Below are 115,343 nucleotides of genomic sequence, written 5' to 3'. Positions count from 1 at the left end.
CCATCAGCTTGTACCAATCTTTACTAATAAAAAAAGTAGCCAGTAATGAAAAAATAATCACAGTCGCTGCATTAGGCAGTACGGATAAAAGTACTGGGATGCTTTGCAATACATTTTGCAGAAAATCGCCCACCGTTTGAGCGATATGGTTGCCTACCCCTTTAATGTTCGATAAAATAGTTGCTTGCTGACCGGTATTTAAGTTATTAAACATAGAAGTAATGCGTTCATAAAACGGAAGTATTTGTTCTGTAGCAATATTTTCAATAAATATGACCACTTCTTTGAAATTTGTGGGAACAACTTTCGCTAAATACGTACTTCCTGCAATGATTTCTGTGATAAGTAACGTAATAAGTCCGGCCAAAAGAGAGAAGATAAGAACCATTGACAGTAAAACAGCTAAGTAGCGGGGTAAGCGCAGCTTCAATTCAAATAGATTAACCATAGGATTTATAAAAAAGGCGATGCAGCAGGCGATAATAAATGGATATATGAGAGAAGAGACATAATAACTAAGAAATATAGATGCTGCAATAATTGCCAACACACAAGCTAAGCGAAATAGTCGATGTAAATGAAGCATGTACACAATAAATAGAGGCCTCCTTGTAAACGATAGTCAACAAAAGAAAAAGCTACTCATAAAATATTTACGTAATACGCTTTAGATTTATCACAATAAAAAAAGAAAGGATGAGTAAAATGTTCTCACAACCCATGCTTTTTTTAGCTGTTTTACTCGTAATTGGATTAGTGGCTAAAAATCAATCGTTAATCATTGCAGTTGCATTTTTACTTATTTTAAAATTAATCGGGTTAGACGGTAAGGTTTTTCCGTTTCTACAATCAAAAGGAATCAATATTGGAGTAACGGTTATTACAATTGCCGTTCTTGTGCCGATTGCAACAGGAGACATAGGATTCAAACAATTAGGAGAGGCCGTGAAATCTTCTTATGCCTGGATTGCTCTAGGAGCCGGAATTGCTGTAGCAATTATTGCCAAATATGGACTTACACTCTTGGAAGATGATCCGCATATTACGACCGCTTTAGTTTTTGGCACAATTCTTGCTGTGGCGCTGTTTCAAGGGGTAGCAGTAGGTCCGTTAATCGGTGCTGGAATCGCTTATTTATTTATGAAATTAACCGAACTTTTTTCGTAGAAATTTTTGTATAATAATAATTTTTTTAAAATTTCTTCTCTCTTTTGATTCACAAAAGTCAGATAATTGTTTATAATATATTTTGAGGCCGCATCTTTTTACATACAATTGTATGTTTTACCTATAGGGCTGTAACAAAGCAATGACACATGCAGATGTTTTGATTTTGTGTGTTATTGAAACAAATGGAAATGTAAGCATTTTCTTTGCGTGGGGTGAAGGAATGTTCTTCCAAGATATATATTCAAAAGAGGCGCTTCGTATATCATTTAATGTCTAGTTGAGCAGAGGCTCAATTTTGTTTTTCACGTTTTACACAGAAAGGTATGGGGAATTTTTTCTGTAAAGGAGTGGAGATTTATGACAGCAACTCGAGGTCTAGAAGGGGTAGTCGCTACAACGTCAGCAGTAAGTTCAATTATTGATGACACTTTAACATATCAAGGCTACAATATTGATGATTTAGCGAATTATGCAACATTTGAAGAAGTGGTGTATTTACTATGGCACGGAAAACTACCTAACAAAGAAGAATTATCTGTGTTTTCTAGATTACTAGCAGAAAACGCTAAATTACCCCAAGAAGTCTTAGATCATTTCAAAACTTATCCAATTAAAGATGTTCATCCAATGGCAGCTTTAAGAACAGTCGTATCACTATTGGGGTTGTACGATCCTGAAGCTGATTTAATGGATGAAGAAGCAAATTATCGCAAAGCTGTTCGTTTGCAAGCACAATTACCAACGGTGGTAACGGCTTTTTCAAGAGTCCGTAACGGATTAGAGCCAATTGAACCAAACGAAAACTATAGCATTGCCGCTAACTTTTTATATATGTTAACCGGCGAAGAGCCAACTGATATCCAAGTAGAGGCATTTGATAAAGCACTTGTCTTACACGCTGACCATGAGCTAAATGCTTCAACTTTTACAGCTCGTGTCTGTGTGGCAACGTTATCCGATATTTATTCAGGAATTACAGCTGCTATTGGAGCGTTAAAGGGTCCTCTTCACGGGGGAGCGAATGAAGCTGTTATGAAAATGTTGTCTGACATTCAAACAGTTGAAAACGCAGAACCTTACATTCGCGAAAAGCTCGCGAAGAAAGAAAAGATTATGGGATTTGGACATCGTGTGTATCAGCAGGGTGATCCTCGTGCCAAGCACTTGAAAGAAATGTCTGAAAAACTTACCAAACAAGCAGGAGATACAACGCTATACGATATGTCAGTGAAAATTGAAGAGATCGTAACAGGCGAGAAAAAGCTTCCGCCAAACGTTGATTTCTATTCAGCTTCTGTATACCACAGCTTAGGGATTGATCACGATCTATTTACTCCGATCTTTGCCGTAAGCCGTGTATCAGGATGGATTGCTCACATTTTAGAGCAGTATTCAAACAATCGTTTGATTCGTCCAAGAGCTGATTATATCGGTCCTGGAAAGCAAACGTACATCCCGCTTGAAGAGCGCAGCTAAACAATGTGACGAAGGTGCTCACGTTCGTTGAGCACTTTTCCATAAGTGAAAGTAGACAAATTTTTTAAGGAGGTCATTCTCATGACAAAAGGTGAACAAATTTCTGTAGCAAACGGCGTGTTAAACGTACCAAATAACCCAATTATTCCATTTATCGAAGGTGACGGAATTGGTCCGGATATCTGGGCAGCAGCTTCTCGCGTATTAGAAGCAGCGGTTGCAAAAGCATACAATGGTGAAAAAGAAATCGTTTGGAAAGAAGTATTAGCAGGTGAAAAAGCATTTAATCAAACTGGCGAATGGTTACCGGAAGAAACGTTAGATGCAATTCGCGAATACATAATTGCAATCAAAGGACCATTAACAACACCAGTAGGCGGTGGAATTCGTTCTCTAAACGTGGCATTGCGTCAAGAATTAGACTTATTCACATGCTTACGTCCTGTTCGCTACTTTGACGGCGTACCTTCTCCAATTAAGCGCCCTGAAGATACAGATATGGTTATCTTCCGTGAAAATACTGAAGATATTTATGCTGGTATTGAATATGCGAAGGGTTCTGAAGAAGTACAAAAGCTTGTTTCATTCCTACAAACGGAATTAGGCGTAAATAAAATCCGTTTCCCTGAAACTTCTGGATTAGGTATTAAGCCTATTTCTTCTGAAGGAACAGAGCGTCTTGTGCGTGCAGCAATCAACTACGCAATTGAACAAGGCCGCAAGTCTGTTACGCTTGTACACAAAGGTAACATTATGAAATATACAGAAGGCGCATTTAAAAATTGGGGCTATGAGCTAGCTGAAAAAGAATTCGGCGATAAAGTATTTACTTGGGCTCAATATGACCGCATCGTTGAAAAAGAAGGTGCACAGGCTGCAAACAAAGCTCAAGCAGAAGCGGAAGCAGCAGGAAAAATTATTGTAAAAGATTCAATTGCAGATATCTTCTTACAACAAATTTTAACTCGTCCACGTGAATTCGATGTAGTAGCAACAATGAATTTAAATGGAGATTACATTTCAGATGCATTAGCGGCGCAAGTTGGTGGTATCGGAATTGCTCCAGGAGCAAACATCAACTATGAAACTGGACATGCTATCTTTGAAGCAACTCACGGTACAGCACCTAAATATGCTGGTTTAGATAAAGTAAACCCATCTTCTGTATTATTATCAGGTGTGTTAATGCTTGAACACCTTGGCTGGAACGAAGCAGCGGATTTAATCATGAAATCAATGGAAAAAACAATTGCTTCAAAAGTAGTAACATATGATTTCGCACGTTTAATGGATGGTGCAACAGAAGTGAAGTGTTCAGAGTTCGCTGATGAATTAATTAGCAATCTAGGAAAACAAGTAACAGTTTAATAGCTATTCATTTAAGGGAGGAATTATAATGGCAAATATGCGTAAAAAAGTATCTGTTATCGGAGCGGGCTTTACGGGAGCTACAACTGCTTTTTTAATTGGTCAAAAAGAGTTAGCTGATGTTGTATTAGTTGATATTCCGCAATTAGAAAATCCAGCTAAAGGTAAAGCGCTGGATATGTTAGAAGCAAGTCCTGTACAAGGATTTGACGCTAACATTACAGGAACAGCCAACTACGAAGACACAGCTGATTCTGACATTGTCATTATTACAGCTGGTATCGCGCGCAAGCCAGGTATGAGTCGCGATGATTTAGTAACAACGAACCAAAAGATCATGAAGTCTGTTACTCAAGAAGTTGTTAAATACTCACCAAACTGTCATATTATCGTGTTAACAAACCCGGTAGATGCTATGACGTACACAGTATTTAAAGAATCTGGTTTTCCTAAAAACCGCGTAATCGGTCAATCAGGTGTATTAGATTCTGCACGTTTCCGTACGTTCGTAGCGCAGGAGTTAAACATTTCAGTAAAAGATATCACAGGTTTTGTACTTGGTGGACATGGCGATGATATGGTACCTCTTGTACGCTACTCATATGCTGGCGGTATTCCTCTTGAAACGCTTATTCCAAAAGCGCGCCTTGAAGCAATTGTTGAAAGAACACGCAAAGGCGGCGGCGAGATCGTTAACTTATTAGGTAACGGAAGTGCGTACTACGCTCCTGCTGCTTCTTTAGTGGAAATGACAGAAGCGATCTTAAAAGATCAGCGTCGCATTTTACCAGCGATTGCTTACCTAGAGGGTGAGTATGGTTATAACGGCATCTACTTAGGTGTTCCAACCGTATTAGGAGCTGCAGGAATTGAGCAAGTAATTGAATTAGAACTGACTGATTCTGAAAAAGCTGCGTTAGATCAATCAGCAAAATCAGTTAAAACTGTCATGGGTGTATTAGCTTAATACAATAAAATAGGTTTGAGTATAGGTTTTTATCAATATTCAAACAATAGTCACAAGGAAAATTCGAGGGAAACCTCGAATTTTTCTTGTATATAAAGAAAAGCTATTACTTTATACAAAAGGTGGAATGATGATGGTATTAGGTAAAAAACAAAAAATAGGCCGAAGTATTGAAGATATAAAAGTTGGAGAAAAATTAACGCTAACGGAACGAATTGAAGATAAGGATATCTTATTGTACTTAGGGCTGACAAATGATTCGAACCCTTTATACATTCAGCATGATTACGCATCTCAGACCCCTTTTAAAAAACCTATTGTGCCAAGTATTATGATTACCGGTATTATGACAGCAGCCATTTCAAAGTATTTGCCCGGACCTGGAAGCCACGTTGCAGAACATACGGTAGCCTTCCCCAAAAAGATTCATCATTATAGCACGATTGAATTTTTATTTGAAGTGACAGAGGTAGATGTTTCTTCTAGAACTGTTACGATTGAGGTGGAAGCGGTCAATGAGCAAAAAGAGAAAGTAGTAACGGCGCGGTTTCTTGTGTATCCGCCGTTTAGACTTCCATCAGTAGAGACACACGACTTTGAAAATTTTTAAAACGCCTTAAATATTTATAAATATAGAAGAAACTGTTTGGTCATATTTTCTGAAAATGTTGAAATGTATTGGAGAACGAGGCTAAAACATTGTATGATAAGAGAAGATAAATAGAAAATAATATCATTTGGATGAAGCTGCGGTTTAATTTAACTAGATGGAGGCTTATATCGTTAATATGAGTAAGAAATTATTAGTCGTAGATGATGAACAATCAATTTCAACATTATTACAATATAATTTACAACAAGCTGGTTTTACAGTAGAAACAGCTGAAGATGGGGAAGAAGGATACAACAAGGCACTAGAAGGAAAACCGGATTTAATTGTGTTAGACTTGATGCTTCCTAAGATGGATGGAATTGAAGTTTGTAAAAAGCTTCGTCAGCAAAAAGTGATGACGCCTATTTTAATGTTAACTGCAAAAGACGATGAGTTCGACAAAGTATTAGGGCTAGAGCTTGGCGCAGATGACTACATGACGAAACCATTTAGTCCTCGAGAAGTAGTGGCGCGTGTAAAAGCCATTTTACGCAGAACACAAATTATTGCTCAGGAAAATGAACAAGAGGAAGATGGCGAGCGCATCATGATCGGTGATTTGAAAATTCTTCCAGATCATTATGAGGCCTACTTTAATCAAGAGCAGCTTGAGCTTACTCCAAAAGAATTTGAGTTATTATTATATTTGGCAAAATACAAAGGACGGGTATTAACTCGTGATCAGCTGCTAAGTGCAGTGTGGAATTATGATTTTGCCGGAGATACGCGAATTGTAGATGTGCACATCAGCCATTTGCGTGAGAAAATTGAACACAATACGCGAAAACCTGTTTATATAAAAACGATTAGAGGATTAGGATATAAGCTGGAGGAACCAAAGGTAGATGAATAAATTTCGTTCAAGGCTACTTTTGGCTCTATTAGTACTTATCATTATTGTATTAGTAGGTCTTGGCCTGCTGCTGGGACAGTTGTTTAAAAACTTTTATTTTCAGACGTTTCAAGAGCGAATGGAAAAAGAGGCAAAGCTTGTAGAAATGTACATTAGCGAAGAAGGTATCACAAGTCCTGCTTTAAAATCTAAAGTTGATCAAATAAGCCATTCGCTAAGTGTACGAACGACTATCGTTCAAAAAGACGGAAAAATATTAGTTGACTCAAATCCAGGTAGCAAGCAGCAAAGAATCGAAAAAAGTATCGTAATCCAACAAGTATTAAAAAAGCAGTTAAACAGTAAAAAAAGCTTTGATCAAATTAAAGAAGATTACGACTTATATTACTATGGTATCCCGCTTATTATAGAAGGTAAGCAAGAGGGATTTGTTGTGCTGAGTACATCGTTTGATTCATTAAAACAAGTAAATCAGCAAATTTGGGGCCTTCTTATTGGAAGCTTGGGTCTAGCTTTGATTGTGATTTTACTCTTAGGTGTAAAGATTATGGGACGCTATACCCGTCCTATTGAATCGGCAACCAAGGTGGCTATGGAACTTGCAAAAGGGAATTATAAAGCTCGTACATATGAAGATTATGTAGATGAAACAGGGATGCTGAGTCAGTCTATTAACGCACTTGCTCGTAATCTGCAAGAGTCTATCACTAATCAAGAAATGCAGCAGGACAGGCTGCGCACGCTAATTGAAAATATGGGAAGCGGTATGCTTCTTATCGATAGTAGAGGCTATATAAACTTAGTGAATCGAGCTTATAAGGAGCAGTTTCATATACATCCGGATGACTTCCTTTATCATTTGTATTACGAGGTATTTGAGCATAAAGAAATCATTAAGCTTGTGGAAAAAATATTTATGACGGAAGTAAAGGTTCGAAAACAAGTGGTTCTCCCTTTAAATATTGAACGAAGATATTTTGATGTTTACGGAGCGCCGATTATTGGCTTAAACGATGAATGGAAAGGGATTGTGCTTGTTTTCCATGATATTACCGAGCTGAAAAAGCTAGAACAAGTTCGCCGTGACTTTGTAGCGAATGTGTCTCATGAACTAAAAACTCCTATTACGTCTATAAAAGGGTTTAGTGAGACATTGTTAGACGGTGCCATGGAAGATCCACAGCTGCGCCAACAGTTTCTATCTATCATTTTAACGGAAAGTCAGCGCATGGAGAGCTTGATTCAAGACCTTTTAGATTTGTCTAAAGTTGAACAGCAAGGGTTTAAACTAAGCATTCATTCAGTAGATTTGAATACGCTTCTTTACGAAGTGACGACAGTTCTATCAAACCGAGCGACTGAAAAAGAAATCACGCTAACGTTAGATACGCTTCCTGAAGAAGCGTGGATTGATGGTGACAGTCAGCGCCTTATGCAAGTGTTTGTTAACTTAATCGGCAATGCGCTCATGTATACAATGCCTGGCGGAACTGTTCACGTTTCGCTTGAAGAGGAAGAAGAAACGATTACAGTTCATGTTCAAGATACAGGTATCGGTATTGATTCTGATGAAATTTCACGTATTTTTGAGCGCTTTTACCGAGTAGATAAAGCAAGAAGCCGTAATTCCGGAGGAACAGGTCTTGGATTAGCAATTGTTAAACATCTTGTTGAAGCTCATAAAGGGGAAATTGAAGTGAAAAGTGAAGTCAATAAAGGGACAACTTTTTCGGTCAAGCTGCATAAGTATTTGCCGCAGATGTAAAATGTTTACGTTCCTTTTACAATTTATTTAATGTAGCTTAATAATTAATTGATACAATTTTTCATGGAAACCCCTTCATCCAAGGAGCCAATGTGTAAGGCGAAAATAGCTTTAACCGTGCTATTTTCGCCGATTCTTTTTGACAATTTCTATCCATTCACATGTTACACCGCCTAAAATAACTAGGCGGTGTTTTTATTTTATGATGTATAGGTCTTATCACCACATGAAAATAAAACGTTGAATTCAAGAGTACTTTTTGTCCTTAAAGCTTATTGTTTGCTAAAATAAAGGTAAGATAAGAAGAGAGCGAAATGGAGGAACATGAATGACACAAAAACTAGTATTAATTGACGGGAATAGTATTGCCTACCGTGCATTTTTTGCTTTGCCGCTTTTAAACAATGATAAAGGAATACATACAAATGCCATATATGGCTTTACTACAATGCTGACACGTATCTTAGAGGAAGAGAAGCCGACGCATTTACTTGTGGCATTTGATGCAGGGAAAACAACGTTTCGCCACAAAACATTTACAGAATACAAAGGAGGCAGACAAAAGACGCCTCCTGAACTTTCAGAGCAGTTTCCCTTTATTCGTGAATTATTAGATGCATATGGGATTAAGCGCTATGAACTGCCTGATTATGAAGCAGATGATATTATCGGTACGCTTTCAAAACAAGCTGAACAAAAAGGAATGGCCGTAAAAGTTATTTCCGGGGATAAAGATTTACTTCAGCTTGTGTCAGAACATGTAACCGTAGATATTACGAGAAAAGGAATTACCGATGTCGATTCCTATACGCCTGCAGCCATTGATGAAAAGTATGGTATTACGGCTGCACAAATTATTGATATGAAAGGCCTTATGGGGGACAGCTCGGATAATATCCCAGGCGTGCCCGGAGTCGGCGAAAAAACAGCCTTAAAGCTATTAAAAGAGTTCGAAACGGTTGAAAATGTATTGAAATCTATCGATCAAGTCAGCGGTAAAAAATTAAAAGAAAAGCTAGAAGATAATCGTGAATCAGCCATCATGAGTAAAAAGCTTGCAACGATTTATTGCGAAGCGCCTCTTGAAGTATCTGTAGAAGATGCAAAGTATGACGGGTTTGAATCTTCAAAGGTCATCTCATTATTTAAAGAGCTTGGGTTTAATTCTCTGCTTGCTAAATTTGGTGAAACAGCAGAAGAGGAAGCAGATTTTGAAGAACTGACGTTTGAAATAGCGCAGGAAGTTCACGATGATATTTTAACAAGCGAAGCAGCTCTGATCGTAGAAGGGTATGAAGAAAACTACCATCACAATCAGCTACTCGGTTTTGGAATCAGCAACAAAAATGGCCACTATTTTATTGATAAAGATACAGCTCTTTCATCTTCTAAATTTAAAGCATGGTTAGAAGATGAACGTGTAAAAAAGACGGTGTTTAATGGAAAACGTACGATTGTATCGTTAAAATGGGCGGGGCATGAAATTAAAGGAATTGAACATGATGTAATGATTGCTTCTTACATCTTGAATCCTGCTGAGGCAAATGATGACCTAGCGACAATTGCAAAATTAAAAGGGCATCATCAAGTGCAATCAGATGAAGCTGTGTATGGAAAAGGAGCTAAGCGAAGCATTGCGGAAGCTGATCAGCTAGCTGAGCATGTTATAAGAAAAGCAGCCGCCGTAGCTTATTTAAAAGAAGTATTAGAAAAAGAATTGGTTGAAAATGAACAGTTTGAGCTGTTTGAGAAGCTTGAAATGCCTCTTGCCATTGTCCTTGCTGATATGGAATATCAAGGGGTGAAAATTGACCGCGCGCGTTTAGATGAAATGGGCGAAGATCTTCGAGAACAGCTTGAAAAAATTGAAGCGAAAATCTACGAATACGCTGGACAAGAATTTAATATTAATTCGCCAAAGCAGCTAGGAGTTGTTCTTTTTGAAAAAATGCAGCTTCCAGTCATAAAGAAAACAAAAACAGGCTATTCCACATCAGCCGATGTATTAGAGCAATTAGCTAGTACCCATGATATTATCCCAGAGATTTTACAATACCGTCAGCTAGGAAAATTACAGTCTACGTATATTGAAGGATTAAAAAAGGTTATTCATGAAAGCGATGGAAAAGTTCATACCCGCTTTAATCAAACATTAACTCAAACGGGAAGGTTAAGCTCAGTAGATCCTAACTTGCAAAACATCCCGATTCGTCTTGAAGAAGGTAAAAAAATAAGAGGTGCGTTTGTGCCTTCACAGCCTGATTGGTTAATATTTGCGGCGGATTATTCACAAATTGAGCTGCGCGTACTGGCTCATATTGCAGATGATGAAAAGCTAATCGATGCGTTTAAGCATGACTTAGATATTCATACGAAAACAGCGATGGATGTGTTCCACGTCGAAAGAGAAGAAGTAACGTCGAATATGCGCCGCCAGGCTAAAGCAGTTAACTTTGGAATCGTCTATGGCATCAGTGATTACGGTTTATCGCAAAGTTTAGGAATTACAAGAAAAGCAGCGGCTACTTTTATTGAACGCTATTTAAAAAGCTTCCCTGGTGTACAGGAGTATATGGATACGATTGTACGCGATGCAAAAGAAAAGGGATATGTAACAACGCTCTTGCACCGCCGACGTTACTTGCCTGAAATCACGAGCCGAAACTTTAACCTCCGCAGCTTTGCTGAGCGTACGGCTATGAATACGCCTATCCAAGGGACGGCAGCTGATATTATAAAAAAAGCAATGATTGAAATGGATAAGCGCTTAAAAGATGAAAACCTTCAGGCTAAGCTGCTGCTTCAAGTACACGATGAGCTGATTTTTGAAGCCCCAGAAGAAGAAATTAAAATTTTAGAGAAAATCGTACCAGAAGTAATGGAGAACGCTTTAGAGCTAGAAGTTCCGTTGAAAGTAGATTATTCTTACGGAAAGACTTGGTACGAAGCAAAGTAGTGGAAAAAGGATGTGACAAACGTGCCAGAATTACCAGAAGTTGAAACCGTCAGACGTACGTTAATTGAATTAGCTAGTGGAAAGACCATTGAGCGTGTAACAGTTAAATGGCCTAATATTATCAAACGTCCTGAACAAGTTGAACAGTTTTGTGATGCGCTTGTTGGACAAACCATTCGAGATGTTGAACGCAGAGGTAAATTTTTAAAAATTGTGCTCGATGATTATACGATGGTTTCTCATTTGCGCATGGAAGGTAAATATGCTCTCCATGAGAATGCAGAAGAACCAGATAAGCATGTACACGTCTTTTTTCACTTCACGGATGGAACGGAATTGCGATACCGGGATGTAAGGAAGTTTGGTACTATGCACTTATTTAAAAAGGGAGAGGAAGATCTGTTTCCTCCTCTTATTGGCCTTGGACCTGAACCGTTTGACGAAACATTTAATCCTAGTCAATTAAAAATGCGAATCGGCAAAACCTCTCGAAAAATCAAGCCGGTTTTACTCGATCAAAATGTCGTGGTTGGGCTTGGAAATATTTATGTAGATGAAGCACTGTTTCGCGCAGGGATTCATCCTGAACGAGTGGCCAGCCAATTAACAGACGAAGAGTATGAAAAATTGTACAAAGAAATTGTAGCGACTCTTCAAGAAGCTGTGAAGCAAGGAGGCAGCACAATTCGCACGTATGTAAATACACAGGGACAAATAGGCATGTTTCAGCAGCAGCTTTATGTGTACGGAAGAAAAGGCGAATCCTGTAAAATGTGCGGTACTCCAATTGAAAAATTTGTTGTAGGCGGTAGAGGAACACATATCTGCCCAAATTGTCAGCCGGCTAAAAAATAACAATGGATGGGCTCCTTTCATATACTACGTATAGACAGAAAGGAAAGGAGTCCTCTCATCATGATAACATTTTCTTTACTTATTCTTGCTTTTGCCGTAAGTCTTGACAGCTTTAGCGTTGGCCTGACATACGGGCTTCGAAAGGTGAAAATCCCGCTGAAATCCATTTTTATTATTTCATGTTGCTCAGCATTTTCTTTAATGTTTTCTATGTTTTTAGGAAAAGTACTTACGCATCTATTTTCAGTGGATGTACTAAATAAAGTAGGCGGAGGTATTCTTGTTCTGCTTGGGATGTGGATTTTATACCAATTTTTTTGTCCGGCAGATTCATCTCGAGTGAAAGAAGAAAAAACATTGGTGAAAATTGAAATTAAGTCAATTGGTCTAGTCATTAACGTATTGAAAAAGCCAATTGCAGCAGATTTAGATAATTCAGGTTCCATCAATGGAATTGAAGCATTTATACTTGGAATTGCATTATCTCTGGATGCATTTGGAGCAGGGTTTGGGGCGGCTTTATTAGGTTATTCGCCGTATGCTCTAGCAATTGCTGTAGCTCTTATGAGTTCTCTTTTTTTAAGTGCGGGTATACAGTTTGGCAAGGTTTTTTCACGTTTATCATGGATGAAAATGTTCTCGTTTGTACCAGGAGTTCTGCTCATTATTTTAGGTATTTTTAGATTTTAAATAAAGGGATAAAGGAGAGGCCAATGTCAATTGTAATTGGATTAACGGGCGGAATTGCAAGTGGAAAAAGCACGGTAACCGGAATGCTACGAGATATCAATATTCCAGTAATTGATGCTGATCACATTGCAAAAGAAGTCGTAGAACCAGGAAAAGAAGCATACAAACAAATTGTCGAGACGTTCGGACGTTCTATTCTTCACGAGAACGCGGAGATTAATCGAGCGGCTTTAGGGGAAATTGTGTTTTATCAAGAGGAAGAACGTAAAAAGTTGAATGCAATTGTACATCCTGCCGTAAGAAAAGAAATGCTTTCTCAAAAGGAAAGCTATATAGAGGAAGGTTACGAAGCCGTTGTATTAGATATTCCGCTGCTGTTTGAAAGTGATCTGACACACTTAGTCGATAAAGTAGTGGTTGTATATGTCGATGAGTCTGTGCAGCTAGAAAGGTTAAAGTCGCGTAATAACCTCTCGGCGGAGGATGCCTATGCGCGTATCCATGCACAGCTGCCTTTGATTCAAAAAGTAGCCTTAGCCGATGCGGTGATCAATAACAACGGTCCTGTAGAGGAAACAAAACAACAGCTTTTAAGTATATTAGCCCTATGGCTAGATTAAAGAGTGAATGATTGCATTCACTCTTTTTTTATTGGGAATATTTAAGGGCTTCTAAAAAAGAATGTGTTAAATATCTGTTCTCGCTATATACATATAGTAAAACTTAATTAAAATAATTTATTAAAAAAAATTATTATTATTCACTTTTTAAATATTTATGTTATACTATTCAATATAAAAAGTTAAATAGTATAACACATATAGAGAGGGGTATAGCCATGAAAGCACGTATTGCCATTAATGGTTTTGGGAGAATAGGAAGAATGGTGTTTCGCACAGCGATTATAGAGGAAAATTTAGATATTATTGCAATAAATGCATCTTATCCAGCAGAAACGTTAGCACATTTAATCAAATATGACTCTATACACGGACCATTTAATGGAGATGTCAAATGTGATGATGATGCGCTAATTGTTAACGGTAAAAGAATTCAGCTATTAAATTCACGTGATCCGCTGAATTTGCCTTGGAAAGAGCTTGGGATTGATCTAGTTGTTGAAGCAACAGGAAAATTTAATTCAAGAGAAAAAGCGCAGTTACATATTGAAGCAGGTGCAAAAAAAGTTGTGTTAACGGCACCGGGTAAACAAGAAGATATCACCATTGTGATGGGCGTAAACGAACGAGAGTTTGATGTGAATCAGCATAACATTATCTCTAATGCCTCTTGTACGACAAATTGTCTAGCTCCAGTTGTCAAGGTGTTAGACGAAGCGTTCACAATTGAAAACGGTTTAATGACGACCGTTCACGCATATACAAATGATCAAAAGAATATTGATAATCCGCATAAAGACTTGCGAAGAGCCCGTGCGTGTGCTCAATCAATTATTCCTACAACAACTGGAGCAGCCAAGGCACTTTCATTAGTTCTTCCTCATTTAAAAGGAAAGCTTCATGGGATGGCGCTTCGTGTGCCAACGCCAAACGTATCGCTTGTCGATTTAGTTGTGGATGTAAGGAAACCTGTGACGATGGAAGATGTTAATTTAGCGTTTATTAAAGCTGCTGAAGGACCATTAAAGAATATTTTAAATTTAACAATGGAACCACTCGTATCAATTGACTTTAATACAAATCCTCATTCAGCTATTGTAGATGGACTATCCACGATTGTAATGGAAGATCATAAAATTAAAGTGTTAGCTTGGTACGATAACGAGTGGGGCTACTCTCAGCGCGTAGTCGATTTGGTAAGATATATTGCTGCAGAAATGCGTAATGGATCAAAAATAAGAGTAAGCTAAGAAAGCTATTGATTGCTTTTAAAAAAACAGGGAGCTATCGCCCTGTTTTTTTTGTTTTTATTCAAAAGAATAGGGAAAAGCAATAAGATAAGCATGCAAAGGGGTGTTTCTTTTCCTCAATTTTAATAAAAAATTAATAGTCGTTTAGAAGCTTTTACACACTGTCTCACGAGAATACAGGGGTAATTTGTATAGGTCTATCTGCAAGAACAATATTTAATAAAATTAAAACACGTATTGCAAAATAAATGTAAACAAAGTATACTATGTTTCGTGAACTTCTTGTGTACCTTTCGGTGATGTGGCTACTTAAAGGGTTAGGACCTCTTTGGACTAACTTTCCCCCGTGGTAGTTAACATGCTATATGGCGAAAGAACTTCATGTTTAACGATTAAAAATTGTTAAAGGGGGAAATATCATTATGGAAACAATGGGTCGTCATGTCATCTCAGAATTATGGGGATGCGATTTCGATAAGTTAAATGATATTGATTATATTGAAAAAACGTTTGTTGATGCAGCTTTAAAATCTGGTGCGGAAGTTCGCGAAGTAGCGTTCCATAAATTTGCACCTCAAGGTGTAAGTGGCGTTGTTATTATTTCAGAATCACATTTAACGATTCACAGCTTCCCAGAGCATGGTTATGCAAGTATCGATGTTTATACTTGTGGTCATTTAGATCCTACAATCGCAGCAGATTATATTGCAGATGCTCTAAGTGCACAGACACGTGAAACAATTGAATTGCCACGTGGAATGGGTCCTGTTCAGGTAAAACAAACTAAAGCGAATGCACTTTAATAGTGTCGATTGATTACGTAAGTTAAGAGGTGTATTACACACCTCTTTTTAGTATATAAATTTTTAATACGCAAAAACAAAGGGGATAACAACATGGGGGTAGTACAAGCAGTTAAATCTTTATTTTCTAATCATGTAGAAACAAGCGATCACCATTCAGATCCGACTCTAAAAACGCATTATTACAAAACAACGGCTGGGAATGCATTTAAGCAAGTTCATGAAATGTTGAAGCACATGCAAGGGATAGAAATACTTGCTGCGTATGAAGAGCGAGGAGAAATTAGCTTAAACGTTGTAAAAGGAAGAAAAGCTTTTGTTGTAATTACCATTATTAACGTACGTCCTCTTGAAACCGCTATCGATTTTTCTGCTACAACAGAATCAAAGGTGGTGCCGGTTGATTTTGGTTTTAGTAAAGAACTTGTACGTACGCTTTATAAGAGCTTTGATCAAAAACTTATTCCTCTTTCTTCGTAAGTTCCTTATCATTTTTGAATTTCAGGAAATAAAATGGGGAAATTCCTTTTCCTTTACTTGTATTCAAGCCTTGTTTTCTATAAGATGGAATAAAGCAAATCCTTTAATACAGCATCGTGTTTGTTAAAGGAAATGATGATAAAAATCATAATAAATGGCGAATAGCCGGCTAACATAGATGGAAATTAACTTATATAAGAGAAAATAAAAAGAAAAACAAGGTTTATTATTGGAGCTGAGAATATGAAGTGCCCATCCTGTCATTACAATGGAACGAGAGTGCTGGACTCGCGCCCTGTAGAAGAAGGCCGCTCTATTCGTAGAAGACGTGAATGCGAAGAGTGTCACTATCGTTTTACAACTTTTGAGAAAGTAGAAGAACTTCCGTTAATTGTTGTAAAAAAAGATGGAGCGAGAGAAGAGTTCAGCAAAGACAAAATCCTTCGAGGGTTAATTAAGGCGTGTGAAAAACGCCAAGTAAGCTTAAAACAATTAGAAGATACCGTACACGATATTGAAACAGAGCTGCGCAGTCAGGGTACATCAGAGGTGCAGTCAGATGTGGTAGGAGAAATGGTGATGGAGCGATTAGCTGCTATCGATGAAGTCTCTTATGTTCGATTTGCTTCTGTATACCGACAATTTAAAGACATCAATGTATTTATTGATGAATTAAAAGATTTAATTAAGAAGGAACGACTGTAAAAGAGCTATTGAAGTATTCTTTAGGCTCTTTTTTTGTCATTTCTATCACTTTAAAAGTAGGTAGGGAACGACATGAAAGAACAACATTGGAAAGAAATGATACCGGTCGATCGTTATGTTGTTCGTTCGAACGGCATACTGCAGGAATACGACCGAAAGATTTTAACCATGCTCTATCAGCCGTTGGTGGGTACGACGTGCTTTGGTCTGTATATGACGCTATGGAGCGAGCTGGAACAAGACCGTTTATGGGGGAAAGAGTCTACGCATCATCATCTAATGTCAATGATGCAAATTAATTTGAAAGCTATTTACCATGAGCGATTAAAATTAGAAGGCATTGGTTTGTTAAAAACATATATTAAGGAAGAAGATGATGTTCGTGTGTTCATTTATGAGCTCATTCCTCCTCTTACGCCCCATCAGTTTTTTAACGATGGCGTGTTAAATGTATATTTATATAACCGACTCGGAAAATCCATCTTTCAAAAAGTGAAAAATTATTTTTCGGATTCACTCGTCGATGACCAATCGTTCAAAGATGTGACGCATTCATTTAACGATGTATTTAAATCAGTTAAAGCAACAGAGCTGGCTCCAAGTTTTCAGTCTGAAAGCAAGGATGTATTTTCTCCTGATGCTCAAACGGACTTTGTGGATTCCTCCAAACGCGCTTCTATTGAGATGAGCCCGGATTCCTTTGATTTTGATTTATTTTTAGCAGGTCTAACAGATTCAATGATTTCGAAAAGGTCCATTACATCTAAAGTAAAACAAGCGATTGAAAAGCTAGCTTTTTTATATGGTATCGATCCTCTTCAAATGAAAAATGTGGTGCTCGATTCGCTAAATGAGAACGATCAAGTTGATATTGAATTACTTAGAAAAGCAGCACAGTCCTTTTACCAATTTGAAAATGGAGAAGCACTTCCAAATCTAAGCGAACAAATTCAGCCTCCTATGCTTCGTACTATGCAGGAAAAGCAGCCGCAGACGAAAGAAGAGCAGCTTATTCAACAGCTTGAAGTGACTTCTCCTCGACAGCTTTTGATCGAGTTTTCCGGGGGAGCAGAGCCTTCAAAAGCAGATTTGCAAATGATTGAAGAAGTGATGTTTAACCAAAAGCTTTCACCAGGGGTAGTAAATGTTCTAATTTACTATGTTATGCTAAGATCCGATATGAAATTATCTAAGAGCTATGTAGAGAAAATTGCTGGACACTGGGCGCGCAAAAAGGTACAAACTGTTCAAGATGCCATGAATTTAGCTAAAAATGAACAGAAAGAATATCAGAACTGGACCGAAGCAAAGCAAAATAAAAAAACGGCTGGACGAAAAATCGTGCGTAAAGAAATGGTGCCAGAGTGGCTGAGCGATGAAGAAAAAGAAGAGAAAAAGCAGCCTTCAAAAGAAGTGGACGGATTTGAAGAAGAAAAACGAAAGCTACAAGAAGAGCTCAAGCAGTTAGATCAAGAGCTAAAACAAAAGCATAAAGAATAAAAAGCAGGTATGATAGAGATGAGGTGAAAAAGATGAAGCCTATCAATGATTCACTAAATCAGTTAGTGAACAAAAAAGATTTTAAAGCACGCTTAGAAGCATTAAGAAACAGTATCCTGTCTAATCCTGAAGTTAAAACATTTTTGCAAGAGCATCGCCATGAGTTAGATGAGCAAATGGTCGACCGAGGTCTGATGAAGATGCATGAATTTATCGACCAAAGCAAATGCTGTGACAAGTGTCCTTCTCTGCAAAGCTGTGTCAACATGGTGAAAGGATACCACCCTCAGCTGGTTGTAAAAGGTCGTAATATTGATTTACAGTATGAACGCTGTCCTAGAAAAGTACAAGAAGATGAGCGAAAAGAACAAGAATCTTTTATTCAGTGTATGTACGTGCCGAAAGAAATTTTACAGGCAACAATGTCTGATATCGAAATTGAGCAGGGAAGATTTGAAGCCATTAAACTAGTAAGAGATTTTGTGCGAGAATATGAGCCAAATAAGAAAATGAAAGCTTTATATTTACACGGTTCGTTTGGTGTGGGGAAAACGTATTTTCTTGGAGCAATTGCCAATGCGTTAGCCGAAAAGAAAGTGAAATCTACCATTCTGTATGTTCCGGAGTTTTTGCGTGAGTTAAAAGGTTCGTTTCAAGATCAAAGCTTCAATGAGAAAATAGAGTATGTCAAAAAAGTACCGGTTCTTATGCTTGATGATCTCGGAGCAGAATCCGTAACGAGCTGGATGCGAGACGATGTGCTCGGAACCATTTTACAATTCCGCATGCTCGAAAATTTGCCGACATTTTTTAGCTCGAATTTAAATTTTAAAGAGCTTCAACATCATTTGACTTATACCCAAAGAGGCGAGCAGGAAGAGCTCAAAGCCGCTCGTGTCATGGAACGAATTAAGTCTCTAGCCATTCCTGTTGAAATGAATGGAGAGAATAAACGAAATAGATGAGCAGGTCGTTTTACATTTCTTGTAACGACTTGCTCATTTTTTTGCATGTTGCCCCATATACATTAATAAAGCGTGTCCAAAGGGGGGCTATGAGGAATGAAAATATTCTTTAAATATGTAGAAGACGCAGTCGTTGTATATGAGTCTTTATGCGCGAAGCGAAGCGCTTTATCATATGGTTCACAGTGCTTGAAGTTGGTGAATAATCAGCTTTTAGTTATTGATGAGACATACAATCGAGAGGCCATTTTACAAGACATGGTGATACCGGTATTAACACACGTAATTTTAAAAAAGAAAGAAAAAAAGATGATGGTAAACATATTAAAAGAACAATTTTTCTATTCAGAAGAGGAAGAGCAAGATTTGCTGCTTCAAATTATGGGGGGGATTATGGAAGGAGAGAGAGGCGAAATTCCGCAAAAAACATTTTCTTTTCCAAGAGAATTACTTATCCGCCAGGCTCTTCAAGACTTCTTCATTCATAATGTAACATTCACCTTTGAGTCTTTTCTCCAATTCCGTTTAAAAGAATATCAAGAGCGGCTGCGCTATTATGCCGAGCTGGCGATTGATGAATATAAGCTTGAACAAGACTATCAAATTCTTATTCATCAGCTGCGCCAAGTAGCTAATGAAAGACAATCATCTACAGGTAACGTGTATGTAATGCACTTGAATAAAAACAAGTTTGTATTGTACGACCACAACAGTAGATATATTCCTGAACGTGAATGTGCAGCTCTAGCAGAGGCCTTTTTATCTGAACAAGAATCATTATACATAGACTCGACTATTATCGCGCCTTTGCTGAGTTTATCTCCAGCTGCTATTCATCTGTATAGTGACCAGCATGATCATGATTTTGTTTATACCATTCAAAATATCTTCCAAGAAAAAGTTATGTTATACGAAAAAAATGAATTTCCGTTTGATCAAAAGCAAAATATAACGTGAAAGGTTGATTTCTATTTTGAAAATGAATATAATAAATGCATATTGAAAAACAGCTATATGTTACAGGTTATGATGAGGACATGAGTGTATATTTACGGTTTGTAGAGAGGGAGATCCAGGCTGAAAATCTCCTAACACGGAATATATTCTTACCACCTCTAAACTTCAGTAGTAAACGAGCAGAGTCTCTAGTAATTACTGACGGAATTTCCGTTATAAAACCTCGAGCCGCTTCGGGTTTTTTGGGTTATCCAAGATACGAAGAGGAAACAAGGGTGGTACCGCGTGTATACACAACTCGTCCCTTTTGATAAGGGACGAGTTTTTTGTTTTTACAAAAAGTTTATTCAGTTATGTTAAAGGAGTGGAAAGTTGTGTCAGAAGTAATCAAAATGACATTCCCTGATGGAGCTGTTAAAGAGTATCCAAAAGGATCATCAACAGAAGATATTGCGGCTTCTATTAGCCCGGGATTAAAGAAGAAAGCATTAGCAGGCAAAGTAAACGGCGAGCTGCTGGATTTACGTACGCCAATCGAACAAGATGGCAGTCTTGAAATCATTACGCAAGATGCTCCTGAAGCGCTTGAAATTATGCGTCACAGTACAGCGCATTTAATGGCTCAAGCAATCAAACGTTTATACAAAGATGTAAAAGTACAGTTAGGTGTAGGGCCGGTCATTGAAAACGGTTTTTACTATGACATCGATATGGAAGAATCAATTACTCCTGAAGATTTAGGTAAAATTGAAAAAGAAATGAAAAAAATCGTTAATTCAAATATTGAAATTGAACGAAAAGAAGTTTCTCGTGAAGAAGCCATTCAACTTTTTAAAGAAGTTGGCGATGAACTAAAGCTTGAATTGATCGATGCGATTCCAGCAGGTGAAAAGGTTACGATTTACCAACAAGGCGAATTCTTTGACCTTTGTCGAGGCGTACACGTGCCGTCAACAGGCAAAATTAAAGAATTTAAACTATTAAGCGTGGCGGGTGCTTATTGGCGCGGAGACAGCGATAATCAAATGCTGCAGCGTATTTACGGTACAGCATTCTTTACAAAAGCAGATTTAGACGAGCATCTTCGTCTTCTTGAAGAAGCAAAAGAACGTGATCACCGTAAACTTGGTAAAGAGCTAAACTTATTTACAAATTCTCAAAAAGTAGGACAAGGTCTGCCTTTATGGCTTCCAAAAGGTGCGACGATCCGCCGTATTATCGAGCGTTATATCGTAGATAAAGAAGTAAGCCTTGGTTATCAGCACGTTTACACTCCGGTGCTTGGAAGTGTAGAACTTTACAAAACGTCTGGTCACTGGGAGCACTACCAAGATGACATGTTCCCTGCAATGGAAATGGATAACGAAGACCTGGTGCTTCGTCCGATGAACTGTCCTCATCACATGATGGTTTACAAACAAGGTATTCACAGTTATCGTGAGCTTCCAATCCGTATTGCTGAGCTTGGAACGATGCACCGCTACGAAATGTCAGGAGCATTATCAGGACTTCAGCGTGTTCGAGGCATGACGCTGAATGATGCGCATATCTTTGTACGCCCGGATCAAATCAAAGAAGAATTTATTCGTGTGGTTCGCTTAGTTGAAGCGGTTTATAAAGATTTTGGATTTGAAAATTATTCATTCCGTCTATCTTACCGTGACCCTGAAGATACAGAAAAATACTTTGATGATGATGCAATGTGGGAAAAAGCACAAAGCATGTTAAAAGACGCAATGGATGAGCTTGACCTTGATTATTATGAAGCTGAAGGCGAAGCGGCATTCTACGGTCCAAAACTAGATGTTCAAGTTAAAACGGCTCTTGGTAAAGAAGAGACGCTATCTACGGTTCAACTGGATTTCTTACTTCCTGAACGCTTTGATTTAACGTATGTAGGGGAAGACGGAAAACAGCATCGACCGGTTGTTATTCACCGCGGCGTGGTGTCAACAATGGAACGTTTTGTAGCTTTCTTAATCGAAGAATACAAAGGAGCTTTCCCAACGTGGTTAGCACCTGTACAAGTTCAAGTGATTCCGGTATCACCTACGGTTCACCTTGAGTATGCAAAAGAAGTGCAAGAACAGCTTCAGCTTGCCGGTATTCGTGTGGAACTTGATTCTCGCGATGAGAAAATTGGCTATAAAATCCGTGAGGCTCAAATGCAAAAAATTCCTTATATGCTTGTTGTAGGGGATAAAGAAGTAGAGGATAAAGCAGTAAACGTACGTAAATATGGTGAGCAGAATTCAGAAACAGTGGATTTCCAAGCCTTTTTACAAAATGTAAAAGCAGAAGCATCTCGTTAATGAAAAAAGCAGAGAATTGAAGTTCTCTGCTTTTTTATCTAACATTTATAAAAAACTGTTGCATAAATGGTTTTCCTTTGATACAATAATTTTTGTTGTGAAAAAAGAACGAAATCATTGACTTTTGTCTTTGTTGATACTATAATAGCTTAAGTAATTGAATACTTGTTTATACAGAAGAAGAAGCACCCGCTTCTCACCTGAGTGACGCATAAAGCAGTTAGCAGGTACATCGTATCTTAATTAAAACGATAGAAGTGTGGGTGCAGTATGTACTCACACTTTTTTGTGTGAGTTAATAATCGGTCTAAGCAAGCGTATTCGCTCATTAAACCTTGGAGGTGGCTACTTATTAGCAAGGACATGATGGTAAACGAGGGCATTCGAGCTCGCGAAGTTCGTCTAATTGATCAAAACGGTGAACAATTAGGAATTAAATCAAAAAATGAAGCATTAGAAATTGCTTCACGAGTAAATCTTGACTTAGTAATGGTTGCTGCAAATGCGAAACCGCCGGTATGTCGTATTATGGACTACGGTAAATTCCGCTATGAGCAACAACGTAAAGAAAGAGAAGCTCGTAAAAACCAAAAAGTTGTAAACTTAAAAGAAGTTCGTTTAAGTCCAACAATTGATGAACATGATTTTAACACTAAACTTCGTAACGCACGCAAGTTCCTTGAAAAAGGTGACAAAGTGAAAGCGTCTATTCGCTTTAAAGGTCGTGCCATTACTCATAAAGGGATTGGCCAAAAAGTACTTGAACGTTTTTCACAAGCTTGCGAAGATGTAAGTTCAGTTGAATCGGCTCCTAAAATGGAAGGCCGCAGCATGTTCTTAGTCTTGGCACCTAAAAACGAAAAGTAATAGAACGAGGAGGAACACCCCATGCCAAAAATGAAAACACATCGTGGCGCTGCAAAGCGTTTCAAAAAGACTGGAAGCGGTAAATTAAAACGTGCTCGTGCTTACACAAGCCATTTATTCGCTAACAAATCTACAAAACAAAAGCGTAAATTACGTAAAGGTTCTTTAGTAAGCAAAGGTGACTTCAAACGTATCCGTCACTTATTAGATAACATTAAGTAATTTGGGTTGAGATAGAAACAATACAGGAGGTAAACAATTATGCCACGCGTAAAAGGCGGTACAGTAACACGCAAACGTCGTAAAAAAGTTTTAAAATTAGCTAAAGGTTTCTTCGGTTCGAAGCATAGATTATATAAAGTTGCTAATCAGCAAGTTATGAAATCTCACATGTATGCTTATCGTGACCGTCGTCAGAAAAAACGTGACTTCCGTAAATTATGGATCACACGTATTAATGCAGCTGCTCGTATGAACGGTCTTTCTTACAGCCGTTTAATGCACGGTTTAAAATTAGCAGGTATTGAAGTTAACCGCAAAATGCTTGCTGACTTAGCTGTAGCTGATGAAAAAGCATTTGCTGAATTAGCAACTGCTGCTAAAAAAGGCTTAGATAAGTAATGAATATAAAGTCTCGTCATCTTTGGATGATGAGGCTTTTTTGCTATCGGAGGACATATCATGAATGAACTGCTGCTTACCTATTTTATTATTATTAATATCGTAGGGGTAGGAATGATGTATAGAGACAAACAAAAAGCGAAAAGACATGAGTGGAGAATTGCCGAAAGCACACTGTGGACGGTAGCTGCTGTCGGAGGAGCCATTGGAGGACTGATTGGTATGTATTGCTATCGTCATAAAACGAAGCACACATCGTTTAAAGTAGGTTTTCCTATTCTTGCTGCTCTTGACTTACTTTTCTTTTTTGTTATCAGCTGAGCACAAATGATTTTGTGCTCAGTGTAAAAATTCTCGAACGGGGCTTTTCCAGCGAATAGGAGCATTTGGATACATGTCGTGTACGTGGCTTTCCAGCAGCTTGAAATCTTGTTTTTGCAGTTCATGTAATCGAGATGGATCTGTTAACACCATTGTAATTGACAAAGATTCTGGTTCATTGGGATTGCTGTATTTTTCTCCTTCAAATAAAATACCTTTATACGTTAGTAGAAAATTTTTGCGGATATTCGTTTTTTCGTCAACGACAAAAAATTGCTGATGTTCCTGAGCTGCTACAAGCTTCCGCTTTGGACTGCGAAAATGCTGAACCAGCTTTAATAGCGTGTAAGCAACAAGCGCGAAAATGAACACGCGAACGATAACAATAACAAACATAACGCTCCCTCCTTTACAAGGCACAGTTTTCTTACTTTACGTTCGAGTTTCTAAAAAGTTTCATGATTTTTGATATAATTTCTTTATTGGTTTAAAAAGAGGAAGATATACATAATTACAGGAGTGATTACATTGAATTTACAACAGCTATTTACCATGCAGCGCCAGCTGGATCAGCATATAGAGGACAAGCATGAGCTTCATAAGGAAAACTTGGTTCCGAGAAAGCTTTTAGCAATGCTTGTCGAAATCGGAGAGCTGGCAAACGAAACGCGCTGCTTCAAATTTTGGAGCGTCAAACCTCCCGCTGAAGACGCTGTTATTTTAGAAGAATTTGTGGACGGCGTACATTTTATCCTTTCTTTAGGTATTGAAAAAGGATACGATGATTTAACTGAGTTACCAAATGCAAAAGCAAGCGATTCAAAAACAGCACAATTTTTACAGGTATTTGCACAAGTTGCTGCTTTCGAGCAGGATCAGTCGAAAGAAAACTATGTGGACATGTTTGTATCTTACATGACGCTTGGCGATATGTTTGGTTTTTCCGCTGAACATATTGAAGAAGCATACATCTCAAAAAATGAAGTGAATTTTAAGCGTCAAGAACAAGGATACTAGAAATAAAGGGATGGGAAATTTTACTTCAACCTCTTTTTAGCTATAATAGAGGTATACATATGAAAGGGGTAATCCATATGACAAAGTTAGATGAAACATTGACAATGCTTAAAGCACTAACAGATGCAAAAGGAATTCCTGGAAATGAGCGTGAACCGCGTGAGGTTATGAAGAAATATATTGCACCTTATGCAGATGAAGTAACGACGGATGGTCTAGGCAGTTTGATTGCGAAAAAGGTGGGCAATGAACAAGGGCCTAAAATTATGGTAGCCGGTCATTTGGATGAAGTCGGTTTTATGGTGACTCAAATTGATGAACGCGGCTTTATTCGTTTTCAAACGGTAGGCGGATGGTGGTCTCAAGTTATGCTTGCTCAACGCGTAACCATCGTTACATCTAAAGGAGAGGTAACGGGGATTATTGGCTCAAAGCCTCCTCATATCCTGCCTCCAGAAGTTCGTAAAAAGCCAGTTGACATTAAAGATATGTTCATCGATATTGGTGCTTCTAGCAGAGAAGAAGTAGCGGAGTGGGGAGTGAAACCTGGTGATCAGGTTGTGCCTTATTTCGAATTTACGGTTATGAACAACGAAAAGATGCTGCTAGCGAAAGCCTGGGATAACCGTATTGGCTGTGCAATTGCTATCGATGTATTAAAAGCTTTAAAAAATGAAAAACATGAAAATGTTGTGTATGGTGTAGGAACGGTGCAAGAAGAAGTTGGACTCCGAGGTGCAAAAACATCCGCTAACTTTATTGAACCGGATATTGCATTTGCTGTTGATGTCGGTATCGCTGGAGATACACCTGGTGTTTCTGATAAAGAAGCATCTTCTAAAATGGGAGATGGTCCGCAAATCATTTTATATGATGCTTCCATGGTTTCTCATAAAGGACTTCGAGATACAGTGGTAGATGTGGCAGATGAATTAAATATTCCATATCAATTTGATGCAATCGCTGGAGGCGGTACGGACTCAGGTTCTATCCATATTTCAGCTAACGGGGTGCCAGCACTTTCAATTACGATCGCAACTCGTTATATCCATTCTCATGCAGCGATGCTTCATCGTAATGATTATGAAAATGCAGTCAAATTAATTGCTGAAGTAATTAAACGCTTAGACCGTGATACGGTTAACGCAATTACGTATAATTAAAAAAAGCTCATTCTCCTAGGAGAATGAGCTTTTTGCTGTACAGAGGAAAAGGCTATTTATTTTAAACCGTTTTCAAGCGTTGTCAGAATTTCTTCTTTTTCTGATTCTGGAGACTTTTCCCAAAGCACCTCAAATAAAACACCAAGTCCAGGGAGCATTTTTTCTTCGCCGCTTTGAATAGCGTCAGAAATTGTAGCTTCAAGCTCTTCTTTTGAGTTTCCTGAAACGTTTGCAATAACAGCATTTCGTAAATTAAGATCCATCATTTTCACCTCAGCTATCGTAAAGTTACCAATAGTTTTTGTTTTCTTTGCGATTTCTATGTACAATAAAGTGAAACTTATCTAATGATTATTGAGCAAAATGTAATCGAACTATTTATTTTTGTATAGATAAAGGAGTTATGTTTGTGAAACAAATTGATTCAGTTAAAAATCCGCAGGTAAAAGCGTGGAAAAAGCTGCATAATAAAAAAGACCGTGATAAGCAGGGCCTTTTTATGGTAGAAGGCTTTCATTTAGTCGAAGAGGCTATCAAAAATAAGGATTGCGTAAAGGAACTAATTATACGCGAATCGACCGAAGTGCCCGCACAGTGGAACATAGACGGTATCGAAATAACCGTTGTAAACGAAGCAATTAGTAAGTTATTATCTGACACAGAAACACCTCAAGGAATTATTGCCGTGTGTTTTCAAACAAAGCATGCGGAAATTATTCATACAGCGCAGAAAGTATTGCTTTTAGATGCGGTGCAAGATCCAGGTAACCTAGGCACCATTATCCGAACCGCTGATGCTGCCGGAGTGGAGGCTATTATTGTTGGAGAGGGCAGCGTGGATGTGTACAACCCAAAAGTCGTTCGTTCAACGCAAGGAGCGATTTTTCATCTTCCAATTGTAAAAGGTGATTTACTCGAAATAATTTCACTGTTAAAAGAAAGAGGAATAGCGATTTACGGTACGTCGCTACAAAATGGAAAGGTCTACACGCACATAAAACCTTCAAACGAATTTGCGCTGATTGTAGGAAATGAAGGAAACGGCGTAAGCGAGAAAGTGCTGGAACAAACGGATCAGAATCTGTACATTCCTATCTATGGAAAGAGCGAGTCGCTAAATGTTGCCATCGCTTCTGGAATCTTACTTTATTATTTACGCGGAATGTAGTTGCATCGAGAACGTGTTTTCACTATAATAATACAATAGTTACATATGTAAAAAACGATGAAAGAGAGCAGTAGCTTATGTCCGTTTATGCAGGGAGAAAATGCCGTGACTGAAAGCATTTTTATAAATGTAATAAGTGAATTCACCTCTTGAGTTGACACTTAGACCATCTTACCTAGATGTAAAGGTGTTCCGGAGATTCCGTTAACTTGAATGAAGTGAACTGTATACGTCTGCGTATATAGTTAACAAGGGTGGTAACGCGACTAATCCTCGTCCCTTTTTTGGGAGGAGGTTTTTTTATTTGTCATTTTTTACGTTAAAAGGAGGAATAAGTGATGAAAGAACGTTTACAAGAACTTCAACAAGAAGCAATTGCAAAAGTCGAAGCAGCAAGTGCTTTAAAAGAATTAAACGACGTACGCGTAGCTTATTTAGGAAAGAAAGGCCCTATCACAGAAGTACTTCGCGGTATGGGAAAACTTTCAGCTGAAGAGCGTCCTGTAATGGGAGCACTTGCAAATGAAGTGCGTGAAGCTATTGCATCTAAAATTGAAGAAAAACAAACGGCGTTAGAAGCAGCTGAGGTAGAGCGCAAACTTGCTTCAGAAACAATCGACGTAACGCTGCCAGGACGCCCTGTTAAAGCGGGTACGCATCACCCGCTAACAAGCGTGATTGAAGAAGTAGAAGATTTATTCTTAGGAATGGGCTATGAAGTAGCAGAAGGACCGGAAGTAGAGCAGGACTACTATAATTTCGAAGCGCTGAACTTGCCAAAAGGTCACCCAGCACGTGATATGCAAGATACGTTCTATATTACGGAAGAAACGCTTCTTCGCACGCATACATCAACTGTTCAAGCTCGTGTTATGAACAAGAATGAAGGCAAAGGACCTGTTAAAATTATTTGCCCGGGTAAAGTGTATCGCCGCGATGACGATGATGCTACGCATTCTCATCAATTCATGCAAATTGAAGGTCTTGTAGTAGACGAAAACATTCGTATGAGTGATTTAAAAGGCACGCTTGAAGTATTTGTGAAAAAGATGTTCGGTGCAGACCGTGAAATTCGTCTTCGTCCAAGTTTCTTCCCGTTCACTGAGCCGTCTGTAGAAGTAGACGTATCGTGTGCAAAATGTGGAGGTAAAGGATGTAATGTATGTAAACAAACAGGCTGGATTGAAATTTTAGGAGCCGGCATGGTTCATCCAAACGTTCTTGAAATGGCTGGATACGATTCAACTAAATATCGTGGTTTTGCTTTCGGAATCGGTGTAGAGCGTATTGCTATGTTAAAACACGGCGTGGATGATATTCGTCATTTCTATACAAATGATGTTCGTTTCTTAGATCAATTTAAACAAGTATAAAGGAGGGACTACGATGTTTGTATCTTATCGTTGGTTACAAGAGTATGTTGACTTATCAGGCGTAACGGCAGAAGAGTTAGCAGATAAAATCACAAAAAGTGGAATTGAAGTTGAAGGTGTAGAAAACTTAAATAAAGGCATCAGCGGAGTAGTAATTGGTCACGTTGTAGAACGTGAACAGCATCCAAATGCTGATAAATTAAGCCGCTGTCAAGTAGATCTTGGCGGAGGAGAAATCGTTCAAATCGTGTGCGGAGCACCGAACGTGGCACAAGGTCAAAAAGTAGCGGTTGCAAAAGTGGGAGCTGTACTTCCAGGTAACTTTAAAATCAAGCGTGCTAAGCTTCGCGGTGAAGAATCGAACGGTATGATTTGTTCTCTTCAAGAGCTTGGCATTGAAGGCAAGCTTGTGGCAAAAGATTATCAAGAAGGCATCTTCGTGTTCCCAAGCGATGCTGAAGTAGGAGCGGATGCACTAGATGCATTAAACTTAAACGATGAAGTATTAGAACTAGGGCTAACACCAAACCGTTCAGACTGCTTAAGTATGTTAGGTGTAGCGCATGAAGTGGCTGCTATTTTACGTCGTGAAGTGAAGTACCCGTCAGTAAACGTGCAAACGTCTGATGAGCAAGCAGCTGATTATATTTCCGTTAAAGTAGAGGCAAAAGAAGACAATCCCCTTTACGTAGCGCGCGTTGTGAAAAACGTAAAAATTGCTCCGTCACCATTATGGATGCAAACGCGTTTAATGGCAGCTGGTATTCGACCTCATAACAACGTTGTTGATATTACCAACTATATTTTGCTTGAATACGGCCAGCCGCTGCATGCTTTTGACTATGATCGTCTTGGTTCAAAGGAAATTGTTGTACGTCACGCGTCAGAAGGCGAGAAGTTTGTAACACTTGATGACCAAGAGCGCGTATTAAAAGGCAATCAGCTTGTCATTACAAACGGAAGTGAGCCGGTAGCTCTTGCAGGTGTAATGGGCGGAGCGAACTCCGAAGTAAAAGACGATACGGTAAATGTTCTCATTGAATCAGCTTACTTCAAAGGCTTAACGGTTCGCCAAGCTTCAAAAGACCACGGTCTTCGCAGTGAGGCAAGCGCTCGTTTTGAAAAAGGAATTGATCCTAACCGTACGCGTGTAGCTGCTGACCGCGCAGCAGAATTAATGGCTGAATACGCTTCAGGTGAAGTGGTAAGCGGTACTGTAGAAGTAGATACACTAACTGTGGAACCTGCTGTTGTAGCTGTGTCACTTGGACGTATTAACGATGTGCTTGGTACAGAGCTATCAATGGAAGAAGTACAAGACATTATGAACCGTCTTCAATTTGAAAACAAAGTGGAAGACGAAACCATTGTTGTAACAGTGCCAACTCGTCGAGGCGATATTACAATTGAAGAAGATATCGTCGAGGAAGTAGCGCGTATGTATGGCTATGACAACCTTCCTACAACACTTCCTGTAACAGTGGCAACTCCAGGGAAATTAACGGAGTATCAGCTTGGACGCCGTAAAGTTCGCCGTTTCTTAGAAGGTGCGGGACTAGCACAAACAACAACATATTCGTTAACGAGCGCTGAAAAAGCTACTCAGTTTGCACTAAATGCAACAAGTACAATTGGTTTAGCAATGCCGATGAGTGAAGATCGCAGCATCCTTCGTCAAAGCTTAGTGCCTCATTTGCTAGAAGCAGTGAAGCATAATAATGCTCGCCAATCGGATTCTATTGCACTATACGAAACAGGCTCAGTGTTCTTATCTAAAGGTGAAGGAGAATTACCGGATGAGCAGGAGCGCGTAGCTGGGGCAATCACGGGTCTATGGCATGCTCACGGCTGGCAAGGTGAAAAGAAAGTCGTTGATTTCTATGTGATTAAAGGTGTACTAGAAGGGTTATTTGCACAGCTTGGTTTAGAGAAACGAATCTCATATGCTCCTGTGAAAAAACACGGTATGCACCCTGGACGTACAGCGGCTGTATGGTTAGATGAAAAAGAAATTGGATACGTAGGTCAAGTTCATCCTGTTGCTCAGAAACAGTATGGTCTTCGTGAAACATACGTATTTGAATTACACCTTCAAGAGCTATTAGCTGCAGATGTCGAAGAAGTTCGTTATTCAGCTATTCCAAGATTCCCATCTATTACACGTGATATTGCACTTGTTGTAGATAAAAACGTTCTTGCAGGAGAAGTTCAGCGCGTCATCTATACGACGGGCGGAGAACTTTTAAAAGACGTGACGGTATTTGATCTATATGAAGGAGAGCGTATGGAAGAAGGCAAGAAATCTGTAGCTTTCTCTTTACGTTACTTAGATCCTGAACGTACATTAACTGATGAAGAAGTAGCAAAAGCACATGGTGCAGTGTTAGAGGCTGTAGAAAAAGAATTTGGTGCAACGCTTCGTTCATAAGAATAAGAAAAGAGATGTGGATTTCCACATCTCTTATTTTTTAGCTAATTTTAAAGCTTTTTCTGTATTAGCAAAATGAATTTTAGCTAAAGAGTTCAGCGCATTCAAGCCATGTTTTTTAATGATTTTAGCAGCGGCGATATCAACTTGTGCGCCAGCTCCGCGAGGAATAACCATCCCGGTCTTTTCCGTCAGCAAATCCATTTGTTTTAAAAATGCGTATCTGGCAATAATGGAAGCAGCAGCTACAGATAAATGAACGCTCTCTCCTTTTGTGCTGAAAAAGACATTTTCTTTGATAATTTCTTTTTCCTTTACCACATGTTTATAATAGGTGTTTTTTTCGACAAACTGGTCAATTAAAATGGCATCGGGTTTTTCAGGGTCTAATTTTTTTAACACGTTGGATAAAGCTTTGTTGTGTAACAGAGCTTTCATTTTACCTTGTGACATGCCTTTTTCTTGAAATGCATTATACTTTTTGTTATGTAAAACAAGCAAACTATAGGGAATAAACGAAACAAGCTGCTTGGCAATTTCAATGATCTTAGCATCCGTTAACTCTTTTGAATCTCGTACTCCTAATTCTTTTAACAAAGGAAGCTGCTCTTTTTGAACATAGGCAGCAACTACGGTCATAGGACCAAAATAATCTCCCGTCCCTACCTCGTCAGAACCGATGACCGATAGTGAGCTGAAGTTTGATGGGAGGTGTGAGACAGGAGCCTTTTTCGCAGCATCTAAAGGGCCTCCCCACTTAGCCGCTTCTGTTTCAGCTTCTTTTCCTTGAAAAAGTACTTTTCCAGAGCGGTACGCAGTGATAGAACAGCCGGGAGTTTTAGCTGCAAAAATACTTCCCTGCGGAAGTTTGGGCTGTAGATAGGATGTGTAATGAAGCTTCATTTTAGCTATTTGATCAGCTGATACCTTAATAACAGCATGTGACATAATGCTTCACTCCTTTCGGGATATTTTAGTTTACTTTATAAGCACTATCCCTTATGATAGCTTAAATATAGATATGTTTCCATTGAAGTCTTCTTCGTGGTATGATAGGGATTAGGATTTTTCGTGGAACGGAGGATTTTCTCGTGTCAAGACAAGATAAAACACGTGCGACAGTTGACATCTTTGGTCAGCAGTACAGCATCGTCGGTAGCGAAAGTACAAGCCATATTCGACTTGTCGCCTCTATAGTGGATGAAAAAATGCGTGAAATCAGTACTAAAAACCCTTCTTTAGATATCAATAAATTAGCAGTATTAACAGCTGTGAATGCTGTACACGAATATATAAAACTGAAAGAAGACTATGAGAGACTTGAACAAAAACTTTATGGAAAAGAGGAATGACTGAGTCAATGCTTAATATCATTTTAATTATATTGCTTCTTTTAGGCTTTGTAACAGGTCTTAAAAGAGGATTTATTTTGCAGCTCATTCATATTGTCAGTTTTGCGGTTTCGTTTATCGTCGCTTATATGTTTAGTGGAGATTTGGCAAGCCGACTTCGCTTGCTGATTCCGTTTCCGGACAATATTCAGCAGCAAAGTGTCGCATCGTTTGTATTTGATTCTGGAACGATAGAAGACGCTTTTTATCGAATGATTGCATTTGCGATTTTATTTTTTGCTACTCACATTGTACTTCGCCTTGCAGGCTCTGTCTTAACGGCTTTAACCGAACTGCCAATTCTGCGCCAGTTAAATAAATGGGGCGGAGGTGCACTTGGATTCGTTGAAGTGTATATCATCGTTTTTATTTTGTTATACATTGGAGCCGTGATTCCTGTAAGTGAAATTCAAACGCCAATTCAACAGTCTTCAATTGCAATCAATATCGTACAAAATACTCCATACTTATCGTCTGCGATTCAAGATTTGTGGACTCAGTATGGTGTAATGTAATGAAATTACAATAGTTTGTTGAGAGGGTGTGTCGAAAGTGTCATAATACTTTTGAGATACCCTCTTTTTTTATCGCAGTCTGATCTGCGGTTTTCACGAGGATAAAAGTATGTCTAGATGAAAATTTGAGAGAGTACATATGTCACTCATCATGTTTTTGAAAGTTTCGTTATTATAATAATAGGCTGGTGAAAAGAGATGAATAAAAAGGATATTATTAAATTGTTAGAAACAATTGCTACATATATGGAATTAAAAGGAGATAACCCTTTTAAAATTTCTGCTTTTCGAAAAGCAGCTGCAGCGCTAGAAACGGACGAGAGAACGCTGACAGAGATTGAGGATTTTACTAAGCTCCAAGGGATTGGAAAAGGAACGGCTGCCGTCATTACAGAGTATATGGAAACAAATGAGTCAAGCGTATTAGAAGAACTAAAGCAAGAAGTTCCTGAAGGACTTATTCCTTTGCTTAAGCTGCCGGGGCTTGGGGGTAAAAAAATTGCTAAATTATATAAAGAGCTAGATATTCGAGATATGGAATCACTGCATCAGGCTTGTATGGAAAATCGAGTGCAGGAACTAAGCGGTTTTGCCAAAAAGACAGAAGAGAAAATCATCGCTGCTATCGAAGAATTTGGAAAGCGTCCTGATCGTTTGCCTCTTGCTTTTATGCTTCCAATAGCGGACGAAATTTTAGAAGCCCTTAAACAGATGCATAGCATTGAGCGTTTTTCTCAAGCAGGGAGCATTCGCCGCATGAGGGAAACCGTAAAAGATCTTGATTTTATTATTTCAACAGCTGAGCCTCATGCTGTCCGTGAACAGCTAGTATCGCTGCCAAATGTGAAGGATATCATTGCAAATGGAGATACAAAAGTATCGGTAACGTTAGCCTATGAGTACGATGTGTCTGTGGATTTTCGTCTTGTAGAAGATAAAGCGTTTGCCACAACGCTTCACCATTTTACAGGATCAAAAGATCATAATGTGCGTATGCGTCAATTAGCAAAAGAACGCGGTGAAAAAATTAGCGAGTATGGCGTTGAAAATGCGGAGACAGGCGAAGTCATGACTTTTGAGTCTGAACAAGCATTCTATGAACATTTTGGGCTGTCTTTTATTCCGCCGGAACTTCGTGAAGATGGAACGGAAGTAGATGCATTTATAAAACCTCAAACGCTTGTGACCTACGGTGCGGTAAAAGGTGATTTGCATATGCACTCCACGTGGAGCGACGGGGCGTATTCAATTGGAGAAATGGCGGAAGCATGTCGTGCACGAGGCTATGAGTACATGGCGATTACAGACCATTCTCAGTATTTAAAAGTAGCCAACGGTCTAACGCCTGAACGCATTCGTAAACAGCGTGAAGAAATTAATCGTTTAAACGCACAGTTCGATGATTTTACAATACTAGCAGGAATTGAAATGGATATTTTGCCTGATGCAACACTTGATTATGATGATGAAGTGCTAGCTGAGCTAGATTTTGTTATTGCGTCCATTCACTCTAGTTTTTCGCAATCACGCGAAGAAATTATGAATCGCTTAAAGCAAGCGTTAAACAATGTGCATGTAGATTTAATCGCTCATCCGACCGGTCGTTTGATTGGTCGCCGCAACGGATATGATGTAGATATTGATATGCTGATTGAATTAGCTAAAGAAACAAAAACGGCTCTTGAACTAAACGCGAACCCAAACCGTTTAGATTTAGCCGCTGAGCACATAAAAAAAGCCCAAGAGGCAGGAGTTAAAATTGCTATTAATACAGATGCTCACAATCTAGACATGCTAGAGCATATGGAAATTGGAATATCTACGGGAATTAAAGGCTGGCTTAAACCAGAAACGGTATTAAATACGTATAGCCTCAAAGAATTAACCGCCTTTTTAAATCGACATAAATAAGCAACAGGAGGAATCAGTTTTGCAATCACGTATTTTTCATGTACTAGAGTTTAATAAAGTTAAGGAACAGCTTCAGAAAAAAGTAGCTTCTTCTTTAGGCCGAGAAAAAGTAGCGAATTTGATTCCCTCGACTCAGTATGAAGAAGTAGTTAAATGGCAGGAAGCAACAGATGAAGCTACAACCGTGCTGCGATTGCGTGGCAACGTACCGCTAGGGGGCATTTTTGACGTTCGACCTAGCGTGAAGCGCGCTGAAATTGGGGGAACGCTAAGCTCTAATGAACTTCTTGATGTAGCAAGCACTATTTATGCTGCAAGACAAGTCAAGCAATTTATTGAGCAAGTAGTGGAAGACGAAGATTTACAGCTTCCAATTATAGCTGAACATATCGAAAAACTAATGCCTCTTCCTGAGGTAGAACAAACAATTAAAATGAGCATTGATGAGAATGGTACAGTGCTAGACGGTGCAAGCGACCAGCTAAGAGGCATTCGTCAAAAACTTCGCACAACGGAGTCTCGTATTCGCGAAAAGCTAGAAAGTCTTATTCGCTCCTCGTCTGCTCAAAAAATGTTGTCAGATGCGATTGTTACCATTCGAAACGAACGTTTTGTTATTCCTGTTAAGCAAGAGTATCGCAGTGCGTATGGAGGCATTGTGCACGATCAGTCTTCATCTGGAGCAACTTTATTTATTGAGCCTCAGGCGATTGTGACGTTAAACAATGAGCTTCAAGAAGCAAAAGTAAAAGAAAAACAAGAAATTGAGCGTATTCTCATTGCTTTAACCGTTCAGGTAGCGGAAGTGGCAAATGAACTCCGTCAAAACGTGTATCTGTTAGGTGAGCTGGACTTCATGTTTGCTAAAGGACGCTATAGCCATGAGCTAAAAGCTTCAAAACCTAAAATGAACGACCGAGGCTATATTAAGTTAGTGAAGGCAAAACATCCTCTTATTGCACAGGAAGACGTCGTTGCGAATGATATTGAGCTAGGTGATCAATATACGTCTATCGTTATTACGGGACCAAATACCGGCGGTAAAACCGTAACGTTAAAAACACTTGGATTATTTACGTTAATGGCTCAAGCAGGTTTGCAGATTCCTGCGCTGGATGGATCGGAAATGGCTGTGTTTAAACACGTATTTGCTGATATTGGAGATGAGCAGTCCATTGAACAAAGTCTGAGTACCTTTTCATCTCATATGGTCAACATTGTAGATATTTTACAAAAAGTAGATCATGAAAGTCTGGTCTTGTTTGATGAATTGGGAGCAGGAACAGATCCCCAAGAAGGTGCAGCGCTTGCGATTTCGATTTTAGATCAAGTATATGAAAAAGGCGCTCGCGTAGTTGCGACTACTCACTATCCTGAATTAAAAGCGTACGGCTATAACCGTGAAGGAGTGGTAAATGCTAGCGTAGAGTTCGATATTGAAACATTGAGCCCTACTTACAAGCTGCTGATTGGTGTACCGGGTCGAAGCAATGCTTTTGAAATTTCAAAACGTTTAGGTTTAAGTGCAGAAGTAATTGAACGTGCCAAAGGCTATATTGGCTCAGAAACAAATAAAGTAGAAAATATGATCGCCTCTCTTGAAGATAGCCGCCGTCAATCTGAACATGAGCTAGAAGAAGCTGAACAGCTAAGAAAAGAGGCTCAGAAGCTTCATAAAGAATTACAGAGTCAGATTATTGAGTTTAATGAAAAACGAGATAAGCTGTACGAAAAAGCTGAAGAAAAAGCTCAAGCCACAGTTCAAGCAGCATCTGAAGAAGCAGAGAAAATCATTAGCGATTTGCGTAAAATGAGTCAAAAAAATCATGCGCTTGTAAAAGAGCATGAATTGATTGAAGCGCGTAAGCGTCTAGAAGATGCAGTTCCAACTCTTGAAAAAAGTAAAAAGAAACCGGCTGCGCCGAAAAAACAAGAGCGCACTCTTCAAGCTGGAGATGAAGTGAAAGTATTAAGCTGGGGACAAAAAGGAACGCTTGTGGAACGAGTAAGCAATAATGAATGGCAAGTGCAAATGGGGATCATGAAAATGAAGGTGAAAGAAAAAGATCTCGAATATATCAGTTCCCCAAAACCTGTAGAAACAAAGCCGCTTGCTACGGTAAAAGGAAAAGATTATCATGTAAATCTAGAACTGGATTTAAGAGGAGAGCGCTATGAAAATGCGCTGATTCGAGTTGAAAAATATATTGATGATGCTTTGTTAGCCAACTATCCGCGCGTTTCGATTATCCACGGTAAAGGAACTGGAGCTCTTCGTAAAGGTGTACAGGAATATTTGAAAAATCATCGTTCTGTTAAAAATATTCGTTTCGGAGAAGCTTCTGAAGGAGGTTCTGGCGTTACGGTTGTGGAATTTAAGTAAAAGAATGCTGAAATAAAGGTGTCAGTCGATGCGCTGAACAAGCATATATGAAGATGGAAAATCCGACATGGCTCATGAACTATGTTGGGTTTTCTATCTCTTTTAAGAACGATGCAAGTAAAGGAAAGAGATCTGTCAGTTCATTACGTGGAGTGTAATATAAATTAGGAGTGATGCAAAAATGAGGGATTTTTGGAAAGACCCGTATATTGAATCCGCCGCTTATTACAGCGTGGTTGTCTTGAGCATTGTCGTCTTTCTTGTTGTGTTTGAGCTCGTTACTAAGTATAAGAATTGGGAAGAGATTCAAAAAGGAAATATGGCTGTTGCGATGGCAACAGGTGGGAAAATATTTGGATTAGCTAATATTTTTCGCTATTCGATTGAGCATAACGACAATTTGTTAAGAATGCTAGGATGGGGAATATATGGGTTTGTTCTTTTACTAGTCAGCTATTTTATTTTCGAATTTTTGACGCCAAAATTTCGAATCGATGATGAAATTGAACAAGATAACAGAGCCGTGGGGTTTATTTCACTTGTTATTTCAATCGGTATGTCCTATGTAATAGGAGCAGGGATAGGATAGGAGAGAGTCATGGAGAAGTTAGCGAAAATTTTACTCGTTTTATGCGGAGTGTTTATGCTTATTGGTCTTATCTATTTATCTATATAGCTTTTCCTAACAATGTGATGACAGCAAAAAAGCTGACCTTAAAGCAGGTCAGCTTTTTTAATGATTACTTCCATACGTCTTCAGCAATTGAAATCACGTGCTTTACTTTATCCCACTGCTGCTCTTCAGTAAGTAAATTCCCTTCTTCTGTAGAAGCAAATCCGCACTGGGGACTCAAGCAAATTTGATCAAGAGAAACAAATTCTGCCGCTTCAGCAATTCGTTTTTTCACTGCTTCAGGATCTTCTAAATCTCCAAATTTTGATGTGATAAGACCAAGGACAATCTGAAGATCATCTCGCTTTACATGTCGAAGAGGTTCGAATCCTCCTGAGCGTTCATCATCAAATTCTAAAAATAGTCCATCTACGTTTAACTGACTGAAAATAGCTTTTGACGCATTTTCATATCCGCCGCTTGCTGTATAAGTAGACTGGAAATTCCCTCTGCAAATATGCATTGTAATGACCATATCATCTGGCTTATACGCAATGGATTCATTGATCGCATCCGTAAAACGTTTCAGTAATTCTTGGGGCGTGAAACCTTTTGAAGCGATTTGTTCTTGTCCTTTTTCTGAGAAAAAGACTGCCCACGCAGTATCATCTAATTGTAAATAGCGGCATCCGGCATCATAAAATGCTTGAATGGCTTTTTGATACGTTTTAACTAAATCAGCAAAAAATACATCCGTATCCGAGTAAGCAGACTCTTCAATATGACCTCTGAAAAACAGCATATTAGGACTTGGAATGGTGAACTTAGCTACGTGTTCTTTTCCAGCAGCTTGATGAAGAAATTTATAATCTTCAATCATAGGGTGGTGATTAAAATCTAGTTTTCCAGTCACTTTTATACCGTGAGCTTTTGTTTGGACCCCGTGAAACTGAATTCCCGACTCTGCTTCGTAAAGTTCTACGCCAACAAGTTCTGACAGAAAATCAAAGTGCCACCACGCACGGCGAAACTCACCGTCTGTGACTGCTTTTAATCCAATTTGTTTTTGCTTTTCTACGAGATTACGAATTTCTTCATCTTCAATTGCTCGAAGCTGTTTCTTTGTCATTTCCCCGTTTTCCACTTGTAATCGTGCTTGCTTGATACGCTCGGGACGCAAAAAGCTTCCAACGTGATCTGCTTTGAACGGTCCTTTAGTCAATGTTGTTATCAATTCATACAGCTCCTTAAAAAAAATCTAATTTTTATTATATACAAAAAATTCGGATAATGTACAGGGGTAAATCCAATTTTTATTTATTACGCTGCAGGATGAAAGAGTGATTAGGCAGGAAAGAGAACATTCAATAACGATTGCATCTAAAAAAAGAATGAACTATAATTTTAATTAGAAAATTCTAATTTTTTATTTTTTGAGGGAGAGGATACGTGTGGAATCCACCGAAAAGATATGGCTTTCTCAATATCCGGATGAAATACCTGCTACGCTTCATTATGAACAAAAAAATTTAGCACAGCTTTTTGAAGAAGCAGTTCAAAAGGATCCTAAAAAAAGCGCAATCTATTTTCTAGGGAAAAAAATGACGTTTTCCCAGCTGCATCAAGATTCTTTGAAACTGTCATCTTACCTTATTGAACTGGGATTAAAAAGAGGGGATAGAGTAGCCATTATGCTTCCAAATTGCCCTCAAGCAGTCATTTCCTTTTACGCTGTTCTTCTTGCCGGAGGAGTGGTCGTTCAAACAAACCCTTTGTATACGGAAAGAGAGTTAGAGTATCAGCTTAATGATTCAGAAGCAACCATGATTATTGCACTCGATTTGCTATATCCGCGTGTAGTAAAAATGAAAGCGTTAACAAAGATAAAGCATGTAGTCATCACCTCTATTCAAGATTATCTCCCATTTCCCAAAAACATAATGTATCCATTTATTCAGCGCAAGCAGCAGAAGATAAGCGTGAATGTGAGTCATACGGAGACTACTCATTTATTTAAACGTATTATAAATGAATCTTCTCCAGCAGTATGTAACGCTGAAAAAATTTCAGACGAAGATATCGCGATTTTACAATACACCGGGGGAACAACAGGTTTTCCAAAAGGAGTCATGCTTACTCATAAAAACTTGGTAGCCAATGCAACGATGTGTTCACATTGGTTGTACCGCTGCAGGCATGGAGAAGAAAAAGTGCTTGGAATTATCCCGTTTTTTCACGTGTATGGTTTAACAACGGTTCTCGTTCTATCTGTTTTGCAAAACTACGAGATGGTGCTTCTGCCTAAATTTGATGCAAAAACGACGCTCAAAACCATTCATAAGCAGCAGCCTACTTTATTTCCAGGTGCTCCAACAATTTACATTGCATTATTAAACCATCCTGATTTAGCAAAATACAACCTATCTTCCATTGATTCATGTATGAGCGGTTCGGCTCCACTTCCTGTGGAAGTGCAGGAGCAGTTTGAAAAGCTCACTGGAGGTAAACTAGTGGAAGGATACGGTTTAACAGAAACCTCTCCTGTTACTCATGCTAATTTTCTTTGGGAAGAGAGAATACCAGGAAGCATTGGAGTGCCTTGGCCAGACACAGATGCCAAAATTCTTTCGTTTGAAACAGGTAAAGAAGCTGCTGTAAGCGAAGTAGGAGAGATTGCGGTTAAAGGTCCTCAGGTCATGAAAGGATATTGGAAGCAGCCTGAAGAAACGGCGGCTGTTATGCGAGACGGATGGTTGCTAACAGGTGATGTTGGCTATATGGATGATAAAGGTTATTTTTATGTAGTAGACCGAAAGAAAGATATTATTATTGCCGGGGGATATAATATCTATCCTCGAGAAGTTGAAGAAGTATTATACGAGCATGAAAAAATTCAAGAAGCTGTAGTAGTAGGTGTTCCTGACCCATATAGAGGAGAAACGGTGAAGGCTTACATTGTATTAAAAAATGGTGTAAGATGTACTGAAGAAGAGTTAAATGAGTTTTCCAGAAAGTATTTAGCTGCTTATAAAGTTCCGCGCCTTTATGAATTTCGAAATGAGCTTCCCAAAACAGCGGTCGGTAAGATTCTGCGACGAGCGCTGATTGATGAAGAAAATGAAAAGCATAAAAAGGCGACGTAATCGATCGTCGCCTTTGATTTTTTTACTGAAACATAATTGACAGATACTTGCGGTTTCTTTATTATAAAGATATGAATGAATAATCATTCATATTTTAAAGGAGCGTATAAGATTGAGAAGAAATAAGCCAAAGTATAAACAGATTATCGATGCAGCTGTAGTAGTAATAGCAGAAAACGGATACCACAATGCTCAGGTTTCTAAAATTGCTAAGCAGGCTGGAGTTGCAGACGGTACGATATATTTATATTTTAAAAACAAAGAAGATGTCTTGATTTCCTTGTTTCAAGAGAAGATGGGGCAATTTGTAGAAAAAATTTATGAAGAACTGGCGGGAATTGAAACCGCGGCAGAAAAACTTCATGTGTTAATTGACAAACATTTTTCGTTTCTAGCGGAGGATCATCATTTAGCTACAGTGACACAGCTCGAACTGCGTCAATCGAACAAAGATCTAAGATTGAAAATTAACGATGTATTAAAAGATTATCTGACTCTCATTGATTCTATTTTGCAGACAGGAATCGAAACGGGTGAGTTTTCTGAAAATATAGATATTCGTCTTGCGCGACAGATGATTTTTGGAACGATTGATGAAACTGTCACAACATGGGTAATGAACGATCATCGATATGGTCTAATAGAATCGGTAGATAAAGTCCATTCCCTGCTGTTAAACGGCTGCAGCGGCTCATAATCGTAAGTGAGCCTGCTGCTCCCCTGCGAGGGGAAAAGCGCAAGGTAATGAAAATAGAAAGAAAGGGTGGCGCAAACAAATGGAGATTATCCAGGTTGAAACTGTTGATGCAATAAGCTTCATTACGTTGAATAGACAACCTGCTAATGCTTTGTCTCAAGATTTGTTAAAAGATCTTTCAAGTGTTTTGAAACATTTGGAAGATAGTAAAGAGACAAGGGTTATCGTTATTAAAGGTGAAGGGAAATTCTTTTGTGCCGGAGCTGATATAAAAGAATTCACATCACTTCAGCAGGAAAAAGAATACGAGAAGCTTGCTGTTAACGGTCAAGAGCTATTTGAGTATATTGAAAATTACCCAAAACCAGTGATTGCAGCTATTCATGGAGCTGCTTTAGGCGGAGGATTGGAGCTTGCTATGAGCTGCCATATCCGTTTGGTAACGGAAAATGCTAAGTTGGGCTTGCCTGAGCTTCAGTTAGGAATTATACCAGGGTTTGGAGGAACTCAGCGATTGCCTCGTTATGTAGGAGTTCATAAGGCTTGTGAGATGATGCTGACAAGTGATCCAATATCCGGAAGCGAGGCAGTGGAGTTAGGATTGGCAAATGCAGCTTTTGAAGAAAGTCAGCTTATCAATGAAACATTTTTACTTGCTAGAAAAATTGCCAAAAAAAGCCCGATCTCTGTTAAAGCTACCTTGCAGCTGCTTCAGCATGTAAAAACAGATGCTTACTACAGCGGCATGAAAAAAGAAGCGCAGTTTTTTGGAAGCGTATTCAAAAGCCGGGATGCTCAAGAAGGCGTAGCCGCTTTTATTGAAAAACGCCAGCCTAAATTTTTAGGAAAATAAGCCTAGGAGGGGAATTGAATGAATATTTATGTGTTAGTGAAAAGAACATTCGATACAGAGGAGAAACTTTCATTAAAAAATGGTCAAATTGTTGAAGATGGGGCTGAATTTATTATTAATCCTTACGATGAGTATGCAGTTGAAGAAGCTATTCAGCTAAAGGAAAAGCATGGCGGGGAGATTACGGTCGTGAGTGTAGGAGGGGAAGAATCAGAAAAAGAACTCCGAACAGCTTTGGCTATGGGAGCAGATAAAGCGGTTTTAATCAATACGGAAGATGACATAGAAGATGGCGATCAGTATACGACTTCTAGGCTGCTGGCACAGTACTTAAAAGAACAATCTCCTGACTTGATTTTGGCAGGAAACGTAGCGATTGACGGAGGTTCGGGCCAAGTAGGACCGCGCGTAGCAGAACAGTTAGAGATCCCTTATATTACGACCATTACAAAATTGGATATCGAAGGCGAAAAAGTGACTGTTGTACGCGATGTGGAAGGTGATTCCGAGGTTATTGAAACGTCGCTTCCTCTTTTAGTAACAGCTCAGCAGGGACTTAACGAACCTCGCTATCCATCTCTTCCAGGGATTATGAAAGCGAAGAAGAAACCGTTGGTTGAAGTGGAATTGGATGATTTAGATTTAGATGAAGATGATGTAGAAGCAAAAACAAAGACTATTGAAATTTATTTGCCTCCGAAAAAAGACGCAGGACGCGTATTACAAGGAGATATAAAAGATCAAGTGACAGAACTGGTCAATTTACTGCATAAGGAAGCAAAAGTCATTTAATAAGTCAAAAGTCAAAACAATGGGGGTATTGCAATGGGACGCAAAGTGTTAGTTCTAGGAGAAGCACGTGATGGGGGATTACGAAACGTATCGTTTGAAGCGATTTCTGCAGCATCTACTGTAGCAGACGGTGGAGAAATTGTTGCAGCGTTAGTAGGAAAGAACGTAAAAGCTTTAAGTGAAGAGCTTATTGCGTACGGAGCGAATAAAGTTGTTGTGACGGAGCATGAAGATTTAGCTGCTTATACATCGGATGGTTACGCTCAGGCGTTATTAGCCATCATTGAAAGTGAACAGCCTGAAGCTATCGTATTTGGCCATACGGCTCTTGGCAAAGACCTAGCGCCAAAACTGGCAGCTCGCTTAGACAAAGGACTTATCTCCGATGTGACGGATGTAGAAGTTGGAGGGGATCAAGTAGTCTTCACCCGCCCAATTTATTCTGGTAAAGCATTTGAAAAGAAAATCATGACCGATGCTTTTACGTTTGTCACGATTCGTCCAAATAATATTTCACCGCTTGCAAAAGACGATGGACGTACAGGTGATGTAGAGGATTTAAATGTTGAAATCAAAAACCTGCGTACAGTTGTAAAAGAAGTTGTACGTAAAGCAACGCAAGGGGTTGATTTATCCGAGGCAAAAGTCGTGATTGCAGGGGGGCGAGGTGTAAAAAGCACGGAAGGTTTTGGACCTCTCCAGGAACTAGCGGACGTATTAAATGGAGCTGTTGGGGCATCTCGCGGAGCATGCGATGCAGATTACTGCGACTATTCCCTTCAGATCGGTCAGACGGGCAAAGTAGTCACACCAGATTTATACATTGCCTGCGGAATCTCGGGAGCTATTCAGCATTTGGCCGGCATGTCAAACTCAAAAATTATTGTTGCCATTAACAAAGATCCTGAGGCGAATATTTTTAAAGTAGCTGATTACGGAATCGTGGGAGATTTATTTGAAGTGGTGCCTCTGCTAACGGAGGAATTTAAAAAGCTGAAAGTACAGTCTGCGTAAATAGTAAAAGAGGCTAGGACAAACGTATTTTTGTTGAAGGAAGATCCGAACGATTAATCGTTCGGATTTTTTCATGGACGTAGTTGCTTTTAGCTGGTGATTGGAGGGCAAGGCGAAGACTCCTGCGGGAAAAGCGGAATAGATGAGACCCCGCAGGAGCGTAAGCGACGAGGAGGCTCATCGGCCGCCCGCGGAAAGCGAAGTCTTGCACGGAAATCAACAGCGGTGGAACAAGTGATTTGTACGAGCTTATTTATCCAATCTGTTCGCTTTTAGATTCGGTTGATTTAGTTAGGTCTCAATCTCTTTTATTACGTAGAAAACGAAATTTTCTACGTATGTTTTTATGTAAATTGTACAAACTAGAGCGGAGAATAAACAGTATAAATGTAAGCAAAAAGTTAGCAAACCTTATTTGAAGGTGATATACTGTGAGTAGAATTTGGATATTGCATATATTTAGGAGGAATTAAAATGGCTATTGCACATGCTACAGATAAAAACTTTACAGATGAAATTAAATCAGGCCTAGTGCTTGTTGACTTTTGGGCACCATGGTGTGGCCCTTGTAAAATGATTGCTCCAGTTCTTGAAGAAATCGATGGCGAACTTAACGATAAAGTTAAAATCGTGAAAGTAGACGTTGATGAAAACCAAGAAACGGCTGGAAAATTTGGTGTTATGAGTATCCCAACTTTAGTATTATTTAAAGATGGAGAGAAAGTTGACCAAGTAGTTGGTTTCCAACCAAAAGAAGCATTAACAGAATTAATTAATAAACACGCGTAAGTCAAAACCTAGCTCAAGCTAGGTTTTTTCTTTTTCTCCACTTTTTCTCTTTTGGGAATACTTTTATTTAGCGAATATGCGTTCGTTTGTTTTATACTAGATGTAAGGAACACCGTCATAAATCCGGCTTATGTGCATGTATTGTAAAGCAGGAAAGAATGTAGGTTACGCTTCATAAGCGAATGTATAGATGGACAGAGTAAGAGAAGAGGAAGGAGAAAAATATGAACGATTATTTAAAAGAAAAGCTGGCTATTTTACCGGATCAGCCCGGCTGCTACTTGATGAAAGATAAATATGGAACGGTCATTTACGTAGGAAAAGCAAAAGTATTAAAAAATCGAGTGCGCTCCTACTTTACCGGATCTCATGACGGAAAGACGCTTCGACTTGTAAACGACATTGTCGATTTTGAATATATCGTCACATCTTCTAATTTAGAAGCGCTTATTTTAGAAATGAATTTAATTAAAAAGCATGATCCAAAATACAATATCATGCTTAAAGATGATAAGGGTTATCCCTTTATTAAGATTACAGCTGAAAAACAGCCCCGGCTTGTCATTACAAGAAAAATAAAAAAAGATAAAGGGAAATACTTCGGTCCTTATCCTAACGTTCAAGCTGCAAATGAAACAAAGCGGCTTCTTGATCGCATTTATCCACTAAGAAAGTGCTCTACTATGCCAGACAGACCTTGTTTGTATTACCATATCGGGCAATGTCTAGCTCCTTGCGTAAAAGAAGTAAAAGAAGAGCAAAACAAACAAATTATTGAAAATATCACGCGGTTTTTAAATGGTGGATATGAGCATGTCAAAACAGAGTTAACTGAAAAAATGTTAAAAGCTTCAGAAGAACTTGACTTTGAACGAGCTAAAGAATATCGAGATCAAATTGCCCATATTGAAGCGACAATGGAAAAGCAAAAAGTAACGTTTAATGATTTTGTTAATCGAGATGTATTTGGCTATTCTTATGACAAAGGCTGGATGTGTGTTCAAGTTTTCTTTATTCGTCAAGGGAAATTAATTGAGCGAGAAGTTTCTATGTTTCCTTTTTATAAAGAGCCAGAAGAAGATTTCTTAACTTTTATCGGTCAGTTTTATGCTAAAAATATTAAGCCAAAAGAAGTGCTGGTTCCAGCAACGATTGATGCAGAGTTGGCTGAAAAATTAGTAGAAGTAGAGGTTCAGCATCCAAAGCGAGGCAAAAAGAAAGAATTAGTAGAACTTGCGTGTAAAAATGCAAAAATTGCGCTCGGTGAAAAATTCTATTTAATTGAACGAGATGAAGAGCGCACGGTTGGCGCAGTTGAACGGTTAGGAGAAGAGCTTGGAATTGCAGCGCCTTACCGCATTGAAGCATTTGATAACTCAAATATTCAAGGGACAGATCCCGTTTCTGCGATGATTGTTTTTGTTGATGGGAAACCAGAAAAGAAAGAGTATCGCAAATATAAAATTAAGACCGTACAGGGACCAGATGACTACAGTTCCATGAGAGAAGTCGTTCGCAGACGGTATTCCAGAGCGTTAAAAGAAGGTCTTCCGCTTCCGGATTTAATTGTTGTAGATGGAGGCAAAGGGCATTTAGCTGCAGTACAGGACGTTCTTGAAAATGAATTGGGACTTTTAGTGCCTACAGCAGGTCTTGTCAAAGATGATAAGCACAGAACCTCCAACCTGATGATTGGTGAGCCTCCTCAAATCATACCGCTCGAACGCAATAGTCAAGAATTTTATTTGCTTCAGCGAATTCAAGATGAAGTTCACCGCTTTGCGATTACCTTCCACCGTCAAGTGCGCTCTAAGTCCGCTTTTCAGTCAGTTCTGGACGACATTCCGGGAGTGGGAGAAAAGCGTAAAAAAGCTTTATTGAAGCATTTTGGTTCGGTGAAAAAATTGAAAGAAGCAACGGTTGAAGATATTCGGAATTCTGGGGTTCCTCAAAACATTGCTGAAAAAATTTATGAAACATTGCAAAAATAGTCTTGAAATAATAGAAAATATTTGATAAGCTATTAACTAATTTCATACGACACTTCATCAAATGAAGTGAAGATAGAGGTGCAAATTTAATCAGTACGTATCAGGAAGGGTATGAGCCCTTATGAATGATGCGGAAAGGGAAATTTGCCGAAGTGAACATTACCTCATAGTAATGATTGCTGGTTCTGCGTTGAATAAACGTAGGATTGTCAAGATGTAGATTCTTGGAGAGCTATCTCACGGCAGTGGACGGTTATGTTTTATAATTTTCGTTCGTTAAGCAATGAGAGCTCATCTCATTGCTTTTTTTATTGTCTGAGTAAAAAAATTTAGCTTCTCATCATCCTGCATATGCAAATTTATTGAAAAGGAATGAACAAAATTATGGCATTAATCGTTCAAAAATTTGGTGGAACATCTGTTGGTTCTGTTGAACGTATTCAACATGTAGCAAACCGTGTTATTCAAGAAGCAGAGCGCGGTAACCAAGTAGTTGTTGTTGTATCGGCAATGGGCAAAACTACAGATGCACTGGTGAAATTAGCAAGTGATATTACGGACAGTCCAAGCAAACGCGAAATGGATATGCTTCTTACAACTGGAGAACAAGTAACGATTTCCCTGTTAACAATGGCTCTTCAATGCAAAGGGCATGAAGCAACTTCGCTAACAGGTTGGCAAGCTGGTATCCGGACGGAAGCAGTTCACAGCAATGCACGAATCCAGCACATTGACACGACTCGTATCCAAAGCCAATTAGATAGAGGTCGAATCGTAGTAGTAGCTGGATTCCAAGGCTGTTCAGAAGATGGAAGCATTACAACATTAGGTCGAGGCGGCTCTGACACGACGGCAGTAGCTCTTGCCGCAGCATTAAAAGCTGCAAAATGTGATATTTATACAGACGTAACAGGAGTGTTTACGACAGATCCGCGCTATGTAGAAGATGCTCGTAAGCTTGACTCTATTTCATATGACGAAATGTTAGAATTAGCTAATTTGGGAGCAGGGGTGCTGCATCCGCGCGCTGTTGAGTTTGCAAAAAATTATCAGGTACCGCTAGAAGTGCGTTCAAGCTTAGAAAACGAGAATGGAACGATTGTTGAGGAGGAAGTTTCAATGGAACAAAACTTAGTCGTAAGAGGAATTGCGTTTGAAGATAATATTTCACGAGTGACAATTGAAGGGTTAAACAACGAGTTGCAAACTCTTTCTACTATTTTTACAGCATTAGCAAAAGAACAGTTAAATGTAGATATTATTATTCAAAACGTAACGGCTAATAATCGTCTCTCTATCTCATTTTCTATTAAAACCGTAGACGTAGATACCGCTCTTGCCGTCTTAAAAGAGTATAAATCTACTTTAGGATATACGCGTATTGAACATGAAAGCGGTCTGGCTAAAGTATCGATTGTCGGCTCCGGCATGATTTCTAATCCAGGCGTTGCAGCGGAAATGTTTGAAGTGCTGGCAGGAGAGAAAATTGAAGTGAAGATGGTCAGCACGTCTGAAATCAAAGTATCTACAGTTGTACCGCACGCTGATATGGTAAAAGCTGTTGAGACGCTTCACGTAGCATTTGAATTAGAAGAGCAGCAGGCAGTGCAAGTATAAAGAAAAGAAAAAGACGTGGTATCTCCACGTCTTTTATATATACATATTTCCTATTTTTTATAACGCTCCGCACGCGTTTCGGTAGGTAAGATATCTTTTCGGTCCCACTGCACGGAAATCAGCACTTTTCCGTTCTTTTCTTTATGTGTTAAGTAGGCTTCTGTTAGGCAGTTGTTTTGACGCTGAATCTGTTCAGCCACAAATCCTGACTCAAGATGAAACGAACAAGTTTCCTGCTGAAATCTTTTGCTGACCACATCACCTGATAACTCAAGCTCTAGTGAATATTTATCTTTTTTTGCAAGCGTCAGTGTTCCCCAGGAAGCTGCTTTAAAAAAAGCGACGATTTCATCCATTGTATTTAACGGGTATTTCCGCGCAAGGTGTTTTCCTGCCCAGTATGAAATGGTATTCGTTTCGTCTCCAAGAAGCTCTGGAATTAACACGTCACGCAAAAGGCTGTATCCGAAATATGAAACGTGATCAAGAGCTCTCTCTGTTTCAGCTGTGACATTAGGTTCTGATGTTTCCATCGTCTCTTCAAGTTCTTGCTGTGATTCTGTTTGTAAATTGCTCATGCTTTCCCCTCTTTCTTTACTACTATTATATACAAATCTAAAAAACCTCTCACGCATTTTTTTAATAAAATGTAAGAGGATCTTTATTATGGTAAAAAGAGTTAGATGTAAAGATGAAAAATCCATAATATACCTTTTAAAAGGGTACTTTTACCTGTGTAAATGTTTTGTGAACTTGTTTACAATAAAAGTATAAAGTAAACGCTTACTTATTTGTGGCAAGCAATATTATAATAGAAAGAAAAAATCTGTAACATCAATATAGTAAGCGTTAACAAATATGAAATTTTATAAATTTATATTTTATAGAAGATTTAAACATCTTGCCTTGACGCTCTTAATCGATGGGAGTAAAATTAACCTGTCACATACTTTATTAGGAAATGCAAAGGTTTTCATTTCCTGTATTCACGATTAATCTATTTGTCTAGTGGGAGTAAGAAAGTTCTTCACAAACTATGTTCATTTAACTAAGGGGGGTCTACGCAGATGGCGGCAAACAGAGAGTTTCAATATCGGAGAATCCATTCATTACTTGGGGTAATACCAATCGGGATTTTCTTAACACAGCATTTAGTTGTGAATCATTTCGCGACAAAGGGAGAAGAATCATTTAATCAAGCAGCTCACTTCATGGAGAGCTTACCTTTCCGCTATGCTCTAGAAATTTTCATTATTTTCTTACCAATCGTTTTTCACGCAATATACGGTCTTTACATCGCATTCACTGCTAAAACAAACGTTAACAACTATGGGTTTTTCCGTAACTGGATGTTTATCCTTCAGCGTGTTTCAGGTGTAATCACACTTATCTTCATCACATGGCACGTATGGGAAACCAGAATACAAGCTGCGCTTGGAAAAGAAGTAGATTTTCAAATGATGGAACGAATTTTAAGCAACCCGGCAATGCTTGCATTCTACATAGTTGGTGTTGTATCTACGATCTTCCACTTTGCAAACGGTCTATGGTCATTTGGAGTTAGCTGGGGGTTAACTGTAACACCACGTTCTCAAAGAATTTCAACTTATGTGACATTAGCAATCTTCTTAGCACTTACATTTGTAGGTGTTCGTACATTATTCGCATTTGCATAAAATTAAGGTTTTGAAGGAGTGGGGTTCCGATGAGTAACGGAAAAATCATCGTAGTCGGTGGCGGTTTAGCTGGCTTGATGGCAACAATAAAAATTGCTGAGTCTGGCAAGCAAGTAGATTTATTTTCACTAGTTCCGGTAAAAAGATCTCACTCAGTTTGCGCGCAAGGTGGAATCAACGGAGCCGTAAATACGAAAGGTGAAGGGGATTCACCATGGGAACACTTTGATGACACAGTGTACGGCGGAGACTTTTTAGCCAACCAGCCACCTGTAAAAGCAATGTGTGAAGCAGCTCCTGGTATTATTCACTTACTTGACCGCATGGGTGTTATGTTTAACCGTACTCCTGAGGGTTTGTTAGACTTCAGACGATTTGGCGGGACGCAGCATCACCGTACGGCTTTTGCTGGAGCAACAACGGGTCAACAATTATTGTACGCATTAGATGAGCAGGTTCGTCGCTATGAAGTTGCCGGACTTGTGACAAAGTACGAAGGATGGGAATTCTTAGGTGCTGTTCTTGACGATGAGCGCAGCTGTCGCGGAATTTCTGCACAGAATTTAAAATCAATGGAAATTAAAACGTTCCCAGCTGACGCGGTCATTATGGCTACAGGTGGACCTGGAATTGTTTTTGGAAAATCGACGAACTCAGTTATTAATACAGGTTCAGCAGCATCTATCGTGTATCAGCAAGGTGCATACTATTCAAACGGAGAGTTTATTCAAATTCATCCAACTGCTATCCCAGGAGATGATAAGCTTCGTCTTATGAGTGAATCTGCTCGTGGAGAAGGCGGACGCGTTTGGACATATAAAGACGGTAAACCTTGGTATTTCTTAGAGGAAAAATATCCTGCATACGGTAACTTAGTACCTCGTGATATTGCAACTCGTGAAATTTTTGACGTCTGCGTAGCGCAGAAGTTAGGAATTAACGGAGAGAACATGGTTTATCTGGACCTTTCACATAAAGATCCAAAAGAGTTAGACATTAAACTTGGAGGTATCATCGAAATCTACGAAAAATTCATGGGCGATGATCCGCGCAAGGTACCAATGAAAATTTTCCCAGCCGTACACTATTCAATGGGCGGTTTATGGGTGGATTACGATCAAATGACAAATATTCCTGGCTTATTCGCAGCTGGTGAGTGTGATTATTCACAGCACGGAGCGAACCGTTTAGGAGCAAACTCATTATTATCAGCTATTTATGGTGGTATGGTTGCCGGTCCTAAAGCGGTTGAATACATCAATGGTTTAGAAAAAAGCGCAGATGCTATTTCTTCAAGCGTATATGATCGTCATGTGAAAGAAGAAGAAGAAAAATGGAACAATATCATGAATCTTCAAGGTACAGAAAATGCATACGTTCTTCATAAAGAGCTAGGGGAATGGATGACTGACAACGTGACAGTCGTACGATACAATGACAAACTGTTAAAAACAGATGAAAAGATTCAAGAATTAATTGAACGCTATGATCGTATTAACATTAATGACACGGCTAAATGGAGTAATCAAGCGGCAACATTTACTCGTCAGCTTCAAAACATGCTTCAGCTTTCACGTGTTGTAACGCTAGGAGCTTACAACCGTAACGAAAGTCGCGGTGCTCATTATAAGCCGGATTTCCCAGATCGTAACGATGAAGAATTCTTAAAAACAACAATGGCATCTTTTGTCGATAAGAAAACGGCTCCTTCTTTCCATTATGAAGAGGTTGACGTATCGTTAATCAAACCGCGTAAGCGCGACTACACAAAGAAAAAAGATGAAAAACCAAAAAAACAACAAGAGGGGGTTCGTTAATCAATGAGTGAACAACAAACAGTCCAAAAGACAGTGCGCTTCATTATTACACGTCAAGATTCAGCTGAATCTGCTCCTTACAATCAGGAGTTTGAAATTCCGTATCGTCCGAATATGAACGTTATTTCAGCACTGATGGAAATCAGACGTAACCCTGTTGATGCTTCAGGTAAAGAGGTTGCTCCGATAAACTGGGAAATGAACTGTTTAGAGGAAGTATGTGGAGCCTGTTCAATGGTCATCAACGGTAAACCTCGTCAGTCATGTACAGCTCTTGTTGATAAATTAGAACAGCCAATTCGCTTACAGCCAATGAAAACATTTCCTGTGGTTCGTGATTTGCAAGTGGACCGCAGCCGTATGTTTGATTCACTAAAAAAAGTAAAAGCCTGGGTTCCAATCGATGGCACATACGATTTAGGTCCAGGACCGCGTATGCCTGAAAAGAAACGTCAGTGGGCGTATGAGTTATCCAAATGTATGACATGTGGCGTTTGCTTGGAAGCTTGTCCAAATGTAAACGATAAGTCAAACTTCATCGGTCCAGCACCGCTTTCTCAAGTTCGCTTGTTTAATGCCCATCCAACCGGTGCGTTAAATAAAGGAGAACGTTTAGAGACGATTATGGGTGATGGAGGACTAGCGAACTGCGGGAACTCTCAAAACTGCGTTCAATCATGCCCAAAAGGAATTCCATTGACTACTTCAATCGCAGCTTTGAACCGCGATACAACAATTCAAGCATTCAGAAGTTTCTTTGGTAGCGATCAAGTATAATCACTCAAAACCTCTCCAAGCGGAGAGGTTTTATTTTGTCTATGACGAACGGAGGAAATACAGATGAATAATATTTCGTATATTGAAGACATGGATCATTGGAAAGAGTCATTTTCATTTAAGCAGGAGATCAAGGTAAGATTTTCTGAAACAGATATGTTTGGACATTTAAATAATACGGTCCCTTTTGTTTATTTTGAACAAATACGTACGGAATTCTTTCACCATATTGGCTTTATGCAAAAGTGGACGAGTGAGCATGAGGGAACGATACCGGTGGTGGCTGATTTGCAGTGCGATTATGTCAAACAAGTGTATTTTGGCAATGTGCTATCTGTTTTTGTAAAAGCTCATAGAATTGGACGTTCGTCGGTTGATTTACACTATATGATTCAAAATGAGCAAAGAGAGGTTGTACTCACGGGGAGAGGAACAATGGTGCAAATTTCTAAAGAAACAGGAAAAAGCGTGCCTTGGGATGAAGAGATGAAAAGGTGTTTATCAACTATATGAAAATGGCTTGAAGGCTCTTTCTTCAGGCTTTTTTCTTTTTTAAAGGTAAAAAAGAGTTTTTACATATTTTTTCTAAAACTAGTAACCGCGTAGGCATACCGCACATAAGATATGTTGACTAAATTTACACCCATCCGATAGTTCAACTCAGGATCAGGCAAGGAGGGTTACATTGAAAGAAAAAGAGTTTCAACCTAAACCGCTACTTACAAAGCGTGAACGAGAAGTATTCGAGCTTTTAGTACAGGACAAAACAACAAAAGAAATCGCGAGTGAACTATTCATTAGCGAAAAAACAGTTCGAAATCATATTTCTAATGCGATGCAAAAGCTTGGAGTCAAGGGGCGTTCTCAAGCAGTCGTAGAACTCCTTCGAATGGGAGAACTTGAACTATAACATGAGCTGGCTTTCTTCTTAGAAAGCCAGCTTTTTGTATATTTTTTTAAGTGTCGCATACATATCTAAAAAGAATGACATTAAGAAAATATTATAAAAAAGGTAAATCTTTATAAAAAAAACTTATTGCTTGAAATTGAATTTCAGAGTACGTATACTTTTAAGTAAGGAGATACTAGTTCAGAAGAAAGAGAGGTGAGATGATGAAAAATGTATGGATGAACTTATTGTTATGCATGATATTCTGTTTGCCTTTTGCGAGTTTGCCAGATAAATTTATTGATAACGACTTTGAAAAAGTGAAGGTCACAAAAAGTTCTGTTCAGCATTACACCGATATTGTGCACATGTCTCCAGGAGCTAAGCACAGCGTTAAACAAATAGGATCCCTCATACAAAGCGTGATAGTAACTTTTGCTTTAGTATGGGTGAGTGCCAAACTCATCATTCCAACGCATCAAATTGCGTATTTTATCCTCAAGAAAACACTTTTTTATCCAAAAATCTTTCAATCAAGTTACCTCAATTAAATAAAAAAAGGTTGAAATTCCCACAGCCTTTTCTTCGAACCTAAAATTACCAACTATTCTTAGGCTTATTTGCTATGCGGATTTTCGATGCAAATAACGCGACAAAATAAAAAAATTCTTTTTAAAAACTTTATAGGAGTGATCATTCAATGATGATTAAAGAAACGGAGTTACCAGGAATCGGCCGTAAATTTGAAATTGAGACAAGCGGAGGAAGCCGCGTAGTCGTTATCATTCATGATGATGGACGACGTGAAATCTACCACTTCGATCAAAAAGATTTAGAAGAAAGCATTTTTGACATTACGTTAACAGATACGGAATCGAGACAGCTAGCTGCAATTTTAGGCGGCATGATTTACAAGCCAAAAGCAATGGAAACCATTGAAGTGGCATTCAATGACTTAGTTATTGAATGGTACAAAGTTGAAAAACAAGCGAAAGCTCACAGTAAAACAATTGGTGAAATTGACGTTCGCAGCAACTATGATGTAACTATCATCGCCGTCATTAAAAACACGCAAAAAAAATTATCCACTCCAGGACCAGATACGTTAATTGAAGAAGGAGATACGCTTGTCATCTCTGGTGAAAGAGGAAATTTAAAAACGCTCATTAAAGAATTGCTTTCACAAGGAGGTAGTTCATAATTGGATCATTTAGTATTTGAAGTTGGGACAGCTTTGTTACTAGTTGCTTTAGCGGCTATACTCGCACATAAATTTAAATTTACGATTATTCCATTCCTCATTCTTCTGGGCATGGCCGTTGGTCCCCATGCTCCTGAGTTTGGCTCATTCAGTTTAAAGTTTATTGAAAGCCAAGAGATTATTGAATTTATGGGGAGAATTGGAGTTCTCTTTTTACTGTTTTATTTAGGATTAGAATTTTCAGTTGGAAAGCTAATTAAATCAGGTAGGTCCATCGCGGTGGGAGGATCTATTTATATTTTAATTAACTTTACTTTAGGATTATTGTATGGATACCTGACAGGAAATCCTCTTCTTGAAGTGCTGATTATCGCTGGAATTATTACGATTTCGTCCAGCGCAATTGTCGCAAAAGTATTGGTTGATTTAAAACGAACCGCGAATCCAGAAACGGAACTGATATTAGGGATTATCATGTTTGAAGATATTTTCTTAGCGGTTTATCTTTCTGTCGTTTCAGGGTTGGTGCTTGGAGACCACGGATCGCTTGCTGGATCTTTAACATCTATTTTAATTGCGTTTGGCTATATGATGCTGTTCTTTATCATTGCTCGAAAAGCCACGCCGCTACTAAATAAACTTTTAAATATTTCATCAAACGAAATCTTTATAATCGTCGTTTTTGCGGTATTGTTTTTTGTGGCAGGCTTCTCAGAAACAATTCACGTGGCAGAAGCAATTGGTGCGTTATTGCTTGGACTTGTCTTTTCTGAAACGGAACATCGCGATCGTATTGAACATCTTGTCGTACCGTTTCGTGATTTCTTTGGAGCCATCTTTTTCTTCAGCTTCGGGTTAAGTATTGATCCTCTCACGCTATGGGATGCGGGCTGGCTTGCGCTTGGCGCAGTTGCGCTTACGATTATTGGTAACTTTACAGCCGGTATGATCTCAGGAAGAAAAAGCGGGCTGTCACACAAGGCTTCTACCAATATTGGATTAACGATTATGTCACGAGGCGAGTTTTCAATAATTATGGCTAACATTGGAATTGAAGGAGGATTATCCGCAATTCTTCAGCCATTCGCTGCGCTTTATGTATTAATCCTAGCTATTATTGGCCCTTTGTTAACGAAGGAGTCTAAGCATATATATGGGTTTTTAAACTCGGTATTTAAATGGAAAAAACCAAAACCTCAAGAATCAAAGTGATAATATATATAAAACACAGTTGACAAATCGGATTAATATGATAAAATTCAAAATAATCCAATAACAAATCAGTTAAATATAGCAACGGGCTGATCGGTCAACCGAAAGCTCCTACCTTTTTCAGGTAGGAGCTTTTGTGTTTTTAGATGAACGAGCTTTTGATTTGAAAATTCAAGGAGGAGGAATTGCTGTGAGTGTCATGATTCAATCGGTTAACCGCTCATTTCAAAAAGGAGAACAAGTAACTCAAGCATTGCGAAATGTAAATCTTACGATTAATAAAGGTGAATTTATTACCGTTATTGGTCCGAGCGGATGCGGAAAAAGTACGCTGCTTAAAATGGTTGCAGGACTTGATATGGATTATGAAGGGCGTATTGAAATCAACGGGAAGCACATAGCCGGACCTAGCATTAAACAAGGGATGATCTTTCAAGAACACCGCTTGTTCCCGTGGCTTAATGTGGAACAAAATATAGCGGCTGACTTATCGCTGAAAGATTCGAACGTTCGGCGCCGCGTAGATGAGTTAATTGATATTGTCAGGCTGAAAGGATTTGAAAAAGCTTATCCTCGAGAACTATCTGGGGGGATGTCTCAACGAGTTGCGATTGCGCGTGCTCTTTTAAGAAATCCAGAAGTTTTATTATTAGATGAACCGTTCGGTGCGTTAGATGCTTTCACTCGCAATCATTTGCAAGATGTGCTGCTAGACATATGGAAAAAAGAAAAAACAACCATGATTTTTGTTACGCATGATTTAGATGAATCCATTTACTTGGGGACTAAAATTGTGATTATGAGTGCCAGACCAGGAGAAATTAGCCGGGTCGTTCCAGTAGAAATTAGTCATCCGCGAAAAAAGACAGAGTTACCATTTCAGCAGCTAAGGCAGCAAGTACTGAAAGAATTTGAAGAAGCGGGAGAACATTAAAGATTCAATAAGACAGAGAAGGAGACAGAACAGATGAAAAAGCTACTTTTAACTGCAGCTATTGTACTTGTTCTCGCATTGGCTGGATGCGGGACGAAAGAAAAAGCGAGCGGAGAAGATTCAAAAGACGTTACGATTAACATTGGTATCCAACAAAGCTTAGGCCCTTTAATGCTGGCACAAAACCAAAAATGGTTTGAAAAAGAATTTAAAAAAATAGGTGTAAATGTTAAATGGACAGAGTTTCAAAGCGGGCCTCCGCAATTTGAAGGTTTAGCATCTGGACATTTGGATTTCGGCCAAGTTGGAAATTCACCGGTTATTTCTGGTCAAGGCGCAGACATTCCGTTTTTAGAAATTGCTAATTCCAGCGACGGGTTGAAAGGAAATGCCATTTTAGTAGGGAAAAACAGCAAGATTAAAAGCGTAAAAGATTTAAAAGGTAAAAAGATTGCGGTTGCGAAAGGAAGCAGCGGTTTTAATTTATTGTACAGAGCTCTTGACCAAAATGGGTTGAAGCCAAGTGATGTAAAGATTATTCAGCTTCAGCCAGACGAAGCTCAGCCAGCATTTGAAAATGGGTCAGTGGATGCATGGTCAATCTGGGAACCGTTTATCTCACTGCAAAACTTAAAAAATGAAGCTCGTATTTTAGCAGACGGCGATTCATTAAAGGTTGCTTCACCAGGTTTTACTATTGTAAGAGAAGGCTTTGCAAAAGATCATCCAGAGTTAGTCGTTAAGTTTTTACAAGTTTATCAAAAAGCGCTTGAATGGCAAAACGAACATTTTGAAGAATCTGTGGATATTTTAGCAAAGCAAAAAAATCTAGATAAAGACGTAGTAAGACAAGTGTTAAAAAATAATCCTGCCTATAATCGTCCAACCTCTAAAGAAATTATTGCAGAACAACAGCGAACAGCTGATTTTCAACAATCTTTAGGCGTTATTAAAAAGAAAATTGATACTGGAGATGTTGTTGATAATTCATTTATTGAAAAAGCATTAAAAGAAAAATGAGGTGATGAAAATGAGTAAAACATCTGTGGTTTCAGGACATGTCCAGTCTTCAGCAGCTCACTTGCAAAAAGTGAAAAAAAGAAAGGAAGAAGGGAAAAATAAACAGGGAATTTTCCTTCGTTCTCTTGTCGTACCACTTCTGCTTATTGTGGTATGGCAAATCATTGGTTCCGCGGGCTATGTATCCAAAACTGTTCTTCCTACACCTGTTGATATTGTACTTTCTTTTAAACAGCTCATCGTATCTGGGGAACTCGGAGCTAATCTTCAAATCAGTATTTTGCGTGCTGCCATAGGTTTTGCCGTTGGAGCTGGACTAGGGTTGCTATTTGGTGTAATTGTCGGTTTCTCAAAGAAAACGGAGCACTATATGGATCCATCTATTCAAATGCTTAGAACTGTTCCACACCTTGCATTGGCGCCTTTATTTATCTTATGGTTTGGCTTTGGTGAAATTTCAAAGATATTGCTAATTGCAAATGGTGCATTTTTCCCAATCTATGTGAATACGTATCTAGGCATTCGCGGGGTTGATTCGAAATTATTTGATGTTGCTCGCGTTCTTCAATTTAGTAAGTGGAAACAAATCACAAAACTCATTTTACCAGCCGCTCTTCCTAATATTTTACTTGGTGTCCGATTATCTTTAGGTATTGCATGGCTCGGACTGGTAGTTGCTGAATTAATGGGAGCAAGTGAAGGTGTAGGATACATGATTATGGATGGTAGACAGTTTTCTCAAACGGACGTAGTTTTTGTCGGAATTATCATTTTTGCTGTTGTAGGCAAATTAACCGATTCATTTGTCCGAGTATTAGAAAAGCGTCTTCTTAAATGGAGAGACAGCTACGCAGGTGAAAAATAAAATAAGGATTTATACATGTATTAATCCTTGTAAATCTATCAGTTTTATAAGTGAAAAGGAGAGATGATAATGAGCCAGGTTACAATTATTACAGGAAGCCCTTCAAAGCAATCAAGGTCAGCTGCTTTAAGCGAGTATATTGCATTATATCTACAAGATGAAAAATATGAAGTGAAAACCGTGCATGTCCGTGACTTGCCCGCTGAAGACTTAGTATATGCTAACTTTTCTAGCCCTGCGATTCAAGAAGCTCAAAAGAAAGTCGCAGATGCTGATGCCGTTATTATTGTCAGCCCAATCTATAAAGCTAGCTACACAGGAATTTTAAAAACATTTTTAGATTTAATACCTGAAAAAGGTTTGCACAATAAAACCGTGCTGCCGATAGCTACAGGGGGAACCATTGCTCACCTACTGGCTCTTGATTATGTATTTAAGCCGACTTTATCCGTTTTAGGAGCTACTGCTCTTATTCATGGAGTTTATATTGTTGATTCTGAGATGGCTTATACGAAAGAAAATGAAATTGAGTTTATTGGGGAAGAAACAGAAGCGAGAATTAAACGTTCATTAAAAGAGCTGGGATATCATCTAGAACAAACGAAAAGGAGTGTTGAATCATGAAAATGTTATGGTTTATTCCTTCCCATGGAGATGGAAGATATTTAGGGACAAATCGAGGAGGTCGTTCAGCAGACTATTCATATTTTCGGCAAGTTGCTCAAGCAGCTGACCGGTTAGGGTTTGAAGGAGTTTTGATTCCAACGGGGAAATCATGCGAAGACCCGTGGCTATTGGCTGCTTCACTTATACCTGAAACAGAGCGCTTGAAATTTTTAGTAGCTGTACGTCCCGGCATTATGGCGCCTTCCGTGGCAGCGCGCATGACCTCGACTCTTGATCGAATTTCAAACGGTCGTTTACTAGTTAATGTAGTAGCAGGAGGAGATCCGGCAGAATTAGCGGGAGATGGCCTTTTCTTATCACATGATGAACGTTATGAAGCTGCGGATGAATTTTTAGATGTGTGGAAAGGGTTATTGGCTGGAGATACGGTTAATTATGAAGGAAAACATATTCATGTAGAGAACAGTGAGCTGTTGTATCCACCTGTTCAAAAACCTTCTCCACCTATTTATTTTGGCGGATCTTCACCCGCAGGACAAAAAGTTGCAGCAAAACATTCTGACGTGTATTTAACGTGGGGCGAACCTCCTGAACAAGTAAGAGAAAAAATAACGGCTGTGAGAAAGCAAGCAGAAGCAGAAGGCAGAACCGTTAAGTTTGGGATTCGTTTGCATATTATTGTACGGGAAACGGAAGAAGAAGCTTGGCAAGCAGCCGATCGATTAATTCAGCATTTGGACGACGACACGATTCAAGCAGCACAGCGTACTTTTGCTAGATATGACTCAGTCGGGCAGCAGCGAATGGCGAGCCTTCATAGAGGAACCAGAGAGGAACTTACGATTAGCCCTAACTTATGGGCAGGTGTAGGGCTCGTCCGGGGAGGTGCAGGAACTGCACTAGTAGGCAGTGCTGAAAATGTAGCGAAACGAATAAAAGAATATGAAGCTTTAGGAATTGAATCTTTTATTTTATCAGGCTATCCGCATTTAGAAGAAGCTTATCACGTAGGCGAGTTATTGTTTCCGCTTTTAAATATTGATGAGGGTGAAGGAAAGAGTGAAAGCATCGGTGAGATTATTGCAAACGATAGGTTTCCAAAAGCTTCAACGTCATAAAAGAAGAACCGGTGAAAAATTCACCGGTTCTTCTTTTACATTCATCTCAGCCGAGAGACGAGTTCGTTAAATTGTTGGTTTAGGTTTTTCAGGTGCAGCTTGTTTATCTTTTCGACTTTCTTGAATATATACTTTAAAGAGAAAAATATTTAAACAGCCCAGTGTGAGGAATAACGGTGCAAAATAATATTCTTGAGACATAAGTAGGACGAAAACGCTTCCAAAACAGAACAGAGAACTAAACATAAAGTAAAACTGTAAGAATCTTCTCATTTTAGTCGCCTCCTATTCTTTTTCTTCTTACAATTATTATATCAAATACTTTCCAAAAAAGACACAAAATATTCACAAAATGTTCAATTTTTTTCTTATTTACCTATTGATTTTTTTGTCGATATGTAAATTTAGTGGGTTGTAATACCAATTAATTCCTGATTGTAACTTTCCGATGGAAAGTTTATGTAAAATTTTATATGATAGAGAAATGGTATTGAAAAAAGGGGGAAAATCATCATGAGACGAATTGGGTGGCTATTTTTTACTATGGCAATTCTTTTATTAATAACTGCCGGTTGCTCAAATGATCAACAGAAAGCACAGGATCGATTTGATAAATATGTAGCCATGTGGAATAAAGAAGATTTTAAAGGCATGTATGGATACTTGTCTAAAGATGCTAAAAAGACGATTTCAGAAAAAGACTTTATAAATCGATATAAAAATATCTATGCTGCAATTGAAGCGGACAAGCTTAAAGTGAAGGCAAGTAAAATAGAAGACTTAGAAATAAAAGACCATAAAGCTGTTTTACCTTTTGAAGTAAAAATGAACTCTGTAGCCGGTGAAATCTCATTTAAAGAAAATGCTGCTGTGGTTCAAGAAAAACAAGGGGATACAGAGAACTGGTATATTAATTGGAAGCCTAATATGATTTTTAAAGGACTTAAGCAAGGAGAGCAAGTAAGAGTAGCTACTCAGTCAGCTGTACGTGGAGAAATTATGGATCGTTCAGGGAAATATTTAGCTCAAAACGGAGAAGCGATTCAAGTTGGAGTTGTTCCCCAGCAGTTTTCTAAAGGCGGCGAGCAAGCTATACAACAATTAAGCAAGACTCTTGCTCTTTCAGAAAAAAGTATTAATCAAGCACTGAGCGCTTCTTGGGTGAAAAAGAATCAATTTGTTCCTATTAAAACAGTTAGTCAAAAAGACGCCTTTAATTTAGAGAATTCTTTGAAAAAAGTAGAAGGCATTCAACAAAAAAAGGTAAATGCGCGCGTATATCCTTGTGAAGAAGCGTGTGCCCATTTAGTTGGATACGTTGCGCCTGTCACAGCGGAATATTTAAAAGAGCATAAAGGTGAAGGCTATAATGCTCAGTCTAAAGCTGGAATGATTGGCTTGGAGTCTTTATATGAAGATAAGCTTCGTGCTCGAGACGGCGTCACGATTTATACTGTAGATAAAGATGGTAATAAAAAGAATGAAATTGCAAAAGTGAATCCAAAAGACGGGGAAAGCATTCAAGTTACGGTAGACACGAATGTTCAAAAATCCCTTTATGAACAGTTAAAAGATGAAAAAGGAGTAGCTACTGCTCTTCAACCTAAAACGGGAGAAATATTAGGTCTTGTAAGCACGCCAGCTTTTGATCCGAATTCTTTTTCTTTTGGAATCGATGCTAATACGTATCAATCCCTTTCAACGAATCCGGATAAGCCGTTAATGAATCGCTTTACCAAAACGTATTCTCCGGGATCTACATTTAAGTTAGTCACGGGAGCTTTAGCGGTTGATGAAGGTGTGGTAAATCCAAACGAAAGTGTATCAATCAGCGGGAAGAAGTGGCAAAAAGATAAAAGCTGGGGAAATTTCTACGTAACACGAGTAGGAAGCAAGCCGAATGTTAATTTACGTGATGCTTATGTTACATCTGATAATATTTATTTTGCGCAGACTGCTTTGAAGTTAGGTTTGGACAAATTTAACAGTGGTTTAAAACAGTTTGGGTTCAATCAAAAAATGCCTGTTAATTATCCTTTTGAAACGTCTAAAATTGCAGGTGATCAAGATATTAAAGATGAGGGAGTATTAGCAAACTCTGGTTATGGCCAGGGGAAACTGCAAGTGAATCCTCTCCACTTGGCATTGATGTATACATCGATTGTAAACGATGGAAACATAGTAAAGCCTATTCTTATGAACGGTGATAAGAGTGAAATATGGAAAAAACAAGTAATATCTAAAGAAACGGCGCAATTAATTCAAAAGGATTTAGTTGATGTCATTGAAGATAAAAACGGTACGGGTCATGCTGCAAAGATAGATGGGTTAACCCTGGCTGGAAAAACTGGAACAGCAGAATTAAAGAAAACTCAAGGTGAAAAAGGGCAGGAAAACGGCTGGTTTGTAGCTGTGGATACAAAACAGAAAAACCTACTCGTTTCGATGATGGTTGAAGGAGTAGAAAATAAAGGTGGAAGTCATTACGTCGTGCCGAAAGTAAAAAATGTATTTCAGCAATATAATAAGTAAATAATAAAAGCCAGTTCTAAAGGAGCTGGCTTTTATTATTTACACAAGGGGAGTAATGTTAAGTTTTTGTAAATCCCAGTTTTATACAAACTCTGAAAACCCTTATTTTAAAAGGAATGAACGTATTATTGTTAATGTATTGTAAAGAGACCTAAAAAAATGTGTTTGAAAAGTTATTGACAATTAACAATAATAGGAGTAATTTTTGACTTGGCGTAAAAAAATGAATCGCATAACCTATAAGTAAAAGAACCATCTTTTGGGACTTTTGCTCTGGTAAACGTTTGTTTTTTTAGAATTTTTTGATACACAAGAGAGGTGGTTTCTCTCGTTATAGTAATGAACAGCTAAGTTTTATCCATTACTTTAAATGAAAAAAGAAACTAGAACACATATAAAAAGATAGAGAGAAAAAACGAGTGGTAAAGTTTCGATAAATTGGATGGAGGATTGCAACGTGATCAAAAGAAAAAAAGACAAGTTTTCTGAAATGTTAATGGACATTGCCCAAAATATTAAGGACTCAGCGGAGTTTTTAGGCAGCTTTGAACTTCAAAACGTATCTGACCTAAAGGAATTTGCCAACGTTTTAAAAGCGTATGAATCAAAAGGTGATAAATACGTGCATACAGTGATTACTGAGTTGAACAAAGCATTTATCACTCCAATTGAGCGTGAAGATATTTTACAGCTAGCGATGAGCATGGATGATGTACTTGATGGCATCGACAGCTTTGCTGCTTTAATGGAAATTCATTCAATTACGACATTTGATGAATATGTAGCTGAATTTGTTAAAAATATTCAAGGCTGTGCTGAAGAGATTTTAATTACTATTAATTTGTTGTCTGAGAAAAAGCTTCTTCAAATTAGTGAGCATGCAATTAAAATTAAAGAGTATGAGTCACATTGTGATACATTATATCGTCGTGCACTAAAACAATTATTTGCAACATGTAAAGATCCAATTAAAGTTATTCAATATAAAGAAATTTATGAAACGCTAGAAGAAATCGCGGATTATTGTCAAACGGTTGCGAACAACTTAGAATCAGTTATTATGAAGAATGCGTAACGGGGCTATAATATAATGGATTCAATGCTAATATTAACCATTCTAATTGTAGTTGGTGCACTTGGTTTTGACTTTATCAACGGGTTTCATGATACAGCTAATGCCATTGCGACTTCTGTTTCAACCAAAGCTTTAAAACCGCGACATGCAATTCTTTTAGCCGCAACCATGAACTTTGTCGGTGCTATGACGTTTACAGGCGTAGCCAAAACGATTACAAAGGATATCGTTGATCCTTATACGCTTCAAAATGGTTCTGTCGTTATTTTAGCAGCATTAATTTCTGCTATTGCGTGGAACCTAATCACATGGTATTTCGGTATCCCAAGTAGTTCTTCTCATGCAATTATTGGATCGATTGCAGGAGCAGCTATTGCAGCTGCTGGATTTGGTGCTTTAAATTACAAAGGTTTCATCAAAATCATTGAAGCTCTTCTAATTTCACCAGTTCTAGCCTTTGTAGTAGGTTATATTGTCTATACGATTATCAAACTAACGTTTAAAAACCATAACTTGACCAAAACGAATAAGCGTTTTCGACGCGTTCAAATCCTGACTGCAGCCCTACAATCTTACACACACGGTACGAATGATGCGCAAAAAGCAATGGGTATTATTACGCTAGCGCTTATTGCTAACAATATGCAAAGCGGTACTGAGATTCAGTGGTGGGTACAGCTGGCTTGTGCGGTCGCAATGGGGCTTGGGACGTCAATTGGTGGATGGAAAATCATTAAAACCGTGGGCGGTAAAATTATGAAAATTCGTCCTGTTAATGGAGTAGCTGCGGACTTAACAGGGGCTGCCATTATCTTTGGAGCAACGTTTATTCATCTACCTGTCAGTACTACTCATGTTATTTCATCTTCTATCTTAGGTGTAGGTTCTGCTCACCGAGTGAAAGGTGTAAAATGGGGAACTGCACAGCGCATGGTGATTACATGGGTTATCACATTGCCAATTTCAGCTTCATTAGCTGCACTTATCTATATGATTTTAAATTTGTTCTTTTAATAAATGTGGAGCTTCTTTTAAAGAAGCTCCTTTTTCTATTTACATCCCCTCATTTGCACAGTACACTTAAAACATGAAAATAACACAATCGTTTTTAAAAGGGAGATGGGGAAATGTTTGGAAAAGTAGCTGCTGATGTATTGGGGCTAAGTGATATTGGTTCTGTTATTAAGCCAGTTGATTATGACAAGGTAGATGCAGACGATTACGTTATGCATGAAGAACAAGAAAAAATTTATTTTCTAATCAAATCAAAGTCAGATGAATATTGCTTTACCAATAAAGCACTCATTCACCTTGATGGAACAAGTGCTACAAGCAAAAAGCGAATGCTTCGCCGCTATAACTACAGCACAAATCACATTTCAAACGTGATGCTAGAAACGGCCGGAACTGTCGATTTAGATGTGGAAATTAAATTTAAAATTGGCTCGGAGACTTTTTCTATCGATGTACACAAAAAGCATATAGAAGAGGTAAAAGATTTATATAAAGCGCTGTTTAAAATGTCTGAAATAACGCGTGAAAATGAAATTGCGCTCGATTTTGCTAAACAAAGCATTCAGCTAGCTTCTTCTACGCTAAGCAGTACAAGAAATACAAGTGGAAGTGTTGCTGGTGAATTTAAAGAAATTAACGAAGCCGCGTTTTCTTGGTTATTAGATAAAAAAACAGCCTACACAACAAAAGATTTCAGCTCAGTTTTCGAGCTGTATATCAATAATTAATAGAAACAGCTGCTCCTTTTATGGAGCAGCTGTTTTTTGATGCTGAACGTTGTAGAATCCTCATGTTAACCTTGAAAAATCACCGAAAAAAGAGCACAATATAAAATAGAAAAGAGAAACAGTAGAGACGGGTTTAACTGAAAGAAATAATAGAAAATAAGACTTATAGGTGGAAAGGATTACGGTATGACAGCAAAAAATAATGAGGATACAGTGGCAGAATTAGAAAAGTCACTTCGACATATTGCAGCGATTGTGAAGCAAAAAGGAAGAGAAATTTTAGAAGACTATACGATTACGCCACCTCAGTTTATTGCTTTGCAGTGGCTGTTTGAACGTGGAGATATGACGATTGGCGATTTATCAAATCGTATTTTTCTCGCTTGTAGTACAACGACAGATTTAGTAGATCGTATGGAAAAAAACAAGTTGGTGGTTCGGGTGAAAGATCCAAAAGACCGCCGCGTAGTACGTATTCATTTGCTTCCTGAAGGAGCACGTGTTATCGAAGAAGTAATTGAAAAGAGACAAACGTATTTAAATGGCGTACTGGCAAACTTCTCTCCGAGTGAAACGGAAGTCTTACGAGTAACGTTACGAAAATTGCATGATGAAATGAAAGAAAAATGAGGCGATTGTTTTGAGTAGACCAATTGGTGTTATAGATTCGGGTGTGGGTGGATTAACGGTAGCAAAGGAAATTATGAGACAGCTTCCGAAAGAACAAATTATGTACATTGGAGATACAGCCCGCTGCCCATACGGTCCTCGTCCTAGTGAAGAAGTACGAGCTTTCACATGGGAGATGACTAATTATTTACTAGCTAAAGATATTAAAATGCTTGTTATTGCGTGCAATACGGCTACGGCAGTTGTACTGGATGAAATTCAAGAACAGCTCGATATTCCGGTTATAGGCGTCATTGAACCAGGATCACGCGCTGCGCTTAAAGTAACTAAAAATCATAAAATAGGCGTAATCGGCACAAACGGAACCGTGAAAAGTCAAGCCTATACACATGCACTCCGCGCTCTTCATACGAGAGTGGAAGTGGAAAATTTGGCATGCCCTTTGTTTGTACCTCTTGTAGAGAGCGGTAATTATGAAGGACCGGAAGCGCAGCGAATTGTAAAAGAAACATTAAAACCTTTTTATCATACAGATATGGATACCCTTATTTTAGGATGTACGCATTATCCGTTATTAAAGCCAGTTATTCAAGAAGCAATTGGTCCTCGAGTTCAGTTAATCAGTTCTGGCGAAGAAACGGCAATAGAGGTAAGTGCCATTCTTTCTTATAGCAATTTACTAGCTCCTAGAAACATGGAGCCTGAACACTACTTCTTTACAACAGGATCAACAGAGCTGTTTCAATCTATTGCATCTAAATGGTTTGAGCACCCTGTATATAATGTTGAACATATCAAGCTTTAAAACCGTGCATATTATGCTCGGTTTTTTTTGTGGACAAAAAATTTTTTGAGCTGGTCTAAAATGCAAAAAAGCTCGTATACATAGTAGTACAAACAGTCTGAGGAGGGAAAGGAATGTCCAAAAAGACCCAACTTGTTCTCATATCCGCCGTGGTGACCACATCTGTATTGTTATCCGGCTGTGGACTTTTCGGAGGGGATAACGCAGCAAAGGAAATTGATCCGCCAAAGGATGTCACCTATGTGAAAGATGAAAAATCATTAGCGACTGAAGCGAAAGTAACGGAAGCTAATAAAAAACAAAGTAAAGCTGCAGAAACATCTGCGCCTACCAAAAGAGAACTCTACTTAATTGATAAAAACGGGTACGTTGTTCCCCAGACGCTTGAAATTCCTAAATCAAAAGGTGTCGCTAAACAGTCTCTTGAATATTTAGTAGAGGGTGGACCAGTCACAAACTTATTGCCAAATAATTTCCGAGCGGTTCTTCCTGCTGATACAAGAGTTTTAGGGACAAAGCTGGAAAGTGACGGGACGATGGTAGCAGATTTTTCACCTGAATTTGCTGAATATAAGAAAGAAGATGAACTCCGTATCCTGCAGGCCGTCACTTGGACGCTGACGCAGTTTGAAGGCGTAAATAAAGTTAAAATTCGCATTAACGGCTATGATAAAGATGAGATGCCTGTAAATCATACGCCAATCAGTAAAGGGTTGAGCAGAGCAGATGGCATTAACTTTGATAATACTGGAGTAGTTGACGTAACTCAAACGAAGCCAGTTACGATTTATTACTTAGCTCAAGAGGGCAAACAAACTTACTATGTTCCTGTCACAAAACGAATTGCTTCTGATGACAAAGATATGTACACTGCAATTGTGAACGAACTTGTAGAAGGACCTGCGCCTGCATCAGGTTTAGTGACAGATTTTAATCCCGATGCAAAGCTCGTAGCAGCTCCAAAGTATGCGGACGGTGAGTTAACGCTTAACTTTAATAAAAACATCTTTGGAAATTTAAAAGGCACGGAAATTTCTCAGCATGTTCTCGACTCCTTGGTGTTATCGCTGACAGAACAAAAAGCCGTAGACAGCGTTGCCATTAAGGTGAATGGCAAAAAAACGCTAAAAGATGAAAAAGGGAAAAAATTAACGGAACCAGTTTCAAGACCTAAAAATGTGAACACAGGTAGTTTTTAAAAACAAATTTTTGTTATACTAGTAAAGGACTAAGTAGAAAGAGGTCTGCTGAAATAGCGACCTCTTTCCGCTGTTTTATAGTTAAAATGGAAGAGACTATTACATATAAATGAATTTATAGGAGGACATGCTTAATGCGTTTGGACGGTAGGGAATTTAATGAATTGAGACCTGTATCTCTTCATACTTCATACTTAAAGCATCCAGAAGGATCTGTATTAATCTCGGTGGGAGACACAAAGGTTATTTGTACAGCAAGCATAGACGACAGAGTGCCTCCTTTTATGCGTGGACAAGGAAAAGGATGGATTACAGCTGAATATTCTATGCTGCCTCGAGCTACGGCACAAAGAAATATACGTGAATCATCAAAAGGTAAAGTCACAGGACGAACAATGGAAATTCAGCGTCTAATCGGACGAGCTCTTCGTTCTGTAGTCGATCTGGAAAAGGTCGGAGAAAAGACAATTTGGATTGATTGTGATGTTATTCAAGCAGATGGCGGAACAAGAACAGCATCGATTACAGGTGCTTTTGTGGCTATGGTTTTAGCGTTTGGAAAGCTGGTTAAAGAGAACAAGCTAACAGAAATTCCTATTCGTGACTACTTAGCTGCGACTTCAGTAGGTATTCATGGAGAAAATTCGATTTTAGATTTAAATTATGAAGAAGATTCGACAGCGGAAGTTGACATGAATATTGTGATGACAGGAAGCGGACAGTTTGTAGAATTACAGGGAACGGGAGAGGAATCGACGTTTTCGAGAGAACAGTTAAATCATCTTCTAGATTTAGGAGAAAAGGGTGTTTATCAATTGATTGAACAGCAAAAGGAAGTTCTTGATCACCTGGCTGCCTACATTCCGGTTAAAGAAAGGTAAGGGATTAACGTGCGTGAAATCATTATTGCAACTAAAAATGCAGGCAAAGTAAAAGATTTTGAAACACTTTTCTCACCAAAGGGATTTAAAGTAAAATCGCTTCTTGATTTTCCTGAGATTGAAGACGTGGAAGAAACGGGCGTTACATTTGCAGAGAATGCGACGCTAAAAGCAGAGGCCATTTCATCCGCATTAAATAAGCCGGTCATTGCCGATGACTCCGGGCTTGCTATTGACGCCTTAAACGGGGAGCCAGGCGTTTATTCCGCGCGTTATGCTGGTGAAAATAAAGATGATAATGCTAATATAGAGAAGGTACTTCAAAAGTTAAATGACGTGCCGTTTGAAAAGCGCACGGCACGCTTTCATTGTGCTCTTGCTATTGCAGTGCCCGGAAAGAGAACCGAAATTGTAGAAGGCACGTGTGAAGGGCACATCTTGGAGGAAAAAAGAGGGGAAAACGGTTTTGGGTACGATCCCATTTTCTTTGTAGAAAAATGGAGATGCTCCATGGCAGAATTGACCAAAGAGCAAAAAAATCAAATTAGTCACCGAGCAAATGCGTTAAAAAAACTAGCACCGCTAATTGATGCGCAATTTTAGAAGGAGTGATGACGTGTGAAACTATTAATTGTAAGCGATAGCCACGGGTTACAAGAAGAACTGCTCACTATCAGAGAGAGACATGCTGATGTAGATAAGATGATCCATTGTGGGGACTCTGAGTTGCCGCAAGACAGCAAAGAAATGTCTGCGTTTTTAGGCGTTCGAGGAAATTGTGACTACGATGCATCTTACGTTAATGATCGAGTAGAGTCGCTTGGAGAAGCTACGTGTCTGGTTACACACGGTCACTTATATAATGTTAAAATGTCTATGATGAATTTGCATTACAAAGCGAGAGAAGTCGGGGCAAACGTTGTTTGTTTTGGGCATTCTCACATAGCGGGAGCTGAGCTCATGGACGGAGTTTTATTTATTAATCCAGGAAGTATGTTACTTCCTCGTATGAGAAAAGAACGTACGTATGCTATACTAGTAATGGATGGTACAGAAGCTACCGTGCAGTTTTACGATATAAGCGGTAAACATATTCCTAGCATGCAGTTAACCTGTACACTTTCAGCATAATATAGCCAAATATAGGGAGAAGAGAAGGTTTTTTACCTCTCTTCTCATAAAATTTCAAAAAAACGTTGACTTTTAAATTATATTTGAATATAATAAGTATTGTCTTTGATACACTTTAACATTATGTCCCAGTAGCTCAGCAGGATAGAGCAACGGCCTTCTAAGCCGTCGGTCGGGAGTTCGAATCTCTCCTGGGACGTCCGGAAAAAACCGGCTTTTACTTTTTAGTAAAAGCCGGTTTTTTTATTTATCTTCAAAGTGAATGTTTGTTCATTCAGTGTGTACAAATGAACGTTTCAGAAAAACTTTTTGAACTGCTGTAAACCCTTATTACATCAATAATGAAAACGCATTCAAATATTCTGTTTAGTCTAAATTGTCTAAAAAAATCTTGAAAAGTGGTTGACTATGCATAGAAATGGGCGTAAGATAGTCCTCAAATATAAGTTTTCTAAAAATTTTAATTAATTGTAATTAATTTAAAATATGATGTGTAAAGCATTGTTCAAAAAGCATATAGCGTTTTAAAACGTTGAAGAGGATAAGTAGTTTTGATGTTTAGGTATCAACAGAGAGTCGGGTTGCTGGAAGCCGACGTTACCAACTCAAAATGAACTCACCTCAGAGTGTCACCCTGAAATTCAGTAAGGGCGACCGAGTGTACTTCCAAAGCACTCGTTATCAAAAAGAATGTACATTATACATTCATAAGGTAATCATTACGATTACAAACGAGGGTGGTACCGCGTAAAGTACAAAAGACTTTTCGCCCCTTGACCTATATCATTTGATAGGGTCTATTTAGGGGTGAGAAGTCTTTTTTCTTTTATCTAGAAAACGAAAGGATGAGAAAAGTGGGAGCCAATATGCAAACGAAAGAACCTGTAAGCACTGGGGCACAAATGAATGGAGCTGACATGTTGATTGAATCTCTAAGAAGAGAAAATGTTGACGTCATCTTCGGTTACCCAGGGGGAGCCGTTTTACCGATTTACGATAAGCTATATGGTTCAGGAATGTTTCACGTACTTGCTCGTCACGAACAAGGTGGAATTCACGCAGCAGAAGGGTACGCAAGAATTTCAGGCAAACCCGGTGTAGTTATCGCAACAAGTGGTCCTGGTGCAACAAATATCGTAACAGGTTTGGCAGATGCGATGATTGACTCACTTCCTTTAGTTGTTTTTACTGGTCAAGTAGCTTCAAGTGTAATTGGTTCTGACGCGTTCCAAGAAGCAGATGTATTAGGGATCACAATGCCAATTACAAAACATAGCTATCAAGTACGCAATATCAGCGATATGCCGAGAATCATCAAAGAGGCATTTCATATTGCGACAACAGGAAGACCCGGTCCAGTCTTAATCGACATTCCAAAAGATATGGCACAGGGTGATGGAACATTTAATTACGAAGGAGAAATTGATTTACCTGGCTATCAGCCAACTTATTTTCCAAATCAGCTGCAGGTTAAAAAATTAACAGACGCAGTAGCAGCTGCAAAACAACCTGTTATTCTAGCAGGTGCGGGAGTGTTATTGAGTAAAGGTTCAGAAGAATTAAAAAATTATGCTGAACGTCAAAATATTCCGGTTATTAATACGCTTTTAGGGTTGGGCTGTTTTCCTGCAGATCATCCGCTTCATTTAGGAATGGCTGGCATGCACGGAACCTACACAGCAAACATGGCAATTTATGAGAGTGATCTTCTCATTAGTATCGGTGCACGCTTTGATGACCGGGTAACAGGTAACTTAAAGCATTTTGCACCAAATGCAAAAATTGCTCACATTGACATCGACCCAGCGGAAATTGGAAAAAATGTTCCAACCAAGATTCCAATTGTTGGAGATGCAAAAGAAGTATTGAAGCAATTGCTTCTGCAAGAAGGAGAAGTTGGAGATTATACGAAATGGCATGAGAAATTAGCGGCGTGGAAGCAAGAATATCCATTATGGTATCAGAACTCGGCAGATGTGTTAAAACCACAAAAAGTAGTTGAGTTGCTTCACAAGTATACAAATGGAGATGCCGTTGTTACAACGGACGTTGGGCAACATCAAATGTGGGTAGCTCAATACTATACATTTAATAATCCAGATCGATGGGTAACTTCAGGTGGTCTTGGCACCATGGGCTTTGGATTACCTTCTGCAATCGGCGCTCAGCTGGCAAACAAAGATAAAACAGTTGTAGCAGTCGTTGGCGACGGTGGATTTCAAATGACGCTTCAAGAATTAGGAGTTATTAGAGAATTAAATTTACCTGTAAAAGTGGTTGTACTTAACAATCAGTCGCTTGGTATGGTTCGTCAGTGGCAAGAAATCTTCTATGAAGAACGCTACTCACACTCTTTAATTCCGAATCAGCCTAATTTAATGAAGCTTGCAGAAGCTTATGATATCAAAGGTTTACAAGCTTCTACTGAAGAAGAAGCGCATGCGGCTTTGAAAGAAGCAATGGAAACAGATGGACCTGTTTTACTAAACTTCTTTGTCGCACCTAAAGAAAACGTATATCCAATGGTTGCACCTGGAAAAGGATTACATGAAATGGTAGGGGTGAAACCATGAAGCGAATTATTACAGCAACTGTATTAAACCGTGCGGGCGTATTAAATCGCGTGACGGGGTTATTTACAAAAAGAAATTTCAATATTGAGAGTATTTCGGTAGGTCACACTGAATCTGAAGATGTATCACGCATGACGTTTGTTGTGAACGTAGAGCATGATAACGCTGCTGAACAAGTGATCAAGCAGTTAAATAAGCAGATTGACGTGTTGAAGGTTCAAGATATTACGGATCAAGCGGTGGTATCAAGAGAGCTTGCTTTAATGAAAGTAGCCTCTACGCCAGCGAGCCGTAACGAACTTTATGCAGTAATTGAACCTTTCCGTGCAACCATCATTGATGTAAGCCGCGACAGCTTAATTATTCAAGTAACAGGTGAATCCAGCAAGATTGAAGCGATGATTGATCTACTTCAGCCTTATGGATTAAAAGAAGTAACGCGCACGGGAACAGTAGCTGTTCCGCGCGGTACGCAAAAAGCGGCAGCCAAACTTTCATCAATTATTTAATTCTAGCTAGTTACTAACCAAGTAAACTATATAAAACTATATAAACTAAGAGGAGAGATTTATTATGACAAAGGTATATTATAACGGAGATGCAAAGGATCAATTATTACAAGGTAAAACAGTAGCAATCGTAGGTTATGGTTCACAAGGTCACGCCCATGCACAAAACTTACGCGACAGCGGAGTAAACGTGCTAGTAGGATTACGTAAAGGTAAATCATGGGACCAAGCAGAGCAAGACGGTTTCACTGTATTATCTGTAAAAGATGCAGTTCAACAAGCAGAAGTAGTGATGGTATTACTTCCAGATGAGTATCAGCCAAAAGTTTATAACGAAGAAATTCTTCCAGGACTAAAACCAGGAAAATCTTTAGTATTTGCTCACGGTTTCAACATTCATTTTAACCAAATCGTAGCACCTGAATTCGTTGACGTATTCTTAGTAGCTCCAAAAGGCCCTGGTCACCTTGTAAGAAGAACGTATGAAGAAGGAGCTGGCGTACCGGCGTTGTTCGCAGTATTCCAAGATGTAACTGGCGAAGCAAAAGACGTAGCGTTAGCTTATGCTAAAGCAATCGGTTCAGCTCGTGCGGGTGTGTTAGAAACAACATTTAAAGAAGAAACAGAAACAGATCTTTTCGGTGAGCAAGCAGTACTTTGCGGTGGGTTAACTTCATTAGTTAAAGCTGGTTTTGAAACGCTTGTAGAAGCTGGCTACCAACCGGAAGTTGCATATTTTGAGTGTTTACACGAATTAAAATTAATTGTTGACCTTATGTATGAAGGCGGAATGGAAGGCATGCGTTATTCAATCTCTGATACAGCTCAATGGGGTGACTTCGTTTCAGGACCACGCGTTGTAGATGAGCGTTCAAAAGAACAAATGAAAAAAGTGCTTGAAGATATCCAAACAGGTAAATTTGCAAAAGGCTGGATCCTAGAAAACCAAGCAAATCGTCCGGAATTTACAGCTATCAATAACCGTGAAAACGAACATTTAATTGAAAAAGTTGGCGCTCAATTACGTGAAATGATGCCATTTGTTAAAAAACAAAAGAAAGAAGCGGTGATCGCTAGTGCAAAAAATTAAACTATTTGACACGACGCTACGCGATGGTGAACAGTCACCTGGAGTCAATTTGAACCTACAAGAAAAGCTTGAAATTGCTAAGCAGTTAGAGCGATTAGGTATCGACATTATTGAAGCCGGATTTCCCGCTTCTTCAAAAGGTGATTTTCAATCCGTAAAAGAAATTGCGTCTATTGTCAAAAATTCTTCTGTAACAGGCCTTGCAAGGTCTGTTACAAAAGATATTGACATTGCATGGGAAGCGTTAAAAGAAAGTGCAGAACCAAGACTGCATGTTTTTATCGCTACTTCCGAAATTCATATGCAGCATAAATTGAAAAAAACACCTGATGAAGTACTTGAAACAGCAGTGGAAATGGTAAAGTACGCAAGTAAAAAATTCCCGGTTGTTCAATGGTCTGCTGAAGATGCATGTCGAACAGATTTACCGTTTTTAGCTAGAATTGTAGAAGCAGTTATTGATGCTGGTGCAAAAGTCGTTAATATTCCAGATACAGTAGGATTTATCACTCCTGGTAACTATCAATCAGTATTTAATTACTTAAAAGAACATGTGTCAAATATTCATAAAGTTGATTTGTCAGCTCACTGTCACGATGACTTAGGGCTAGCTGTGGCCAATTCAATGGCTGCTATTGAAGCAGGAGCTACTCAAATTGAAGGAACGATTAACGGAATCGGAGAACGTGCGGGTAACGCAGCTCTTGAAGAAGTAGCACTTGCGCTTCATGTCCGTCAAGATTTCTATCAAGCGAGCACAGGTCTTATCTTGCCTGAAATTAAGCGTACGAGTGACATTATCAGTAAGCTTACCGGAATGAATATTGCACCAAATAAAGCAATTGTAGGAAAAAATGCTTTTGCTCATGAATCAGGTATTCACCAAGATGGCGTCTTAAAAAATCCGTTAACATATGAGATTATTTCCCCAGAACTTGTGGGTGTTAAACAAAATCCAATTGTGCTTGGTAAACACTCAGGCCGTCATGCGTTCCGTACACGCTTAGTAGAGCTTGGATTCACATTGGAAGATACAGAAGCGAACGTGCTTTTTGATAAGTTTAAAGACTTAGCAGATAAGAAAAAAGACATTACTGATGATGATTTATTGGCATTAGTCATTCAAAAGCAAGTTAGCAAAGACAGTGAATATAAGCTTGAAAGTCTGCAAGTTCAGTATGGTACGAACAATATTCCAACGGCTACGATTACGCTTCGCAAAGAAAACGGCGAAGAGATTCAAGAAGCAGCTACGGGATCTGGAAGCGTGGAAGCTATCTATAATACGCTGCAGCGCTGTGTTGAACAAGATGTAAAACTATTAGACTATCGTATTCAGTCTATTAACGGTGGGCCGGATGCGCTGGCTGAAGTATTTGTGAAGGTTGAAAGCGAAGGAACTGAAGCAAGCGGACGCGGAGTAGCATTTGACGTATTAGAATCGTCAGCGAAAGCATATCTGAACGCCATTAATCGTTTAATCGCTATTCAGCAGCATCGTACAAAGCAAGAAGTAATGTGAACTGAAGGGAGAGACCACCATGACAAAAAAAGTCGCTGTATTACCGGGTGACGGCGTAGGAACAGAAGTAACCAAAGGCGCTGTTGCCGTTTTAAAAGCAATTGGAGAGCGCTTTGATCATCAATTTGAGTTTACGTATGGACTAATTGGCGGAGCTGCAATTGATGAGGCGGGCACACCTCTTCCAGAAAGTACAATTGAGACTTGTAAGCAGGCCGATGCTGTATTGCTTGGATCGGTTGGAGGGCCAAAATGGGATCGTAACCCTTCACATTTGCGACCGGAAAAAGGTTTGCTAGCTATTCGAAAAGAACTGGATTTATATGCTAATCTTCGTCCGGTGACGTTTTATGATAGTTTAGAGGATGCCTCTCCTCTGAAAAAAGAATATATTGAAGGTGTTGACTTCATTATCGTCCGTGAGCTAACAGGAGGCTTATATTTTGGTAAGCCTAGCGAGCGCCGAACAGAAGGAAATGAAGAAACGGTTGTCGACACATTATTTTATAAGCGTACAGAAATAGAAAGAATTATTCGCCAAGCATTTGACACGGCTGTAAATCGACGTAAAAAAGTAACGTCTGTTGATAAAGCGAATGTACTTGAGTCTAGTAGAGTGTGGCGTGAAGTAGCTGAAGAAGTAGCAAAAGACTACCCGGATGTAGAGCTTGAGCATATGCTTGTAGATTCAGCTGCTATGCAGTTAATTCGTAATCCGAAGTATTTTGATGTAGTGGTAACTGAAAATATGTTTGGTGATATTTTGAGTGATGAGGCTTCTATGCTGACAGGATCGTTAGGAATGTTGCCATCTGCCAGCTTAACGGCTGATGGTCCATCTTTATACGAACCGGTTCACGGCTCTGCACCAGATATTGCTGGTCAAAACAAAGCTAATCCGATTGCTGCTATTTTATCTGCAGCAATGTTGCTTAGACATTCATTTGGATTAGAAAAAGAAGCAGCAGTGATTGAACAAGCGGTTGAAAGTGTATTACATGCAGGTCATCGAACAGCTGACTTAGCAGACGGTAATCATTATTTAGGTACCGATAAAATGGTGGAGGCGATAACTGCGGTAATTGCCAATGATTCTGCCATTTCAAGCATTATGACAGCTTACAGTTAATCATGCGTTTCTCACGTTTTGTGAGAAACGTTTTTCATAATCAGAAAGGAGGAGCAGTATGAAACCAAAAACAATTATTGATAAGCTTTGGGAACAACATGTTGTACGTCGAGAAGAGGGGAAGCCGGATTTATTATATATCGATCTTCATCTTATTCATGAAGTAACGTCTCCTCAAGCATTTGAAGGTCTTCGCGTGGCAAATCGCCAAGTGAAGCGTCCAGACTTAACGTTTGCTACAATGGATCACAACATTCCAACGGTTGACCGTTTTAATATTAAAGATCCGATTGCAAAGAAACAAGTAGACAAACTATCTGAAAACTGTCATGAGTTTGGTGTGAAGCTTTTAGATTTAACAAGTGAAGAGCAAGGAATTGTGCATATCATTGGACCGGAATTAGGATTAACTCAGCCTGGAAAAACCATTGTGTGCGGAGATAGTCATACATCTACTCACGGTGCATTTGGAGCGCTTGCTTTTGGGATAGGAACTAGTGAGGTAGAGCATGTTTTAGCAACACAAACGCTATGGCAAGCGAAACCAAAAACGCTACAAGTGAAAGTAAATGGCAAAAAGCAGACTGGCGTTTATGCTAAGGACATTGTGTTAGCAATAATTCAAAAATTCGGCGTAAATTTTGGAACGGGTTCAATCGTAGAATTTACGGGCGAATGTATTCGCGATCTTTCAATGGAAGAGCGCATGACCATTTGTAATATGTCTATTGAAGCCGGTGCAAAAGCTGGTTTAATCAGTCCAGACGATGTCACGTTCTCTTATATCAAAGGACGTCAGTATGCTCCTAAAGGAGAACAGTTTGAAAAAGCAGTGGAAGCTTGGGCAGCTTTAGCAACAGATGAAGGTGCAACGTACGATGAAACGCTGGAAATTGATGCAGATACAATTGAACCTGTTGTAACATGGGGAACAAACCCGGCGATGAGTTCTTATGTTAGCAAGCAAGTTCCTACATTAGAAGAGTGTAAAACAGAAGCTGAGAGAAAGTCTTTGTCACGAGCACTTGAGTATATGGGCTTACAGCCTGGCATGGCAATAGAAGAGATTCCAGTTCAGCACGTATTTATCGGTTCATGTACAAATGCTCGTTTGTCTGATCTTCGTGACGTGGCAGCCTTTATTAAAGGAAAGAAAGTGTCACCAGATGTGCGAGCGATCATTGTACCAGGTTCTCAAAAAGTAAAGCGAGTGGCTGAAGAAGAAGGGTTATCTGCTATTTTCATTGAAGCAGGTTTTGATTGGAGAGACTCAGGCTGCAGCATGTGTCTAGGCATGAACTCTGACTTAGTTCCACAAGGCGAACACTGTGCGTCCACTTCTAACCGCAATTTTGAAGGACGTCAAGGAAAAGGCGCCAGAACGCATTTAGTAAGCCCGGTAATGGCAGCAGCGGCAGCGGTATATGGACATTTTGTTGATGTACGCAAACTACAAGAACAAGCGGTGCGATAAGGAGGAGAACACAGATGAATGCTTTTACAATCCACACAGGGAAAGTAGCAGGTCTCGACCGAGCAAACGTAGATACTGATCAAATTATCCCAAAGCAATTTTTGAAAAGAATTGAGCGTACTGGCTTTGGCCAATTTCTATTTTTTGATTGGCGATATAATGAAGATGAAACGTTAAATGAAACGTTTGAATTAAATCAGCCTCAAAATCAAGGAGCAACAATTCTTGTAGCTGACGAGAACTTCGGATGTGGTTCGTCACGTGAACACGCGCCATGGGCGCTTTTAGACTATGGGTTTCGTGCCATTATCGCACCTTCATTTGCGGATATTTTCAAACAAAACTGTCTGAAAAATGGTATTTTACCTATTGTTTTACCAAAAGAAGATGTTTCCTATTTAATGAAAGAGTCTCAAAGTGCTTCTTACGCCTGTACAATCGATCTTCATCAGCAAAAAATTACCGATGAAGCAGGCTTTGAACGTACGTTTGATATCAATAGTCATTGGAAATATATGCTTGTTAACGGATATGATGAAATTGGCTATACGCTTTCTTTTGAAGACGACATTTCTGCTTATGAAGCAAAAACGGTAAGATATTAACCAAAAATCGAGCAAAATTATGATTTTGCTCGATTTTTTTGCGTTCCGTTAATCGAATTGCTAAACTGTAAAGCAAATGGACCGCGAAGTGGGGAGAAAACATGTCGAATGAACAACAAAACAAAATTGTAGCTTTTCCTCTATTAAAAGAACGGTTGGTTGAAAAAGCTACAGATCATATGCAGCACAAGCAATTTCAAGAAGCACTTCCTTTATTTGAGCAGGCCTACGAACTTGATAATAAGCATCATGAAATTTTGCTTGGCCTTGTTATTTGTCACGTGGAGCTCGGTGATGCAGGTATAGCCAAGGAATTGTGTGAGCAAATGCTGAAAGAAGATATTGGCGATTATTATCATAATTTGCAAATGTACCTCATGGTGTTAATTCAGCTTGGTCACTATCATGAAGGATATGTCACTCTACAAGCAGTTATTCAAGAACACAAACTCCCATCTGAACATGCTGAACAGCTTTATCAGCTATTGGAGTTCTGCAAAAATAGAATGAATCAAGAACAAGTCATAGAAGAACAAACAGAAGAAGAACAGCTAGAGCAGTTTAAATCATTCACAGCTCTAGACAATATTCAGGATCAGCTTGAATGGGTTCATTCATTAAAAACAAAGAGAATTGAAAAGCAGCGCTTCTTTCTGGAACAGCTATTTTCATCTGAAGCTATTCACCCTATCGTAAAAACAGTCGCTTTAAAAACAGTCATGGAAGAAGAAGTAGATATTGATTTTATGATTACTAAGTTTGGAGAAACGAAAAAAGTAAATGCGCTTCAGCTTCAACGAACAACACCGTATTTGTTTGCCGAGCAAGTAGAAGGGCAGCTGACGGAAAAGCTGGAGCATGAAAATCCTACATTGCTGCAGGTTGCCGTTGAAATATGGCAGCGTCATTTATTTATTACATTTCCGTTTTTACCGGGTGATAATGTAAAACTTTGGACAGCAGCGGTGTATGCTGTTAGTCTGATGATGCAAGGAGAAGAGTCAGATGCAGCTGTAGCAGAGGAAGACGGAAGTTTCTCCGCAGCTGAATTAAGAAAGGCAATTAAAGAGCTAAAAGAAATTGAAGAAATTTCTTTTATATAAAATGTGGTGTTTAGTTGAAACGTCATTGTTGTATGTTATAATATAATGGTTGTAAAATGCACTTAAATACGTATAGTAGAATTTCATCTTTACATTACATTCCTACTTACTTTAAAGTAATAGGGAGTTAAATAGATAATGATTGAGGGTTGAACTGATAGGCTATCTGCATTATCTAGTTTAGAAATCACTACTTAAAATGATTTTGGAGGGAAACATTCATGTCTGCAAAATGGGAAAAACAAGAAGGAAATCAAGGCGTTTTAACAGTAGAAGTTGAAGCTGCTGAGTTTGATAAAGCCTTAGATAAAGCATTCACAAAAGTTGTAAAACAAGTAAACGTACCAGGGTTCCGTAAAGGTAAAATGCCTCGTCCACTTTTCGAAAAACGTTTTGGCGTAGAATCTTTATACCAAGATGCACTAGACATCTTATTACCTGAAGCTTATAGCAATGCAATTGTTGAAGCTGGTATCGAGCCGGTTGATCGTCCAGAAATCGATGTTGAAACAATCGAAAAAGGACAACCTCTAGTTTTCACTGCTAAAGTAACTGTTAAGCCTGAAGTTAAATTAGGCGAATACAAAAACTTAGAAGTAGAAAAAGTAGATACAACTGTAACAGATGAAGACGTTGAAGCTGAATTAAAAACACTTCAAGAGCGTCACGCTGAACTAGTTGTTAAAGAAGAAGGAACTGTAGCTGAAGGTGATACAGCTGTAATCGACTTTGAAGGTTTCGTTGATGGCGAAGCATTCGAAGGCGGAAAAGGCGAAAACTATTCTTTAGAAATCGGTTCTAACACATTCATCCCTGGCTTTGAAGAGCAACTAGTTGGTCTTGAAGTAGGCGCTGAAAAAGAAGTGGAAGTAACATTCCCTGAAGAGTATCACGCTGAAGAGCTAGCTGGTAAAGCTGCTAAATTCAAAGTGAAATTACACGAAATCAAATCTAAAGAGCTTCCAGCTTTAGACGATGAGTTTGCAAAAGACGTAGATGAAGAAGTAGAAACTTTAGAAGCGTTAAAAGCAAAAACAAAAGAAAAATTACAAAGCGATAAAGAGAATCAAGCGGAATCAGCTCTTCGCGACACTTTAGTAGAAAAAGCTGCTGAAAACGCTGAAGTAGAAATTCCAGAAGCAATGTTCAATACTGAAATGGATCGTATGATGCAAGAGTTTGAACAACGTTTACAAATGCAAGGTCTTAACCTTGAACTTTACTTCCAATTCTCAGGTCAAGATGAAAAAGCTCTTCGCGACCAAATGCGTCCGGATGCTGAAAAGCGTGTGAAAATCAACTTAACGCTAGAAGCTATTTCAAAAGCTGAAAATCTTGAAGTAAGCGAAGAAGAAGTAGAAAAAGAATTAGAAAACATGGCAGGAATGTACAACATGCCTGTCGAAGAAATTAAGAAAGTGCTTGGCAGTCTTGATAGCATTAAAGAAGACATGAAAGTACGTAAAGCAGTTGAATTTCTTGTAGAAAACAGCAAAGCTGTTGCATAATAGTAAGTAAGAAACAAGGCGCGACTTGATCGTGCCTTGTTTTATAAACTTCAATAGTTTTTTTATATCATAACCAACACCGTAGAAGCAGCTTTAACCCATTGTTTGAAATCCGTGGTTATGAAATAGGCCCAATAAGAGGACACTATATAATAGCAGATCTCCATTCTGTTATGCTCATCAACAACATATACATAAAACGTTTTAGTATCTATTCAAGAAAATGTATGGTAAAATGCAATACAAATCTTTTCATAGCGCTTTTACTATGTAATAAAGAGGGGCATTTACCTACAAATAGATGAGTTGTTCATGTTGTTGGGCTATAGCGCGGATAGAAATCAGCTTCGAGCACTTTAGTAAATACTACAAGGGGTGAAAATTATGTTTAAATTTAACGATGAAAAAGGGCAGTTAAAATGCTCATTTTGTGGTAAAACACAAGAACAAGTACGCAAGTTAGTTGCGGGTCCAGGTGTTTACATATGCGATGAATGTATTGAACTTTGCACGGAAATCGTAGAAGAAGAGTTAGGTACAGAAGAAGAAGTAGAATTTAAAGATGTACCAAAACCAAAAGAAATTCGTGACATTTTAGATGAGTATGTAATTGGTCAAGAGGATGCGAAAAAATCGTTATCCGTTGCGGTATACAACCATTACAAACGAATCAATTCAAACAGTAAAATTGATGACGTTGAGTTATCAAAAAGTAATATTGCATTAATTGGACCTACAGGAAGCGGTAAAACTTTACTAGCTCAAACATTGGCTCGTATTTTAAACGTACCGTTTGCGATTGCAGATGCAACATCTCTAACAGAAGCGGGTTATGTAGGAGAAGATGTTGAAAACATCTTATTAAAATTAATTCAATCAGCTGATTACGATGTGGAGAAAGCTGAAAAAGGTATCATCTACATCGATGAAATTGATAAAGTAGCGCGTAAGTCTGAAAACCCATCTATTACACGTGATGTATCAGGTGAAGGTGTGCAGCAGGCTCTTCTTAAAATCTTAGAAGGTACTGTAGCAAGTGTTCCTCCTCAAGGTGGACGCAAACATCCTCATCAAGAATTTATTCAAATTGATACAACAAATATCTTATTTATTTGCGGTGGTGCATTTGACGGAATCGAACCTATTATTAAGCGCCGTCTAGGTAAAAAAGTAATTGGTTTCGGTTCAGAAACAAAACAACAAGACTTTACAGAAAAAGAGTTACTAGCAAAAGTATTACCGGAAGATTTATTAAAATTTGGTTTAATTCCAGAGTTTATTGGTCGTTTACCGGTTACTGCTAGCTTAGTGCCTCTTGATGAAGAAGCGCTAGTTGAGATTTTAACAAAACCGAAAAATGCACTAGTGAAACAATATCAAAAAATGCTTGAACTTGATGACGTTGAACTTGAGTTCGAAGACGAAGCTTTAGTAGAAATTTCTAAAAAAGCGATCGAGCGTAAAACAGGTGCTCGTGGTCTACGTTCAATCATTGAAGGTATTATGTTAGATGTAATGTTTGATCTTCCTTCACGTGATGATATTACAAAATGTATTATCACAGGTGAAACTGTTCGTGATCAAGCGGCTCCTAAGTTCGTATTAGAAGACGGATCTACTATTCAAGAAGGCAGCAAAACATCAGCATAAAAAAAGCCGGGTACTCAAATTGAGTACCCGGCTTTTTTCTGTTGATGAAGGACAACTAAATTTTACTTTTTACTAGAATCTTGTTTATTCCTACTGTTGCAGGGAGATAATAACTGATAATTATCTTACTAAACTGCGCAGGAGGTTTATCTATGAACTGGACGAATATTGCCTTAATGGTCCAACTCTTTTTTGGTATCATCATTGGCTTATATTTTTGGAATTTATTACGCAATCAGCGTACGCAAAAAGTCTCAATTGACCGGGATTCAAAAAAAGAAATGGAGCAATTGCAGAAAATGAGAGCCATCTCTTTAACCGAGCCGCTTGCCGAACGTGTGAGGCCGTCTAGCTTCTCCGATATTGTCGGACAAGAGGATGGAATTCGGTCACTAAAGGCTGCCCTTTGCGGTCCTAATCCACAGCACGTGATTGTATACGGGCCGCCTGGAGTAGGAAAAACAGCAGCAGCACGTTTAGTGTTAGAAGAAGCGAAAAAAAATAAAAAATCACCTTTTAAACAAGCAGCTGTATTTGTAGAGTTAGATGCAACTACGGCGCGTTTTGATGAGCGAGGCATTGCTGATCCTTTAATTGGGTCAGTTCATGATCCCATTTACCAAGGAGCAGGAGCTATGGGCCAGGCTGGAATTCCGCAGCCAAAACAAGGAGCAGTTACAGATGCACACGGGGGAATTTTATTTATTGATGAAATTGGAGAACTCCATCCTATTCAGATGAATAAGCTGTTAAAGGTTCTAGAAGATCGAAAAGTATTTATGGAAAGCGCCTATTACAGCGAAGAAAACACACAAATCCCGACACATATTCACGATATTTTTCAAAATGGTTTGCCAGCAGACTTTCGTTTGATTGGTGCGACGACTAGAACACCTAATGAAATTCCGCCTGCCATTCGTTCCAGATGCGTAGAGGTATTTTTCCGTGAACTTGATCGCGACGAAATTATTACAGTTGCAAAAAAAGCAGCAAATAAAGTAAGAATGGATATATCAGAAGAGGGTTTATCTCTGTTTTCTACATATGCACGCAATGGACGTGAAACGGTTAATATGATGCAAATTGCGGCTGGATTAGCGATATCAGAGGAACGAACGGACATTAAAAATGAAGATATTGAGTGGATTGTTCATTCTAGTCAACTATCTCCAAGACATGATCCGAAAATTGCAGATGAGGAAAAAGTAGGGCTCATTAATGGATTAGCGGTGTACGGGCCCAACTCTGGAGCACTTTTAGAAATTGAAGTCAAAGCGATTCCTGCAAAAGAGAAAGGGAACATTATTATTACGGGTATCGTTGAAGAGGAAAGTATAGGGACTCAAGGGAAGTCTATTCGCCGTAAAAGTATGGCTAAAAGCTCAATTGAAAATGTCATAACTGTTCTTCGCTCAATGGATGTTCCTGCCGATGAGTATGATATTCATGTAAACTTTCCGGGAGGCGTTCCGATTGATGGACCTTCTGCGGGTATTGCTATGGCAACAGGTATCTACTCAGCGATTTATGAAGTTCCAATCAAACATACGGTAGCAATGACAGGAGAAATTGGTCTGCACGGCAACGTAAAGCCAATTGGCGGCGTAATTCCAAAAATCAAGGCAGCTAAACAAGCAGGCGTTCAGACGGTGATTGTGCCAAAAGAAAATATGAATGCAATGGTAGAAAAGGTAAAAGGTATCGATATTATTCCTGTCCATCATTTAACAGAGGTGTTCGAACAAGCACTATTGTCTGTACATGAGCATGTTGCACATTTGTCGGTAGATCCAGCTATTTCAACTAGAGAATCTAGCTAATTCTATCATGATAATTAAAAATTAATGGTCGGATGAATATTCATCGCCTTTTTCGCGTATAAAACCTTTATACACAGCCAACGAAAAAGGCGTTTTTTTATGAAAAGAGCTTAAAAAGATATATTTTGCCTTTTAATTCTTTCTCATGGTACAATTAGTAATTACTATTGTTAGACATGTGTATACAAATGAGATAAAATTGTTAAAAGAATTCACACTTTACATACTTTAATTGACGAGCATTGGAGGTGTTCATTGCATGGCAGAAAAAGAAAAATTGACAATGCCGCTATTGCCTTTACGAGGTTTGATCGTCTATCCGACAATGGTGCTTCATTTAGATGTTGGGCGAGATAAATCTGTGCAAGCATTAGAAAAAGCAATGATGGATGATCACTTAGTTTGTTTAGTATCACAAAGAGATATGGGTATCGATGAACCAACAAAAGAGGATTTATATAGAACTGGTACGTTAGCAAAAATTAAACAAATGCTAAAGCTGCCGAATGGAACGATGCGCGTCTTAGTAGAAGGACTAAATCGCGTAACCGTTACAGAATTTGAAGACAGCGAAGAATATTTTGTTGTGCACGTGGAAAAGCAAAACGAAGAACATCAGGTTGATGTAGAAGATAAAGCGCTGATGCGCACGCTTTTAGATTATTTCGAACAATACATAAAACTTTCCAAAAAGGTGTCGGTTGAAACTCTTTCAACCGTAAGTGACATTGAAGAACCAGGAAGATTAGCGGATATTGTAGCTTCTCATTTACCAATAAAAATTCAGCTTAAACAAGAAATTTTAGAAATAACTGATGTGAAAGAAAGATTAAATACGATCATTTCGCATATTCAAGACGAGCAAGAAGTTTTGCAGCTGGAGAAAAAAATTGGACAGCGTGTAAAGAAATCAATGGAACGCACTCAGAAAGAGTATTATCTTCGTGAGCAAATGAAGGCGATTCAAAAAGAGCTTGGAGACAAAGAAGGAAAGACGGGAGAAGTAGCAACACTTCGCGAAAAAATTGAAGCAAGTGGGATGACGGACCATGTCAAACAAGTGGCGTTTAAAGAATTGGATCGCTATGAAAAAATTCCTGCTACCTCCGCTGAAAGCTCAGTCATTCGAAATTATATCGAGTGGTTGATTGCGCTACCTTGGACAAATGAAACGGAAGATACGCTCAATATTCATAATGCTGAACAAGTACTGAACGATGAGCACTATGGCCTTGAAAAAGTGAAGGAACGCGTATTAGAATATCTAGCCGTGCAGCAGTTGACAAAATCTCTTAAAGGTCCTATTTTATGTTTAGCAGGGCCTCCTGGCGTAGGGAAAACATCCCTAGCCCGTTCAATTGCTACGTCTCTAGATCGTCATTTTGTACGAGTGTCTCTAGGCGGCGTGAGAGATGAGTCAGAAATCCGCGGTCATCGTCGCACGTACGTGGGAGCTATGCCTGGACGCATTATTCAAGGAATGAAAAAAGCAGGAACGATTAATCCGGTATTTCTGCTTGATGAAATCGATAAAATGTCAAATGATTTCCGAGGAGACCCGTCTTCTGCTTTGTTAGAAGTATTGGATCCTGAACAAAACCATAATTTCAGCGATCACTATATAGAAGAAACGTATGATTTATCAAAAGTGATGTTCGTGGCTACAGCTAATAACTTAGCTACAATTCCGGGGCCGCTGCGCGATCGAATGGAAATTATTCAAATTGCTGGTTACACGGAGCTGGAAAAGCTTGAAATCGCGAAGCGTCACCTATTGCTGCGTCAGCTAGAAAATCACGGACTGCAAAAGGGCAATTTGCAGATTCGCGATGACGCGTTAACAGCAATCATCCGTTTATATACGAGAGAAGCTGGTGTTCGTAACCTTGAACGCGAAATTGCTTCCATTTGTCGAAAAGCAGCTCGTATCGTAGTCTCTGGCGAGAAAAAACGCGTGGTGGTGACGGCCAAAACGCTTGAAGAATTCCTTGGTAAGCCTAGGTTCCGTTACGGACAGGCTGAGACGGAAGATCAAGTCGGCGTTGCTACAGGTCTTGCTTACACAACTGTAGGAGGAGACACGCTAGCCATTGAAGTAAGCTTGTCCCCTGGTAAAGGAAGACTAGTGCTAACCGGAAAGCTTGGAGATGTGATGAAAGAATCAGCTCAGGCAGCATTTAGCTACGTGCGTTCAAATGCAGAGAAACTAGGAATTGATGAAAAGTTTTATGAAAAACATGATATTCATATCCATGTTCCAGAAGGAGCTGTACCAAAGGATGGACCTTCTGCAGGAATTACCATTGCCACTGCTCTAGTATCAGCACTAACGGGGAAACCAGTGCGTAGAGAAGTAGGAATGACAGGAGAAATTACACTAAGAGGTCGCGTATTACCAATCGGCGGTTTAAAAGAAAAGTCACTTAGTGCACATCGTGCCGGATTAACTAAAATATTAATCCCTCATGATAATGAACGTGATATTGAAGATATCCCTGACAGTGTACAAGAGGAATTAGACATCGTTCTTGTGTCACATGTGGACCAAGTATTGGAACATGCGCTAGTAGGAGAGGTAAAATGAAAGTAACTCAAGCCGATATTGTCATCAGTGCTGTACGCCCTGAACAATATCCTAAAGAAAACCTGCCAGAGTTTGCGTTAGCAGGCCGTTCAAATGTAGGAAAATCATCTTTTATTAATAAGATGCTCAATCGCAAAAGCTTAGCGCGTACGTCGTCTAAGCCTGGAAAAACTCAAACGCTTAACTTCTTTTTAATTAATGAAATCCTTCACTTTGTAGACGTACCTGGCTACGGATTTGCAAAAGTGTCTAAAAAAGAGCGTGAAGCATGGGGGAAAATGATTGAAACGTATTTAACAAATCGTGAGCAGCTTAAAGCTGTGTTAATGATTGTTGATCTACGCCATGCACCTTCAAAGGATGACGTTATGATGTATGAGTTTTTGAAGCACCATGACCTTCCCGTTATGGTTATTGCGACGAAGGCTGATAAAATTCCTAAAGGAAAATGGCAAAAGCACTTAAAAGTAGTGAGAGAAACGCTGGACTTGGATCCAAATGATGAATTAATTCATTTCTCATCTGAAACAGGTGAAGGAAAAGATAAAGCGTGGAAATCTTTGCAGTACCGCATGACTCACTAAACAAAGGAATAGAAGCTAAAAAAATGGAACGTTTATCATCACTCTAACAGGAAGTGAGTCAAACGTTCCATTTTTTTAACTTGTTTACATAGATTACTTTCGTTTGAAAAATAATAAATATAGCCCAACTAGTAACAATAAAATAGGCCAGAAGGTTGTTAAATAATTTACGCCGTCTTCAACTTTTGGCAAAAATAGTTTAAGACGGTCTGAAAACATCATTAAAATGGCAATAATTAAAAGGGTGCCGCCTTGGAAAAAGCCTGATTTGGCTTTTCTAGCACTAAGTAAAAAGCTAATGGCCACCATAAAAACGACCATGCTAATATTCGTAGGCCAAAAGGGAATTTGTTCACTTACATAGAAATGAATACCTAAAGTGATTAATATGTAGCTTGCAAGCAAGTTTGAATGATCTTGAGATAAAGCAGACTCAGTTAATAGGGCTGCTCCTATTAAAATTAACAGTACAGGCCACGTGTATACCTTTGCTGCAATGCTCATATGTAGTTCATTCAGTAAGAAAAAGATTCCAAATCCAACTAGTAAGACACCAAAAAACATTGATTGCTTTTTCATAGTAACCTCCAGGTGTTTCAAAACAGAAAACGTGATAAAACGCTGCTTTTTTGATACAATTTATTACGGAATAACAGTTAATATCTTAACACATGTTTTCAAAGACTGTTCACATTTTTTTTTCGAATGACTTATAGAACATGTTATAATAGTTAGAGATAAGGCGAAGCTTACATCTGTGTGATGTTCGCCGTTTTTTACGAATAGTAGAATGAAGAACGCCGGATTTCACGGGCAGTTATCTCACTGTAGCTCTTTGGAAATTTAGGGGTTACTGCCCGTCAAATTCGGATAAATAAGCACATTTCAATTATAGGGGGTATGTACAAATGCATATTATAGCAGTCGGCTTAAACTTTCGAACAGCCCCTGTTGAAATAAGAGAAAAGCTTAGTTTCAATGAGCAAGAACTAGCATCTGCCATGAAAACGTTAAGCGGCCAAAAAAGTATTTTGGAAAACATCATTGTTTCAACATGCAATCGTACGGAAATTTATGCTGTTGTTGATCAATTACACACGGGCCGTTATTATGTAAAAGCATTTTTAGCTGAATGGTTCGGAATAGATAAAGAAGAGTTTTCACCTTATTTAACCATCTATGAAAATGATGGAGCCATCGAACATTTATACCGAGTAGCATGTGGATTAGATTCAATGGTGATTGGTGAAACACAAATTCTTGGACAAGTGCGTTCAAGCTTTTTGCTTGCTCAAGAAGAAGAAACAATTGGAACGGTTTTTAATCAGCTGTTTAAACAAGCTGTGACATTAGCCAAAAAAGCTCATCATGAAACAGAAATTGGTGCAAATGCAGTTTCTGTCAGCTATGCAGCCGTAGAGCTTGCTAAAAAGATTTTTGGAGACTTATCATCCAAACATGTGTTGATTCTTGGTGCGGGAAAAATGGGTCAGCTTGCCGTACAAAATTTATATGGCAGCGGAGCTAAAAAAGTAACGGTAGTGAATCGGACATTTGAAAAGGCACAAGAGCTAGCAAACCGTTTTTCTGGAGAAGCCAAACCATTTGCTGATCTTCAACATGCTTTAAGCGAAGCAGATATCTTAATTAGTTCAACAGGAGCTAATGACTATGTAGTAACGAAACAAATGATGAGTGAAGCTGAGCGTACGCGTAAAGGTCGTCCATTGTTTATGGTAGACATCGCCGTTCCGCGTGACTTAGATCCGGAACTAGATGAGCTAGAGACGGTCTTTTTATACGATATCGACGATTTAAACGGGATTGTAGAATCCAATTTGCAAGAGCGTCAAAAAGCTGCGGATGAAATTGAAATTATGCTTGAAGCTGAAATTGTTGCTTTCAAGTCTTGGCTTGGTACATTAGGCGTTGTGCCTGTTATTTCTGCACTTCGTCAAAAAGCACTTACCATTCAAGCTGAAACGATGAAAAGCATTGATCGTAAGCTCCCAGATTTATCTGATCGTGAGCGCAAAGTTTTAAATAAACATACAAAAAGTATAATTAATCAACTTCTTCGCGATCCAATTTTACACGCGAAAGAATTGGCTGGAGAGAAACATGCTGAAGAGTCTTTAGAGCTGTTCATGAAGATTTTTAATATTGAACAGGAAGTTGCTTTGCAAAAAGAAAAAGAAGAGCAGCTTCGTACATCGATTACGTCTCATTCAGTAGCTTATCAGTCTTAAGTGAGGATTGAATAATGGTTGATATGGAATTAACCAGAATCTATGAATTGATTGTGATTTTATACGCCGCGAGCGTTTTATTATATTTTATTGATTTTGTACAAAATAACCGGAAGGCAAACTCGATAGCCTTCTGGTTACTTTCTATTGTGTGGGTTTTGCAAACAGCCTTTTTAATTTTACGAATGTTTGAGACGGGAAGGTTTCCTATTCTTACCGTTTCTGAAGGGCTGTATTTTTACGCGTGGGTGTTAATTACTCTTTCACTTGTGATTAATCGTCTGTTCCGCGTTGATTTTATGGTATTTTTTACAAATGTGATTGGTTTCTTAATTATGGCTATTCATACGTTTGCTCCACTTGAAACATACACTGCTGTCCAGTCGGAGCGCCTTGTGTCAGAATTATTAATCATCCATATTACCATGGCTATTTTATCTTACGGCGCTTTTTCAGTCTCTTTTGTTTTTTCCGCTCTGTATCTTGTTCAGTATAATTTATTGAAAAAGAAGAAATGGGGCAAGCGCTTGCTAAGAATTGAAGATTTAACAAAGCTAGATTACATGTCCTATGTATTGATTTTAATTGGTGTACCGCTGTTATTGCTTTCGTTAATCTTAGGAATCATATGGGCTTATATTAAATACGTAGATTTTCATTGGTACGATACAAAAGTGTTAGGTTCATTTTTAATGTTTGTTGCATACAGCGCTTACTTGTATGCTAGACTGCGTAGAGGTATTCAAGGAAAGGCAATCGCGATGTGGAATATTGGATTGTTCTTAGTCTTACTTATTAATTTCTTTTTATTTGGCAGTTTATCGAATTTTCACTTTTGGGGTTCGTAATTAGGAGGACAACATGCGAAAAATTATTGTCGGCTCTCGTCGAAGCAAACTTGCGTTAACACAGACCAAGTGGGTCATTGAACAGTTAAAAAAACAAGGTCTTCCTTTTGAATTTGAAATTAAAGAAATGGTGACAAAAGGGGATCAAATTTTAAATGTAACGCTGTCCAAAGTAGGCGGTAAAGGTCTTTTTGTAAAAGAAATTGAACAAGCCATGTTAGATAAAGAAATTGATATGGCCGTTCATAGTATGAAAGATATGCCGGCTGTTTTGCCAGAAGGATTAACGATTGGATGTATTCCTTTACGAGAAGATCATCGTGATGCGCTTATCTCAAAAAATGGTGAGCGATTTGAGGAGCTACCAAGCGGTGCTGTGATTGGGACAAGCAGCTTGCGTCGAGGGGCACAGCTTCTATCTATGCGTTCAGATATCGAAATTAAATGGATTCGAGGAAATATCGACACACGCCTAGAGAAATTAAAAAATGAGGATTACGATGCGATTATCTTGGCCGCTGCAGGGTTATCTCGTATGGGCTGGTCGAAAGATACGGTCACTCAGTACCTAGAGCCGGAAATAAGCGTTCCCGCCGTAGGACAAGGAGCTTTAGCTATCGAATGCCGAGAAAATGACCATGAATTATTATCGCTTCTTCAAACTCTAAATCATGATGAAACGGCTCGTGCTGTTAGAGCTGAACGCGTATTTTTAAAAGAGATGGAAGGCGGATGCCAAGTGCCGATTGCGGGTTATGGTCGTATATTGGACGGCGGAAACATTGAGCTAACGTCGCTAGTCGCGTCTCCTGATGGCAAAACGATTTACAAAGAGCACATTACGGGAAAAGACCCCGTTGCTATCGGTTCAGAAGCTGCTGAGCGCTTAACATCTCAAGGAGCTAAGCTTTTAATTGATCGTGTAAAAGAGGAGCTGGACAAATAATGAGTCATGAGGCTCCTCTTTTTTTGAAAAAAGTTTTGATTACAAGAGAAGCGAAGCAGGCTCATTCATTTGCAGCACAGATTAAAAAGCTTGGAGGCATACCTTTAAGCTTACCAGTCCTCACGTTCGCACGTTCTAACAATGAAAAAGAAGTGGAAAATGTCCTGCTGTCGATTGACGGTTTTGATTGGATTGTTTTTACAAGTCAAAACGGCATTTCTTTTTTCTTTGAATGGCTAAAAGAGTTAAATATCAGCTGGAGTGCTTTAAAAAGATTAAAAGTGGCTGCGGTTGGAGAAAAAACCGCAAAATTGCTAGAAAAACACGATGTTAACGTACAGCTTGTTCCAAAAGAATACGTTGCGGAATCACTTCTTGAGTCGTTAAAAGCAAATGTGTCACATCACGAGCGAGTTCTCCTTGTACGAGGACAATTAGCCCGCTCTGTTTTAAAAGATGGGTTAAAAGAGTGTGAGGTAACGGATTTAGTTGTATATCAGACCATTCGAAATCAAGACTCTGAAGGCTTGGTTAAGCAACATTTAGAAACAGGAATTGATGCCATTACTTTTACAAGTTCTTCTACAGTGAGATTTTTTGTCGAGTCAGTTAAAGATATTCCGAATTGGCTTGAGCTGATAAATAGAACCAAAGTTGTTTGCATCGGTCCTATTACGAGTCAGACAGCGAGCGAATATGGAATTAAGCATCTTGTTCCTAACACATACACAATAAATGGTATGATAGATATGTTGGTTAGTTGTTTTGAATAATAAAGGAGGATTTTAACATGAAAGATTTACAATTTACACGTCATCGTCGTCTTCGTAATTCTGTAAATATGCGTGCGCTTGTACGTGAAACACATTTACATCCTGAAGACTTTATATATCCTATTTTTATTGTAGAAGGTGAACAAAAAAGAAATGCTGTAAAATCAATGCCAGGTGTGGATCAAATTTCTTTAGACTACTTGAATGATGAAATCCAACAGTTAGTCGATTTAGGAATCAAGTCAGCTATGGTATTTGGTGTTCCAGCTGAAAAAGATGCGGTCGGCTCACAGGCATACCATGACCACGGAATTGTCCAAAAAGGTATTCGTCAAATTAAAGAAAATTTTCCAGACTTTGTTGTTATCGCAGATACATGCTTGTGTCAATACACAGATCATGGCCACTGTGGTGTAATTGAAGACGGAAAAATCTTAAACGATCCTAGCCTTGACTTATTAGCGCGTACAGCGGTTAGTCAAGCTAAAGCAGGAGCGGATATTATTGCGCCTTCAAACATGATGGACGGTTTCGTGGCAGCTATTCGCCATGGTCTAGATGAAGCTGGATTTGAAGATGTGCCTGTGATGTCTTATGCTGTTAAATATGCATCTGCTTTTTACGGACCATTCCGCGATGCAGCGCATTCTTCTCCTCAATTTGGAGACCGTAAAACATATCAAATGGACCCAGCCAATCGCTTAGAAGCACTTCGAGAAGCGGAATCTGATGTCGAAGAAGGAGCAGATTTCTTAATTGTAAAACCAGCTCTATCTTATTTAGACATTATGCGCGATGTGAAAAATACGTTTAATTTACCGGTAGTGGCTTATAATGTGAGCGGTGAATATTCAATGATTAAAGCGGCAGCTCAAAACGGCTGGGTAAATGAAAAAGAGATTGTTCTTGAAAAATTAATTAGCATGAAGCGTGCAGGAGCGGATTTAATTGTAACGTATCATGCTAAAGACGCAGCACGCTGGTTATCTGACAAGTAATTAAGGAGGCTTACACATGAGAAGTTATGAAAAGTCAAAAGCAGCTTTTTTAGAAGCGCAGCAATTAATGCCGGGTGGAGTAAACAGTCCTGTTCGTGCATTTAAATCAGTAGATATGGATCCTATTTTTATGGAACGAGGAAAAGGCGCTACGATTTACGATATTGACGGCAACAAATATATTGACTACGTCTTATCATGGGGACCTTTAATTCACGGACATTCCAACGATCAAGTAGTTGAAGCAGTAAAAAAAGTAACGGAATCTGGTACAAGCTTTGGTGCACCAACATTAATTGAAAATGAGCTTGCTAAGGTTGTGATTGAGCGCGTTCCTTCAATCGAAATCGTCCGTATGGTGAGTTCAGGTACGGAAGCAACGATGAGCGCACTGCGTTTAGCTCGTGGCTATACGGGCCGCAACAAAATTTTAAAATTTGAAGGCTGTTACCATGGACACGGTGACTCTCTTCTCATTAAAGCTGGCTCAGGCGTTGCAACGTTAGGCCTACCAGATAGCCCGGGAGTGCCTGAAGGAATCGCTAAAAACACGATTACAGTGCCGTACAATGATCTAGAAAGCGTACAATATGCTTTTAAAGAATTCGGAGATGACATTGCTGGAGTAATCGTTGAACCGGTAGCAGGAAATATGGGTGTGGTACCGCCTCAGCCAGGTTTCTTACAAGGGCTTCGTGATATCACATCAGAATATGGCTCACTGCTCATCTTTGATGAAGTGATGACAGGGTTCCGCGTAGCATACAACTGTGCACAGGGCTACTATAACATTACGCCTGACTTAACTTGCTTAGGAAAAGTAATCGGTGGTGGTTTACCAGTAGGTGCTTACGGTGGTAAAGCTGAAATTATGGAGCGAGTTGCACCAAGCGGCCCGATTTATCAAGCAGGTACATTATCAGGTAATCCGCTTGCGATGACAGCTGGATACGAGACGTTAACGCAGCTGACACCTCAATCCTACGATGAGTTCATTCGTAAAGCAGATCGCTTAGAAGAAGGATTGATGGCAGCAGCTGAAAAATATGATGTGCCGTTTACGGTAAACCGAGCTGGTTCAATGATCGGTTTCTTCTTTACAAACGAGCAGGTAATAAATTACGAAACAGCGAAAACATCGAATTTAGATTATTTTGCAGCTTACTATCGTGAAATGGCTAATGAAGGCGTGTTTTTACCTCCTTCTCAATTCGAAGGAATGTTTTTATCAACTTCTCATACAGATGCAGACATTGAACATACAATTGCAGCAGCTGAAAAAGCTTTTTCGAAGTTACGTGGATAAACAGATAAATAAGATTGACTTTTATATCAAAGCTTACGGAGTATTCCGTAAGCTTTTTTAGTTTTAAAGACATATTTTAATTTATTTGTTCATACATCTTTAATGACCGCGCTATTACCTGGCGGGTGTTGGAAGGGGGAGAACAATTTGTCGCAGGATAATTTATCATGTCTGCGTTTTTCCGTAGAAGAATCAGTATGGTTTCAAAAAGGACAGGAAGTCTCACAACTTTTGTCTATCTCCTTAGAGCCTCAAGTATCTATTCAAGAATATGACCAATACGTGTCTATTCGAGGAGCATTACAATTAACAGGTGAATACGAAACGTACGAGGGAGAGCACTCGTTACGCGAATATACAGATGAGAATCAAGTGCAATCTATCTCTGTCCGTGAAGACGGAACGGCTGAATTATCACATCAATTTCCTGTTGATATTACCATTCCTAAAAATCGTATTCAAAGTATTGAAGACGTATATGTATCTATTGATTTATTTGATTATGAATTGCCAGGTACAAATCAGCTGCAGCTAATGGCTGACTTGTCCATCACAGGATTGTACGGAGAACAGCATGAAGAACGAGAAGAAGAGGAAGAGTTTTCGGAGGAACAGCACATCGTCTCCTATGAAGAAGTGGACGATGATGAAGAGGTATATACTGAAAACGTTGCTCAAGAAGAAGAAGAACAAGAGGAACAAGAGTTTGACGTAAGCTATCGTGAAGCTCCCGTACTTTTAGAAGCAGAGGCTATTGAAGAAGAGCATTCAGAAGAGCCCCCTAGTTATTTTTCATCTGTATTTAAAAAAGAATCTCGTGCTGAGCCGGTCGTGGAATATGAAGAGGAAGCATATGAACCATTTGAAGTCGAAGTGAAAAAAGAGGCCCAAATCGAGGAAGAAAGAGAAGACAATGTGATTGAACTGTTTCAGCTTCGTCAAGAGCAAGAAAGCTTCGAAGAATCGCAAGCTAGTGAATTGAATACGTATGCTGACGTTCAACAAGAGGCTGAGCAAGAAGAAGCTGAACAAGAAGAGGAAAAGATTATTGTTGAATTTCGGAAAGAAGAAAATGAAAGCGGCCGAAATGAAAACGCCCTTTATTTAACAAAGCTCTTTTCCCGGGAAGAAGAAGCTTTTTCAACGTGGAAGCTTTGTATTGTTCAAGACGGAGATTCGCTTGATACAATAGCAAACCGCTATAATACGAATGTACAAAACATTTTACGAGTAAATAATTTAGAAGATGAATATGAGCTGGAAGAAGGAAGCATCTTAAATATTCCCGTTCGTTAAAGTCGGAAAGAAAACAGTTTTGACGCATATAATGTCTTAACTGTTTTCTTTATTTTTTACGAGGAAGGAGAATATAGATGCAGCGGACAGTAGCAGACTACAAAGTATTGTTAAAAGAATATGACTTAGATGTTGACTTTATCGAAGACTACGGAAAAGTAAAAAAAGTCTATACGAAAACCGGCGTGTTTGCGCTTAAAGAAATGGCGAATCATCAAGAACGAAATCAAAACTTCATTCAAAAGCTGCAGAATGTGTATCAAAAAGGATGGATGGGATTTGTCCCTATTTATCAAACGAAGCGTTCTCAGCCCATTGTTTCAGATGAAAGCGGCTCGTATTACTTAATGCCGTGGCTCCCGAATAATCCGACCGAAGAGCGTGATATTCGATATCATAAATTATTTCAAGAGCTTGCTAAGCTTCACGGCGCTTCGGCGCAGGAAGTAGAAGTGAAAAAAGAAGATATAGAAAATCATTATACATCGATGAAAGAAACGTGGGAAAAACGTCAGGAAGAGCTGAAGCAGTATGTAGTAGAATGCGAGAAGAAAGTGTATATGTCCCCGTTTGAATTGCATTACTGTACATTTTATTATGAAATGACAAGAGCGCTTGAGTTTGGTTTTGGAAAGCTCGATCAGTGGAACGATGAAATGGAAGAAAAGGAAAAGATCCGGCTGGTTACGTCTCATGGAAAGCTATCGGCTAAACATTTTATCTATGACGAACGGGGGAATGGTTTTTTTATTAATTTTGAACATGCAAAAGATGCTTCACCGATTTATGATTTGGTCTCATTTTATTTCCGTACTCTTCGCACATACCCAGTAACTACCTATGATAGCTATGAGTGGTTTAGTACGTATGAAAAACATTTTGCTCTCAGAGAAGAGGAACGGCTGCTTTTACACAGTTATTTGGCGTTTCCAGAACCTTTGTATCAGTGTATTGTTCAATATAGGCAGCATAAAGAAAGTAAAACAGAGCTTGAACATATGCAGTCATTTATTCGAGCATACTGGCTGACGAAAAACATTGAACAGCTCAATATTAAAATATTTGAAGTAGATCAGCAAAAAAAAATGGCAGCGGAAGCAGCTGCACAAGCCCAAGCGAACGAATAGCGCTTGGGTTTTTAAATCCAGTCCGAATATAAAGCAACTGCTAGTATGGCAAGCAATGCCAACAACAGTACATCAAAGGTTGTAGGGAAAAATAGTGTACGTATACCTTGAAAAATTGTTAAAGGAACAATAAACTGTCCACAAGCCGCTCCTGCTGTTTTGAGCCACCGCTGCAGCTGATACGAATTTACATTTATTCGTTTCTTCATTTGTACATGCCCCTTTCAATCCACGTGCTCAGGTTAAAGTAAGTATATGAAAAAAGAAAGAAATGGTGCCATTTTTTTGAGTGGGCTCTTCATTTTATTTCCAAAATTAGTGAGCGAATGAAAAAATAAAGAGCAGAACAAAAAAATTATGAATATAATCATAAAAAAATGGAGAAGATTATTGACGATTCAACATTTTTTCATATAGTATAATTAAGAGAAATTCATACATAAATACAGTGAATAGGAAGAGTACGGGATGTTCGTCTTTCAGAGAGAGAAATCAGCTGCTGTGAGATTTCTTAAGAATGTGCACTCGGAATGTCGCCTATGAGTAGCTTTTTTGAACAGCTGCATAGCTCAGTAGAAAAAGCCGGTTAATCAACCGTTATGAAATGAAGTGTATAGGCTTATCAAACGGGATACGTCTATAAAAAAAGGTGGTACCGCGAAATCAACTCCTTTCGTCCTTTTATTAGGAAAGGAGTTTTTTTATGTTTATAAAAGCTTTACACAGTTTCTAAAGACTGAAACTTTATATTATGGAGGTATACATTATGTCTGAAAAAGAAGTGACTCTTCCAACGAAGTATGATCCAAAAGCCGTTGAAGAAAATCGTTATCAGTATTGGTTAGACGGGAAGTTTTTTGAAGCAACAAATGACCCTGAAAAAGAGCCATATACAATTGTAATTCCACCCCCAAACGTAACGGGCAAGCTGCATTTAGGCCACGCTTGGGATACAACGTTACAAGACATCCTAACGCGTATGAAGCGCATGCAAGGCTATGACGTTTTGTGGCTTCCTGGCATGGACCATGCGGGGATTGCAACGCAGGCAAAAGTAGAAGAAAAGCTTCGCAGCGAAGGGAAAAGCCGCTACGATCTAGGCCGCGAAAATTTTGTAGCCGAAACGTGGAAATGGAAAGAAGAATATGCAAGCTTTATTCGCCAGCAGTGGTCGAAGCTAGGACTTGGCTTAGACTATTCACGCGAGCGCTTCACGCTTGATGAAGGCCTTTCTAAAGCAGTGCGCGAAGTATTCGTAACGCTTTACAAAAAAGGGTTAATCTATCGCGGAGAATATATCATTAACTGGGATCCAGCTACGAAAACAGCTCTTTCAGACATCGAGGTTATTTACAAAGATGTACAAGGTGCGTTTTATCATATGCGCTATCCGTTGGCAGATGGTTCTGGACATATCGAAATCGCAACAACTCGTCCTGAAACAATGCTAGGAGATACGGCTGTAGCTGTTCACCCTGAAGATGATCGCTATAAGCACTTAATTGGCAAAAAGGTTGTCCTTCCGATTGTAGGTCGTGAAATTCCAATCGTAGGCGATGATTATGTAGATATGGAATTCGGTTCTGGTGCGGTAAAAATTACGCCTGCTCATGACCCGAACGATTTTGAAATTGGAAACCGTCATAATTTAGAGCGTATTTTAGTGATGAATCAAGATGGTACGATGAATGACAAAGCAGGTAAATATGAAGGAATGGATCGTTTTGCTTGCCGTAAGCAAATTGTTAAAGACCTTCAAGAAGACGGTGTATTGTTCAACATTGAAGACCATATGCATTCAGTAGGTCACAGTGAACGAAGCGGCGCCGTTGTTGAACCTTATTTATCAACTCAGTGGTTTGTAAAAATGCAGCCGTTAGCAGATAAAGCAGTAGATCTTCAAAAACAAGAAGAAAAAGTAAACTTTGTGCCTGATCGTTTTGAAAAGACATACTTACACTGGATGGAAAATATTCGCGACTGGTGTATTTCGCGTCAGCTTTGGTGGGGACACCGTATTCCAGCTTGGTATCATAAAGAAACTGGAGAAGTATACGTAGATCATGAGGCTCCAGCAGATATCGAAAACTGGGAACAAGATTCAGATGTATTAGACACATGGTTCAGTTCAGCGCTATGGCCATTCTCAACAATGGGCTGGCCTGATGTGGATGCAGCTGATTTCAAACGCTACTACCCAACAAACGTGCTTGTAACGGGCTACGATATTATTTTCTTCTGGGTATCTCGTATGATTTTCCAAGGTCTTGAATTTACGGGTAAACGTCCGTTTGACGATGTACTCATTCACGGTCTTGTACGAGATGCTGAAGGTCGTAAAATGAGTAAATCACTTGGTAACGGTGTAGATCCAATGGAAGTAATCGAGAAATACGGTGCGGATTCTCTTCGTTACTTCTTATCTACAGGAAGCTCACCAGGACAAGATTTACGCTTCAGCTTTGAAAAAGTCGAAGCGACGTGGAACTTTGCAAATAAAATTTGGAATGCTTCTCGTTTTGCATTAATGAACATGGACGGCATCACATTTGAAGAGCTTGATTTATCAGGCGAAAAGTCTGTTGCTGATAAATGGATTTTAACGCGCTTAAATGAAACGATTGAGCACGTAACAAAATTAGCTGACAAATATGAATTTGGTGAAGTTGGACGCATTCTCTATAACTTTATTTGGGATGATTTCTGCGATTGGTACATTGAAATGGCTAAACTTCCTCTTTACGGAGAAGATGAAGCAGCTAAAAAGACAACTCGCTCAATTTTAGCTTATGTACTTGATAATACAATGCGACTTTTACATCCATTCATGCCGTTTATTACCGAAGAAATTTGGCAAAGCTTGCCGCATGAAGGCGAATCGATTACAGTAGCTAAATGGCCGGAAGTACGCCCTGAGCTTTCTGATAAAGAAGCTGCTAACGATATGCGTTTACTTGTAGATATTATCCGTGCTGTTCGTAACATTCGTGCTGAAGTGAACACGCCGATGAGCAAACAAGTAAAATTATTTATCAAAGCTAAAGATGAAAATATTCAAAACCAGCTTGAAAAGAACCGTGCGTATGTAGAACGTTTCTGTAATCCAAGTGAGCTTGTGATTTCAACAGATGTTTCATTAGATGAAAAAGCAATGACTGCTGTTGTAACAGGCGCAGAATTAATTTTACCTCTTGAAGGTTTAATTAATATCGAAGAAGAAATCGCCCGTTTAGAAAAAGAATACGACAAGTTAAACAAAGAAGTAGAACGTGTACAAAAGAAATTAAACAACCAAGGCTTTATTGCAAAAGCGCCTGCTAAAGTAGTAGAAGAAGAGCGTGCAAAAGAGCAGGATTATGTTGAAAAACGCGAAGCTGTTCAGTCTCGTATTGCTGAATTACGCGGATAATCAACGGGTTAATGAACCAACAGAAAAAGCGTGGCTTGTATAGCGACGCTTTTTCTCTACATAATAATAGCGATGGAAAAGAAAGGTGAATAAAAGATGATAACGACATATGAAGAAGCGCTTGATTGGATTCATAACAGACTTCGCTTTGGAATCAAGCCGGGGTTAGAACGAATGGAATGGATGCTAGAGCAGCTTGATTTTCCACAGCAAAATCTAAATGCTATTCATGTTGCTGGGACGAATGGTAAAGGTTCTACCGTTTCTTATTTGCGAAACATGTTAGAAGAAGCAGGGTATAAAGTTGGAACGTTTACTTCTCCTTATATCGAAACATTTAATGAGCGGATCAGCGTGAATGGACAGCCTATTTCAAATGAAGCAATGACCGCTCTTGTTCAGGAAATAAAGCCTGTTGTGGAGCGACTAGAACATACAAGCTTAGGATCAGCAACGGAATTTGAAGTGATTACAGTCATGGCTTTTCTTTATTTCGGCTATCATGAGTCAGTTGACTATGCTGTGTTTGAAACAGGTCTTGGAGGACGATATGACTCAACAAACGTTGTGAATCCTATGGTGAGTATTATTACAAACATTGGATTTGATCACATGGCAATACTAGGTGATACGGTAGAAGAAATTGCAGCAGAAAAAGCGGGGATTATTAAAAAAGAAGTCCCTATTATTACTGGTGCAGAGCAAGTAAAGGCGCTCGATGTCATTACTGAAGAAGCAAAGTCAAAGCAGGCTTCGTTATTTGTATTAGGAAAAGATTTTGACATTAAAAACTATGAGCCGTTAGCAAACGGGGAAGGCTTTGCGTTAAACACGCCGTATGGCGTATTTGAAGACTTGAAATTAAATATGCTTGGCTATCATCAAGTGAAAAATGCAGCTTTGGCTGTCATGGCCGTTTTTTATCTAAAAGAAAAGAAAAAGCTTTCTATCTCCAATGAGCAAATGATAAAAGGGATTCAGCATACAAAGTGGAACGGCCGCTTTGAGGTAGTAAATGAGCATCCTTTAACAATTATTGATGGGGCTCATAATGCAGAAGGCATTGATAGCTTGTTATCTACTTTACGCCTTCATTATGAAGATCGAAACATTCATTTAGTTTTCAGCTGCTTAAATGATAAAAGCGCTGATCGAATGGTTCAAGAACTTGAAACAATCGCTGCAAGTATTACATTTACGTCGTTTGACTTTCCTCGTGCTCGCGCAGCTGGGGAGCTTTATGAGATGAGTACTCATCATAATAAGCATATGGACGAGGAGTGGAAAAAAGCAATTGCTTACGTAAAGGAAAAGGCGACAGGTGAACAAGACATAGTCGTAATTACAGGGTCTCTGTATTTTATATCAGAAGTAAGGGCTTTTCTTCTAAAATGAGCAAAAGCAGCAAGTGAAATCTTGCTGCTTTTAACATAATGTGAGGAAAGGATACGGATAATAAGGAAGCACTAAGTTCAAAGTATTGTCACTTTCACCCCCTAGGTAAGTGATATATAATAAACATGTACATCACTAAATAAGGAGATTGTTAACATGAGTAAGAATAATGAAAAAATTGTACCGAAAAGTAATAAAAACTTTACCGGTATTATTCTTACCTTTTCAGTGATAGCGAATGTTATTATTTTACTGCTATTCTTTTCGAATATTGGCTATCAAGGAAAAGTAAGTTTTGATTTGACTATCTTTCCACGGTTAAATGCTATTTTGAATAGTTTTACATTTATTTTTTTAGTTGCAGCGTTGATTTCAATTTTTAGGAAAAATATCAATGCTCATAAAGGTTTTATTTTAGCAGCATTCACTTCCACACTGCTCTTTTTAGTTTCATATTTAACGTTCCACTACATTTCCACAGAAACAGCTACGTTCGGTGGAGAAGGAATCGTTCGTCCCATTTACTTCTTCATTTTGATCACACACAGTTTCCTAGCAGCGATTATTGTTCCGCTGGCACTGTTTGCACTTGTGTGGGGCTGGACAATGCAAGTTGAAAAACATAAAAAAATTGTGCGATGGACAATGCCAATCTGGCTTTATGTAAGTCTTACAGGTGTAATTGTCTACTTATTTATGGCTCCTTACTATTAAAAAACGTCTGCTTTTGCAGACGTTTTTTTATGCTGTTTTTGTTTTTTAATGGTATAATCCTTATTACCTATAAAAAGTGTGTTTTAAGGAAGGGGGCATACAAAATATGACTTTTATGGGTATTATGATTCAGTTTATTAATAAAGGAGCTGTTTGATACTAATCAATAAAGGAGAGATATTGAAATGAATAAACTGCCAACGAGGAATAAAGGAATTTCTCTAATGAACGTGATCATACTGGTTATCATAATAGGTCTTCTAGCAGCTTTTCTCATTCCGTTTATTGGCAACTATTTAAAGGAAAAAGATACATTCCTTCACTCAAAAGAACATCTACAATTAGTAAACAAGATGCCTGATATGGAAGAAATAGTATGAGTTTAATTTATCTCTATGCATTTGTTTCAGGTATCACGTTAGGTTCATTTTATAACGTAGCAGGCCTTAGAATTCCTCAGAAAAAATCTATTTTATCTCCAAGATCTCATTGTCCACACTGTTTATACGTTCTTTCTCCACAACAATTAATTCCCATAGTCTCCTACATTAAAAATGCAGGAAAATGTAGCATGTGTCACAAAAAAATCTCCTTCATCTACCCATTCATAGAATTTTCGACAGGAAGTTTATTTGTATATGCTGTTTTTAGATTGAATATGACGTTAGAACTGATTGTCATATTAACCTTTGTTTCTTTTTTAACAATTATAGTTGTCTCAGATATAGCCTATATGATTGTCCCAAATAAGGTGCTGCTTTTCTTTTTGCCTATCTTTCTTTTTGAGCGTCTTTTCATTCCATTAACTTCGTGGAGTGATTCCTTAATGGGAGGAGGAATCGCATTTTTTCTCCTTTTTCTAATCGCATTTCTCAGCAGAGGAGGGCTTGGAGAAGGAGACATTAAATTGTATGGTCTGATTGGTATTGTGCTTGGAGTAAAGCTTGTTTTGCTATCGCTTTTTTTAGCTATATTAATAGGCGGAACGGTTAGTATAGGAGCATTATTAATGAAAAAGGCAAAGGTAGGTGTACCAATTCCTTTCGTTCCTTTTATTTTTATAGGGACAATCGCTGCTTATTTTCATGGAAACGAATTGATAGATTGGTATGTTAGCAACTATTTTTATTGAGCTTCAAGTCTTCGACAAATTTAAAATTTCTGTAACTAAATAGCGAAAACCTTTTGTAACAAGACGACAAATGTCTTGTTATTTTTTTTTTCTTCTATGATAGCATGGAAAAAAGTGTATGTTTTATGTCGGTTTACCTCAGCTTGCAACCGGTACTAAGACTACGTTAACTAAAGGCGGTGGAGCAGTGGACAAGCAGGAACGAAAGATTTCGATTAAAATCAACGGTCAATCTAAGGAAGAACAAGCGCCAGAAAAAGACGAATTTACGTGGGTTCTTCCGGAACCGTCATCCAAAGATTCTCATGTGGAAGAAAATAAAGTGGTGTTTATTGAAGATGTAAGAAATGAAAAAAAGAAAAAGCCGCGATTACATCCTAAAAATGTTTCGATTAAAACGGTAAACGGCGGTGTGATCAAACGAACAGCTGTGATTGTACTGCTAGCAGTCGGAATAGGCAGCGGCATCGGTATGGTCGGTGTGAAAATGATGACAGGAAGCGAACAGCCTGTAAGCAAAGCACAAACAAGTGAGCAAACGAAAGAAGAAAAAGCTGCTCAAACAGCGTCTACCACTGAAAGTGCTGGAAAAGCTGAAAAGAAAAGCGAACAGGAATCGAAGGGGACGTCAGCTGCTGCTTCTACTTTAGAACCCTTTTCCTTTTACATTGTACAAGCAGGTGCCTTTTCATCAAAAACTGCTGCGAACAAAGCAATGGATAAATGGAAAGAAGAGAACCAAGCAGGCGAGATCTTTTCACCTAAAACCTATTCTCTTGTCGTTGGTGCTGCCACTGGAGAAGAAAAAGCGAAGGCGCTTAGTAAAACGTATAAACAACAAGGTAAAGATGTATATGTAAAGTCTTATGAAATTAAGCCCACTAGCCAATTAGGGAAAAAAGATCAAACGGTTATAACAACAGTGCAGCCGTTTATGGCTAATCTTTTAGATCAATCTGTTAAAGCGATTGAAGGAGAGCGGGTAGCGGATATCAAATCTCTGAAAAAAGAGCTGACAAAAGTTCAGAAAGAAGCGTCAAATGAAGACATTAAAACCATGGTGAGCACCCTTCAAAAAGCTGCTTCTTCTCTTTCTTCATATGAAGACAATAAAAGCAGTAAAGATGCTTGGCTTGCTCAGCGATATGTGTTAAAAGCTCTTCAGCAGTATGAAAGCCTTGTAACGTCTTAACAAGTGAGGTAGTGTAATGCTGCCTCACTTGTTTATTGTCATTTGGAGATGAAATTGCTAAAATAACGGTGTGTCCTTCTTTTTTAAATCAAAATGCAAAGGTGAGATGTATGAAACAAACATTAATTTTAGCCTCAGGCTCTCCTCGTCGAAAAGAATTACTTCAGCAGCTTCACATTCCCTTTACCGTTCACGTTAGTACAATCGAAGAAATCGTCAATCCATCATACACTCCGTCCGAGGTAGTAATGGATTTAGCTAGGCAAAAAGCAGTGGACGTCGCTTCGCATCATAAAGAGGATATTGTCCTAGGTGCCGATACAGTTGTCGTATATGGCAATCGTATTTTAGGAAAGCCAAAAACGAAACAAGAAGCGATTGAAACACTTACGATGCTGTCAGGTCAAAAACACCAGGTATTAACTGGAGTAGCGTTCGTATCAAATGCAAAAGTTCATACGTTCTATGAACAAACAGATGTAGAGTTTTGGCCGATTGAACAAGATGAAATCGTACAGTACGTAGAGTCAGGAGAGCCTATGGATAAGGCTGGTTCTTATGGAATTCAAGGTCTCGGTGCTGCGCTAGTTAAAAAAATTGAAGGAGACTATTTCTCCGTGGTGGGCTTGCCGCTCTCTCGAACAATACGTGAGCTAAAACAATACGGTTTCGTCTACTAAAAAGGAGTGACGAAATTGGATCAATCATTGTTAATTAAAGATTTTCCTCAAGATGAAAGACCTCGAGAGCGCCTTGTGTCAATGGGTGCTTCTAGTCTTTCTAACCACGAGCTTATTGCTATTTTACTGCGCACTGGAACCAAAGATGAATCTGTTCTTCAGCTGTCCAACCGCATATTAACGCATTTTGAAGGTCTTCAACTGTTGCAGCATGCATCGCTTGATGAAATGATGAATATTAAAGGTATCGGACCTGCAAAAGCGATTCAAATTATAGCGGCTATTGAAATAGGTAAGAGGATTGTACAGCGGAAATCTAGTCAGCGATATACCATTCATGGCCCTGAAGACGGAGCTAATTATGTGATGGAAGAAATGCGCGTGCTGTCTCAAGAGCATTTCGTCTGTTTATACCTCAACACGAAAAATCAAGTTCTCCATAAGCAAACCATTTTTATCGGAAGCCTCAATTCATCTATTGTCCATCCAAGAGAAGTATTTAAAGAAGCCTTTCGTCGTTCAGCTGCATCCCTTATTTGTATTCACAATCATCCCTCTGGCGACCCTACTCCCAGCAGAGAAGATATAGAGGTAACGAAGCGCTTAAAAGAGTGCGGATTTATCATAGGAATTGAATTGTTAGATCATTTAATTATCGGAGATCGAAAATATATTAGTTTAAAAGAAAAAGGATACATGTAAGGCTATGCTTTTTAAAATCCTTGGGTTATAATAGTAGTCATGATTTTAAATGACAAGTTCTTTACAATCATTCGTTATTAATAGACAAAGTATGACTTTTTATCATACAATATTTGGCGTTGACATCTATGAAAAAAGTATAGAAAATAAAAAATGTTACTTATGAAATGAAGAAATTGAATTATGGAATTTTTACCTTTGCATTTTGGTAAGAGAAAGGAAGAGACACATGTTTGGAATCGGTACTAGAGACCTTGGAATAGATTTGGGTACTGCAAATACGCTCGTTTATGTAAAAGGAAAAGGAATTGTTGTGCGTGAGCCGTCTGTTGTGGCTTTGCAAACTGATACAAAACAAATCGTTGCGGTAGGTAACGATGCAAAAAATATGATTGGTCGTACACCTGGGAACGTAGTAGCCCTTCGTCCAATGAAAGATGGAGTTATTGCAGATTACGAAACAACTGCGACGATGATGAAATATTACATCAATCAAGCTCAAAAAACAAAAAGTTTGTTTGCGGGTAAGCCGTATGTAATGGTTTGTGTGCCTTCTGGCATTACAGCTGTTGAGAAACGTGCCGTTATTGATGCGACTCGTCAGGCTGGCGCGCGTGATGCGTATACAATTGAAGAACCGTTTGCTGCAGCAATCGGCGCCAATCTACCGGTTTGGGAGCCAACGGGAAGTATGGTAGTAGATATTGGCGGAGGAACAACAGAAGTTGCGATTATTTCTTTAGGAGGAATCGTAACATGTCAGTCAATCCGTATCGCTGGGGACGAGATGGATGAAGCGATTATTCAATATATTCGCAAGAATTACAATTTAATGATCGGTGAGCGTACGTCAGAAGCATTAAAAGTAGAAGTCGGTTCTGCCGGAATTCCAGAAGGTATTGAAAACATGGAAATTCGCGGACGTGACTTACTAACAGGTCTACCGAAAACAATCGAAATTTCAGCAGAAGAAATTGCAGAAGCTCTAAAAGATACAGTGGCTTCTATTGTAGATTCAGTAAAAAGTACATTAGAAAAAACACCACCTGAACTTGCGGCAGATATTATGGATCGCGGTATTGTATTAACAGGCGGTGGCGCATTGCTACGTAATTTAGATAAAGTTATTAGTGAAGAAACAAATATGCCAGTTGTCATCGCAGAAGATCCGCTTGACTGTGTTGCAATTGGAACTGGTAAAGCGTTAGAACACATTGATTTATTTAAAAATCGTACAAGCGATTCATATCGCTAAATATTAAGAGGTGTAGATCGTGCCACAATTTTTCTTAAATAAACGTTTAGTTATTTTATTGGTCAGTATTATTGTATTAGTGGCATTGATTGGTTTTTCGTTAAATGGTCGTAAAAATGTAACGTGGCCTGAACAGTTTGTCAAAGATACGGTTGGTCTTGTTCAGGCTACCTTTAATGAACCCGCACAATTTGTAGCGGGTTTCTTTCAGAATGTAGGTGACTTAAAGCGTACATACGAAGAAAACGAGGTATTAAAAGCTCGTTTAGACGAACGCATGCAATTAGAAACGAAAGCCAACGCTTTGCAGCAAGAAAATAAAAAATTAAGAGCACAGCTCGACAAAAAAACGGATTTAAGTCAATACAACCCAATCGAAGCAACAGTTATTGCTCGTAATCCAGACCGTTGGCATGAGGTAATTGCCATTGATAAAGGGACGGTTCATAATGTGCAGGAAAATATGGCTGTTATGACTCCTGAAGGGCTGATTGGTAAAGTGAAGCATGCATCTAAGTTCACATCTACTGTGCAGTTAATTAGTTCATCAGATCGTACAAACCGTGTATCTGCTAAAATTCAGGCTAAAAAAGAAGTGTTTGGTTTAATTGAAGGCTATGATGATAAAGAACAGGCGCTTGTTATGCGTCGTATTCCATTTGATGCGGATATTAAAGAAAAGCAAAAAGTAGTAACGTCTGGTCTAGGACAAGAAGACGGCATTTTCCCTAGCAATCTTCCAATTGGCGTTATCACAAAAATTGAGCCTGATGAATATGGATTAACGAAAAAAGCTTATATCAAACCTGCTGCTGACTTGTATGACTTAGATAACGTAGTTGTAGCTAAAAGAAGTGCGCCCGCTGCTGAAGACGATTTAGGGGCGGAGGAGGCTAACTGATGAAGCGGTTTGTCCTTCCTATTCTCGTGCTTGTCGTTTTTATGTTTGAAAGTATCTTTGTTAATTTTGTCGCCATGGCATCACCATGGCGAGACTGGATTCTATCGCCTCATTTTGTTGTAGTGGTACTGGCTTTTATGTCAGTGTATTATCACCCAAAGCAAGCGATGCTATATGGGGTAATCCTTGGATTCATGTACGATATTGCCTTTACGGATGTCTTAGGAGTATACGCGCTTGGATTGCCGGCCGTATGCTATATCGTATCAAAACTAATGAAGATTTTTCAGCAAAATACGCTTATCGTAATCTGCATGTCGCTATTAGCTGTAGCCATTATTGAGTTTTATGTATATGGAATTAATAGCATTATTAATATATCTGATATGACCATTGGTCGCTTCTTGCAAGAGCGATTTTACGCAACCATCATTTTAAATGCCATATTTGCACTTATTTTTGCATTTCCGCTTCAAAGATGTTTTCAATATTTCGCTAAATTTATCGATGAACGCTGATCGGAACATATATTACGCTTCTCGTTCATGATAGGATAAAAATGCTGATTGAAGAAACGAAAAAAAGGAATTGAGTAAGTCTCTGTCGAAATTATATATTCGTTGAGGTGAGCGTCTTGAATAAACAAAAGCAACAAAATGTGACAATTAAAGGAACAAAAGATGGATTAACGTTGCATCTCAATGATACATGTTCATTTGCAGAGCTTTTGACGGAACTTAAGACGAAGCTTTTGACAAATAAGCATGGCGATGCCGATCAGATCGTCACAGTGTATGTCAAAATCGGAAATCGTTATTTAACTACAGAGCAGGAAACCGAATTGAAGGCGCTCATAGAAGAAAATCAGTATTTAGTAGTTAAACAAATTGATAGTAACGTTATTTTAAAGCAAGATGCAGTCCGAGTAAGAGAAGAAAGTGAATTAGTATCTGTTACAAAGGTAGTTCGTTCAGGACAGGTTCTCCATGTAGAAGGCGATTTGCTTCTAGTCGGAGACGTAAATCCCGGAGGAACCGTTGTAGCTGGAGGAAATTTATTTGTATTAGGTGCTTTAAAAGGGATTGCTCATGCAGGATATCGCGGCAATAAAAACGCCGTTATTGCTGCATCGTTAATGAAACCTTCACAGCTGCGCATTGCTGATATCATTACCCGATCAGAAGAAGAGCGCAGTGAGAAGGAAGAGAATATAATGGAATGTGCATACTTAGATGATAATGATCAAATGGTGATAGATCGCGTGCAAACTTTACCGCATCTAAGACCGAATTTGACCAGGGTAGAAAGGAGAATTTGACAGTGGGAGAGGCTATTGTTGTTACGTCTGGTAAAGGTGGAGTTGGAAAAACAACGACATCAGCCAATTTAGGTACTGCTCTAGCATTAGCTGGAAAGCGCGTGTGTCTAGTAGACACTGATATCGGCTTACGCAACTTGGATGTTGTAATGGGGCTTGAAAATCGTATTATTTATGATCTTGTAGACGTGGTAGAAGGTCGATGCCAACCGCAAAAAGCCTTGATTAAGGACAAGCGTTTTGAATGTTTGTACTTACTTCCTGCTGCTCAAACGAGTGACAAAACAGCTGTTCAACCAGAACAAATGAGAGAGTTAGTTCTTCAGTTAAAGCAAGACTATGACTATGTGGTTATTGATTGCCCAGCTGGTATTGAACAAGGCTATAAGAATGCCGTAGCTGGCGCTGATAAGGCACTCGTTGTGACAACACCGGAAGTTTCAGCTGTTCGTGATGCTGACCGTATTATTGGATTATTGGAGCAAGAGGATATCGAGTCTCCAAAACTGGTTATTAACCGAATCCGTAGTCATATGATGAAAAATGGAGACATGCTGGACGTGGAAGAAATTTCTCAGCTTCTGGCTGTTGATTTAATTGGAATCGTTGCTGACGATGAAAATGTTATTCGTGCTTCTAACAACGGTGAACCAATTGTCATGGACCCATCAAGCAAAGCATCAATTGCATATCGTAATATTGCAAGACGTATTCTAGGTGAAACGGTTCCTCTTCAATCGTTAGATGAAGAAGATAAGGGAATGTTTGCACGTATTAAACGATTCTTTGGTGTTCGTTCTTAAAAAGCTTCCGATAGAGGAAGCTTTTTTTATTTGTGTGATTTTGTAGAGTCAAGCTGTCATAAGCTCCACGGACAAGTCATATAGTTGATTATACGATAAGAACAAGGAGAATGATGAATCATGAATCGACGTGCTGATGAAATCCGTAAACGAATTGCTGAGCGTAAGCGAAAACAATTAAATACAACGAAGCGTCTTCCTCAAGAGCCTCTTCATACGTCCTTAATGAGTGAAGAAGAAAAGTATGGATCGATGGATTATTCTACGGTTGAATACACGCCATCAGCAAAGGAATATCACCCGTTATTTCGAAAAGAACGCTTTTTATTTAAAATTTTAGCTTCAGCCTGCTTAGTGTTAATTGTAGGGATTATGTTCAAGAACGCTTCTCCTACTTTTGAACAGGCCAGAGTGGTGGTTCAACAAACAATGGATAAAGAATTCCAGTTTGCAGCTGTTTCCTCCTGGTACGAAGATAAGTTTGGGAAGCCGTTAACGCTACTGCCGAATAAAGAGTCTAGCAAAACGGAGCAAAGTGTAAGCGGAGAATATGCTACTCCAGCTTCAGGGAAAGTAACGGAAACATTTGCTCAAAGTAAGCAAGGTGTGACGGTTCAAACAGGAGTGGATTCTGTTGTAGAAGCAATGAGTGAAGGTATTGTAAGGTATGTAGGAAAACGTGATGATACTGGGAATACCGTTATTATTCAACATGCCGATGGAACCGAAACTTGGTATGGACAGCTCAAAAAAATCAATGTTAGTATGTATGATTTTGTGAATAAAGGCAAAGAAGTAGGAATTGTGGAAAACAGTAAAAAAGGCGATGTTGGAACATTCTATTTTGCTATTAAAAAAGGCGATAAGTTTGTGGATCCTAGTCAGGTGATTCAATTTGAATAGTGCTTTTTCGTTATTGATGAAAATTCACATTCATCCATTGTTTTGGGGGATTTTCGTAATTGGTATCTTAACGGCTACGGTAAAGCAGCTTTTTTTGTTATTTATTATTGTAATTATTCATGAACTGGGCCACGCCGTAGCGGCTCAGTGTTTTTCTTGGCGGATTCGCAGAATTATGCTCTTACCTTTTGGGGGAGTAGCAGAAGTAGATGAACATGGTAATCGTCCATTTCGAGAAGAGTTTATTGTGACAATAAGTGGACCTCTTCAGCATCTCTGGATGTTTGGAGCTGCTTTTTTATTAATGAAAATAAATGTGTTGTCTTTGGAAACGTATGAGCAATTTATGTTTCAATGCACGGTGATTTTACTGTTTAACCTTTTGCCTATTTGGCCATTGGACGGAGGGAAGCTGCTTTTTTTAATTTGCAGTCGGTCTTTACCATTTTTAGAAGCGCATAAGCTTGCGCTCCGGTTATCAACGTTTTTTTTAGCTATCGGTATTATCTACGCTGTCATTATGCATCCTTTTCAGCTGCACTTATGGATTGTTATTTCATTTTTAATTATATCCGGATATTTGGAATGGAAGAGCAGGCAATTTGTCTACATGCGCTTTTTGTTGGAGAGATATCATGGCAAAGAGCATCCAATTGGAGCTTTAAAAACGTTAAGTGTATCAACCAGTGAGACGCTCCATCAAGTTCTGCAAAAATTCCAAAGAGGTTGCAAGCATATGATTATTGCTACATCTCAAACAGGCGAGCATGTGCAAATTGATGAAAATGAACTTTTACACGCTTACTTTGTAGAAAAAAGAACAAATAGCCAACTAGACGAACTTGTAACAGTTTACTGATTTCTAGTAACATAGAATAGAATGAAAAAAGTTCGGTTGCATTGACCGAACTTTTTCCTATGAATTTAGATTAAAGTGAGGCAATGTATGTGAAGGCATGTATTATTAACGCGGCTACTTCTTCAAAACGTATAGCCGTGATAAACGATAAAGCATTAGAAAAAATCTATTTAGAAGAACAAAGCGAGAATCAAATTATTGGTGATATATATTGGGGTAAAGTAGTAAAAGTACTGCCGCATATGCAAGCAGCTTTTATCGATATCGGTTTATCAATGAACGGATTTATTCATCGAAATGAACTTGTATCCTATCAGCAGTCAGAGAATCCTCACAAAGATCAGCAGCCGATGTCCGCTTTTATTCGTGAAGGAGAAAAAGTATTGGTTCAAGTTGTAAAAGAAGGCATTGGGACAAAAGGGCCCAAGCTGACGGGTATCATTGAATTTTCTTCTGATGAGCTTGTATATTTACCGCACGGAAACTATGTCGCTGTATCCAAAAAAATAGCTGAGCCAAAACGACAACAGTGGAAACAGCTTGGTGAGCGGTTAAAACAAGGGATGGAAGGCTTTTTATTTCGAACAGCGATTGCAGAAAAATCAGAAGCCGCGGTCCAACATAAAATAAAAGAGCTACAGAAAAAATATGAGCATCTTGAACGACAGACACAGGGAATGAAAGCTCCTGCCATAGTCAGCAAAGGACAAGATTTTCTCGAAACAAGAGTGCAAGCTGCACTTCAACAAGGAATTGATGGGATAGTAGTAGATGACTTCGACCTATATCAGCATCTTCAAACTACCTACCCTAACTCGTCAATAGAGTACTATAAAGGAAATGAAAATATTTTCTCTTTTTATGATGTGGAACGGCAGATAGAGAGGCTTTTAAAGAGAATTGTGTGGCTCAAAAGCGGAGGATATATCGTGATTGACGAAACGGAAGCGATGACGGTCGTGGACGTGAACACGGGGAAGTTTTCAGGAAAAGATAATATTCGAAAGACAATGCTTCAAACAAATATGGAAGCTGCGTATGAACTGTCCAAACAGATGCAATTACGTCACTTAGGCGGCATGATCTTAATTGATTTTATAAATATGCCTCATAAAGAAGATCGGATAGAAGTAGAAAGGTACATGAAAAAGCTATGTGAACAAGATGAAGTGCGGACGAATATAGTTGGCTTTACAGAGCTTGGCATATTGCAATTAACGCGGAAGAAAGTGCGCAATAGTATT

Annotated in this window: 111 protein-coding genes, 1 tRNA gene, 1 pseudogene, 1 riboswitch and 5 other annotated features (2 of these 119 running past the window's edge); of the genes and pseudogenes, 104 read left to right on the top strand and 9 right to left on the bottom strand. The window is 38.8% G+C overall.

What is annotated here, in order from left to right:
• Positions 1–592: the 5' portion of a sporulation integral membrane protein YtvI gene (ytvI, locus tag MMB68_RS05135; RefSeq protein WP_221784670.1), read on the bottom strand. The gene continues 518 nt to the left of window position 1, outside the view; the window shows 592 of its 1,110 coding nt (coding positions 1–592); it begins with the start codon at positions 590–592; its stop codon lies beyond the left edge, outside the window.
• Between the two features lie 113 nt (positions 593–705).
• Between ytvI and MMB68_RS05130 the strand changes: the two genes are divergently transcribed.
• The 23 genes from MMB68_RS05130 to MMB68_RS05020 all read left to right on the top strand — a co-directional run bounded on the left by MMB68_RS05130 (position 706) and on the right by MMB68_RS05020 (position 24,153).
• On the top strand, positions 706–1,167 hold the full coding sequence (locus MMB68_RS05130; RefSeq protein WP_013059446.1) for a DUF441 domain-containing protein: 462 nt from the start codon (positions 706–708) through the stop codon (positions 1,165–1,167).
• Positions 1,168–1,527: 360 nt separating this feature from the next.
• Positions 1,528–2,646, top strand: coding sequence for a citrate synthase (gene citZ / locus MMB68_RS05125; protein ID WP_016765709.1), 1,119 nt, complete (start codon positions 1,528–1,530; stop codon positions 2,644–2,646).
• A 75-nt stretch (positions 2,647–2,721) separates the two neighbouring features.
• Positions 2,722–4,014 (top strand): NADP-dependent isocitrate dehydrogenase, encoded by a 1,293-nt coding sequence (icd, locus tag MMB68_RS05120; RefSeq protein ID WP_255255780.1) that lies wholly within the window; start codon positions 2,722–2,724, stop codon positions 4,012–4,014.
• A gap of 28 nt (positions 4,015–4,042) precedes the next feature.
• On the top strand, positions 4,043–4,981 hold the full coding sequence (gene mdh / locus MMB68_RS05115) for a malate dehydrogenase (protein ID WP_013059443.1): 939 nt from the start codon (positions 4,043–4,045) through the stop codon (positions 4,979–4,981).
• A gap of 133 nt (positions 4,982–5,114) precedes the next feature.
• Complete coding sequence (locus tag MMB68_RS05110; protein ID WP_016765707.1) at positions 5,115–5,591, top strand: MaoC family dehydratase; 477 nt, start codon at positions 5,115–5,117, stop codon at positions 5,589–5,591.
• A gap of 178 nt (positions 5,592–5,769) precedes the next feature.
• Complete coding sequence (locus MMB68_RS05105) at positions 5,770–6,486, top strand: response regulator transcription factor (protein ID WP_013085192.1); 717 nt, start codon at positions 5,770–5,772, stop codon at positions 6,484–6,486.
• Complete coding sequence (gene pnpS, locus MMB68_RS05100; protein WP_014458047.1) at positions 6,479–8,251, top strand: two-component system histidine kinase PnpS; 1,773 nt, start codon at positions 6,479–6,481, stop codon at positions 8,249–8,251. Before MMB68_RS05105 ends, pnpS begins: the two co-directional genes overlap by 8 nt.
• 328 nt (positions 8,252–8,579) lie before the next feature.
• Positions 8,580–11,207 (top strand): DNA polymerase I, encoded by a 2,628-nt coding sequence (gene polA, locus MMB68_RS05095; RefSeq protein WP_221784669.1) that lies wholly within the window; start codon positions 8,580–8,582, stop codon positions 11,205–11,207.
• 21 nt (positions 11,208–11,228) lie between these two features.
• Positions 11,229–12,062, top strand: a complete 834-nt coding sequence (gene mutM / locus MMB68_RS05090) for a DNA-formamidopyrimidine glycosylase (RefSeq protein WP_013085189.1) — start codon at positions 11,229–11,231, stop codon at positions 12,060–12,062.
• A 60-nt stretch (positions 12,063–12,122) separates the two neighbouring features.
• Positions 12,123–12,752, top strand: a complete 630-nt coding sequence (gene ytaF / locus MMB68_RS05085; RefSeq protein ID WP_028410526.1) for a sporulation membrane protein YtaF — start codon at positions 12,123–12,125, stop codon at positions 12,750–12,752.
• A gap of 23 nt (positions 12,753–12,775) precedes the next feature.
• A complete protein-coding gene (gene coaE, locus MMB68_RS05080; protein ID WP_016765703.1) occupies positions 12,776–13,372 on the top strand; it encodes a dephospho-CoA kinase in 597 nt (198 codons plus the stop codon).
• Positions 13,373–13,590: 218 nt separating this feature from the next.
• Complete coding sequence (locus MMB68_RS05075) at positions 13,591–14,622, top strand: glyceraldehyde-3-phosphate dehydrogenase (RefSeq protein WP_013059435.1); 1,032 nt, start codon at positions 13,591–13,593, stop codon at positions 14,620–14,622.
• 422 nt (positions 14,623–15,044) lie between these two features.
• Entirely contained in the window at positions 15,045–15,425 is a 381-nt protein-coding gene (gene speD, locus MMB68_RS05070; RefSeq protein WP_013059434.1) for an adenosylmethionine decarboxylase, read from the top strand.
• Between the two features lie 93 nt (positions 15,426–15,518).
• Positions 15,519–15,905 carry a hypothetical protein gene (locus MMB68_RS05065; protein WP_013085185.1) on the top strand — a complete coding sequence of 129 codons (387 nt, stop codon included), beginning with the start codon at positions 15,519–15,521 and terminating at the stop codon, positions 15,903–15,905.
• 243 nt (positions 15,906–16,148) lie between these two features.
• Entirely contained in the window at positions 16,149–16,610 is a 462-nt protein-coding gene (nrdR, locus tag MMB68_RS05060) for a transcriptional regulator NrdR (protein ID WP_013059432.1), read from the top strand.
• 72 nt (positions 16,611–16,682) lie between these two features.
• A complete protein-coding gene (locus MMB68_RS05055) occupies positions 16,683–18,110 on the top strand; it encodes a replication initiation and membrane attachment family protein (RefSeq protein ID WP_028410528.1) in 1,428 nt (475 codons plus the stop codon).
• A gap of 32 nt (positions 18,111–18,142) precedes the next feature.
• Entirely contained in the window at positions 18,143–19,075 is a 933-nt protein-coding gene (gene dnaI / locus MMB68_RS05050; RefSeq protein WP_013059430.1) for a primosomal protein DnaI, read from the top strand.
• Positions 19,076–19,171: 96 nt separating this feature from the next.
• Positions 19,172–20,032 (top strand): sporulation protein YtxC, encoded by an 861-nt coding sequence (ytxC, locus tag MMB68_RS05045; RefSeq protein ID WP_269871114.1) that lies wholly within the window; start codon positions 19,172–19,174, stop codon positions 20,030–20,032.
• 60 nt (positions 20,033–20,092) lie between these two features.
• Positions 20,093–20,341, top strand: a binding site (T-box leader).
• Positions 20,342–20,385: 44 nt separating this feature from the next.
• Complete coding sequence (gene thrS / locus MMB68_RS05040; RefSeq protein ID WP_205689533.1) at positions 20,386–22,344, top strand: threonine--tRNA ligase; 1,959 nt, start codon at positions 20,386–20,388, stop codon at positions 22,342–22,344.
• A gap of 171 nt (positions 22,345–22,515) precedes the next feature.
• Positions 22,516–22,638 (top strand) — a sequence feature (ribosomal protein L20 leader region).
• Between the two features lie 69 nt (positions 22,639–22,707).
• A complete protein-coding gene (gene infC / locus MMB68_RS05035) occupies positions 22,708–23,211 on the top strand; it encodes a translation initiation factor IF-3 (RefSeq protein ID WP_013059427.1) in 504 nt (167 codons plus the stop codon).
• A gap of 21 nt (positions 23,212–23,232) precedes the next feature.
• The gene (rpmI, locus tag MMB68_RS05030) at positions 23,233–23,433 is read left to right on the top strand and encodes a 50S ribosomal protein L35 (protein ID WP_013059426.1); all 201 of its coding nucleotides are present in this window, start codon (positions 23,233–23,235) and stop codon (positions 23,431–23,433) included.
• Positions 23,434–23,472: 39 nt separating this feature from the next.
• Complete coding sequence (gene rplT / locus MMB68_RS05025; RefSeq protein WP_013059425.1) at positions 23,473–23,832, top strand: 50S ribosomal protein L20; 360 nt, start codon at positions 23,473–23,475, stop codon at positions 23,830–23,832.
• 60 nt (positions 23,833–23,892) lie between these two features.
• Entirely contained in the window at positions 23,893–24,153 is a 261-nt protein-coding gene (locus MMB68_RS05020) for a DUF1294 domain-containing protein (protein WP_221784667.1), read from the top strand.
• A gap of 18 nt (positions 24,154–24,171) precedes the next feature.
• On the opposite strand, the gene MMB68_RS05015 is transcribed toward MMB68_RS05020, so the two are convergent.
• Positions 24,172–24,549, bottom strand: a complete 378-nt coding sequence (locus MMB68_RS05015) for a hypothetical protein (RefSeq protein WP_016765696.1) — start codon at positions 24,547–24,549, stop codon at positions 24,172–24,174.
• Between the two features lie 132 nt (positions 24,550–24,681).
• On the opposite strand from MMB68_RS05015, the gene MMB68_RS05010 reads away from it, so the two are divergent.
• The gene (locus MMB68_RS05010) at positions 24,682–25,170 is read left to right on the top strand and encodes a dUTP diphosphatase (RefSeq protein WP_221784666.1); all 489 of its coding nucleotides are present in this window, start codon (positions 24,682–24,684) and stop codon (positions 25,168–25,170) included.
• A gap of 77 nt (positions 25,171–25,247) precedes the next feature.
• The gene (locus tag MMB68_RS05005) at positions 25,248–26,333 is read left to right on the top strand and encodes a M42 family metallopeptidase (protein WP_221784665.1); all 1,086 of its coding nucleotides are present in this window, start codon (positions 25,248–25,250) and stop codon (positions 26,331–26,333) included.
• A gap of 56 nt (positions 26,334–26,389) precedes the next feature.
• Here the strand turns inward: MMB68_RS05005 and sspI are convergent, their stop codons facing one another.
• Complete coding sequence (gene sspI, locus MMB68_RS05000) at positions 26,390–26,596, bottom strand: small acid-soluble spore protein SspI (RefSeq protein WP_013059420.1); 207 nt, start codon at positions 26,594–26,596, stop codon at positions 26,390–26,392.
• Positions 26,597–26,736: 140 nt separating this feature from the next.
• Here sspI and MMB68_RS04995 point away from each other — a divergent pair, with 140 nt between their 5' ends.
• The 3 genes from MMB68_RS04995 (at position 26,737) to pheT (ending at position 31,302) form a co-directional block, all read left to right on the top strand.
• Complete coding sequence (locus tag MMB68_RS04995) at positions 26,737–27,501, top strand: TrmH family RNA methyltransferase (RefSeq protein WP_221784664.1); 765 nt, start codon at positions 26,737–26,739, stop codon at positions 27,499–27,501.
• A gap of 48 nt (positions 27,502–27,549) precedes the next feature.
• Positions 27,550–27,785, top strand: a binding site (T-box leader).
• 54 nt (positions 27,786–27,839) lie between these two features.
• Positions 27,840–28,874 (top strand): phenylalanine--tRNA ligase subunit alpha, encoded by a 1,035-nt coding sequence (gene pheS, locus MMB68_RS04990; protein ID WP_264408608.1) that lies wholly within the window; start codon positions 27,840–27,842, stop codon positions 28,872–28,874.
• Positions 28,875–28,887: 13 nt separating this feature from the next.
• Positions 28,888–31,302, top strand: coding sequence for a phenylalanine--tRNA ligase subunit beta (pheT, locus tag MMB68_RS04985; protein WP_264408607.1), 2,415 nt, complete (start codon positions 28,888–28,890; stop codon positions 31,300–31,302).
• Positions 31,303–31,335: 33 nt separating this feature from the next.
• Here the strand turns inward: pheT and rnhC are convergent, their stop codons facing one another.
• Positions 31,336–32,250 carry a ribonuclease HIII gene (gene rnhC, locus MMB68_RS04980; protein WP_277548322.1) on the bottom strand — a complete coding sequence of 305 codons (915 nt, stop codon included), beginning with the start codon at positions 32,248–32,250 and terminating at the stop codon, positions 31,336–31,338.
• Between the two features lie 143 nt (positions 32,251–32,393).
• Here rnhC and zapA point away from each other — a divergent pair, with 143 nt between their 5' ends.
• From zapA to MMB68_RS04955, 5 genes are all read left to right on the top strand, one after another.
• The gene (zapA, locus tag MMB68_RS04975) at positions 32,394–32,654 is read left to right on the top strand and encodes a cell division protein ZapA (protein WP_013059415.1); all 261 of its coding nucleotides are present in this window, start codon (positions 32,394–32,396) and stop codon (positions 32,652–32,654) included.
• Positions 32,651–33,208: a CvpA family protein gene (locus tag MMB68_RS04970; RefSeq protein WP_014458067.1), complete on the top strand. Its 558-nt coding sequence runs from the start codon at positions 32,651–32,653 to the stop codon at positions 33,206–33,208. Before zapA ends, MMB68_RS04970 begins: the two co-directional genes overlap by 4 nt.
• 198 nt (positions 33,209–33,406) lie before the next feature.
• Complete coding sequence (gene polX, locus MMB68_RS04965) at positions 33,407–35,119, top strand: DNA polymerase/3'-5' exonuclease PolX (RefSeq protein ID WP_221784660.1); 1,713 nt, start codon at positions 33,407–33,409, stop codon at positions 35,117–35,119.
• A 19-nt stretch (positions 35,120–35,138) separates the two neighbouring features.
• Positions 35,139–37,502, top strand: a complete 2,364-nt coding sequence (locus MMB68_RS04960; protein WP_221784659.1) for an endonuclease MutS2 — start codon at positions 35,139–35,141, stop codon at positions 37,500–37,502.
• A gap of 181 nt (positions 37,503–37,683) precedes the next feature.
• The gene (locus MMB68_RS04955) at positions 37,684–38,091 is read left to right on the top strand and encodes a DUF350 domain-containing protein (protein ID WP_013059411.1); all 408 of its coding nucleotides are present in this window, start codon (positions 37,684–37,686) and stop codon (positions 38,089–38,091) included.
• A gap of 151 nt (positions 38,092–38,242) precedes the next feature.
• On the opposite strand, the gene MMB68_RS04950 is transcribed toward MMB68_RS04955, so the two are convergent.
• Positions 38,243–39,349 (bottom strand): 5-methyltetrahydropteroyltriglutamate--homocysteine S-methyltransferase, encoded by a 1,107-nt coding sequence (locus MMB68_RS04950; protein ID WP_221784658.1) that lies wholly within the window; start codon positions 39,347–39,349, stop codon positions 38,243–38,245.
• A 217-nt stretch (positions 39,350–39,566) separates the two neighbouring features.
• Here MMB68_RS04950 and MMB68_RS04945 point away from each other — a divergent pair, with 217 nt between their 5' ends.
• The 9 genes from MMB68_RS04945 to MMB68_RS04905 all read left to right on the top strand — a co-directional run bounded on the left by MMB68_RS04945 (position 39,567) and on the right by MMB68_RS04905 (position 49,011).
• Positions 39,567–41,258, top strand: a complete 1,692-nt coding sequence (locus MMB68_RS04945) for an AMP-binding protein (protein WP_221784657.1) — start codon at positions 39,567–39,569, stop codon at positions 41,256–41,258.
• 112 nt (positions 41,259–41,370) lie between these two features.
• The gene (locus tag MMB68_RS04940; RefSeq protein WP_013059408.1) at positions 41,371–41,955 is read left to right on the top strand and encodes a TetR/AcrR family transcriptional regulator; all 585 of its coding nucleotides are present in this window, start codon (positions 41,371–41,373) and stop codon (positions 41,953–41,955) included.
• A gap of 79 nt (positions 41,956–42,034) precedes the next feature.
• Positions 42,035–42,808, top strand: coding sequence for an enoyl-CoA hydratase (locus tag MMB68_RS04935; protein ID WP_221784656.1), 774 nt, complete (start codon positions 42,035–42,037; stop codon positions 42,806–42,808).
• An 18-nt stretch (positions 42,809–42,826) separates the two neighbouring features.
• Positions 42,827–43,600 carry an electron transfer flavoprotein subunit beta/FixA family protein gene (locus tag MMB68_RS04930; RefSeq protein WP_016765685.1) on the top strand — a complete coding sequence of 258 codons (774 nt, stop codon included), beginning with the start codon at positions 42,827–42,829 and terminating at the stop codon, positions 43,598–43,600.
• Between the two features lie 33 nt (positions 43,601–43,633).
• Positions 43,634–44,614, top strand: coding sequence for an electron transfer flavoprotein subunit alpha/FixB family protein (locus tag MMB68_RS04925; protein WP_028410542.1), 981 nt, complete (start codon positions 43,634–43,636; stop codon positions 44,612–44,614).
• A 96-nt stretch (positions 44,615–44,710) separates the two neighbouring features.
• Positions 44,711–44,890 (top strand): hypothetical protein, encoded by a 180-nt coding sequence (locus tag MMB68_RS04920; protein WP_221784655.1) that lies wholly within the window; start codon positions 44,711–44,713, stop codon positions 44,888–44,890.
• Between the two features lie 198 nt (positions 44,891–45,088).
• Entirely contained in the window at positions 45,089–45,403 is a 315-nt protein-coding gene (gene trxA / locus MMB68_RS04915) for a thioredoxin (protein WP_013059404.1), read from the top strand.
• Between the two features lie 224 nt (positions 45,404–45,627).
• Positions 45,628–47,394 carry an excinuclease ABC subunit UvrC gene (uvrC, locus tag MMB68_RS04910; RefSeq protein ID WP_221784654.1) on the top strand — a complete coding sequence of 589 codons (1,767 nt, stop codon included), beginning with the start codon at positions 45,628–45,630 and terminating at the stop codon, positions 47,392–47,394.
• A gap of 65 nt (positions 47,395–47,459) precedes the next feature.
• Positions 47,460–47,637, top strand: a riboswitch (Lysine riboswitch).
• A 141-nt stretch (positions 47,638–47,778) separates the two neighbouring features.
• Positions 47,779–49,011 carry an aspartate kinase gene (locus MMB68_RS04905; protein ID WP_221784653.1) on the top strand — a complete coding sequence of 411 codons (1,233 nt, stop codon included), beginning with the start codon at positions 47,779–47,781 and terminating at the stop codon, positions 49,009–49,011.
• A 50-nt stretch (positions 49,012–49,061) separates the two neighbouring features.
• On the opposite strand, the gene MMB68_RS04900 is transcribed toward MMB68_RS04905, so the two are convergent.
• Entirely contained in the window at positions 49,062–49,589 is a 528-nt protein-coding gene (locus MMB68_RS04900) for a YslB family protein (RefSeq protein ID WP_074677719.1), read from the bottom strand.
• Between the two features lie 489 nt (positions 49,590–50,078).
• Here MMB68_RS04900 and MMB68_RS04895 point away from each other — a divergent pair, with 489 nt between their 5' ends.
• The 13 genes from MMB68_RS04895 (at position 50,079) to ssuD (ending at position 61,147) form a co-directional block, all read left to right on the top strand.
• Positions 50,079–50,687: a succinate dehydrogenase cytochrome b558 subunit gene (locus MMB68_RS04895; RefSeq protein WP_013059400.1), complete on the top strand. Its 609-nt coding sequence runs from the start codon at positions 50,079–50,081 to the stop codon at positions 50,685–50,687.
• A gap of 29 nt (positions 50,688–50,716) precedes the next feature.
• Positions 50,717–52,504 (top strand): succinate dehydrogenase flavoprotein subunit, encoded by a 1,788-nt coding sequence (gene sdhA, locus MMB68_RS04890; RefSeq protein WP_013059399.1) that lies wholly within the window; start codon positions 50,717–50,719, stop codon positions 52,502–52,504.
• Between the two features lie 3 nt (positions 52,505–52,507).
• The gene (gene sdhB / locus MMB68_RS04885; RefSeq protein WP_013059398.1) at positions 52,508–53,281 is read left to right on the top strand and encodes a succinate dehydrogenase iron-sulfur subunit; all 774 of its coding nucleotides are present in this window, start codon (positions 52,508–52,510) and stop codon (positions 53,279–53,281) included.
• Positions 53,282–53,344: 63 nt separating this feature from the next.
• Positions 53,345–53,794, top strand: a complete 450-nt coding sequence (locus tag MMB68_RS04880; RefSeq protein ID WP_221784652.1) for an acyl-CoA thioesterase — start codon at positions 53,345–53,347, stop codon at positions 53,792–53,794.
• A 172-nt stretch (positions 53,795–53,966) separates the two neighbouring features.
• A complete protein-coding gene (gerE, locus tag MMB68_RS04875) occupies positions 53,967–54,191 on the top strand; it encodes a spore germination transcription factor GerE (protein WP_013059396.1) in 225 nt (74 codons plus the stop codon).
• Positions 54,192–54,391: 200 nt separating this feature from the next.
• Positions 54,392–54,721: a hypothetical protein gene (locus tag MMB68_RS04870; RefSeq protein ID WP_260506758.1), complete on the top strand. Its 330-nt coding sequence runs from the start codon at positions 54,392–54,394 to the stop codon at positions 54,719–54,721.
• Between the two features lie 149 nt (positions 54,722–54,870).
• Positions 54,871–55,371 (top strand): cation:proton antiporter regulatory subunit, encoded by a 501-nt coding sequence (locus MMB68_RS04865; protein WP_050688587.1) that lies wholly within the window; start codon positions 54,871–54,873, stop codon positions 55,369–55,371.
• On the top strand, positions 55,372–56,583 hold the full coding sequence (locus MMB68_RS04860) for a cation:proton antiporter (protein ID WP_221784651.1): 1,212 nt from the start codon (positions 55,372–55,374) through the stop codon (positions 56,581–56,583).
• Between the two features lie 190 nt (positions 56,584–56,773).
• A complete protein-coding gene (locus MMB68_RS04855; protein ID WP_221784749.1) occupies positions 56,774–57,517 on the top strand; it encodes an ABC transporter ATP-binding protein in 744 nt (247 codons plus the stop codon).
• Between the two features lie 33 nt (positions 57,518–57,550).
• Positions 57,551–58,537 carry an aliphatic sulfonate ABC transporter substrate-binding protein gene (locus tag MMB68_RS04850; RefSeq protein WP_221784650.1) on the top strand — a complete coding sequence of 329 codons (987 nt, stop codon included), beginning with the start codon at positions 57,551–57,553 and terminating at the stop codon, positions 58,535–58,537.
• A gap of 10 nt (positions 58,538–58,547) precedes the next feature.
• On the top strand, positions 58,548–59,402 hold the full coding sequence (locus MMB68_RS04845; RefSeq protein WP_277548317.1) for an ABC transporter permease: 855 nt from the start codon (positions 58,548–58,550) through the stop codon (positions 59,400–59,402).
• Between the two features lie 69 nt (positions 59,403–59,471).
• Complete coding sequence (gene ssuE, locus MMB68_RS04840) at positions 59,472–60,026, top strand: NADPH-dependent FMN reductase (protein ID WP_221784648.1); 555 nt, start codon at positions 59,472–59,474, stop codon at positions 60,024–60,026.
• A complete protein-coding gene (gene ssuD / locus MMB68_RS04835; protein ID WP_221784647.1) occupies positions 60,023–61,147 on the top strand; it encodes an FMNH2-dependent alkanesulfonate monooxygenase in 1,125 nt (374 codons plus the stop codon). Before ssuE ends, ssuD begins: the two co-directional genes overlap by 4 nt.
• Positions 61,148–61,213: 66 nt before the next feature.
• Here ssuD and MMB68_RS04830 read toward each other — a convergent pair whose 3' ends face one another.
• Positions 61,214–61,420, bottom strand: a complete 207-nt coding sequence (locus MMB68_RS04830) for a hypothetical protein (protein ID WP_013059387.1) — start codon at positions 61,418–61,420, stop codon at positions 61,214–61,216.
• A 240-nt stretch (positions 61,421–61,660) separates the two neighbouring features.
• On the opposite strand from MMB68_RS04830, the gene MMB68_RS04825 reads away from it, so the two are divergent.
• The 24 genes from MMB68_RS04825 to yihA all read left to right on the top strand — a co-directional run bounded on the left by MMB68_RS04825 (position 61,661) and on the right by yihA (position 89,293).
• A complete protein-coding gene (locus MMB68_RS04825) occupies positions 61,661–63,679 on the top strand; it encodes a penicillin-binding transpeptidase domain-containing protein (RefSeq protein WP_221784646.1) in 2,019 nt (672 codons plus the stop codon).
• Between the two features lie 442 nt (positions 63,680–64,121).
• Entirely contained in the window at positions 64,122–64,754 is a 633-nt protein-coding gene (locus MMB68_RS04820; protein WP_029711160.1) for a DUF47 domain-containing protein, read from the top strand.
• Between the two features lie 15 nt (positions 64,755–64,769).
• Complete coding sequence (locus tag MMB68_RS04815; protein ID WP_028411744.1) at positions 64,770–65,768, top strand: inorganic phosphate transporter; 999 nt, start codon at positions 64,770–64,772, stop codon at positions 65,766–65,768.
• Positions 65,769–65,881: 113 nt separating this feature from the next.
• A complete protein-coding gene (locus MMB68_RS04810; protein ID WP_013059383.1) occupies positions 65,882–66,496 on the top strand; it encodes a PH domain-containing protein in 615 nt (204 codons plus the stop codon).
• Between the two features lie 186 nt (positions 66,497–66,682).
• A complete protein-coding gene (locus MMB68_RS04805) occupies positions 66,683–67,126 on the top strand; it encodes a MarR family winged helix-turn-helix transcriptional regulator (protein ID WP_013059382.1) in 444 nt (147 codons plus the stop codon).
• A 10-nt stretch (positions 67,127–67,136) separates the two neighbouring features.
• Entirely contained in the window at positions 67,137–67,931 is a 795-nt protein-coding gene (gene racE, locus MMB68_RS04800; RefSeq protein WP_269871100.1) for a glutamate racemase, read from the top strand.
• A 113-nt stretch (positions 67,932–68,044) separates the two neighbouring features.
• The gene (locus tag MMB68_RS04795) at positions 68,045–69,130 is read left to right on the top strand and encodes a GerMN domain-containing protein (RefSeq protein ID WP_025601439.1); all 1,086 of its coding nucleotides are present in this window, start codon (positions 68,045–68,047) and stop codon (positions 69,128–69,130) included.
• A gap of 134 nt (positions 69,131–69,264) precedes the next feature.
• Positions 69,265–70,011 (top strand): ribonuclease PH, encoded by a 747-nt coding sequence (rph, locus tag MMB68_RS04790; protein WP_277447028.1) that lies wholly within the window; start codon positions 69,265–69,267, stop codon positions 70,009–70,011.
• Between the two features lie 9 nt (positions 70,012–70,020).
• A complete protein-coding gene (locus tag MMB68_RS04785) occupies positions 70,021–70,614 on the top strand; it encodes an XTP/dITP diphosphatase (RefSeq protein WP_025601437.1) in 594 nt (197 codons plus the stop codon).
• 15 nt (positions 70,615–70,629) lie between these two features.
• The gene (locus MMB68_RS04780) at positions 70,630–71,142 is read left to right on the top strand and encodes a metallophosphoesterase (RefSeq protein ID WP_013059377.1); all 513 of its coding nucleotides are present in this window, start codon (positions 70,630–70,632) and stop codon (positions 71,140–71,142) included.
• A 125-nt stretch (positions 71,143–71,267) separates the two neighbouring features.
• Positions 71,268–71,341: transfer RNA gene (locus tag MMB68_RS04775), tRNA-Arg, on the top strand.
• A 324-nt stretch (positions 71,342–71,665) separates the two neighbouring features.
• Positions 71,666–71,919, top strand: a binding site (T-box leader).
• A 68-nt stretch (positions 71,920–71,987) separates the two neighbouring features.
• Complete coding sequence (gene ilvB, locus MMB68_RS04770) at positions 71,988–73,715, top strand: acetolactate synthase large subunit (protein WP_155660677.1); 1,728 nt, start codon at positions 71,988–71,990, stop codon at positions 73,713–73,715.
• Positions 73,712–74,224 (top strand): acetolactate synthase small subunit, encoded by a 513-nt coding sequence (gene ilvN, locus MMB68_RS04765; protein WP_013059375.1) that lies wholly within the window; start codon positions 73,712–73,714, stop codon positions 74,222–74,224. The genes ilvB and ilvN overlap by 4 nt, the downstream gene beginning before the upstream one ends.
• A gap of 64 nt (positions 74,225–74,288) precedes the next feature.
• Positions 74,289–75,314 (top strand): ketol-acid reductoisomerase, encoded by a 1,026-nt coding sequence (gene ilvC, locus MMB68_RS04760; protein WP_221784645.1) that lies wholly within the window; start codon positions 74,289–74,291, stop codon positions 75,312–75,314.
• A complete protein-coding gene (locus tag MMB68_RS04755; RefSeq protein ID WP_277548308.1) occupies positions 75,301–76,836 on the top strand; it encodes a 2-isopropylmalate synthase in 1,536 nt (511 codons plus the stop codon). The genes ilvC and MMB68_RS04755 overlap by 14 nt, the downstream gene beginning before the upstream one ends.
• 19 nt (positions 76,837–76,855) lie before the next feature.
• Positions 76,856–77,965, top strand: a complete 1,110-nt coding sequence (gene leuB, locus MMB68_RS04750; protein WP_277548305.1) for a 3-isopropylmalate dehydrogenase — start codon at positions 76,856–76,858, stop codon at positions 77,963–77,965.
• 58 nt (positions 77,966–78,023) lie between these two features.
• Positions 78,024–79,439, top strand: coding sequence for a 3-isopropylmalate dehydratase large subunit (gene leuC, locus MMB68_RS04745; RefSeq protein WP_277548303.1), 1,416 nt, complete (start codon positions 78,024–78,026; stop codon positions 79,437–79,439).
• Between the two features lie 14 nt (positions 79,440–79,453).
• On the top strand, positions 79,454–80,044 hold the full coding sequence (leuD, locus tag MMB68_RS04740) for a 3-isopropylmalate dehydratase small subunit (RefSeq protein WP_277548300.1): 591 nt from the start codon (positions 79,454–79,456) through the stop codon (positions 80,042–80,044).
• A gap of 101 nt (positions 80,045–80,145) precedes the next feature.
• Positions 80,146–81,147, top strand: a complete 1,002-nt coding sequence (locus tag MMB68_RS04735; RefSeq protein ID WP_264408599.1) for a tetratricopeptide repeat protein — start codon at positions 80,146–80,148, stop codon at positions 81,145–81,147.
• 221 nt (positions 81,148–81,368) lie between these two features.
• On the top strand, positions 81,369–82,655 hold the full coding sequence (gene tig / locus MMB68_RS04730) for a trigger factor (protein WP_016765666.1): 1,287 nt from the start codon (positions 81,369–81,371) through the stop codon (positions 82,653–82,655).
• Positions 82,656–83,039: 384 nt separating this feature from the next.
• Complete coding sequence (gene clpX, locus MMB68_RS04725) at positions 83,040–84,305, top strand: ATP-dependent protease ATP-binding subunit ClpX (protein WP_013059367.1); 1,266 nt, start codon at positions 83,040–83,042, stop codon at positions 84,303–84,305.
• A gap of 152 nt (positions 84,306–84,457) precedes the next feature.
• Positions 84,458–86,125: an ATP-dependent protease LonB gene (gene lonB, locus MMB68_RS04720; protein WP_153254651.1), complete on the top strand. Its 1,668-nt coding sequence runs from the start codon at positions 84,458–84,460 to the stop codon at positions 86,123–86,125.
• Between the two features lie 259 nt (positions 86,126–86,384).
• Positions 86,385–88,709, top strand: coding sequence for an endopeptidase La (gene lon, locus MMB68_RS04715; RefSeq protein WP_277447031.1), 2,325 nt, complete (start codon positions 86,385–86,387; stop codon positions 88,707–88,709).
• A complete protein-coding gene (yihA, locus tag MMB68_RS04710; protein ID WP_013059364.1) occupies positions 88,706–89,293 on the top strand; it encodes a ribosome biogenesis GTP-binding protein YihA/YsxC in 588 nt (195 codons plus the stop codon). The genes lon and yihA overlap by 4 nt, the downstream gene beginning before the upstream one ends.
• A 93-nt stretch (positions 89,294–89,386) precedes the next feature.
• Here the strand turns inward: yihA and MMB68_RS04705 are convergent, their stop codons facing one another.
• Positions 89,387–89,872: a LiaF transmembrane domain-containing protein gene (locus MMB68_RS04705; protein ID WP_013059363.1), complete on the bottom strand. Its 486-nt coding sequence runs from the start codon at positions 89,870–89,872 to the stop codon at positions 89,387–89,389.
• A 329-nt stretch (positions 89,873–90,201) separates the two neighbouring features.
• Between MMB68_RS04705 and hemA the strand changes: the two genes are divergently transcribed.
• From hemA to ysxE, 8 genes are all read left to right on the top strand, one after another.
• Positions 90,202–91,542, top strand: coding sequence for a glutamyl-tRNA reductase (gene hemA, locus MMB68_RS04700; RefSeq protein WP_057245030.1), 1,341 nt, complete (start codon positions 90,202–90,204; stop codon positions 91,540–91,542).
• A gap of 14 nt (positions 91,543–91,556) precedes the next feature.
• Positions 91,557–92,390 carry a cytochrome C assembly family protein gene (locus tag MMB68_RS04695; protein WP_025750612.1) on the top strand — a complete coding sequence of 278 codons (834 nt, stop codon included), beginning with the start codon at positions 91,557–91,559 and terminating at the stop codon, positions 92,388–92,390.
• A 13-nt stretch (positions 92,391–92,403) separates the two neighbouring features.
• Complete coding sequence (gene hemC / locus MMB68_RS04690) at positions 92,404–93,336, top strand: hydroxymethylbilane synthase (protein WP_116742498.1); 933 nt, start codon at positions 92,404–92,406, stop codon at positions 93,334–93,336.
• On the top strand, positions 93,336–94,109 hold the full coding sequence (locus MMB68_RS04685) for a uroporphyrinogen-III synthase (RefSeq protein WP_182420476.1): 774 nt from the start codon (positions 93,336–93,338) through the stop codon (positions 94,107–94,109). Before hemC ends, MMB68_RS04685 begins: the two co-directional genes overlap by 1 nt.
• A 17-nt stretch (positions 94,110–94,126) precedes the next feature.
• Positions 94,127–95,107, top strand: a complete 981-nt coding sequence (hemB, locus tag MMB68_RS04680) for a porphobilinogen synthase (RefSeq protein WP_277548296.1) — start codon at positions 94,127–94,129, stop codon at positions 95,105–95,107.
• Between the two features lie 16 nt (positions 95,108–95,123).
• On the top strand, positions 95,124–96,413 hold the full coding sequence (hemL, locus tag MMB68_RS04675) for a glutamate-1-semialdehyde 2,1-aminomutase (protein ID WP_013059357.1): 1,290 nt from the start codon (positions 95,124–95,126) through the stop codon (positions 96,411–96,413).
• A 147-nt stretch (positions 96,414–96,560) separates the two neighbouring features.
• The gene (gene spoVID, locus MMB68_RS04670) at positions 96,561–97,709 is read left to right on the top strand and encodes a stage VI sporulation protein D (protein WP_269871094.1); all 1,149 of its coding nucleotides are present in this window, start codon (positions 96,561–96,563) and stop codon (positions 97,707–97,709) included.
• 77 nt (positions 97,710–97,786) lie between these two features.
• A complete protein-coding gene (gene ysxE, locus MMB68_RS04665) occupies positions 97,787–98,836 on the top strand; it encodes a spore coat protein YsxE (protein WP_013085128.1) in 1,050 nt (349 codons plus the stop codon).
• An 11-nt stretch (positions 98,837–98,847) separates the two neighbouring features.
• Here ysxE and MMB68_RS04660 read toward each other — a convergent pair whose 3' ends face one another.
• Positions 98,848–99,045 carry a hypothetical protein gene (locus MMB68_RS04660; protein WP_013059354.1) on the bottom strand — a complete coding sequence of 66 codons (198 nt, stop codon included), beginning with the start codon at positions 99,043–99,045 and terminating at the stop codon, positions 98,848–98,850.
• A gap of 230 nt (positions 99,046–99,275) precedes the next feature.
• Positions 99,276–99,520, top strand: a binding site (T-box leader).
• Positions 99,521–99,602: 82 nt separating this feature from the next.
• Between MMB68_RS04660 and MMB68_RS04655 the strand changes: the two genes are divergently transcribed.
• The 17 genes and pseudogenes from MMB68_RS04655 to MMB68_RS04575 all read left to right on the top strand — a co-directional run.
• Complete coding sequence (locus MMB68_RS04655) at positions 99,603–102,245, top strand: valine--tRNA ligase (protein ID WP_097824638.1); 2,643 nt, start codon at positions 99,603–99,605, stop codon at positions 102,243–102,245.
• A 96-nt stretch (positions 102,246–102,341) separates the two neighbouring features.
• Positions 102,342–103,640, top strand: a complete 1,299-nt coding sequence (locus MMB68_RS04650; protein ID WP_264408594.1) for a bifunctional folylpolyglutamate synthase/dihydrofolate synthase — start codon at positions 102,342–102,344, stop codon at positions 103,638–103,640.
• 156 nt (positions 103,641–103,796) lie between these two features.
• The gene (locus MMB68_RS04645; protein ID WP_013059351.1) at positions 103,797–104,354 is read left to right on the top strand and encodes a DUF420 domain-containing protein; all 558 of its coding nucleotides are present in this window, start codon (positions 103,797–103,799) and stop codon (positions 104,352–104,354) included.
• Between the two features lie 185 nt (positions 104,355–104,539).
• Positions 104,540–104,734: a hypothetical protein gene (locus MMB68_RS04640; RefSeq protein WP_221784634.1), complete on the top strand. Its 195-nt coding sequence runs from the start codon at positions 104,540–104,542 to the stop codon at positions 104,732–104,734.
• A pseudogene (locus MMB68_RS04635) lies at positions 104,731–104,946 on the top strand (prepilin peptidase); the annotation flags it as partial. The gene MMB68_RS04640 and the pseudogene MMB68_RS04635, both read left to right, overlap by 4 nt.
• Before the next feature lie 66 nt (positions 104,947–105,012).
• Positions 105,013–105,486, top strand: coding sequence for a prepilin peptidase (locus MMB68_RS04630; protein WP_260506774.1), 474 nt, complete (start codon positions 105,013–105,015; stop codon positions 105,484–105,486).
• Positions 105,487–105,604: 118 nt separating this feature from the next.
• Entirely contained in the window at positions 105,605–106,678 is a 1,074-nt protein-coding gene (locus tag MMB68_RS04625; RefSeq protein WP_269871093.1) for an SPOR domain-containing protein, read from the top strand.
• A gap of 110 nt (positions 106,679–106,788) precedes the next feature.
• A complete protein-coding gene (locus MMB68_RS04620) occupies positions 106,789–107,358 on the top strand; it encodes a Maf family protein (RefSeq protein ID WP_013059347.1) in 570 nt (189 codons plus the stop codon).
• Between the two features lie 15 nt (positions 107,359–107,373).
• A complete protein-coding gene (gene radC / locus MMB68_RS04615; RefSeq protein WP_013059346.1) occupies positions 107,374–108,060 on the top strand; it encodes a RadC family protein in 687 nt (228 codons plus the stop codon).
• Between the two features lie 229 nt (positions 108,061–108,289).
• On the top strand, positions 108,290–109,315 hold the full coding sequence (locus MMB68_RS04610; RefSeq protein ID WP_013059345.1) for a rod shape-determining protein: 1,026 nt from the start codon (positions 108,290–108,292) through the stop codon (positions 109,313–109,315).
• Between the two features lie 19 nt (positions 109,316–109,334).
• Positions 109,335–110,216 (top strand): rod shape-determining protein MreC, encoded by an 882-nt coding sequence (gene mreC, locus MMB68_RS04605; protein WP_013059344.1) that lies wholly within the window; start codon positions 109,335–109,337, stop codon positions 110,214–110,216.
• On the top strand, positions 110,216–110,734 hold the full coding sequence (gene mreD, locus MMB68_RS04600) for a rod shape-determining protein MreD (protein WP_013059343.1): 519 nt from the start codon (positions 110,216–110,218) through the stop codon (positions 110,732–110,734). Before mreC ends, mreD begins: the two co-directional genes overlap by 1 nt.
• 116 nt (positions 110,735–110,850) lie before the next feature.
• Positions 110,851–111,534, top strand: a complete 684-nt coding sequence (gene minC, locus MMB68_RS04595; RefSeq protein ID WP_013059342.1) for a septum site-determining protein MinC — start codon at positions 110,851–110,853, stop codon at positions 111,532–111,534.
• Positions 111,535–111,536: 2 nt separating this feature from the next.
• Positions 111,537–112,337, top strand: coding sequence for a septum site-determining protein MinD (gene minD / locus MMB68_RS04590; RefSeq protein WP_013059341.1), 801 nt, complete (start codon positions 111,537–111,539; stop codon positions 112,335–112,337).
• Positions 112,338–112,457: 120 nt separating this feature from the next.
• Positions 112,458–113,240 (top strand): M23 family metallopeptidase, encoded by a 783-nt coding sequence (locus tag MMB68_RS04585; RefSeq protein ID WP_221784631.1) that lies wholly within the window; start codon positions 112,458–112,460, stop codon positions 113,238–113,240.
• Complete coding sequence (locus MMB68_RS04580; protein ID WP_153254637.1) at positions 113,233–114,099, top strand: M50 family metallopeptidase; 867 nt, start codon at positions 113,233–113,235, stop codon at positions 114,097–114,099. Before MMB68_RS04585 ends, MMB68_RS04580 begins: the two co-directional genes overlap by 8 nt.
• Positions 114,100–114,182: 83 nt before the next feature.
• Positions 114,183–115,343: the 5' portion of an Rne/Rng family ribonuclease gene (locus tag MMB68_RS04575; RefSeq protein ID WP_277548289.1), read on the top strand. 309 nt of this gene lie beyond the right edge of the window; 1,161 of the gene's 1,470 nt are visible here — the first part of the coding sequence; it begins with the start codon at positions 114,183–114,185; its stop codon lies beyond the right edge, outside the window.

The organism is Priestia sp. Y58 (assembly GCF_029522095.1).
Taxonomy (GTDB): Bacteria; Bacillota; Bacilli; order Bacillales; family Bacillaceae_H; genus Priestia; species Priestia megaterium_E.
Note: the sequence above shows the minus strand (reverse complement) of the source record. Positions and strands in the feature narration are given on the sequence as shown.

Coding starts and splice junctions, on each gene's coding strand:
- MMB68_RS05105 (WP_013085192.1), top strand. CDS start 5,770: ATGAGTAAGAAATTATTAGTCGTAGATGATGAACAATCAATTTCAACA.
- ilvC (WP_221784645.1), top strand. CDS start 74,289: ATGACAAAGGTATATTATAACGGAGATGCAAAGGATCAATTATTACAA.
- MMB68_RS04865 (WP_050688587.1), top strand. CDS start 54,871: ATGATGATTAAAGAAACGGAGTTACCAGGAATCGGCCGTAAATTTGAA.
- leuD (WP_277548300.1), top strand. CDS start 79,454: ATGAATGCTTTTACAATCCACACAGGGAAAGTAGCAGGTCTCGACCGA.
- MMB68_RS04925 (WP_028410542.1), top strand. CDS start 43,634: ATGGGACGCAAAGTGTTAGTTCTAGGAGAAGCACGTGATGGGGGATTA.
- ssuE (WP_221784648.1), top strand. CDS start 59,472: ATGAGCCAGGTTACAATTATTACAGGAAGCCCTTCAAAGCAATCAAGG.
- sspI (WP_013059420.1), bottom strand. CDS start 26,596: ATGGATCTTAATTTACGAAATGCTGTTATTGCAAACGTTTCAGGAAAC.
- pnpS (WP_014458047.1), top strand. CDS start 6,479: ATGAATAAATTTCGTTCAAGGCTACTTTTGGCTCTATTAGTACTTATC.
- rnhC (WP_277548322.1), bottom strand. CDS start 32,250: ATGTCACATGCTGTTATTAAGGTATCAGCTGATCAAATAGCTAAAATG.
- MMB68_RS04645 (WP_013059351.1), top strand. CDS start 103,797: ATGAGTAAGAATAATGAAAAAATTGTACCGAAAAGTAATAAAAACTTT.
- ssuD (WP_221784647.1), top strand. CDS start 60,023: ATGAAAATGTTATGGTTTATTCCTTCCCATGGAGATGGAAGATATTTA.
- MMB68_RS04795 (WP_025601439.1), top strand. CDS start 68,045: ATGTCCAAAAAGACCCAACTTGTTCTCATATCCGCCGTGGTGACCACA.
- MMB68_RS04930 (WP_016765685.1), top strand. CDS start 42,827: ATGAATATTTATGTGTTAGTGAAAAGAACATTCGATACAGAGGAGAAA.
- MMB68_RS04825 (WP_221784646.1), top strand. CDS start 61,661: ATGAGACGAATTGGGTGGCTATTTTTTACTATGGCAATTCTTTTATTA.
- sdhA (WP_013059399.1), top strand. CDS start 50,717: ATGAGTAACGGAAAAATCATCGTAGTCGGTGGCGGTTTAGCTGGCTTG.
- ytaF (WP_028410526.1), top strand. CDS start 12,123: ATGATAACATTTTCTTTACTTATTCTTGCTTTTGCCGTAAGTCTTGAC.
- dnaI (WP_013059430.1), top strand. CDS start 18,143: ATGAAGCCTATCAATGATTCACTAAATCAGTTAGTGAACAAAAAAGAT.
- coaE (WP_016765703.1), top strand. CDS start 12,776: ATGTCAATTGTAATTGGATTAACGGGCGGAATTGCAAGTGGAAAAAGC.
- lon (WP_277447031.1), top strand. CDS start 86,385: ATGGCAGAAAAAGAAAAATTGACAATGCCGCTATTGCCTTTACGAGGT.
- tig (WP_016765666.1), top strand. CDS start 81,369: ATGTCTGCAAAATGGGAAAAACAAGAAGGAAATCAAGGCGTTTTAACA.
- hemB (WP_277548296.1), top strand. CDS start 94,127: ATGAAAGATTTACAATTTACACGTCATCGTCGTCTTCGTAATTCTGTA.
- leuB (WP_277548305.1), top strand. CDS start 76,856: ATGACAAAAAAAGTCGCTGTATTACCGGGTGACGGCGTAGGAACAGAA.
- hemL (WP_013059357.1), top strand. CDS start 95,124: ATGAGAAGTTATGAAAAGTCAAAAGCAGCTTTTTTAGAAGCGCAGCAA.
- MMB68_RS05110 (WP_016765707.1), top strand. CDS start 5,115: ATGGTATTAGGTAAAAAACAAAAAATAGGCCGAAGTATTGAAGATATA.
- hemA (WP_057245030.1), top strand. CDS start 90,202: ATGCATATTATAGCAGTCGGCTTAAACTTTCGAACAGCCCCTGTTGAA.
- MMB68_RS04870 (WP_260506758.1), top strand. CDS start 54,392: ATGATGAAAAATGTATGGATGAACTTATTGTTATGCATGATATTCTGT.
- MMB68_RS04850 (WP_221784650.1), top strand. CDS start 57,551: ATGAAAAAGCTACTTTTAACTGCAGCTATTGTACTTGTTCTCGCATTG.
- MMB68_RS04820 (WP_029711160.1), top strand. CDS start 64,122: ATGGAGGATTGCAACGTGATCAAAAGAAAAAAAGACAAGTTTTCTGAA.
- ysxE (WP_013085128.1), top strand. CDS start 97,787: ATGCAGCGGACAGTAGCAGACTACAAAGTATTGTTAAAAGAATATGAC.
- MMB68_RS04650 (WP_264408594.1), top strand. CDS start 102,342: ATGATAACGACATATGAAGAAGCGCTTGATTGGATTCATAACAGACTT.
- MMB68_RS04610 (WP_013059345.1), top strand. CDS start 108,290: ATGTTTGGAATCGGTACTAGAGACCTTGGAATAGATTTGGGTACTGCA.
- ytxC (WP_269871114.1), top strand. CDS start 19,172: ATGAAAATATTCTTTAAATATGTAGAAGACGCAGTCGTTGTATATGAG.
- MMB68_RS04585 (WP_221784631.1), top strand. CDS start 112,458: ATGAATCGACGTGCTGATGAAATCCGTAAACGAATTGCTGAGCGTAAG.
- clpX (WP_013059367.1), top strand. CDS start 83,040: ATGTTTAAATTTAACGATGAAAAAGGGCAGTTAAAATGCTCATTTTGT.
- hemC (WP_116742498.1), top strand. CDS start 92,404: ATGCGAAAAATTATTGTCGGCTCTCGTCGAAGCAAACTTGCGTTAACA.
- leuC (WP_277548303.1), top strand. CDS start 78,024: ATGAAACCAAAAACAATTATTGATAAGCTTTGGGAACAACATGTTGTA.
- MMB68_RS04640 (WP_221784634.1), top strand. CDS start 104,540: ATGAATAAACTGCCAACGAGGAATAAAGGAATTTCTCTAATGAACGTG.
- MMB68_RS05130 (WP_013059446.1), top strand. CDS start 706: ATGTTCTCACAACCCATGCTTTTTTTAGCTGTTTTACTCGTAATTGGA.
- MMB68_RS04735 (WP_264408599.1), top strand. CDS start 80,146: ATGTCGAATGAACAACAAAACAAAATTGTAGCTTTTCCTCTATTAAAA.
- rplT (WP_013059425.1), top strand. CDS start 23,473: ATGCCACGCGTAAAAGGCGGTACAGTAACACGCAAACGTCGTAAAAAA.
- speD (WP_013059434.1), top strand. CDS start 15,045: ATGGAAACAATGGGTCGTCATGTCATCTCAGAATTATGGGGATGCGAT.
- MMB68_RS05005 (WP_221784665.1), top strand. CDS start 25,248: ATGACAAAGTTAGATGAAACATTGACAATGCTTAAAGCACTAACAGAT.
- polA (WP_221784669.1), top strand. CDS start 8,580: ATGACACAAAAACTAGTATTAATTGACGGGAATAGTATTGCCTACCGT.
- rph (WP_277447028.1), top strand. CDS start 69,265: ATGCGTTTGGACGGTAGGGAATTTAATGAATTGAGACCTGTATCTCTT.
- MMB68_RS04630 (WP_260506774.1), top strand. CDS start 105,013: ATGACGTTAGAACTGATTGTCATATTAACCTTTGTTTCTTTTTTAACA.
- MMB68_RS04695 (WP_025750612.1), top strand. CDS start 91,557: ATGGTTGATATGGAATTAACCAGAATCTATGAATTGATTGTGATTTTA.
- MMB68_RS04905 (WP_221784653.1), top strand. CDS start 47,779: ATGGCATTAATCGTTCAAAAATTTGGTGGAACATCTGTTGGTTCTGTT.
- citZ (WP_016765709.1), top strand. CDS start 1,528: ATGACAGCAACTCGAGGTCTAGAAGGGGTAGTCGCTACAACGTCAGCA.
- MMB68_RS05055 (WP_028410528.1), top strand. CDS start 16,683: ATGAAAGAACAACATTGGAAAGAAATGATACCGGTCGATCGTTATGTT.
- MMB68_RS04805 (WP_013059382.1), top strand. CDS start 66,683: ATGACAGCAAAAAATAATGAGGATACAGTGGCAGAATTAGAAAAGTCA.
- MMB68_RS04970 (WP_014458067.1), top strand. CDS start 32,651: ATGACTGAGTCAATGCTTAATATCATTTTAATTATATTGCTTCTTTTA.
- trxA (WP_013059404.1), top strand. CDS start 45,089: ATGGCTATTGCACATGCTACAGATAAAAACTTTACAGATGAAATTAAA.
- MMB68_RS04655 (WP_097824638.1), top strand. CDS start 99,603: ATGTCTGAAAAAGAAGTGACTCTTCCAACGAAGTATGATCCAAAAGCC.
- MMB68_RS04880 (WP_221784652.1), top strand. CDS start 53,345: ATGAATAATATTTCGTATATTGAAGACATGGATCATTGGAAAGAGTCA.
- uvrC (WP_221784654.1), top strand. CDS start 45,628: ATGAACGATTATTTAAAAGAAAAGCTGGCTATTTTACCGGATCAGCCC.
- MMB68_RS04660 (WP_013059354.1), bottom strand. CDS start 99,045: ATGAAGAAACGAATAAATGTAAATTCGTATCAGCTGCAGCGGTGGCTC.
- nrdR (WP_013059432.1), top strand. CDS start 16,149: ATGAAGTGCCCATCCTGTCATTACAATGGAACGAGAGTGCTGGACTCG.
- MMB68_RS04845 (WP_277548317.1), top strand. CDS start 58,548: ATGAGTAAAACATCTGTGGTTTCAGGACATGTCCAGTCTTCAGCAGCT.
- polX (WP_221784660.1), top strand. CDS start 33,407: ATGAATAAAAAGGATATTATTAAATTGTTAGAAACAATTGCTACATAT.
- infC (WP_013059427.1), top strand. CDS start 22,708: ATGATGGTAAACGAGGGCATTCGAGCTCGCGAAGTTCGTCTAATTGAT.
- MMB68_RS05065 (WP_013085185.1), top strand. CDS start 15,519: ATGGGGGTAGTACAAGCAGTTAAATCTTTATTTTCTAATCATGTAGAA.
- yihA (WP_013059364.1), top strand. CDS start 88,706: ATGAAAGTAACTCAAGCCGATATTGTCATCAGTGCTGTACGCCCTGAA.
- MMB68_RS05015 (WP_016765696.1), bottom strand. CDS start 24,549: ATGTTTGTTATTGTTATCGTTCGCGTGTTCATTTTCGCGCTTGTTGCT.
- mreD (WP_013059343.1), top strand. CDS start 110,216: ATGAAGCGGTTTGTCCTTCCTATTCTCGTGCTTGTCGTTTTTATGTTT.
- MMB68_RS04810 (WP_013059383.1), top strand. CDS start 65,882: ATGTTTGGAAAAGTAGCTGCTGATGTATTGGGGCTAAGTGATATTGGT.
- thrS (WP_205689533.1), top strand. CDS start 20,386: ATGTTAAAGGAGTGGAAAGTTGTGTCAGAAGTAATCAAAATGACATTC.
- rpmI (WP_013059426.1), top strand. CDS start 23,233: ATGCCAAAAATGAAAACACATCGTGGCGCTGCAAAGCGTTTCAAAAAG.
- MMB68_RS05075 (WP_013059435.1), top strand. CDS start 13,591: ATGAAAGCACGTATTGCCATTAATGGTTTTGGGAGAATAGGAAGAATG.
- mdh (WP_013059443.1), top strand. CDS start 4,043: ATGGCAAATATGCGTAAAAAAGTATCTGTTATCGGAGCGGGCTTTACG.
- MMB68_RS04625 (WP_269871093.1), top strand. CDS start 105,605: ATGTTTTATGTCGGTTTACCTCAGCTTGCAACCGGTACTAAGACTACG.
- pheT (WP_264408607.1), top strand. CDS start 28,888: ATGTTTGTATCTTATCGTTGGTTACAAGAGTATGTTGACTTATCAGGC.
- ilvB (WP_155660677.1), top strand. CDS start 71,988: ATGAGAAAAGTGGGAGCCAATATGCAAACGAAAGAACCTGTAAGCACT.
- sdhB (WP_013059398.1), top strand. CDS start 52,508: ATGAGTGAACAACAAACAGTCCAAAAGACAGTGCGCTTCATTATTACA.
- MMB68_RS04705 (WP_013059363.1), bottom strand. CDS start 89,872: ATGAAAAAGCAATCAATGTTTTTTGGTGTCTTACTAGTTGGATTTGGA.
- MMB68_RS04900 (WP_074677719.1), bottom strand. CDS start 49,589: ATGAGCAATTTACAAACAGAATCACAGCAAGAACTTGAAGAGACGATG.
- MMB68_RS04895 (WP_013059400.1), top strand. CDS start 50,079: ATGGCGGCAAACAGAGAGTTTCAATATCGGAGAATCCATTCATTACTT.
- MMB68_RS04815 (WP_028411744.1), top strand. CDS start 64,770: ATGGATTCAATGCTAATATTAACCATTCTAATTGTAGTTGGTGCACTT.
- MMB68_RS04620 (WP_013059347.1), top strand. CDS start 106,789: ATGAAACAAACATTAATTTTAGCCTCAGGCTCTCCTCGTCGAAAAGAA.
- MMB68_RS04830 (WP_013059387.1), bottom strand. CDS start 61,420: ATGAGAAGATTCTTACAGTTTTACTTTATGTTTAGTTCTCTGTTCTGT.
- MMB68_RS04935 (WP_221784656.1), top strand. CDS start 42,035: ATGGAGATTATCCAGGTTGAAACTGTTGATGCAATAAGCTTCATTACG.
- MMB68_RS04955 (WP_013059411.1), top strand. CDS start 37,684: ATGAGGGATTTTTGGAAAGACCCGTATATTGAATCCGCCGCTTATTAC.
- pheS (WP_264408608.1), top strand. CDS start 27,840: ATGAAAGAACGTTTACAAGAACTTCAACAAGAAGCAATTGCAAAAGTC.
- ilvN (WP_013059375.1), top strand. CDS start 73,712: ATGAAGCGAATTATTACAGCAACTGTATTAAACCGTGCGGGCGTATTA.
- MMB68_RS04995 (WP_221784664.1), top strand. CDS start 26,737: ATGTTTGTGAAACAAATTGATTCAGTTAAAAATCCGCAGGTAAAAGCG.
- MMB68_RS04685 (WP_182420476.1), top strand. CDS start 93,336: ATGAGTCATGAGGCTCCTCTTTTTTTGAAAAAAGTTTTGATTACAAGA.
- lonB (WP_153254651.1), top strand. CDS start 84,458: ATGAACTGGACGAATATTGCCTTAATGGTCCAACTCTTTTTTGGTATC.
- MMB68_RS05020 (WP_221784667.1), top strand. CDS start 23,893: ATGAATGAACTGCTGCTTACCTATTTTATTATTATTAATATCGTAGGG.